Source organism: Aurantimicrobium minutum (assembly GCF_029892845.1).
GTDB lineage: Bacteria > Actinomycetota > Actinomycetes > Actinomycetales > Microbacteriaceae > Aurantimicrobium > Aurantimicrobium minutum_B.
In genome coordinates, this window is record NZ_JARXVT010000003.1 from 115,344 (window position 1) to 230,686 (window position 115,343).

The following is a 115,343-nucleotide window of genomic DNA, read 5'->3' on the forward strand; positions in this document are numbered from 1 at the left end:
TACCTGGAAGGAAACCTTACGAACGGTAAAGGTCTCGCGAACGCCTTCACCGGAGCGACCGATAACAACACCCTGGAAAACCTGGATACGAGAGCGGTTACCTTCGATGATGTTTACGTGAACCTTTACGGTGTCACCGGCGCGGAATTCTGGAATGTCGCTACGCAGCGATGGTGCGTCTACAGCGTCAAGAATGTGCATGATTTATCTCAATCTGTACAAGCCACAGGTCTCATACGTGAATGATGAAAAGTAATTGTGCAGTGTTGTAAGTCTCAGTGCCCCCTGTGGCAGGGTAAGACCAACGGCACAAGATTCAATTCTGCCAGAGATTTACTCAGGAAGTAAATCGGGGCGAATAGCTTTGGTGCGTTCTAGCTGCTGTTCGTGACGCCATGTGGCAATTGCGCCATGGTTTCCTGAAAGCAATACAGGTGGAACTTCAAGTCCTCGCCACTCGGCAGGCTTGGTATAGCTGGGATATTCCAGCAATCCGTCTTCGTGGCTTTCTTCCACCAGCGACTCAGGATTGCCCACCATGCCTGGAATCAAGCGGCCTACGGCCTCGATCATGGCCAGCGATGCTACTTCCCCACCGTTGAGGACATAGTCTCCCAGCGAAATGGGGCGCACTCGAATGCGGCTAGCAAAGTGATCGCTCACACGCTGGTCGATGCCCTCATAACGGCCACAGGCGAAGATGAGCTGCTCTTCTTCAGCCAGCTCTTTAGCCACGGCCTGAGTGAACTGCTCCCCCGCAGGTGAAGGCACAATCAGCACAGGTGTCTTGGAGCTTTCGGGATCCGCCAGAATTGCATCCAGAGTGTCACCCCAGGGCTCAGGCTTCATCACCATGCCGGCGCCGCCCCCATAAGGAGTGTCATCGACGGTGCGGTGCTTATCGGTGGTGGCATCTCGTAGGTCGTGCACACGCGTGTCAATCAATCCAGACTGGCGTGCCTTGCCGAGAAGTGAAACATCGAGAGTGCCGAAGAACTCCGGAAAGATCGTGACGATGTCGATGCGCATTTAAGCCTCGGAGGAGTCCTCGGTAGGTGTTTCGTCATCCTCGTCTTCAGGAAGCTCTTCAAAGAGTCCGCCTGGAGGAGTCAGCGTGACTATGCCCTTCTCGATGTCAACCTCGGGAACGATGGCCTTGACGAAAGGAACCATGACGTCACCTTTGGGGGTCTTGATCACTAAGAGGTCTTGTGCGGGGAAATGATCCACACGAGCAACAGTTCCCACTTCAACACCGTCACGCACAGCCTTGAGGCCAGTGAGCTGATGGTCGTACCACGCTTCAGGATCTTCCGGCAGGACACTGGTGTCATGTTCAACCCAGAGAATGGCCTTGATCAAAGACTCGGCCGCAGTGCGGTCGGGAACATCCTTGAAGAAAGCGACGGGGTGGCTGTTGTACCAGCGAAGTTCGATCAGCTCAATGTTCTTGCCGTGCCAGGGAGATTCTTCTGGTACCTGAACAGAGAAAATGGCCCCGGGGACAAAGCGCTTCTCGGGCTCATCTGTATAGAGCTCGACCTTGATAGCACCTTTGAGGCCGTGGGCCTTGGTGAGACGACCTACGCGAAGTTGGGTCTGTCTAGTTTCAGCGGTCACTTTAAGCGTCGGTGTCGACGACGTCGACACGAACGTTGCGACCATCAGCCAGGGCGTTCACAACAGTGCGAATGGCCTTGGCAGTGCGGCCTGAACGGCCAATAACGCGGCCAAGGTCCTCGGGGTTCACATGAACCTCGAGGACCTCACCACGATTGTTCGAACGCACAGCAACCTTCACGTCATCGGGGTTCTCTACGATGCCCTTGACGAGGTGCTTGACTGCTGATGCGAGCATGTTGGTTAGGCCTGTTCCTCGCCAGCTGCTTCTTCAGCAGCCTCAACGATTTCCTCAGCCTCGGCAACAACCTCAGCTGCTACCTCTTCAACAACAGCTTCAGCTACAGCCTCTTCGACGATTGCTTCTGCAACAGCCTCGACTACTGCTTCTTCAGCTGCGGCCTCTACGACGGCTTCTTCAGCAGCCTCAACAGCTGCCTCTTCCTTCTTAGGTGCCTTCTCAGTCTTAGGTACGAGAACTGGCTTCTTCTTAGTGTCGACAACGAATGCAGCCTTGGGCTCAGCAACCTTAATGGTGCTCTTTGCATTCTTGTCACCCTTGAAGATTCCCCAGTCACCTGAGAGCTTCAGAAGTGCAGCTACCTGCTCGGTTGGCTGTGCGCCAACGGAGAGCCAGTACTGTGCACGGTCTGACTTGATCTCGATGAACGAAGGGTTCTCAGTGGGGTGGTACTTACCGATCTCCTCGATAACACGACCATCGCGCTTGGTGCGCGAGTCGGCTACGACGATGCGGTAGTAAGGTGCACGGATTTTACCCATGCGCTTCAAACGAATTTTGACAGCCACAATTCTCCTGTGAGTGATGTGTAACGGATGAACTGACGACCGTGAGCGTGGGGGCACACTCGGTACAAGCTCTAAGGGTTTCGGCACTTATCTGATTAGAGGGTCGGATATGAGTCGAACTCGACTTCCTATTCTGGCAGGTTTGAGCCCTAATTGGCTAATCGAGAGGGAAAATCAGCAGGTATGTTTGAAGAAACCAGCCCAGGAGAGAAATGAACAGACCCCACTACCAAGTGATGTGCACCTGGGGACTCTCAGGCGCTCAACGGTTGAACGTGAACCCTGATGTTGTGATTTGGGTTAATGCACTGTCTCAATCAGCGCCTCTCCCCCTCCAACTGGATTCATTCCCCGGGGACAGCAAGGTCTTGGTCGGCTCATACTTTGATGCGTTTGCGGTTGCAGATTGGGTGGCAAACTACCAACTAGAGCAACAAAGACGCGTCATTGTGCTGATTATCTGCTCAGATGCAGAAACGCACAATGTGGCAGACGAGTTAGCTGCCGGAGCGATCATTGAACGACTCGCACAACAGGGCCTCGATGCCATGAGCCCCGAAGCTGCAGTCGCAAATGCTGCCTTTAGTCAGCTTCGACATGCGGCAGCACACCTCATCGCCGCTTCAGAGCAAGCTCAAAAACTAACTCTCAGGGATGATGAGCTTGTACTCAATGAATCACTCACGTCTGCGGATGTGAGAGTGCTGAGGTAATACTTACTCAGCCTCAAAGTTGAGAGCAATAGAGTTCATGCAGTAACGGTCACCCGTCGGAGTTCCAAAACCGTCAGGGAAAACATGCCCTAAGTGAGAACCGCAACCTGCACACAACACTTCAGTGCGAATTTGTCCCAGACTTGCGTCTTCTCGGAGCACCACAGCATCTGGACGAACAGATTCATAGAAACTAGGCCAGCCACAACCAGAATCGAACTTGGTTCCTGCTTTGAAAAGCTCATTTCCACACGCTTTACAGGTGTAGAGACCTGCACGCTTTTCATCCAAGAGCTCACCTGTCCAAGGTCGCTCTGTTGCAGCTTGACGCAGCACCGCGAACTCTTCTGCACTGAGTTCAGCTCGCCACTGGTCTTCGGACTTATCTACTGAATAGCTCATTGCTTCTCCTGGATGTGTTGATTAGCCCTTGCCCAGCATCTTCTGCAGAGCTTCGAGTTCTTCGGGACTTGGACCACCTGCGGCACCTTGGTTACCCAGGCCGAATCCGCCACCATTTCCAGGCTTGACTCCCCCCGCAGCAAGGGCAGCGTTTTCCTGAGCTCGCTTGGCAGGGTTTCCAGACTTGGAACCCTTCTTCTTCGCAATCTGCTTCTTGCCGCCGTGACCCATAGCGCCCATGGGGCCCATGCCAGGAATCTGAGGCATTCCGCCCTTGGCAACGGTCTTCATCATCTTGGCGGCTTGCTCAAAGCGGTTGACCAGCGCGTTGACTTCGGTCACGGTCATGCCGGAACCCTTGGCAATACGTAAGCGTCGTGAACCGTTGAGAAGCTTAGTGTTCTGACGCTCAGCCTTGGTCATCGATTGGATAATGGCTTCGGTGCGAACGAGTTCCTTCTCGTCAAAGTTCTCCAGCTGCTCCTTCATGGCGCCTGCGCCAGGAAGCATGCCGAGCATCTTCTTCATGGAGCCCATGTTCTTGAGCTGTTGCATCTGCTTGAGGAAGTCCTCAAGAGTGAAGGAGTCTGTAGCGAACTTCTCTTGCAGCTGTGCTGCTTCGTTCTCGTCGAATGCTTCCTGCGCCTGCTCAATCAGGGTGAGGATGTCACCGAGGTCGAGAATCCGGCTAGCCATGCGATCTGGGTAGAAAGGCTCGAAGTCATCGAGGTTTTCGCCTGTGGAGGCAAACATGATGGGGCGTTCGGTCTCTGAAACGACAGAAAGAGCCGCACCACCGCGGGCGTCACCATCAAGCTTAGTGAGGACAACACCGGTGAAGTCCACGCCCTCTTGGAAGGCCTGTGCTGTGGCAACAGCATCCTGACCGATCATGGCGTCGATAACGAAGAGAACTTCGTCAGGGTTCGTAGCCTTACGAATATCCGCTGCCTGCTTCATCAGTTCCGCATCAACACCCAGGCGTCCGGCGGTGTCAATGATGACCACGTCGTATTGCTTGTCGTTGGCGAACTTGATGGAATCTTTCGCGACCTTGACGGGGTCTCCCACGCCATTTCCTGGCTCGGGTGAGTAGACAGCCACTCCGGCGTTCTTACCAACTACCTCGAGTTGCTGAACAGCGTTAGGGCGCTGAAGGTCACAGGCGACCAGAAGTGGCGTGTGCTTGTCCTTGGCGAGGTATTTGGCCAGCTTTCCTGCCAGGGTCGTCTTACCCGCACCCTGCAAACCAGCGAGCATGATGATGGTCGGTGGTTTCTTAGCGAACTCAAGACGACGCTGTGCACCACCGAGAATAGTGACGAGCTCTTCGTTCACGATCTGAACAACCTGCTGGGCAGGGTTCAAAGCCTTATTGACCTCATCGCTGAGGGCGCGTTCGCGAACATCGTTCGTGAACTTCTTGACCACATTGAGCGAGACATCGGCGTCCAGCATGGCGCGACGAATCTCGCGCAGAGTGCCGTCTACATCCGCGGGGGAAAGTTTTCCCTTACCGCGGAGGTTTTTGAGGGACTCCGTAAGACGCGTGGAGAGTGTGCCGAAGGTTGCCATAACCCCTCTAGCCTAGCCAACGAGCTGGGCTGCGAAGGCGTGTGGCGTGAAGCCCATCAAGTCATTGATGCCTTCGCCATTACCTACCAGCTTCACCGGAATACCTGTGCGCTCTTGAACAGCAAGAACAAAACCACCCTTGGCAGAGCCATCGAGCTTGGTGAGAACCAAACCAGTGACACCTGCGTGCTCGAGGAAGGCCTCTGCCTGAGACAGTCCGTTTTGACCGGTGGTGGCATCCAAAACAAGAAGTACCTCAGAAACGGGGGCCTGCTTTTCAATAACACGGCGGATCTTGGAAAGTTCATCCATCAGACCACTCTTGGTCTGGAGGCGACCAGCGGTGTCGATAATGACAATCTCGGTGCCCTTGTTGATGGCCCATTCAATGGTTTGGTAGGCCACTGCAGAAGGATCCTGACCTTCCATCTGCGGCTTAACAACATCTACCCCGGCACGCTCTGCCCAGGTTGCCAGCTGATCAACAGCCGCAGCACGAAACGTGTCTGCTGCGCCAACCACAACGCTCTTACCTGCGTTAGAGATGTATTTGGCCACCTTGCCAATGGTGGTGGTCTTCCCCACACCGTTGACGCCCACTACCAAAATCACAGCAGGGCGTTCACTGAGTTTGAGGGTGGTGTCGAATTTGTTCAGACGGTCTTCGATTGCTTCACGCAACAAACGAATGAAGTCATCGGGGTCTGTGGTGCCGAACTTGGCCACATTGGCACGCATGACTTCGATGAGTTCATCGGTGATATCGGGGCCAAAGTCAGCAGCAAGAAGGGTTTCTTCCAACTCTTCCCACATATCTTCGTCGATAGCTGAGCGACGAGAAACTTTGGCAACAGGCTTTGTCTTTGTAGGCTTTGAAGCCACTACTCGAGCGGGAGCAGGCTCTGCAATGACTGTTTCTTCGACAACTTCGTGAACAGGCTCTGGCTCTGCCACAACCTCAGGTGCAGGAGTTGGCTCAGGAACTACCTCAGTAATGAGTTCCGGAACAACTGCTTCAGGCTCAGCTACTGGCTCTGGTTTTACTTCAGCAACTGGTTCTTCAACGACAACATCGACAGGCTTAACAAGCTTTTCAGGTTCGGGCTTCTTTTCTGCCTTGGGCTTGTCAACAACTGCTTCAGGTGCAGGTGCTACCTCGCGATCTACCTCTTCATTTCGAGGAAGCGAAGGGACATCGTCAAAGATGTCCTCGACCGTGTCATCAGCGTCGCTTCCGCGCGCAAAGAGCCCTTTGAGCTTGGCGCCTAGCGACCAGCGTGATTTTTCAGCCATAGATACAGAGTATTAGGCGCCTTGGAGATACTGTGCCACGACGTGGGGAACGTAGGGACGAACATCTCCACCGAGCGAGGCAACCTGACGCACCAGTGAGCTGGAAACATAGGAGTGACCGGGCTCTGGCATGAGGAAAATGGTTTCCATGCCGGCCAGGTTACGGTTCACCATAGCCATGGGGGTTTCGTAGGAAATGTCGAGCTGGGTGCGAATACCCTTGATCAAGACGGTTGCCCCCACGTCAGAACAGTAATCCACCAGAAGACCCATGCTCCAGGAAGCGACAACCACGTTCTCGCTCAGGCCCGCTTCTTCGATTGCTTCTTCAATCAACGTGACACGTTGGGCAATCGGGAGCAGCGCATGCTTATCCGGGTTGTGCACCACGACTACGTGAACCTCATCGAAGAGCTTTGTTGCTCGAGCAATGACATCCATGTGACCGAGGGTGATCGGGTCAAACGAACCAGGGACTACGGCGATCCTGCGCATGTCTCCACCCTACGCACCAAACAGTCGTCTGGGCAGGCAAAATGCTAGTTTTTGTCCAAGAAATCGCGTTCACTTTCACTGAGTCGACGCGAGATGGCCTGAGCAAGCACTGGGTGGCCAGCAAATCCTGGATCTGACGCAAGAATTTCAGCTGCCGCATCACGGGCATCCATGATGACGTCGCCGTCTCGTGCAGCACGAAGTAACCGCAGGGATGAACGCCCACCGGACTGGCTCGTGCCCAGCACGTTGCCTTCACTGCGCAACTCAAGGTCAATTCGAGCCAACTCAAAACCATCTGTGGTGCTTGCCACTGCCTCCACTCGCTCATAAGCCGTGGTTCCAGGCTGGGCATGGGTCACAAATAGTGCCAGACCGGGCACACCCCCTCGGCCCACACGTCCCCGGAGCTGGTGCAATTGAGAGACGCCGAATCGGTCGGCATCCATCACGACCATGGTGGAGGCGTTGGGCACGTCCACACCCACTTCAATCACCGTGGTGGCCACAATTACATCGATGTCCCCTGCAGAGAATGCCTGCATGACTGCATCCTTGTCATCGCTGCTCATTCGGCCATGCAATTCTGCAATGCGGCGCTTGCCGAGCAAGGGGTGCTCACGCACCAGCGCAGAAATGGACTCAACTGAAGCCTTCTCGGGCTTCACGTCGTCTGCATCGAGTTCTATGTCGTCCTCGACTAGTGCATCAAGGTCATCTTCGGGTGCCCCTGCGGCATCGATGGCAGGGCAGACCACAAAGGCTTGTCTGCCGGCAACAAGTTCTTCTTCAACGCGTTCCCACACCCGCGAAATCCAGGTGGGGTGTTCGGCGAGCGCAACAGCATGACTGGTGATTCCCGCACGTCCTGCAGGTAACCCTGCAATGACAGAGACATCAAGGTCACCAAAGACTGTCATTGCCACGGTGCGGGGAATGGGGGTTGCCGTGAGAACAAGGACGTGAGGAGTGAGCTCAGTCTTCACGCGCAGTGCCTGACGTTGCTCAACACCAAACCGGTGTTGCTCATCGACAACAACGAGCCCTAAGTCAAAGAACTCGACCTTGTCACTCAGCAGCGCGTGCGTGCCAATGACTATGCGGGCTTGTCCAGAGACTGTGCGCAGCAGTGCTTGACGCTTTGCAGCAGCAGGGAGCTGTCCTGTAATCAACGTAGGCATCAGCGCAGCAGAGAGATCTGGCCCCAACATGTTGGTAATGGAGCGTAGGTGTTGGGCTGCCAGAACTTCGGTAGGGGCTAGCAAGGCTGCCTGGCCGCCAGAGTCGGCCACCTGCAGCATTGCTCGCAGCGCCACCAATGTCTTTCCTGAGCCCACTTCGCCTTGAACCAGCCTGTTCATGGGGTGAGTTGATTGGAGATCCTCTGCTATCTCGGCACCGGTCGTGAGCTGATCTTCTGTCAACGTAAATGGAAGGCGTGCATCGAGTTGTTCGAGATAACCACCTGCCTTGGGTGCTCGAGGGGTTGCTGCCTGTGCTTTAGCTTTTGCTCGCTGGTCCAGCAAGGTTGCCTGTAATACGAAAGCTTCTTGGAATCGGAGAGTATCCCTGGCTTTCTGCCAGTCTGCGTCGGTCTCCGGCTGATGAATCTTGAGAATGGCTTCGTTCAAACTGAGCAGCTTGCGCTCATCCCTCACCTCTGCCGGAACAGGATCCGGAAGCTCGGCCCCTCCACGAACAGTGGCAAGCACAATCTCCATCACTTTGGCGATCTGCCAACTGGCCAGTGTGCTGGTGGCGGGATAGATCGGAATGGGCTGCAGTGCCCACTTGGCGGCATCTTTATCGGCAGAGTCGCGCTCATCTTCACCATCGAAGAGTTCATAGTCCGGGTGGGCCAACTGCAGAGCACCGCGATAGGCACCGACCTTGCCAGCAAAGATTCCTCGAACACCTGCTTTGAGGTCTTTAGCTCGCCATGCCTGGTTGAAGAAGGTCAAGGTCATGATGCCGCCGGAGCGACCGTCTGTGATGCGCACTTCGAGAATCGATCCCTTGCGCGCACGCATCGGACGTTCACGAACATCTAAGACCTCGGCCACGATGGTGACGTTCTCGTTCAAAGGAACGTCATTGATTGCGGTGAGCTCGCCGCGACGGGCGTAGCGCCTGGGATAGTGCGCAAGCAGGTCGCCAACAGTGCGAATACCAAAGGCCTTCTTGAGTGCTCCTGCAGTCTTACTGCCCACAACTGGCTCGAGTGCTGCATCGAGCAGGGCATCAGAGCTGGGCATACCCCCAGTTTATGGTCGGGGTCGGACTAGACCCTCGAGATCCAGTGGATAGTCGTTTCCCCATAAGCCTTTGATTTATCCAACTCCAGACCAGCTGGAAGTTCAGGCAGACCCGTTCTGGTGCTGCGCTCAAGGACGACCTCTGCATCCTCAGCAAGGTGTGGAACCAGGAGTTCAAGTGCGTGAGTCACCTCAGCTTCACTGAGCTCATAAGGAGGGTCAATGAAGACGATGTCGAAAAGTTCTGATTGTGGGTTGCCCAGATATGCGGCAACCGAAGCAACCACCACTCGAGTGGAAAGGTCATCGAGCTTGCCGGCCCCACGAATGAGTTCTGCATTTTCTCGAAGCAGTGATCCTGCTTGAGGATTCTTCTCCACCATGGTCACGCTCATCGCACCGCGGCTCAGTGCTTCCAAAGCCAGTGCACCTGTTCCGGCAAAGAGATCCAGCACACGTGCGCCATCGATCACATCCCGAGCTTCCAGCGCAGAGAAGATTGCTTCTCGCACACGGTCACTGGTCGGACGCGTCCCGTTCTTGGGCACTTTGAGTTCACGTGAACCAGCAAAGCCAGAAATGATGCGGGTCACGAGAGCTCTCCATTCCAGCCGGTGTAGGGATTCCAGCCATTCTCTGGAAGAGCACCTTCACCCATGTTCACGTGAGGCGACTCGTCCTGACCACATGCCACCACGTGACCTAGTGGAGTAAACCCCGGAGGAAGAGCAACATCTGCTGGGAAGGTCATGAGTAAGGCATGGTCTTCCCCGCCATAGAGAATGGCCTGGCGAGCACGAGCTGCATCAACACCAGCCTCAATACCAAGATGTGCTGCCAGATCATCCAGAGCACTCTCGTCGAGAACAATCACCACATCACTAGCCGCAGCAATACGGCCGGCATCCATGATGAGCGAGTCAGAGATATCCATGGCTGAAGTTGCCCCGCCCACTGCGCCGGCAACTCCTTGAGAAATGGGAGGCCACGGCGCGAGCTGGGCAGAAAGCAACAATGGGTTGGTAGTTTCTTTCTCTCCAGCAAACAGCGCAGCTAAACCAAGTCCAGCAAGGCCGAGGCGGCCTGTCACGGCGACAACATCGCCGGGCTTAGCTCCTGAGCGAAGCAATGGCTGACGGCCTTCCAGATCACCGAATGCGGTGACACTGATGGTGAGGGTGTTGGAGACGGAGAGGTCTCCCCCAACCACGCCACAGCCCGGTGCAAGCTCGAGGCACGCATCGTGGAGACCTTCTGCGATCTGCTCCAAGAAAGTTACTTCTGTGTCTTGTGGAGCAGCAATGGAAACAACCATGCCCGTAGGTTTGGCACCCATGGCGGCAACGTCAGAAAGATTCGTCGCAGCCGCTTTGATGCCAAGCTGGTGAGGTGTGGACCATTCCAGACGAAAGTCTGGACCGTGGACCATCATGTCGGTAGTGATGACAAAACGGCCATCGGGAGCCTGCATTACAGCGCAGTCATCACCCGGACCCACGATCGTGAAATCGGATTGGGGTAGGCGAGGAAAAATGCGAGCGAGGATGGCGGACTCGGACACATCAGCCAGGGTTGCGTTCACAGGAATTTCACTCACCCTCTCACGGTAGCCTGAAGAGGATGAATATTCGCACTCGAGCACTCGCCTTCGGCACACTTTCTGCTGTGCTGGGGCTATCTTTGGTTGGTTGTGCTGGCCAAGTGCCCATGACCGCAGCTCCAGATGCGAATAATCCAGAATGCGCGAACGTCACCGTTCGCCTCCCCGACACGGTCGCAGAGCTCCCCAAACGCGAAACGAATGCACAAGCAACGGGTGCATGGGGATCACCAGCTGCTGTGCTGCTGACCTGCGGCGTGGAAGTTCCGGGACCCTCGTTACTCCCCTGCGTCTCCATCAACGATGTGGACTGGATTGAGGACGATTCAGAAGCTCCGCTCTATCGCTATACAACCTATGGCCGCACTCCAGCCGTTGAGGTAGTGATCGATTCTGATGCCGTCAGCGGTACGACAACTCTGGTGGATCTTGGCGCAGCCGTCAGTGTGCTTCCGAGCACATCGAAGTGCACAGACCTCACTGACGTCTTCAGCGCAAACTAGGTCTTAGTCTTCTGCGTGGTGGGCTAGCGCCACCTGGATGAGCTCATCAATGAGCTCGGGATAGCTCAGTCCTGTTTCCTGCCAGCATCTGGGAAACATAGAGATGGGCGTGAAACCTGGCATGGTGTTGATCTCGTTGAGCACGAAGCCGTCTTTTGTGAGAAAGAAATCCACACGAGCCAAGCCCGCACCATCGATAGCTTCAAAAGCGCGGATACTCAGGCGCTGGAGCTCGGAGAGCTCGTCTGCACTCAGTGAAGCTGGGCAGACCAGGTCGATACCGTCAGCTCCGAGGTATTTAGCTTCAAAGTCATAGAACTCACGACCAGAAACGACAATCTCTCCCGCAACGGATGCGCGTGCTGGCAGGCCAGGCATTCCCTGCAGCACAGCACATTCCACCTCGCGACCGACAATGCCGGCTTCGATGAGCACGTGATCGTCTTCGAGGAAGGCTGTGTCCATAGCTGCGGCGAACTGATCCCAGTTCGACACCTTGCCGACGCCCACGCTGGAACCAGCGCGTGCTGGCTTGATAAAGACAGGCAGTGGCATCTGCTCTGCCATTGCACGTATGGCCTGGGGGCGCTTATGCCAGTCATAACGCTTGATGGTGCGCCACGGCGCAACCTCAATACCCGCAGCTTGGAGAACCGTCTTGGTGAAGTGCTTGTCCATTCCCAGGCTTGAGGCCAAAACCCCAGAGCCCACATAGGGAAGCCCAAACAGCTCCAGCATTCCTTGGATGGTGCCATCTTCACCGAAGGGTCCATGCAAAATCGGGAATACAACATCTACGTTGCCGAGTGAGCGATCAACACCATCACCAGATACCCAGAGTTCGTTGGAGTCTGCCGATTCTGGCCAGATGATTCTGGTGCCATTGTCTTCAACCTCAGGAAGCTGGCCAGGGCGAAGAACGTAGTCGTCAGGGTTAGCGCTGGCTAACGTGAATGCGCCGTCTTTTGTGATGCCGATAGGCAGCACGTCATAACGGTCAGCGTCAATCGCCTGAAGGACTCCCCGGGCTGTCGCGCAGCTGATTGAATGCTCGCTTGAGCGCCCCCCAAACAACACCGCCACCACGAGCTTGGTAGTCATCGAGGCTCCTTTCGCCCTGAGGCTCATCCGTATCCGTTGTGAGGTGAGGTGCAATGTCCTTGGGGTCGAGCGTACCCGCCAAAACCTGGCTCACCTGCTCGACAATAGGCATGTCTACTTCACGAGCACGAGCAAGGGTCAGCACTGGAGCAACCGAGGCGAGACCTTCAGCGGTCTGCTGCATCTGGTTGGTGACTTCCTTGAGGGTGTAACCCTGGCCGAGAAGGCGTCCTGCTGTGTTGTTACGAGACAGAGGGGACTCACAGGTAGCAATGAGGTCACCCAGGCCAGCAAGTCCCGCCAAGGTTTCTGCCTGCGCTCCGTATGCAACAGCGAAGTCGGTCATTTCGGCCAAACCTCGCGTAATGATTGAGGCCTTGGTGTTATCGCCATAGCCCACGCCATCGACGATTCCCACAGCAACAGCGATGAGGTTCTTGAGCACACCACCGAACTCAGTGCCGGGAACATCTGTGTTGACGAAGCAACGGAAGTAACGGTTCGAGACTGTCAAAGCAACCTGGCTTGCAGTTTCCAAGCTCTGGCTGGAGATCACTGCAGCAGTGGGCTGCTCCTTTGCAATCTCGAGCGCCAAGTTAGGACCAGAGGCAACGGCAACCATGTCTGGGCTGATAGGAAGTTCTTCAGCAATAACCTCGCTCATGCGCAGGCCTGTCTTGCGCTCGACGCCCTTCATGAGGGAGATGACGATCTGATCATCGCGGAGGAGAGGTGCGAGTTGAACTAGGTTCTCACGCAAGGTTTGGCTGGGAACACAGAGGTAAACCTGCTCAGCGTTCTTCACCGCAGCTGCCATCGAACTGGTGGCAACCAGGTTCAGAGGAAGTCGAATACCGCGGAGGTAGTCACTGTTGCGGTGAGTTTCGTTGATGTCTTGAGCAAGGTCATCGCGACGTGCCCAGAGCATGACGTCATTGCCGCCGTCAGCCAAGATCTTGGCAAAAGTGGTTCCCCAGCTACCTGCACCAAGGACAGCAACCTTGCGTGCAGGTGGAGCTACTGGCTTCTTACTCAAAACCGCCCCGTCTCGCTCTGGTTGTGTTCGGCAGGGTTCCAGCGGGTTGCCGGAGCCTTCTCACCACGTAAGTCTTCCAGCAAAGCAGTGATGGCGTCCATCACCTTGGTGGTTGCAGCAGTCAGAGTCTTATTATCTAAGGGTTTTCCTGCGAACTCGCTGAGGTCGACTGGGTCCCCCACCTTCACATCAATGGTGTGACGAGGAAAAACGTTGAGCTTCTTGGAATACCGCGCCATCACGTTTTGAGTTCCCCAGTGAGCAACCGGGACAACAGGAATACCGAGCTCCAGAGCCAATCGCACAGCACCACTCTTGCCTCGCATAGGCCAGATATCTGGGTCGCGGGTCAGCGATCCTTCGGGATACACGATCAACGCTCGTTCTTTGGTCACGAGTTCTTTTGCTGCCATCAAGGCATCTGAACTACGAGTGGAACCACCGCGTTCTACCGGAATCTGTCCCGACTTACGCAAAATCCATCCCACAACAGGAACCCTGAGGATGCTGGCTTTCGCCATAAAGCGAGGTAAGCGACCCAGGTACCAGGTGGCAACACCAATAACCACAGGGTCAATGTTGGAGTAGTGATTGGGAGTAATGACTACCGCACCGGTTTGTGGCATCTTCTCGCGGTCGTGAAAGCGATACTTCACCATGAGCCCCATCAGGGGCAAGGCGATAGCGCCGAGCAACCAAAAGATTGATGGCTTACTACGTTCACTCACGAGGAGTTACTCGCCCTCAATTACAAAGTCGGCGCCGAGCTGACGCAGCTTGGTAATGAAGTCACCATAGCCACGGCTGATGATGCCTACGTTGCTCACACGAGAGGTACCCTTGGCCGTCAACGCAGCGATGAGATGGCTGAAGCCACCACGGAGGTCGGGAACTTCAATGTCTGCACCGTGGAGTTCAGTGGGGCCAGAAATGATTGCAGAGTGCTGGAAGTTACGCTGCCCGAAGCGGCATGGGTGACCGCTGAGGCAGTCACTGTGCAGTTGAATGTTGGCGCCCATTTTGATGAGTGCGTCAACAAAGCCAAAGCGCTGCTCATAGACGGTCTCGTGAACAATCGAAACACCTTGTGCCTTGGTGAGGGCAATCACGAGAGGCTGCTGCCAGTCGGTCATGAATCCAGGGTGCACGTCAGTCTCAATCACAACAGGCTTGAGCTCGCCACCGGGGTGGAAGAAGCGGATACCGTCGTCGTGGATTTCGAACGCGCCACCAACCTTGCGGAAGATGTTCAGGAAGGTGAGCATCTCTGCCTGCTGAGCACCACCGACGAAGATATCTCCGCCAGTAGCCAGTGCAGCTGAAGCCCAGCTGGCTGCTTCGTTGCGGTCGAACAGTGCGCGGTGGGTATAGCCCTCGAGCTTGTCCACGCCTTCGATGCGAATGACGCGGTCAGTGTCGACCGAGATGATGGCACCCATCTTTTGCAAGATGTTGATGAGGTCCATGATCTCTGGCTCAATAGCTGCACCAGAAAGTTCCGTCTTGCCCTTAGCGCGCACGGCAGTCAGGAGAACCTGCTCTGTTGCTCCCACGCTGGGGTAAGGCAAGGAAATCTTGGTGCCGACCAGGCCTTCAGGAGCGGTCATGCGAATACCGGTAGGCAGCTTCTCAATGACAGCGCCGAAGTTTCCGAGAACTTCTAGGTGGTAGTCGATAGGACGGTCACCAATGCGGCAACCACCGAGGTCTGGGATGAATGCTTCACCCAGGCGGTGCAGAAGTGGACCACAGAAAAGAATAGGAATACGGCTCGAGCCTGCGTGAGCATCGATATCCGTCATGTGTGCAGATTCAACACCGGCAGGATCAAGGTTCAAGGTTCCGGCAGCAACATCATGCTGAACCTTCACACCGTGAACTTCAAGCAATCCCTTGACCACGCGAACATCGCTGATGTCAGGAACATCACGCAGTTCGCTGGGGCTTTCACCGAGGAGAGCAGCAACCATGGCCTTGGTGACCAAGTTTTTAGCACCCTTGACTTCGATGCGACCAGATAGTGGGTGGCCACCATTGATGGTGATGGTGTCTCCGGAGAGGCCTACGCGTGCGCCAGCGGCGCGGGCGTCGTTTGCAACGGTGTTCATGCATGCCTCACAGGAAGGGTCTTGGGGCGCCAGCCTTCACGCTTCGCTTCGAAGTCAGTGATGGCCTGCTCGTTACGCAAGGTTAGCGCGATGTCATCGAGTCCTTCGAGCAAACGCCAGCGAATATAGTCATCCACTTCAAAGGGAACAACCAGGTCGCCCAGGGTTGCCTTCTTCTCAACGAGGTCCACGGAGAGTTCAACTCCAGGCTGGGCCTCAAGTGCCGCCCACAGCTTTTCGCAGTCTTCCTCAGAAATAACACCGGTGAGCAAACCTTGCTTACCTGAGTTACCGCGGAAAATGTCTGCGAACTTGGGAGCAAGAACAGCATCAAAACCGTAGTCACGCAGTGCCCAGACAGCGTGCTCGCGCGACGAGCCCGTGCCAAAGTCTGGACCGGCAACAAGAACGCGTGCACCTGAATACTCAGGCTGGTTCAAGATGAACTCAGGATCCTGACGCCAGTTAGCAAAGAGTGCGTCATCGAAACCGGTCTTTGTCACACGCTTGAGGAAAACTGCAGGAATGATCTGGTCAGTGTCCACGCCACTGCGACGCAAAGGGACACCAACTCCGGTGACGGAAGTGAATTTCTCCATGACTAGCCTTCCAAATCTGAGGGGCTTGAGAGCGTGCCGCGGATAGCGGTTGCTGCAGCGACCTGTGGAGAGACCAGGTGAGTGCGTCCCCCCTTACCCTGACGGCCTTCAAAGTTACGGTTCGAGGTGGAAGCGCAACGCTCCCCCGGTGCGAGCTGGTCAGGGTTCATGCCCAAACACATCGAGCAGCCAGCAAAACGCCACTCAGCACCAAATGCCTCAATGATCTTGTCGAGTCCCTCAGCTTCTGCTTCGAGACGAACTCGAGCTGATCCAGGAACAACCATGACGCGAACGCCATCTGCCTTCTTCTTGCCGTCAACAATGGCCGCGAAGACGCGAATGTCCTCAATGCGGCTATTGGTGCAGGAGCCCATGAACACCGCGTCAACTGGAACATCCTTGAGCTTGGTGCCTGGTGTGAGATCCATGTATTCGAGGGCACGTTCAGCAGCTGCACGCTCGTTAGGGTCAGAGAAGTCAGCAGGTGAAGGAACGACGTCGCTCAGTGACACACCCTGACCTGGGTTAGTACCCCATGTCACGAAAGGTTCAAGTTCATTGGCGTCGAGGTTAACCTCGGCGTCGTAGGTTGCACCCTCGTCGGTGGGGAGAGTCTTCCAATAGGCGACTGCCTCATCCCAGTCAGCACCAACGGGTGCGTGAGGACGGCCTTCGAGGTAGTCGAAAGTGGTCTGGTCGGGAGCGACCATACCTGCACGAGCACCTGCTTCGATGGCCATGTTGCAGATGGTCATGCGACCTTCCATGGACAGAGCTCGAATAGCGGAACCACGGAATTCGAGAACGTATCCCTGACCACCGTTGGCACCGATCTTGGCAATCACCGCCAAGATGATGTCCTTGGCAGAGACACCTGGCTTGAGGGTTCCCTCCACGTTGATAGCCATTGTCTTGAATGCTTTCAGAGGCAACGTCTGCGTTGCCATGACGTGCTCTACCTCACTGGTACCAATACCAAAGGCCATCGCGCCAAAAGCGCCATGGGTCGAGGTGTGTGAGTCACCACAGACCACGGTAATACCGGGCATAGTCAGACCCAGTTGTGGGCCGACAACGTGAACGATGCCCTGTTCTAGGTCGCCGAGAGAGTGAAGGCGAACACCAAATTCTTCCGCGTTGTTACGCAGGGTCTGAATCTGGACGCGGCTGGTCTCATCAGCAATGGGCTTGTCGATGGCCAGGGTGGGAGTGTTGTGGTCCTCAGTTGCGATGGTGAGGTCCAGGCGGCGGAGGGGACGTCCGGCCTGGCGCAGTCCATCAAAAGCCTGAGGACTGGTTACTTCGTGAACGAGGTGGAGGTCAATGTAGATGAGATCGGGGGTGCCGTCTTCGCCTTTGACGACCAAGTGGTCGTCCCACACTTTTTCCGCAAGAGTTCTTGGTTTGTTCACCCTGTAATTCTACTTCGTGTGCGAAGTAGGTTCTGCAGAACGCATCTTGATCACGCTGGCAATCGTGGCCACGGCCATCGAAGCGACAATGACCAACAGTGAGGTGACAGTGCTGATTTCAGGTGCCCACTCAATGTGTTGACCGCCATTGATAAAGGGCAGCTCATTCTCGTGCATCGCGTGAAGTACCAATTTCACGCCAATAAAGCCCAAAATGAAGGCAATTCCATATTTGAGGTATTCGAGTTTGTCGAGCAGTCCACCCAGCAAGAAGTAGAGCTGGCGCAGCCCCATCAGAGCGAAAATGTTGGCCGCGAAGACCAGGAACGGACTTGTTGTAATTCCGAAAATGGCCGGAATGGAATCAAAAGCAAAGATGACGTCGGTCACAGCGATAGTGATGAACACCACGAGCATGGGGGTGAACATCTTCTTTCCGTTGTGAACCGTGCGAATCTTGGCCCCATCAAAATCAGGTGACATCGTGATGCGCTTGCGCAGGAAGCTAATCAGCTTGCCTTCAGTCTCTTCTTCGTCCTCGTGCGAGCGGAAGGCCTGGTGATAGGCGGTGTAGAGCAGGAACGCGCCAAAGATGTAGAAGATCCAGGAGAAGTTCTCGATCAGGGCAGCGCCCAAGACGATGAAGATACCGCGCAGAATCAGCGCCATGATGATGCCCACCATCAGCACTTCCTGCTGATACTTACGAGGCACTGCAAAGCGACTCATAATGATGACAAAGACGAACAAGTTATCGATGCTCAGGCTGTATTCCGTGAGCCACCCGGCATAGAACTGGCCTGCATGCTCGATATCTCCCAGAGCAAGAATCGCGCCACCAAAGGCAACGGCGAGGAGCGCATAGAAGCCCACCCAGAGAGCAGATTCCTTCATGGAAGGGATGTGTGGACGCTTGAAAATAATCAAGAGATCGGCAACAAGAATCGCCGTCAAAATAACAAGCGAACCAATTTCAAACCACGCGGGGAGAGCACCATCCATAGTGCTTCAAGGCTACCGGTAAGAACGCTGAGAATTTCCTCAAAGAATAAGCAAAAACCCCCGCTAGAAGGCGAGGGTTTTTGTCGTTGGTGACCCCAACGGGATTCGAACCCGTGTTACCGGCGTGAGAGGCCAGCGTACTAGGCCGCTATACGATGGGGCCGTTTGCGACGTGTCAATAATGCCACAAGAACTTATCGCTCGCCAATCGAGGAATTCAGGCTAGATGAACACCCTCACGGCAGCAGGAACAACATCCACATGAACCGGGAGTGCCCAGACACGTTCGCCGTCTGCATAGGCCACGATTCCTGGGGCATCAAGAACGACTGTTTTTCCTCGTTCGATCAACACTTCTGGCTCAGAAACATGGGTACCAGCAAAGACACGAGGAAATAGTCTCAAGAAACGAAGCCGTGACAATGGTCTCAGCACAAACACATCAATTAAGCCATCTCGCATGCTGGCTTCAGGAGTTACTCGCATTCCCCCACCCATGGTGGAGTTATTTGCCACAGAGATCAACATGGCAGATTCCTCGCGCTGGACACCATTAACAGTCAATGAATAACGCACGGGCTTGAGTGCAAAGAGTTCCAACAGCAATGCCAACGTGTAGCGAGACTTCCCCTTGGGCCAGTGCATAGCGTTTGCTCGTTCATTCACAATGGCGTCAAAGCCCGCGGACAAAATGCTGGCAAACCAACGAACCTCTGAGCCATCCACACTCGTAATGCGGCCCAGATCAAGCCGTTCTGGTTCACGAGAGAGCGATTCCACCATCAGTTCAATACACCTGGTGAGATCCCCCACAGGCAAGCCAATCCCCCGGGCAAGGTCATTACCGGTTCCTGCTGGAACAACTGCAAAGGGCACAGAGGTCTGGGCAACCATGTTGACCGCAAGTGAAACCATGCCATCTCCGCCGACAACAACAAGAGCTTCTGGCGTGAGGGTCAGAGCACGATTGAGTTGACCTCGGAGCAGGTCATAGCTCTCTGCCCGAAGTGCGGTAACGCGATAGCCTGCGGTTTCCAGTGCCGCGACAGTTTGATCACCTGTTTGTAAGTTCTTCCCAAAAGCTGCAATGGGATTAATCGCCACAACAACATGGCGGGCAGAAGTAGTCACTAGAGAAAACTAGCTTCTTCTTCCCAGTTTTGCGCGTGAAGAACTTTCCATAGCTGAAACCCGTTAAGCACGGCACCAGCAAGCGGCGCAACGATAAAACCCAGAACAGACTCAGAGGAAGCCCGCCACCGTAAATGGCTTTAGCTAACTTGCGTACGGGATTGAAAACCTTTAGGTGTGAAAGAGTGCCAAAAGTTAAAACTAAAACGCCTGCATTCGCAAGGGTTTTACTTATATATCGATGGACTTCTTGTTTCACGATCCAAATGTCGTTTGTTTGATTGCCCTGTGAATTTGACTCAAAGTTCTCAGAAGAACTTATTTCCGACTGTAAAGCCCATAAATTAGTCGAATGAGTGATTCAAACCCTCCGCATGCTGCTCCGCCCACCGATTCACCAATCTTGTCATCCGTAGAAGATGAATTAGGTCGTGCGATAGTTGCACATGATTTCGCCGCATCCATCCGCGAACTCGACGCTAGTCAAGGACTAGTTATTGGAATTCTTGGGTCATGGGGGCATGGTAAAAGTTCATTCATTAATTTAATGAAAGAGCACTTTGAAACAGAGCCTAAATTAACTGTTATCGATTTTAATCCTTGGATGTTCTCCGGTTCAGAGCAACTCGTCAATTTCTTTTTCACAGAAATTGGAGCGGAACTCAAAATACGTAATAGCAATCTGTTTGCTAGAACTGCCGATTGGTTCGCAAAATACGCTTCAGTACTCAAGCCAGTTTCACAGATGACACTTATCCCAGGGGCAGGATTAGTCGGCGAAGTGATAGCAGCTACAGCACAAGGTGTTGCGGATACAACCAGCGCGAATCAGAGTGTTTCAAAACTCCGCGGTGAGATCACCGCTGAACTATCCGAACTGAACCAACCAATAGTCGTTGTGATTGATGACATTGATCGACTTACAAAAATCGAGATACGAGAAATCTTCAAACTCGTTCGACTTACAGCAAGCTTTCCGAACATTATTTATTTACTTGCGTTTGACAGGAAACTTGTCGAACAAGCACTTAGAGAAAATGACATTCCAGGGCGCGAATATTTAGAAAAGATTGTCCAACTTAGCTTTGACGTTCCGAAAGCCTCACCAAAGCTCCTCAGGACTAGGGCTCTTTCTGAGCTTGACCGAATAATTGCACCTGTTACAAATGCATCTCCGGAAATAACTCGCTGGGGTGATGTTTATTGGGAAGTAATTGACCCATTATTTTCAAATATTCGGGATGTGAAACGATTTGCAATTTCTTGTCGGGCGACAATTAAAAATTTGGCAGGTGAAATCGACTTAGTGGACCTACTGGCAATGGAAGCAATCCGAGTCTTCCGACCTGAACTTTTTAATCAGCTATCTAAGCTTCGTATTGAACTTACAAGTATTCGTAACTTCGCAAGACAGCAGGACGATCGTAAGCAAAAGGCAGTAGAAAATTTAATTGAACTCCTACCTGAAGATATTGCTCTTATCAGGGCACTGTTCAAACGAATATTTCCTGCCGCGCTTCAATATATAGAAAACAACAATTATGGCGAAGATTGGCTAAGAATTTGGCGACTGGCTCATCGCATGGCACATGTCGACTACCTCAACATGTATTTCGAAAGGGTAGCCCCGGACGAATTATTGGCATTCCAGGATTCGGAACGTGCGTTCACAGCGTTGGAAGACGCGCAAGCCTTAACGGCGTATTTTTCAAGTCTCAAAAAAGAAAAACTTGAAACCGTCATTGAAGGCCTTACGACTTATGAAGATAAATTCACTCCTGACATGGTGGTTCCGGGGTCTTTAGTGCTTTTGAACTTAATAGATGCAATCCCGGTAAGAGAGAACCGAGGAATCTTTGACATAAGTAGGCCAGACATGACTGTAGGCCGTGTCGTTCTTCGTCTTCTGCGCCGCATTGAAGAAGAGTCGAAACGAGAAATGTTCGTCACTCAAATAATCGAACGAGTTGATACGTATTCGTCACAGCTTCTCCTCCTCAACCTTGTTGGAAACCGAGAAGGTGTTGGGAATAACCTCGTTAGCGAAAAGTTTGCAGAACAACTAGATAAAGATTTTGCTAATCGTTTGCAAAACTTGCCCCCATCAGAACCATCACGTGAGTGGGACGCATGGAGGATCTATTACAAACTGCAAGAACACTTTCATGAACCCCCGCTGACTTCTCAGGTAAATCCAGTTCTCCTCAGAATGGTGTTTTTGTCATCAAAGACAACCTCACAAGCCCAAATGATGGACTCTCGCTCCGTCAAAACAGAAGACCGTCTTGCTTGGGATATTCTCCTGGAGTTGTTTGGCACAGACGTAGAAATTCAAAATTCTGTCAATGCAATACGAAAACGCCTCGGAGAAGATGAAGTTATTCAACTCGCTGACAAATATTTGTCAGGTTGGCGGCCTCAACAAACTTTCCCGACAACCGATTGACCTGGAATTATCTGAATAATTATTCAATCATCTTTATCGCTTGGAGGTCGCAATCTCACTACTTTCTGAGTTATGAGAATTCCCAAGACCGTAATAACACCGCCAACGGGTTGATTCCACGAAACATCTTCGTTGAGAACCACAACACCCAGGATTACGCCGATGAGCGGTGATAAGTAGGTAACAGTTGACGCAGGTGCCGCTCCCCACGAATTGACTATTCGCGTGTTCCAGATATATGCAATACCAGAACCAAAAATTCCGAGAATCAATACAGACACAATTACTAGCGGACTGAATGCAATTACATTGATATCGATAAATGGCACAAATGCAACCATCAACAAAGCTGCAAGACCGACTTGAACCGCGGCAAGCGTTGGTGAATCGTATTGAAACTTTCCGCTTACAAACCTTCTCATCCAGGTGAATGCGATTCCGTAACTTGCAGTACCTAGAAGACAGGCAATTTGGGCAAAACCAGTCCCTTGAATGGGATTGGCGGAATCAAAAAATTGCCATGGTCCCAAAACGGTCAAAATACCAATTCCTCCAATAAATATTCCGATCAAACGGGAACCATTTAGTTTTTCATTAGGGATGATTGCAAGCCCAATGAGCAAAGTCATAAGTGGGGTTGTCGCATTGTAAATTGCGGAAAGCCCTGAGGGAATGAACTGTCCTGCCCACGCAAAAAGCAAAAGTGGCAAAACGCAAAGGAATATGCCCACCACAGCAAGGTGGAGATATAACTTAGGTTCCCGAGGAAGGCGACGACGGGTGATGAGCAAAATTGCCATCAAGGTGATCGCACCAAAACTAAGTCTCAGCAGAACTAAATATGCGGGAGAAATTTCTTCCAGGGCAAGTTTGATGAATAAAAAACTTGAACCCCACGTAATCGAAAGCAAAATGAACCAAAGTGCTGTCAATTGTTTTTGTCTGGAGTACCGGCGCAAAATTCCCCCTAAAAATGCTGACAGTTCTAGAGTTCGTTACGTACTCACCAAAGTGGAAATCGACTTTCCTTATTTAGCTATAAGGTTTCCTTATGGACTTTACGCTTACGCAACTCCGTGCGTTCCTCGCAGTAAACAAATTTTCTGGTTTTACAGCTGCTGCGGATGAAACAGGGGCTACGCAAGCGGCCCTTTCCTATGCGGTCGCCGGACTCGAAAAAAGTCTGAACGACAAATTATTTATTCGCCAACCTCGGCTCGAGTTAACAGAACTAGGTAAGCAAATCCTCCACAAAGCCCAGGCGATTGTTGAGGCCGCAGATGAATTAGAGCGCGTTTCAAACGAATATTCATCGAATAAACAAGGGAGCATAAGACTCGCGGCTTCCACAACAGTGATTACCGGACTCATCCCCGATCTCCTTAAATTTTGGAACCATGCCTTTCCAGAAATTGTCGTAACTGTGCTCGAAGCTGAAGACGACGAAATGCCGAAATGGCTATCTGAAGGAATCGTAGACGCTGCCATCCTCATCAATCCAAGTTCTGTTGATTCAGCGGCAATAGTTATCGCTGAGGACGAATATAAAGCAGTGATTCGTCTAGACCACCCTTTATCGGGAATGAAGTCGATCAATGTCGAAGATCTAATGATAGATCCAATACTGATATCTGATACAGGCTGTAAGTCAAAGGTTCTGAGTATTTGCAGAGAAGCAGACCCAGATTTTCAGCCTGAACAAGAAATACGAGAACTCAAGACTGTTTTCGAACTTGTAGAAGCTGGCATTGGTGTTTCTATCGTTCCAGGACTCGCAGAAGTATTAGCCAATGACCAGCTATTACTTCTCCCACTCGAACCTATCCATACTCGATCACTTGTCTTAACCGGTCCAGAAAATAGGCGATGGTCACCGATCGTCGAAGTACTTATCGGACAAACAAAGTCCAAGAGCTAGAGCCCTTTTTCGAGGTACATAAACAATCTATATATTTGAAACAAAATTCAGCTTGTTTGGATAAATCAATTCATTAAACGAGAAAACCCTCGCTTTTGCGAGGGTTTTACTTGCTGGGGTACCTGGACTCGAACCAAGAACAAAGGAACCAGAAACCTTCGTGTTGCCAATTACACCATACCCCACCGGGTCCGAGACAAGCCCTGAACCGACTCCCTAGCCTAACCCACGAGGGGCAGACTAAACAAACTCACCGCTCCTAGCGTTCGTTGAAACGAACGAGTCGATCAATGGTGTCTTGCTTGCCCAAAATCTCCATAGATTCAAACAAAGGTGGAGAAATGCGGCGACCAGAAATGGCGGTGCGCAAAGGCCCAAAGGCAATACGCGGCTTGAGTTCAAGCCCCTCAATGAGAGCAGAGTTCAACGCTTCCTGAATGACATCGTGGGTGAATTCTGCTTCAGGAATGAGCTCTAGTGCTTCGACGGAAGCTGCAACTACAACCGAAGAATTCTCAGGCAACCCCTTGAGTGCATCTTCTGCATAGGTGATCTGTGAGGCAGGAGTGAACAGGAATTCAAGCAGCTCAGGAGCTTCGCTGAGCACATTCATGCGGGTCTGCACCAGAGGTGCAGCAGCAGCAAGAATCTCGAGCTGAACATCGGTGGGGTCGTTCGAAAGAACGTTGCCTGCCTGCAGATAAGGAATCATGCGAGCCGTGAAGTCCTCCACGGTGAGCAGTCGAATGTGGTCGCCATTGATGGCGTCCGCCTTCTTCTGATCGAAGCGAGCAGGGTTGGGGTTCACGTTGACCACGTCGAACGCCTTGACCATCTCTTGAATAGAGAAGATGTCGCGGTCGTGGCTCAGCGACCACCCCAACAGAGCGAGGTAGTTGATAAGTCCCTCAGGAATGAATCCACGATCACGGTGATGGAACAAGTTCGCTTCGGGATCACGTTTAGAGAGCTTCTTGTTTCCTTCACCCATGACATAGGGAAGGTGACCAAACCGAGGAATGTGAGTGGTGAAACCAGCGTCGATCAGTGCGTGATGGAGTGCAATCTGACGAGGTGTCGAAGACAGCAAGTCCTCTCCACGCAACACGTGAGTCACCTGCATGATGGCGTCATCGACAGGGTTGACCAGCGTATACAGCGGATCACCGTTGGGGCGAACCACCACGAAGTCAGGGAATGAACCAGCTGGGAAGGTGATTTCACCACGAACGAGGTCGTCAAAAGTGATGTCTTCGTCTGGCACGCGCACACGAAGTGCAGGCTGACGACCCTCGGCACGGTAGGCAGCCTTCTGCTCCTCCGTCAGGTTGCGGTCAAAGTTGTCATAGCCAACCTTGGGGTCCTTGCCTGCAGCAAGGTTGCGAGCTTCGATCTCTTCAGGAGTAGAAAAGCTCTCATAAACGCGACCAGTAGCCTTGAGCTTTTCAATGACCTCTGTGTAGATGTCAGAGCGCTGTGACTGGCGGTAGGGCTCGTGAGGTCCACCCACGTTGATGCCTTCATCCCAGTCCAGGTTCAACCAAGACAGGGCGTCAATGATCTGCTCATAGCTCTCTTCGGAGTCACGAGCTGCATCGGTGTCCTCGATGCGGAAGATGAACTTTCCACCAGTGTGGCGTGCGTATGCCCAGTTGAACAAGGCTGTGCGCACGAGTCCAACGTGAGGCGTTCCGGTTGGTGAAGGACAGAAGCGCACGCGGACGTCGCTCCCCGTCGCCGTGGAGAAGGGGTAGTTAGTTGTCATGCGTCGAGTCTGACCATCCAGCCGTGACGGTCAGGAAGGCGACCGTATTGAATATCTGTAAGTTCCTTGCGCAGGCTCATAGTGAGCTCTCCTGCAGGTGCATCAGGGTTGCCAACAGAAAGACCGTTTGCACCAATGAGCTGACCAATGGGAGTAATCACAGCAGCAGTTCCGCATGCAAATACTTCAGTGATCTGGCCGGAGGCAACGCCTTCCTTCCACTCTGAAATAGGAACAGTGCGCTCCTCAACCTGGAGACCACGGTCTTTAGCCAAAGTGAGGACACTCTCGCGAGTAATACCCTCCAAGATAGTTCCGGTGAGCTTGGGGGTCACGATCTTGCCGTCCTTGTGGACGAAGAAAACGTTCATACCGCCGAGCTCCTCGACGTTGGTTCCGGTTTCGGAATCCAGGAAAAGAACTTGAGCACAACCATTTTCGTAGGCCTCAACCTGTGCGGTCAGAGAAGATGCGTAGTTTCCACCGCATTTGGCAGAACCCGTTCCCCCCTTACCTGCACGTGAATACTCGGTGGTGAGCCAGATCTTGACGGGAGAAACACCCTGCGCAAAGTATGCGCCGGCAGGAGAAGCTATCAAGTAGTAGCCCACCTTGTGTGCTGCACGAACACCGAGGAATGTTTCGTTCGCAATCATGAAGGGACGCAAGTAGAGGCTGGTCTCGGGAGCAGAAGGAACCCACTTGCCATCAACAGCAATGAGCTGCTTGATGGACTCAATGAAGTCAGGAACAGAGAGTTCAGGCAATGCCATGCGGCGTGCAGAACGCTGCAGGCGCAGAGCGTTTGCTTCGGGACGGAAGGTCCAGATGGAATTATCGGCATGGCGGTAGGCCTTGAGGCCTTCAAAGATTTCCTGGCCGTAGTGCAGCACAGAAGCAGCAGGGTCCAGAGTCAAGGGACCATAAGGCTGCACGTGTGCGCCATGCCAGCCCTCATCGATGGTCCAGTCAATGGAGACCATGTGATCAGTGAAGTGCTTGCCAAACCCAGGATCTGCCAAGATTTCCTCGCGTGCAGCTTCAGCGCGAGCTGACGTCGATGGGGTCAGGGCGAAGTTCAGAGGAAACGTCGATGTTTCGTTGCTCATGTTCTTCCTTACTACTTGGACAGACGGGCGACGATGGCGTCACCAATCTCACTTGTACGACGGGTGGTTGAGCCACGCTCTGAAAGATCTGCAGCTACAGCATCGTTGATGCGAGCTGCAGCCTCGGCGTAGCCAAAGTGTTCGAACAACATTCCCACAGAAAGGATTGCTGCAGTGGGGTCTGCCTTCTGCTGTCCAGCAATATCCGGAGCAGAGCCATGAACGGGTTCAAACATGCTGGGGAATGCATTCGTGGGGTTGATATTTCCACTTGCAGCCAGGCCAATGCCACCGCTGATCGCAGCAGCAAGGTCGGTGAGAATGTCACCGAACAAGTTGTCAGTGACAATCACATCGAAACGTGCAGGGTCAGTGACGAAGAAGATGGTTGCGGCGTCGATGTGCAGGTAGTCAACCGAAACCTGAGGGTATTCAGCAGCAACTGCATCGACGATGCGGCTCCACAGTGAACCGGCGTTAACCAGAACGTTGGTTTTGTGAACCAATGTCAGCTTCTTACGGTCACGCTTGGCAGCAAGCTCGAATGCGTAGCGAACAACGCGCTCAACACCGTGCGCGGTGTTGACGGAGAGTTCGTTCGCAATTTCAAACTCGGTGCCCTGGCGCAAAGAACCACCATTGCCCACATAAGGGCCTTCAGTGCCCTCACGGACGACAACAAAGTCAACGTTGCCGGGGTTAGCCAATGGGCTGACAACACCGGGGAAGATGGTGGTCGGACGCAGGTTCACGTAGTGGTCCAAGCTGAAGCGCAGCTTCAGCAGAAGACCACGCTCAATGATTCCTGCAGGAATACGAGGATCCCCGGGCTTTCCTCCGACAGCACCGAGCAGGATAGCTTCGTGCGAAGCAATCGCTGCCAGGTCTTCGTCACTGAGCACATCGCCAGTGGCTAGGTAGCGGTCAGCACCGAGAGAGAACTGAGTCTTCTCAACAACTAGGTCAGCAGAGGGAGCAACCACGTCCAGCACCTTGACTGCTTCAGCAATGACCTCGGGGCCAATACCGTCACCGGGGATGACTGCGAGCTTGAGTGTGCGCGACATGGGAGTTCCTTGGATTAATCTGACTTATTCGGTGATGTCTACTTCGAGCATGACGTCTGCATCGATGGCCTTGCGAACCTTTTCGAGCAGTGATGCTGGAACGGGTGAGTCCACGGTGAGTACAGAGAGCGCCTTGCCACCAAGGTTCTGACGAGCAATCTGCATACCTGCGATGTTGATCTTGGCATCGCCGAATTCCTTGCCGTAAACGGCAACGATTCCGGGACGGTCGATGTATTGCATCACAATAAGGTGGTCGTCGATAGGGACGTCTACTTCATAACCGTTGATTTCCACAATCTTCTCAACCTGCTTGATACCAGCCAGGGTTCCCGAAACCGAGATCTGAGTGCCATCGCTCAGTGCACCGCGAATGGTGAGCACGGTGCGGTATTCAGGAGATTCTTCTTCGCTCAGGGTGCGAACTTCAATGCCGCGCTGCTCAGCAAGCAGTGGGGCGTTGACATAGGAAACGCTTTCGCTCACCACGTTGGTGAAGATTCCCTTGAGTGCAGCCAGCTTGAGCACTGAGGTATCGAACTGGGTAATCTCGCCGCGAACCTCAACATCTACCGAGGTGAGTGGGCTGGTGTGTGCCAGTCCAGAGAAGACCTGACCAAGCTTCTCCACCAAGGGAATAGCTGGGCGGACGTAGGGATCAATCACACCACCAGCAACGTTGACAGCGTCAGGAACGAGCTCACCACTGAGGGCAAGACGAACCGACTTGGCAACAGAGATGCCTGCCTTCTCCTGAGCCTCATCAGTTGACGCACCCAGGTGAGGAGTGGTGATGACGTTGGGCAAGCCAAGCAGAGGTGAACCAGTGGGTGGCTCAGAAACAAACACGTCCAGACCAGCACCGGCAATGACGTTGTTGGTCAATGCTTCAAAGAGTGCTTCTTCGTCAATGAGACCACCGCGTGCCACGTTGATGACATATGCGGTGGGCTTCATCGCTGCCAACTGAGCTGTGCCGATCATGCCGGTGGTCTCAGGAGTCTTGGGCATGTGGATGGTGATGAAGTCAGAAGTTTCAATGAGTTCATCGAGCGAGAGGAGCTGGACGCCGAGCTGCTGAGCACGAGCCGAGGTGACGTAGGGGTCATATGCGACAACCTTGGTACCGAAAGCCTTCATGCGCTCAGAGATGAGCGCACCAATACGACCCAGGCCGATAATGCCGATGGTCTTTTCATACAGCTCAGTGCCGGTGTACGCGCTGCGCTTCCACTTACCCTCGGCAAGGGCAGCGTGAGCTGCAGGAATGTGACGGGCCAGGCTGAGAATATGACCACAGGTCAGTTCTGCCGCAGAAATGATGTTGGAGGTAGGGGCGTTGACCACCATGACACCGGCAGCAGTAGCTGCCTTGATGTCAACGTTGTCCAGGCCCACGCCTGCACGAGCCACAACCTTGAGGTTGGGAGCTGCAGCAAGAACCTCTGCGTCAACCTGAGTTGCTGAGCGAACCAAAATAGCGCTGGCAGAGTGAACTGCTTCGAGCAACGCAGGACGGTCTGTTCCGTCTACAACCCGCACGTCGAAATCTGGGCCGAGAGCCTCGATAGTGGCGGGAGAAAGCTCTTCAGCAATGAGGACGACGGGCTTAGTCACGAGTATGTAATTCCTTGGGTTTTGTAGCACACGGGAGGTTCAAGTCTACCCGAGCGGTTTGGGGCTGTTTTGCGCTAATTCACGCTGAAAATGAGGAATGCGTTGGTGCCGAGAGCCAAGTCAACTCCAATGACCGCGGATATCGATAACGCGACAATGTAGATCACCAATGCAGGTGCCAACGACTTCGTGCGAGTGAGCCAGAGGGCACCGAAAAAGAGCACTGCTGGCGCGATGATGCCGAAGATCACCGCGAACCAACCGAAAACACTCAGTCCGATTCCCAGGGACAAACTTTGAGACATCACACCGATGAAATTGCCGATTCCTTCCCACACGTCATAGGCGAAAAGTAAGGCAAATACAGCGGCAATGATCCATGCGCCGACTGAACGTGTCATTTTCTCGTTCATGTTTAGCCTGCCCACGAAACGTAGGGCCATGGAATCAGAATGACGACACCCAGCAGAAGGAACAGGAGGCGGGTTACTACCTTCTTGTCTTTGCCGAGGTAGAGCACCGCACCAAACCAGATAGCTGGAGATGCCACAGCAAGCCAAAGCCCGAACTGGAACATGGCATTGCCAAGAACATCAGCAATTTGTGTGGGGTTACGCAGAGCGGTAATCAACCACGCCACTGAGAACAGCAAGTAGATGCCACCAAAGATGCCAAAGCCAATGAGTGCTGCTGAGCTCAGACCCTGAGACTCATCAGCTGCCTCTGTAATTGCAGAAGTTGCCTTGGAGCGTGGCTTCTTAACGGAAGAAGCGCCACCCGCGTCCCGCTTCGCACTCAGTGGAGAGCCCGTTGTCAGGCGATCATCGTCGCCTGCCCAACTGAGGGCATCTTCTTCTGGAGTACTCATACGTGACGCGCGTGGCGCATCCTCTCATTTAGCTAGTGACTAGCGAGCGGCAGAACCCTCGGTGTAGTCCTTGTCCTGTGGACGCCATGCGAAGAGCTCGCGCAGCTTACGACCGGTTGCCTCGATGGGGTGCGATGCACCCTTGTCGCGGAGGGCGAGGAACTCGGGAGCTCCCGCGTCCTGGTCGTTGATGAAGCGGGTTGCGAAAGCACCGTTCTGGATGTCCGCGAGAACTTCCTTCATGTGCTCCTTGACCGAAGGGTCAATCACGCGAGGACCGGAAACGTAGTCACCGAACTCTGCAGTGTCAGAAACCGACCAACGCTGCTTGGCGATGCCACCTTCCCACATGAGGTCAACGATGAGCTTGAGTTCGTGCAAAACCTCGAAGTAGGCGATCTCAGGCTGGTAGCCAGCCTCAACAAGAGTCTCGAAGCCGTACATGACCAGCTGCGAAGCGCCACCACACAGAACAGCCTGCTCACCGAAGAGGTCAGTCTCGGTCTCTTCGGTGAAGGTGGTCTTGATACCACCGGCACGCAGACCACCGATTGCCTTGGAGTAAGACCATGCGAGGTCCCATGCCTGGCCAGTTGCGTCGTTCTCGACAGCAACGATGACCGGAACACCACGGCCTGCGAGGTACTCGCGACGAACGGTGTGACCTGGGCCCTTAGGAGCTACGAGTGCGACGTCAACGTTCGAAGGAGCGGTGATGTAGCCGTAACGGATGTTGAAACCGTGACCGAAGATGAGGGTCTTTCCTGCAGAGAGGTTAGGAGCAACATCATCTGCATACAGGTGACGCTGGAACTGGTCTGGAGCCAGGATGACGATAACGTCTCCCCATGCAGCTGCTTCAGCAGTGGTCATGACCTTGAGGCCAGCCTCTTCTGCCTTGGCAATGGACTTCGAGCCAGCCTTCAGACCAACAACGACGTCAACGCCGGAGTCGTGCAGGTTGAGTGCGTGTGCGTGGCCCTGTGAGCCGTAACCAATAACAGCAACCTTCTTGCTCTTGATGAGCTCGAGGTCTGCGTCCTTGTCGTAGTGAATTTCAGTCACTTTGGGTTTTCTCCTTGTTTGTAGGTTTGGAAAATCTAAAAAACTAGTTCTTGAATACGCGCTCAGTAATCGACTTACTACCGCGACCGATAGCGAGAAGGCCTGACTGAGCCAGTTCCTTGATGCCGTAAGGCTCGAGAAGCTTTAGGAACGCAGCGATCTTTGCCGAGTTTCCGGTGACTTCAATCACGAGAGCATCAGCAGCAACATCCACCACGCTGGCGCGGAACAGCGACACAGCTTCCAGCACCTGTGAACGTGTGGAGTTATCCACGCGTACCTTGATCAGCATGTGCTCGCGGGCAACAGACTGCTCAGGGTCGAGTTCCACGATCTTGATCACGTTGACCAGCTTGTTGAGCTGCTTGGTGATTTGTTCGAGGGGAAGGTTCTCCACGTCCACCACAACCGTGATGCGAGAGAGGCCTTCAATCTCGCTGTGACCCACAGCAAGAGATTCAATGTTGAAGCCACGGCGGGCGAAAAGACCAGCAACGCGGGTCAACAAACCTGGCTTGTCCTCAACGAGGAGGCTCAAAATGTGTGTGCTCATAATGGCTACTCCCCTACTCGTCCGTGTCCCAGGTTGGCGCATGGTCTCTGGCGTATTGAACATAACTGTTGCTCACACCCTGAGGAACCATAGGCCACACCATGGAGTCAGCACTCACAACGAAGTCGATCACCACGGGGCGATCGTTCGTTTCGAGAGCCAGCTTGATGGCGGCATCGATTTCTTCTTCTTTGGTGACGCGAATGCCCAGGGCACCGTATGCATCAGCAAGCTTGACGAAGTCAGGAACACGAACTGTGTCGTGACCTGTGTTCAAGTCTGTGTTCGAGTAGCGACCGTCGTAGAACAGGGTCTGCCACTGGCGAACCATTCCCAGGGACGAGTTATTAATGATCGCCACCTTGATGGGGATGTTGTTGATGGTGCAGGTGGCCAACTCTTGGTTGGTCATCTGGAAGCAACCATCGCCATCAATAGCCCAGACCACACGGTCAGGCTCAGCTACCTTGGCACCCATTGCTGCAGGCACGGAGTAACCCATGGTTCCTGCTCCACCTGAGTTCAACCATGCATTAGGACGCTCATATTTGATGAACTGGGCAGCCCACATCTGGTGCTGTCCCACACCGGAAGCATAAATCGCTTCAGGTCCGGACAATTCACCAATACGCGTGATGATGTGTTGCGGGGCAAGCAGACCGTCGGTTGGTTCGGAATAACCCAATGGGTATTCCTTGCGCAGAGAGTTCAGGGTGCTCCACCACTCGGTGAAGTCTGCACTCTTGGCAGCAGGGGTTGCCTTGTAGGTCTCAATGAGGTCTGCAATGACATCCTTGAGGTCACCCACGATAGGGACTTCTGCCGCACGGATCTTGCCGATTTCGGCAGGGTCAATGTCGACGTGAATGACCTTGGCATTCGGCGCAAACAGCGACGCCTTGCCGGTCACACGGTCATCGAAACGAGCACCCAGAGTAATCAGCAGGTCTGATTCCTGCAGTGCGAGCACTGCGGGAACGGTTCCGTGCATACCGGGCATACCCAAGTTGTTCTCGTGGCTGTCGGGGAATGCTCCACGAGCCATCAAGGTGGTGACCACAGGGGCACCAACGAGGTTGACGAGCTCCAAGAGCTCCTTGGATGCACCGGAGCGGATAATTCCACCACCGACATAGAAGACTGGCTTCTTTGCTTCCACAATGAGGTCAGCTGCGGCCTGAATCTGCTTGCCGTGAGCCTTGGTGACCGGACGGTAGCCGGGCAGATCTAGGGTTGCAGGCCAAATGAAAGGTGCCAGTGCCTGTTGTGCATCCTTGGTGATGTCCACCAGAACGGGACCTGGACGACCTGTCGAAGCGATGTGATACGCCGCAGCGATAGTTGCAGGAATATCTTCCGCCTTGGTGACCAAGAAGGAGTGCTTGGTAATCGGCATCGTGATACCCACAATGTCTGCTTCCTGGAAAGCGTCGGTACCCATCAGGTGAGAGAACACCTGACCGGTGATAGCCAGCAGAGGCACAGAGTCCATGTACGCGTCAGCGATAGCTGTGACCAGGTTGGTAGCACCAGGACCTGAAGTAGCGATGCAGACACCGGTCTTGCCGGTTGACGAGGCATAACCCTGGGCAGCGTGACCAGCACCCTGCTCATGGCGCACCAGAATGTGGCGCAGCTTCTTGGAGTCCATCAGTGGGTCATAGACCGGAAGGATGGCGCCGCCAGGCAAACCGAACACATCGGTTACACCGATGAGTTCCAGTGTGCGCACAACTGCTTCAGCACCTGAAATAACAGGCGCGTTGGAAGCCGCGTCAGGCGTAGTGGGGAGTGATTCCGTAGACATCGTGAATCCCTTAAGTTGGAAGGCGAAAAGTGAAAGGGGCGTCGTTACCCTGTAATCGCACCCTCGGATGCGGAGTGCACCAGCTTTGCGTACTTAGCAAGTACACCGCGGGTGTAACGCGGAGGGAGCGGAGCCCAGCCGATTCGGCGGGCTTCGAGCTCTGATTCGTCGACGAGTAAGTCGAGCGTCCGAGCTGCGATATCGACCCGTATGAGATCACCATCGCGCACGAGGGCGACGGGTCCACCGTCAACAGCCTCGGGAGCTATATGTCCGATACACAGTCCGGTTGTGCCGCCTGAGAATCGTCCGTCTGTCAATAGTAGAACATCTTTACCGAGTCCCGCACCCTTGATAGCTGCGGTGATGGCCAACATCTCACGCATACCGGGACCACCCTTGGGGCCTTCGTAGCGAATGAGGACGATATCGCCCTTCTTGATGCTGCCTTCGGTGAGGGCATCCATTGCTGCGCGTTCGCGCTCAAACACACGTGCGGGGCCTTCAAATACTTCAAGGTCGAAGCCTGCGGTCTTGACCACAGCACCTTCGGGAGCAAGTGATCCGTGCAGGATGGACAGACCGCCGGAAGCGTGAATCGGGTTGTCCAGCGTACGAATCACTTCACCATCGAGAGGAAGAATGTTCATCTCGGCGAGGTTTTCAGCCAAAGTCTTACCGGTCACGGTGAGAGCGTCACCGTGCAGCAGGCCTGCATCAAGCAAAGCCTTCATGACTACAGGCACGCCACCAACACGGTCAACGTCGTTCATGACGTACTTACCGAATGGCTTGAGGTCACCAATGTGTGGAACCTTGTCCGCAATGCGGTTGAAGTCTTCGAGCTTGAGGTCAACCTCTGCTTCTCGAGCAATCGCAAGCAGGTGGAGAACAGCGTTGGTGGAACCACCAAATGCCATAACCACGGCGATAGCGTTCTCGAACGCCTTCTTGGTCATGATGTCGCGAGCGGTGATGCCCTGACGAATCAGGTTAACAACGGCTTCACCCGATCGGTGTGCGTAGTAATCACGGCGACGGTCAGCGCTTGGTGGTGCAGCAGAGCCAGGAAGGCTCATGCCAAGTGCTTCGGCAACAGAAGCCATGGTGTTAGCGGTGTACATACCGCCACAGGCACCTTCACCGGGGCAAATAGCGCGTTCAATACGGTCGAGGTCTTCTTCGCTCATGGTGCCGGCCTTGCAGGCTCCCACAGCTTCGAAAGCGTCGATGATGGTGACGTTCTTTTCGGTGCCGTCAGAGAGACGAACCCAGCCCGGTGCAATCGTTCCTGCATAGAGGAATACAGATGCGAGGTCGAGACGAGCAGCTGCCATCAACATGCCAGGAAGCGACTTGTCACAACCGGCAAGCAAAACCGAACCATCGAGGCGCTCTGCCTGCATGACGGTTTCAACCGAGTCAGCAATAACTTCACGAGAAACAAGAGAGAAGTGCATGCCCTCGTGGCCCATGGAAATACCATCAGAAACGGACACGGTGCCGAACTGAAGTGGGTAACCGCCACCTGAGTGAACACCCTCTTTGGAGGCCTGTGCCAGGCGGTCCAAGCTCAGGTTGCAGGGAGTGATCTCGTTCCAAGAGCTGGCCACACCAATCTGGGGCTTGCTCCAGTCTTCGTCACCCATGCCGACAGCACGGAGCATTCCGCGTGAGGCGGCTTTCTCGATACCGTCTGTTACGTCGCGACTACGTGGCTTCATGTCGTTTTCTGGCATAGGGATAAGTCTACGACGTTCACACTCACGGTTAACTCTCAGCGCGCTGGGGATAAACGCCCATTTTGTGCCCAGATGCACAACTAGGCTGGAACAAATGATTCAAGTTGGTATGAGCGCTTCTTGCGTATATCCCCTGGCCTGTGAAGATGGCTTCCGTTTTGCCCAGAAAGCTGGCTATGACGGTGTTGAGGTGATGGTCACGCGCGAACCTGTCACGCAAAGCGTCGACGGAATCAAGAAGCTCATGGATACCTACGAGATGCCTGTGCTCTCCATCCACGCGCCAGTACTCCTTCTGACCCACTTCGTGTGGGGTCGTGATCCACAGATCAAGCTAGAGAAGTCTGCAGAGCTTGCAGCAAACGTCGGCGCCAGCACCGTGGTGGTTCACCCACCGTTCCGCTGGCAGTCCACTTATGCCGAAAAGTTCCTCGACATCGTGCGCCAAACCAGTGAAAACACCGGTATCACTATCGCCGTGGAGAACATGTTCCCCTGGAAGGTTCGAAACTCCCAGATGCAGGCATATGCGCCTGGTCCAGACCCACGTGAGCTCGACTGTGATGCCATTACCCTCGACTTCTCCCACGCAGCACTTTCCGGCCACGACAGCCTCGAACTTGCCCTTGAATACGGCGAGCGCCTGCGTCACGTTCACCTCACTGACGGCTCTGCTGCAGCTGATGACAACCGCATCTTCGACGAGCACTTGCTCCCCGGCTACGGCAAGCAACCCGTTGCCGAAGTTCTTCAGCACTTGGCAGCCCAGGACTGGGATGGTCACGTTGTTGCCGAGGTCAACACCCGCAAGTCAAAGACCGAGGACGAGCGTCTGGCGCTCCTGGTGGAGACTCTCGAGTTTGCCCGTCTGCACTTAGGTCAGACTGCGCCAGTTTCTAGTTAGCGTCTGCTGATTTACGCCAGCGAATACCCGCGGCGATAAATCCGTCTAGGTCACCATCGAACACGTTCGAGGGATTGTTGACTTCGTATTCTGAACGCAGATCCTTGACCATTTGGTATGGAGCGAGCACATAGCTGCGCATCTGGTCGCCCCAGCTGGCGGTGATGTTTCCTGCGAGTTCTTTCTTCTTGGCGTTCTCTTCCTCGCGCTGCAAAAGCAAAAGTCGAGAAGTCAGCACGCGCATCGCTGCAGCTCGGTTTTGGATCTGGCTCTTCTCGTTCTGGCAGCTCACCACCAGACCGGTGGGAATGTGGGTGATGCGCACAGCAGAGTCGGTCGTGTTCACGGATTGACCACCGGGACCGCTGGAGCGAAATACATCCACCCGAATGTCATTTTCAGGAATCTCAATGGCCACGGATTCTGGCATCAGTGGCACAACTTCGACCGCAGCAAATGACGTTTGGCGTTTACCTGCAGAGTTGAACGGGCTCATTCGCACCAAGCGGTGAGTTCCTGCCTCTACAGAGAGAGTGCCAAAAGCGTAGGGAGCATCTACTTCGAAGGTGGCGGACTTGATACCTGCTTCTTCGGCATAGCTCGTATCGAGCACATTGACCTTGTAGTTGTGCTTTTCAGCCCAGCGTAGATACATCCGCAAGAGCATCTCTGCGAAGTCGGCGGCGTCCACACCCCCTGCACCCGAGCGAATAGTGATCACAGCAGGATAGGAATCGTATTCACCATTGAGCAGGGTTTGAACTTCGAGTTCCCCAAGAACTGCAGTGATGCTGATGAGCTCAGCCTCAGCTTCTTTGGCCGAGTCTTCATCCCCTGCTTCATTGGCCAGTTCAATCAATACTTCGAGATCATCGAGACGCGCTTCGATGCTGTTGATCTTGGTGAGCTCGGCCTGGCGGTGGCTGAGTTCACTGGTGACTTTCTGGGCATTAGCGGTGTCATCCCACAAATCTGGGGCTTCCGCTAATTCGCTCAGACGGGAAATCTCTGCAGAAAGACGGTCAACGTCAACGACAGCACGAATGTCGGCAAACGTGGAGCGCAGAGCACGAATCTGCTCGGAGAGATCAAGGTCAAGCATTGTGAGTCCAGCCTACCGGCGGGAGCTGGGGCGTAGGCTCGTACACGAGATGAGCAATTCCGGCGCCCCCTTCCAACTGCGACAAGCGGCGCTTCCGGTCTATCTGCCGACCTTGTTGTTCTCGGCTGGCGAAGCTGCCTTTATCCCGATTGTTCCTGTCATTGCTCAGAATGTGGGAGCCAACCTGGCAACAGCTGGATTAGTGGCCGGCATGCTCACCCTCGGAATCGTTTTCGGCGATATCCCGAGCGGCTGGATCATTTCCCGAATCGGCGAGCGCATGGCCATGCTGTGGTCGACATTGATTGCCCTGATTGGTGGCGGGCTTGCTCTTGCTGCCGCGAATCCCCTCATGTTGGGAGTGGGTATTTTCTTTATTGGCCTCGCTACGAGTGCTTTTGCCCTTGCCCGGCATGCTTTTCTCACAACCTTCGTGCCCTTTGCGTACCGGGCGAGAGCACTCTCCACCCTGGGTGGCATGTTCCGAGCTGGCGCCGTGATGGGCCCACTCCTCAGTGCAGCTGTGCTTGCAGTCACCCACACTCCCTTGGCTGCCTTCTGGCTGATGTTGATCTTCACACTCGCAACAGGGGCAGTATTGCTGTTTATGCCAGACCCCGAGAAAACCTTTGGTCGCGCCACCCGGATGAGAGATAGTTCAGGGCACTCTGTGACCTCAGGTGAACTCGAAGTGGAGCAAGAGACCAGTGGCCTCTTTGCCACCATCTCGCAGAACTGGAAAGTGTTGGCTCGTCTTGGTGGCGCCTCAGCACTTGTCATGGCACTGCGTTCGGGCAGAACAGTGATCTTCCCGCTGTGGGCGGTGAGCATTGGAATCAAGGATGCGGATACTGCGCTGATTATCGGCCTGGCCACTGCAATCGACTTCATGCTGTTCTTCTCGAGCGGTCAGATCATGGACAAGTGGGGTCGCTTGGCTTCAATTGTTCCCTCCATGATTGTGATGTCAGCGGCACTGATCACCCTGTCCGTCACGCACGATGTGAGCAGCAATGTGTTCTGGTTCATTGCCACAGCATTCCTCTTTGCCATAGGTAATGGCATTGGTTCAGGGATCTTGCTCACGCTTGCATCAGACCTCGCCGATAAGAAAAACCCAGCACCTTTCTTGGGTGCATGGAGATTCATTACAGACTCTGGTGCTGCCCTTGCCCCAATGGGCATAGCTGCCCTCACGGCAGCACTTTCTTTGGCAGTGGCCTCAGCAATCACTGGCGTGGCAGGAATCGTGGGAGTGATCATGATGTTGATCTACGTCCCACGATTCCTTCCGCGGAAGAAGTAATTAAATCAAGGTCAATTTCGACGTGACGAGGAATTCAGGCACAGGAACGTGAGAAATCACAATGACCGCGCGATGATCTGATTTGCTTGCTTCAAGCACATCTCTGATGAGCGCATCTGCCTGACCAGGGTCAACATTGGCCGTGGGTTCGTCCAAAACAAGAACCGGGAAATCATGCAACAGCGCCCGCGCTAGAGCGAGGCGTTGAGCCTGGCCCCCTGAGACTAAGGCACCCTTTTCACCAACCTGTGCGTCTAATCCCCCACGTTGGGTAACCCACTCTGATAAGCCCACACGGTTCAGGGCACTCATGAGTTCTTGATCATTCGCAGTGGGGTGCGCAAAGAGCAGGTTTTGACGGATGGACTGAGAGAACATGTGAGGTGATTGTTCAACCAAACCCACGTATTCCCGCACTTGCTCCACTGAGAGTGAACGAACATCAACACCGTTGATCGAATACTGACCCGAGTGATCAAGGAATCGAACCAGCACATGGGCAAGCGTCGTCTTCCCCGAACCACTGTGGCCTTCCACCAACAAGCATTCTCCAGCGCGAAGCGTGAACGAGAGGGGATGAAGGGCCGGAGTGCCTGCCCCTGGCCAGGACGCCGACACACCAGATAACTCGAGCGAGTCAAAGCTTCCCAGGTTTGCCATCGGCAGTGACACGTGTTCGCGTGGGATTTCTGAAGGAATTGTTTCTGGAGTCACCTCAGCAACTCGTGTTGCACTCGCTTTCACAGCTCGCCAGACGCCCAAAGCTTGAGGCAAAGTTTGGAAAACCTCAAAGACGGCCATCGGAACTAGAACAACGATGGCTAAATAGGGGCCACTGAAGACTCCCCAGCCCAGACCAGGTGTTTCATTGGCATCTGCGGGGAATACAAGATGTGGAACGCTGATCCACAGAGCAATGAGTGTTGCCAGACCCGCAATCAGCGAAAGTACAGCCGCGACAGCCCCCGATGAGACCGCTCGACGAAGTTGAACATCTCTGAGCTCACGATCTGCTCGAGCAACATCTGTCACGCGACCATCCAAAGCCCCAAAGGCTGAAAGCACATCAAGTCGTGACACGACATCCATCACGGTGTCATCCAGCTGAGCTCTCACACCGGCTAATGCCCGGTCAGATCCAGAGGCGAGCATCGATTGGAGCACAGTCCCCACAAGACCGGCTAAGACGAGAGCGATGAGCAATGCGAACCCAGCTGGTGGCAAAATCATCCAGACCGCAATCACGCTTCCTAGGCTCACCACTAGTGCGATCACAACAGGCTGAATAACTCGAAGTGGGAGATCTTGGAGTTGATCAACATCTGCCACGAGACGTGAAAGGAGATCTCCACGACGAGTTCTCGCTAACCCGTCAGGCGCTAACGGAACTAATCTGCGATACATCGCCACTCGCAATGTTGAGAGTGAGCGGAATGCAGCATCGTGGCTTGATAGACGTTCTACATATCTGAATGAGGCTCGAGCGAGCGCAAAGAATCGAACCCCCACAATGGCCATATTCAAATACATAATGGGGGGCATATCGCCGGCACGAGTAATCAACCACGAGGAGACGGCCAGCAAAGAGACAGCTGCTCCTGCAGAGAAAATGCCAAAAATAACGCCTGGCGCAAATTTACTCAACGGAGGTTGAGCTAAACGGAGAACTTCCTTCACCTCACTCACAAGCTCACCTCCTCAGATGCAAGTTTGAGCTGACACATCGCGTCTGCGGCAGCAATGACTGCAGGCCGGTGACTGACCACAATCACGGTGTGACCGCTTTCGGCAAAGGTGCGCATTCCTTCAACAACACGCTTTTCTGTTGCTGTATCCAAAGCTGAGGTGGGCTCATCTAAAACAAGAATGGGCGTGTTGTGAGTCAATGCTCGGAAATACGCACGTGCTAAAGACACTCGTTGAGCTTGTCCTCCGGAAAGCCCTGCCCCTGCCACACCCAGTACAAGTTCACGGTCTAAGTCTTCGACTGCTGCGAGTTCACAAGCACGTTGCACCAGCTTTGAGTCGATTGTCCCCTTGGATCCCAAGGTGATGTTCTCGAAGATAGAACCAGCGACAAGACTGGCGGATTGGGGGGCCCAGGCAATTTCTGCCCGGGCAACACCACTGCCAGTGAAGAATGTGTCGCCCCACCCGATATCTCCTCGAACAGGTACAAACCCCATGAGGGCATTCACCAACGTGCTTTTGCCCACCCCGCTCGGTCCCACCACAGTAGTGATGGCGCCAGGTAAGAACTCTGCAGTCAGATTGTCCAGAACTTGTCGGTCTCCCAGGCGAACACTGAGTCCTCTCACCGTAAATGCAGGACCTTGGTTGAGTTGGGTCGCGGGTGTTGGACCCGAAAGAGTAACCATGAATTCTCGACCGTTTGCACTGAGTTCGCGATCATCACGGCGGATTCCATTATCAACAATGGCCGAATCTAAAGAGCCCTGAGCTCGAGGAGCGTGCACAGATTCTTGATCTGCCGAGTCCAGGATGTCGAAGACATCATCAGCTGCTGCGAGACCTTCCGCTGCCGCATGGAATTGAGCACCAACGTTTCGAATGGGCAGATACGCCTCAGGAGTCAGCAAAAGCGCAAACAATCCCACGGAGAGGGCAAGACTTCCATCAATCAATCGAATGCCGATAGAGACGGCAACAAGTGCGACCGATAACGAAGCAATTAATTCCAGGGTGAACCCAGAGAGGAAGGAAATCCTCAGCACTTTCATCGTGCGCTTACGGTAATCCTCTGTTAGCGACTCAATGTGTTCAGACTGTCGCTGAGCACGACCAAAGATCTTGAGGGTTGAGAGTCCTTCTACAACATCGAGGAATCCTGAAGACAGAGTGGTCAATTGGCGCCATTGTTGGGCTTGAACACTCCTGGTTGCCCAGCCAATCAGAATCATGAACAACGGGATAAGAGGCAACGTGATGAGCACAGTCAGCCCCGTACCAAAATCAACACTGAACAGAACGACCAACAGAACCGGTGTTGCTAACCCCGTCAGAATCAACTGGGGCAAATACCGAGAAAAATAGGGGTCCATTGCCTCGAGGCCGCGACCGATGATGGTCGTGAGCTGTGCAGAGTTGTGTGTTGCCATCCACTGAGGTCCAAGTTTGGATATTGCAGCCATCACACGCAAACGCAGCTGAGATTTGGCCTTCGCCGCTCCCCGGGTGGCGGCAAGATCCATCAACCACAACACCACAGCACGGATAGCCACAGACACCAAGATGAGCTGAAAAGAAGGAATCAACTCGTGAATGGACTTTCCAGAGACAGCACCGCTGATTCCCTGCGCGACGCCCCACGCAAATCCAATTGTGGTGGCCACCTGCGCGAGCGCGAGAAAGGCGCCGGCGACGAGGAAGAACCTCGCCGCCGACGCATATCTCAATAACCGGGGATCAACCGGTCCAGTAGCCATAGGCGAAAGCCTAGTGAGCTGCCGCCAGAACACTCTGACGTGTCACGCGCTTGCGGAAAACCCAGTAGGTCCAACCTTGATAAACCATGACCACTGGCAAGAAGATCAGGGCAGTCCACGTCATCACTGTGAGCGTGTAATCCGAAGACGACGCATTCTCAATGGTGAGACTGTAGGCAGGGTTGTTTGATGCAGGCATCACGTCAGGGAACAGTGCTAGGAACAAGCTCAACACGGCAGTTGCAACTGTGACTGACATGAATGCGAAGGACCAGCCTTCACGTCCACGCAGGTTGAGCAAGTAGGCAGTAATCAGTGCCAAAGCTGCAATAACAGCGACAGCGCCTGAGAGTACCGATCCAAAGGCAATCGTGGTCCACACCAAGAAGGTGGCAGCAACCACAATCGTGACGAGGCCTGACTTGATGGCCAGCTTGCGTGCTCGCTCTTTGAGCTCACCCTCTGTCTTCAACGTGATGAACACAACTCCGTGGGTAAAGAACAAGACGAGAGTAGTGATTCCACCCAGAAGCGCATAGGGGTTGAGCAGGGGCAAAAGACCACCGGTGTAGATGTGGTTTTCGCTCAGTGCCACACCTTGAACGATGTTGGCAAAAGCAACACCCCACAGCAGTGCGGGCAACGCTGATCCGACGATGATCATTCCGTCGAACCACTTTTTCCACTTGGACTCAGGGTTCTTGTGGCGGTATTCGAATGAAACACCACGAACGATGAGCGCAAGAAGAATCAGCAACAGTGCGAGGTAGAAGCCACTGAAGAGTGTTGCGTACCACTCAGGGAAAGCAGCAAACAAGCTGGCTCCTGCAACGATGACCCAGGTCTCGTTGAGGTCCCATACGGGGCCAATGGTGTTGATGAGGACACGACGATCCGTGTCATCCTTGCCCAGGAAGGGCAGAGACATTCCTACGCCAAAGTCGAAGCCATCAAGTACGAAATACCCGATGAAGAGGAATCCAACGATAAAGAACCAGAGGTATGCGAGATCCATCGTGTCCTCCTAGTAGACAGTTCCGACGAGGACGGGCTGCTCTTCATCAGAGCCATCCACCTTCGTCATTTCAACGGGAGCAGGACCCTTTTGGGCTGCCTTGAGGAAGAGTTTGGCTTCAACAACAGCCAGCACTCCATAGATTGCCGTGAAGGCCACGAGAGAGATCAGTACTTCAAGTCCTGTGACTCCAGGTGAAACGCCGTCTTCGGTCTTGAGAAGCCCAAAGACAATCCAAGGCTGACGACCCATCTCGGTGAAGATCCACCCGAGAGTCATTGCGAGAAGTGGCAGTGGCCAGCTCCACGTGGCAGCCTTCCAAGCCCACTTGCCAGGGTTACGGTTTCCTCGAGTCATCCAGAGGCCAACAACAGCGACAAAAGCAGCAAGTGCTCCGAGGCCAATCATCCAACGGAAGGACCAATAGGTCACCCAGATCAGCGGTGCGTAGTCACCGGGGCCGTAGGCAGCAGTGTATGCAGCCTGGAGGTCGTTGATGCCTTCAACCTCACCCGTGAAGGTGTGGGTGGACAAGAATGACAAGAGTCCGGGAACGCGTACCGACCAGATTTCAGATGAACCGTCTGGTGTTCCGATTGAGAACACCGAGAAGGACGCATTTGCTGAGGTTGTGTAGAGAGCTTCTGCAGCTGCCATCTTCATGGGTTGTGCTTCAACCATGGCAAGACCCAGAGAGTCACCAGAGATGAACATCATGATTCCTGAACCCAACAATGCCCACAGTCCAAATTTCAAAGCAGGACGCATGGTGTCGAGGTTCTGGTTTCGAGAGAGGTGCCAAGCAGATACCGAAACGATGATTGCTGCAGCAACCATGATGGAGCCCAGAATTGTGTGAGGGAACTGATTTGTCGCGATGGGGTTAGCCAATACGGCAACGATGTCGACCAGTTCCGCGCGACCCTTTTCGGCATTCATTTCATAACCGACGGGGTTTTGCATGAATGCGTTTGCAGCAAGGATGAAGTACGCGGAGAGAACCGTACCTACCCAAGTAAGCCAAATTGTGGCTAGGTGGAGACCTCGAGGAAGCTTGTCCCAACCGAAGATCCACAAACCGATGAAGGTAGCTTCGAAGAAGAACGCCATCAAGCCTTCAAAGGCCAGGGGTGCCCCAAAGATGTCGCCTACAAAGCGTGAATAGTCTGACCAGTTCATTCCGAACTGGAATTCTTGAACGATTCCTGTCACGACGCCCATAGCGAAGTTGATGAGGAACAAGTTTCCAAAGAAACGTGTGAGTTGCAGGTAGTGAACTTTGTCAGTCCGGTACCACGCAGTTTGGAAGAGGGCTACTGAGAGAGCCATACCAATCGTGATGGGCACGAACAGGAAGTGGTAGACCGTCGTCAAACCAAACTGCCATCGTGCCAAAGCTAACGGGTCAAGCCATTCCATGGCTGCCTCCAAGGCATTGTGCGGTGTCTCTGATTGCTTTTCGGCTGAAAAACAATAGGTTCGATATACCCCTGAGGGTATTTTTGTTCCTGTTTCAACACTACGCTCGTTCGTATCCGAATGAGATGTTTGGAGGCCCTGATTTTTCTAACTATCGGAATTTATTCTCAGGGAACTCTCAGATAAGGTTAGGCAACCCTAACCTTATACAGAGAGACTTTCCCAGAAATAAAGGGTATTTACTGAGCCGAAGCGGCGAGCGCCCGAGTGAGGGCTTCCGTCAAAGCTGCATCTGCAGCACCATAGGCAGCCCAGTCACCAGCGATACGAGCTGCTTCACGGTCTGCAAGTGCAGCCTTGGCAGCTTGGAGCGCCTGGTTCAAGGTTTCGTTTGTAGTGGGCGCATTGCCACCGTTGTCAGCCGCTGGATCAGGTTCCGGCGCTACGGCTCCCCCGTTTGTGGGGTCATCCACACCAGCATTTCCTCCGAAGAGAGCGTCAAGTGCAAGTGGCAGGGTGTCTTCGAAGGCAATCTTGTCACCGAAGGCGACCAGGATCTTCTTCAGCAGTGGGTAACTTGTGTTACCGGTGGACTGAACATAGACAGGCTGAACATAAAGCAGACCGCCACCAACAGGAAGGGTCAGCAGGTTACCCTTCAGGACGTTGGTTGAACCCTGCGAGAGCAGGTTCAGTTCCTTGGACACATCAGGGTCAGCGTTGAAGTTGTTCTGAACCTGACCTGGTCCTGGAACGGTCACATCCTTAGGCAGGGTGAGAAGTCGAAGCTTTCCATAGTCCGCAGAACGCTTGCCCTTTTCGGCACCGGCATCCGCATCAGCAACGAGGTAACCCGTCAGCACGTTACGGCTGGAGGTTCCCGATGCCTTCGGGATGAAGGTGGAGTAGATGGAGTAGGCAGGCTTTTCCGCTCCTGGAACCTTCATGGTCAGGTAGTAAGGCGACTGATACTTGGTGGTGTCGGTCGCTGCAGTGGGGTCATTGGGTGTAACCCACGAGTCATCACTGGAGTAGAAGGAACCAGCGTCGGTCACGTGGTACTGACCAAGAATGGAACGCTGGGCCTTGAATAAGTCAGTGGGGTAACGTACGTGGCTCATCAGCTCTGCGGACATGTCGCTCATGGGCTTGATATTGGCAGGGTAAATCTTCTGCCAAGTCTTCAAGACAGCATCGTTTTCATCCCAGGTGTAGAGCGTGACAGAACCGTCATACGCGTCCACAGTTGCCTTGACAGAGTTGCGGATGTAGTTGACATTGTCCAGGGTGAATGCGTTGGCAGCCTCTGGCTGGTCACTAATCACTGAGGAGAGGGACTCTACCTTGGAGTAGGGGTAGTTCTCGCTGGTGGTGTAGCCATCGACTACCCAGAGAACTTTGCCATCCACCACAGTGGGGTAAGGGTCAGAATCGAGGGTCAGGTATGGGGCAACCTTCTTCACACGCTCAAGAGGGTTGCGGTTGTAGATGATCTGCGAGTCATTGGTGACAGCATCAGAGAGCAAAATCTCTTCGCTCTGGAATTTCAAGGCATAAACAAGACGGTTGAAGATGTTGTCGAGCTTGGGCCCACCCTCACCTGCGAACGTGGTGTAAACCTGTTCGCTCTGCTCACCAGAAGCTGGGTAGTCGAGTTCAACTGCCTTGGTGCTGGAGGTTCCACCCACGATGGAATACAGAGGCGATTTCTCACCAAAGTAAATACGTGGTTCAAACTTGCCCAATTCACCCGAGGAAGGGATTCCTGCCTCGAGGAACACAGGTTGACCGTCTGCGGAGCGCTCGGTTCCGTATGCGGAAACCATGCCGTAACCGTGGGTGTAGACCAGAGTGTTGTTGTACCAGCTCTGTGAGGAACCAATACCTGCCTGGTTGAGTTCACGAACAGCAACAACAGCGTCTTGGCTCTTACCATCAATGTTGTAACGGTCAACATCCAGTTCAGGTTCGAAGGAATAATACTGCTTGAACTGTTCGAGCTGTGCGAATGATGCACTCACGAGTGCAGGGTCAATGATGCGGATGCTGGCGGTTGTTTCAGCGTCAGCTCGCAGTGCACCGGCGGTGGCATCAGTGGTGGCGTTGTAGGGGATCTCTTCCACGTCCGAAATGCCGTAGGCCTCACGAGTGAGATCGATATTGCGCGCAATGTAGGGTTCTTCCAAGCTGCGCTCGGAGGGGTCCACGATGAAGCGCTGCATGATCCAGGGGTAACCCATGGTCAAGATGAGACCTGACACAACAAGCATTGCTGTGCCCACGAGAGGCAAACGCCAGCGTCCGGTGAACGCGGTCACGATAAAGAGCAGCGCAACAAGAATGGCAATGACCGAAAGAATCTGCATACCGGGAATGGTCGCATTCACATCGGTGTACCCAGCACCGGTGATGAGACCTCGGTCGCTTGTCAAGGTAGCGAACTGGTCCAACCAGATGCTGACCGCTTGGAGCGCAATGTACAGCGAAGCAATCACGGCAAGCTGGATTCGTGCTGCCTTGGCAACGCGCAGCTCACGCTTGGCCAACGCAATGGAACCGTAGACATAGTTGGTGATCAGTGCGGCAAATCCCGACAGCAGCACGATGGCTGAGAAGAGTGCGACCGCAGCCTGATAGAACGGCAGGTCAAACAAGTAGAACGAAATGTCCATGTTGAACTGTGGATCTGTCTGTCCGCTCGAGACACTGTTCAACGACAGCATGGCCAGTTGCCAACGAGTGGCAGTGGAGAGACCGGCAAATACACCAAGAAGGGCTGGAACACCCCAGGTCAGCAAACGACGAAGAGGCTCAATGACGTCCTGGTATCGATCGAGTTGAGAGTTCAGACGCGCATAAACCGGGCGACGGCGGTAGGCGATCTGAATCGAGAGCCAGACGGGCACAGCCATCGCAATAAAGCCTGCAACAAAGAATCCGGCAGCGGCGTACCACTGGGTCGTCAGCACATTGAAGAAGCCAACCTGCTGGTACCAAAGCACGTCGGCGTAGACGCTGGCGAAAGCAAAGAATGCAATGAGCAGGACGACGAGCACACCGATAGTGATGGCTAGTGGTCCACGGTTACCGAGACGACCGGGGGTGGGTGTTGCATTACTCACGAGATGACCTCAATCAGTGACGGGTGGGACGGGACTAATTCTGACATGTAGCGAGCATGCCCATTTTGGCATTCATCGCTTCTGACTTTTCTCCGTGCATTTTCACGAAGGACAGCACGGAAAGCGCATCATCCAATGTCTTCACGGAATAAACCTGAAGTCCACTTGGAACGTGGCCAACCACCTCATTGCAGTTATCGGCAGGGGCGAGGAAATAGGTAGCTCCCGCCTTCTTTGCGCCATAGAGCTTCTGTTGAATACCGCCGATAGGGCCCACGTTTCCTTGGGCATCAATGGTTCCAGTTCCCGCGAAATGATTACCGTCGGTGATGTCTTCGGGGGTGAGCTTGTCAATAATTCCCAGGGCAAACATCATTCCTGCGCTGGGACCGCCCACGTCATCGAGACGAATGGACACGTCGAAGGGAAAGTCATACTTTGCCTTGGCTCCGATACCGAGAACCACATTGCCGTCCACATCCATCGGTGTGACTTGAGCTTCCTGTGCCACACCACCGCGGATATAGCTCACTGTTCCCGGCTGAGTGCTTCCGTTCGTTGCAAGAAGTTCACGCAGCTGAGGAACACTCTCCACTGCGGTTCCGTTGAAGGCTGTGATGACATCTCCCACAGCCAGCACAGAGGTGGCGGGAGATTCCTTGGTGAATCCCAGAACCTCGACACCTACGACAACGTCGTAGCCAAGGCTGGTGAGAGCAGCAGCAATGGCATCCTGTTGAGAATCAACCATTTGTGCCGTGTTGGATGCTTCGCGTTCTTGGGTTGTTTCTTCCTTGGGGAAGATCAATTCCATGGGAACCACTGCCTTGGCGGGGTCAAACCATGCTCCGGCAACCTCTAACCACGAGGGGGTTTGTTCTGGATTTCCCAACACAGAAACGGTGAGAAGGTCCAATTCACCTGTGGTGGGGTAAGACTCAACACCCTCGATGGTGATCAGTGGGATTTTGTCTTTCTTCGAGTCATCTTCCGGGTCAGGAACCGAAACGACACCCAACGTGTCGAACCAGGGACCGGGCTGTTCAATCACATATGCAGAGGGAACGGCGGCAAGACCGACAGCGATAACGAGAGAACCCACCAACAACGTCACTCCGAAAGTGCGCTTGCGCTGAGCCTTAGATTTAGGGGGTTTTTGCTGCCCTTCAGGCAAACCTTGCTCATCAGCACGAAACAGTGTCACGTCGGTGCTCACCTTTCTTTCGTGCCTTGCCTTATCTCTAGATAAGAGTGTCAGGTATTGCTGGGTATTTCCCGCATGTTCGCGCCCAGCGCACGCGTTTTGACCCCGTATTCATGGGAAATACAGGATGCGGGGTTTAGCGTTGATGTACCGACACAAAGGAAAGCGCATGGCGGACGAGAACGATCGCACCCCCGAAGATGAATTCCGCGACATGATTCGCGACATTCTCTCCGGGAAAGAGGGCGTGGACGCGAGCCAACTTGCTGCGGCAGCAGGTCTTCCCAACGATCCCGCGAGCTTGGCTAACATCATGCGCCAGTTCCAAGCAGCTATGAATGCAAGCACTTCAGGTGAGGGCATCAACTGGAATATGTCGATGGAACAAGCCAAATCATTGGCCCTGTCCACCGTCAAGCCAGTTACTGCTATCCAGCGCGCTGAAATTGACCAAGCCTTCCATGTCGCAAATCTCTGGCTAGCTGAAGCAACCTCTATCTCCGAGCTCTCCACTACCCCGGCACTCATTTCACGGCTGGAGTGGATTGAACAAACCATGCCGTTGTGGACTCAGTTGGCTGAACCCGTCGCGAACAGCATCTCAGCAGCACTCACCAACGTGCTCACTGATCAGGCTCCCGAAGAGATGAAAGGCATGATTGCCGGAGCATCCCAGCTGATGAAGCAAATCGGTGGAACTCTCTTCGCGATGCAGCTGGGGCAGGTTGTGGGCCAGCTCTCCACCGAAGTTGTCTCCGGAGGAGACGTTGGTATCCCCCTTCTCGATGAAGGTCAAGCTGCTCTTCTCCCCCAGAACATGGATGAGTTTGGTGCTGGCTTAGATATCCCCATGGACCAGGTCCACCTCTACCTCGCTGTGCGCGAGCTGGCCCATGCCAGGTTGTTCCGTCATGCTCGCTGGCTTCGCCTTAACCTCATCTCTGCCATTCAAGACTTCGCTCGGGGCATCAGCATTGACTTGTCCCGCGTTGAAGACATTGCTGGAAACTTTGATCCCCAGAACCCTGACGAACTCAAAGAAGCTCTCTCGAGTGGTGCGCTCATTCCACCCAAGTCTGAAGAACAACTCGCAGCCCTGGGCCGTTTAGAAACCCAACTTGCCCTCATTGAAGGCTGGGTAGATGTCGTCACCGGCGCAGCAACAACTCGACTGCCCCGTGCCAGCGCACTGGCAGAAACTGTTCGCCGCCGCCGCGCATCCGGCGGTCCGGCAGAATCAGCCTTTGCCACCCTGGTGGGCCTCGAACTTCGACCACGTCGACTTCGTGAAGCGACAAGCCTGTGGCAGCAGGTCACCGATGCCGTCGGTGCAGATGCCCGCGACGGACTCTGGTCACACCCCGACATGATGCCCACAGCAGAAGACCTGGATAACCCTGCAGGCTTGATTGCCAAGTTGGAAGCAACTGCACGCGGTGAGGTTGCCGAACAGGACGATATGGACCGTGCTTTGGCAGATTTGTTAGATGGAAACATCCCGCCTGTGGATGAATCTGAACACGAATAGCGTTTATGCAGCATTCTTCGCTGCATGTACAAACTCAATCCTGATCTCCCCCTCATCTGGCGCACACCGACTTCCCTGCAAATAGGGATTGATAACCCCCGGGTTCTCTTACCGCAGCTGTATCCCGCAGAGGAAAGAATGCTCTCTGCTCTCCGAGCAGGAATCGCGGATGCCTCCGTTCCTGCCGTGGCACACGAATGTGGGTTGACTCCCTCAGAAAGTTCTGCATTGCTCACTGCACTGGGCCCCGCGATGGCTCAAACACCCCGGACGACGAGTTGGCGCATCGCGATTGATGGATCGGGAACGGCAGTGGATTCTCTCGGACTGTTACTCATTGCCTCGGGACACCGCGTCGTGAGGGCTAGTGCCGCCATGGCAGGCACATGTGATCTCGCCATCGTGGTGGGTGACTATGCCCTTGACCCGTATCGACCAGGGGGCTGGTTATCGCGCGATGTGCCTCATCTTCCGGTGGTATTCAGTGACGAGTCTGTCCGAATTGGTCCACTTCTCGGTGGAAGGGCGATGGGAGCAGAGACGGCAGAGAATTTCCCATGTGAACAATGCATCGAACTTGCTCATCGAGATTTGGATGAGTGTTGGGTGGCAATGGTGAGTCAGCTGGTGGGAACCCCTGCACTTACTCAAACTCCCCTACTCAATGCGGAAGTTGCTGCAGTGATTACACGGTGGGTGCAGTCACCCTCAGCACACCCGCTCAACAGCAACACAGCAGTTCGCATTGATGCCCACAGTGGCGCACGAGAAGAACTTACTTTCGCGTTGCACCCTGATTGTGCATGCCAAGCTCTGCCACGAAACGTGAGCGTTCTCGGTTCGTCGCACGGCCGGTCCCCTGCTGTGCCCAGGATAAAGAAAGCTGCTTCCTCGCTCGCGTGATAGCAACATAAAGCAACCTGCGCTCCTCAGCGATAGCTTCTAAATTCTGGGCGTAGCTGATCGGGAACAAGCCTTCACTCAGACCAATCACGTGCACAGAATCCCATTCCAGGCCCTTTGCCGAGTGAACAGAGGCCAAGGTGACAGCGTGCATGGTGGGTTCGTGGCGTGCCGCTTGACGAGCCAAGAGTTCGTCAGTGAAGGCCCGGAAACTCGTTCCCTCCGGAGCTTCATCTGCCATCACCATGAGGGCGTTCAAGGCTTCCCACTTAGAGCGTGCTGCTCCGGTGGTCTGGGGAGCCTCCTGGCTCCACCCCACCGAACGCAGCACATCACTTACAGATTTGAAGAGGGGTTCACCTGAAACGGAAACAGAGGCTCCGCGCAGCGCCATGATGGCTTGCTTGACCTCAGGAAGGTCATAGAAGCGCTTCGCTCCATGAATGGTGCAGCTCACACCAAGGTCAGAAAGTGCCTGTTCTAGAGCGACGGCCTGAACATTGATTCGATACAACACAGCAATATCTTCAGGAAGTGTTCCTGCCGCGATCTCAGCGGCGATCTTTGTTGCCACCGCACGTGCTTCGGCTCCATCGTTGGGATAGTCCGCCAGTTGTGGTTCAGGGCCTTCCGGGGTTGCTGCTGTCAACGTGAGAGCACCAGGACGATCACGCATCAGCGCATTTGCTGCCGACACGATAGGTGCGGTCGAACGATAGTTCGTCTCCAGCTTCACCACGTGCGCATCGGGGAAGGTTGCACCAAACTTCAGCAAGTAGTCACTGGTTGCACCTGTGAAGGAATAAATCGTCTGACTTGCATCTCCCACAACACACAGGTCGCGGTGATCTCCCAACCACAGATCAAGGAGGTGGTGTTGGAGAGGTGACACGTCCTGATACTCATCGACGACGAAGAAGCGGTAACGCTCGCGCACTTCCATCGCAGCAGCTGCTTCTGATTCCAGCAAGCCTGCTGTGAGAAGCAACACATCTTCCATATCAATTTGTCCACGCGCGTCTTTGAGTTCTTCATACCCATTCATCACAGCGAGAACGTCGGCGACGGCGAGGTTTCCTGGCATTGCGCGGGCATAGGCACGCTTCTCATAACTGGAGAGACTGAGGTTGCTGGTCTTGCGCCATTCAACTTCGGATGCGAGATCTCGCAATGTGGCGGTGTCCAACTTAAGCCCCAGCTGGTTTGCCACCTCTGCCAGGGGCCTTGATTTGGATTCAAAGATTTTGGGTGTCTCGCCGCCGACAAACATTGGCCAGAAATGGCCCAGTTGACGTAGCGCTGCAGCATGGAAGGTCTGTGCTTGAACCGGGCCAGCGCCAAGGTGTCGCAAGCGGGTTCGCATCTCGCCTGCAGCACGGTTGGTGAAGGTCAACGCCAGAACGCGGTCAGGTGAATACGTTCCTGTGGCAATGCCATACGCAATGCGGTGCGTGATTGCGCGAGTCTTTCCTGTTCCGGCACCGGCCAAAACACAGACAGGTCCGCGAAGTTCCTCCGCCACCGTGCGTTGGTCATCATCGAGTCCCGCAAGAAGCTCTTCAGGACTTGCCGGAATAATCTCGCTCACGCAGGGCGTCCATTCCAGGCATCATCTTGGTCAAGGCTCTCCCCTAACCATTCCTCAATCAATGCGCGAGCAATAGAGACTTTGCCGGGCAACACAATCTCATCCAGGCTTGCTGTGAGCTCAGCACGGGTGAACCAACGCAACGTGAGGATTTCTTCGCCATCGGCAACGTGATTCTCCGGATCAAAACCAGCGGCAACCTGTGCTCTAAAACCCAGCATGAGGGACTGAGGGAAAGGCCACGGTTGTGACCCGAGATAGACCGGGTTCACGACGACAACGCCAGATTCCTCGAACACTTCACGAATAACGGCAGCTTCGAGAGACTCTCCCGGCTCGACATAGCCGGCCAGGAGAGAGAAGCGATTGCTTTCCCACATCGCGTTGTTGCCCATGAGCAAACGATCTTGTTCGTCCACCACGAGCACAATCACCGCAGGATCTGTGCGAGGGAATACTTGTGCAGTGTCATCACCAGCGAGATGACGAACCCAGCCTGCCTGTCCGGAAACAGTAGCCTCACCGCTGGCCGGAGAGTGCGGGTGTGAACGATGCCAGTTCGCCAGAGCAAGTGCTTGCGTAAAGAGGCCTGCATCACGGTCAGAAAGTTCGTGCCCTAAGACTCGAAGGTCGCCCCAGCTGGAATCTTCAGAACCGAGAACTGCGGCTGCACTGTCATCGACGGTCACAGCCAGGAAAGGCGTTCCCACAGGCTCGTTGGGTGCCTCTGCGGTGCTAATACCGAGAAAAACAATTTCTTGTGATTCAGAGGCACTCAGTGCGCCAAGTTGATCCAGAGTAAACGTCAGAAGTTGGCGGCCCTGCACTAAAGCTTTGCCCCGGTTCAGGACAATCACACGAGTTCGGGCATCTGCGGCCAGCTCATCGAGCAAAGCGGGTCTGCTGCGTAAATCTGCCCTGCGATCGGTGGCATGCCGAGACAATGTGAGTCGTTGCGTGAATTCGTCGGTCATTGCACTCGTTCTGGGGTATCAGTAGGGCATTGGATGCGTGGCGTTGAGAGCCACAAGCGCATCCGCGAATTAGCCTGTATTTCATGGCCAGATCTCATATCACTCTAGCGGCGTTGGCTACAGCGGCTGTGCCCGGTTTTGACCCCGTTCAAGCCCAGGCTTTCTCCACCGGAATGCACGGTGACTTCTTCGCTGCCATCGTCACTGACGCCACTGGCCGCGAACTCATCGTTCGCGTTCCCAACTCTGCCGAGGCAGAAGCTCAACTCGGTGCTGAGAAGTATGCACTTGAGACCATGACTGCAGGCATTCGGTCGCGCTTGAGCTTTGACGTTCCAACCTTGGTTGGTCGCGCACCCATTGGCAAGACCTTTGGTTTGGTCTTCGAGTTCCTCCATGGCCACCAGCTCACTCTCGCTGAGTTCACAGCTGAATCTGGGCTCCCCACCTCTATTGGAACCTCGATAGCCTCGATCCACTCTCTGCCCACACACTTCGTTTCCGATGCAGGGCTTCCCTTCTTCAGCGCTCAAGACATTCAGCGCCAAACCCGTGACCTGGTGAGCAAAGCTCAAGGTACCGCTCTTCTTCCCGCTGCCCTCTCTGCCCGCTGGCAGGAAGCAGTCAATGACAGCTCGCTGTGGCTATTTGACCCCACCGTGATTCATGGTTCTTTAGGCGTTGACTCGTTCATCGCTGGGACTGATTCCGTTTCGGGTGTTCTCGGCTGGGCAGCATTACGTGTGGGCGACCCCGCCTCAGACATGCACTGGATAATCAATGCTCCTGTCGAATCCCAAGATGCCGCTTTCGCTGCCTATGGTGACTCACGACACTCATTGGTTGACCCCAAGCTTCGTCAGCGTGCAACGCTGTATTCCGAACTTGAACTTGCTCGCTGGTTGCTTCACGGTGTGGAGCAAAAGAGCCCAGAAATCGTGGATGACGCCATCGATATGTTGGATCGTCTCGTGGACAGCGTTCACCAGGAAAACACCAATGCTATTGGCACTGACACCGCGCCTGTATTGACCGTTACTGAAGTTGTTGAGCTCTTGGACGAAACTCCTGGCGACGCAGCTTCCGGTCGTTACCGTGGCATGGAGCCAGTGACCGACGACCAGCGTTCTTCTAACTCACTTTCGGAGTAAATCCGCTCAGGCCTGATCACCTTGTCTTCGGCTACAAAGTAGAAGGCAGCATCGATGTTTTCTGCAGGAACGCCTGACCACCGGGCATAGGCCAAGCGATAGAGCGCCAACTGGAATTGCTTCAATTCCAAATCAGCAGCATCCTTGGGTGCCTTGCCTGTTTTCCAGTCCACGATCTCAAAGCGCTGTCCCTGGGAGCCCTCGACTTCATAGATGGCATCTATCTTGCAAATAATGATGCTGTTGCCGAAGGGAACATTGACTTCGAGTTCTATAGCTACGGGCTTCTTGTTAGCCCACTGGCTTCGCTCGAATGTTTCCTTGAGCGAACGCAGAGTCTGTTCATCTGCAGAAACTAGGGCACTCTCGTCCACGCCATCGAGCTCACCCGGATGAGCATCAACCAAGTCGATGTGGCTCGAGACTGCAGAGCGTTCTTCCACCCAGGAATGGAACAGGGTTCCCAGTGCAGTGGCACGGAAGGGGCGCTCCGGCAGGGGTCTGCGCAGTGATCTCGCCACGGCCTGAGGATCATCAATAAAGTCTTTGAAACGAGACGCAGGTATTCGTTCAGGCAACGAAATATCAGCATCTCCATGTGCTCTGCGATCACGCTCTGCAAGCAAGAGTTCAATCTCGGAATCCCACGCAGTGGGCGTGACAGGGTTTGCCATATAGACAGCTTCTGCTGCTCGGGTCACGATGTCACGGCGTGAACCCAAGGAATCCAGTGGCCAGGTCACGGTTTCTTCGTCATCCCCCAGCGGATTAGCTTCATTAACAGGGGCAATGGGAAGTTCTTGGGAGAAGACCCCTGCAGCAGCGAGTTCTTGCAGGAATATTCCAGGAGGTCGTGGAGTGACCTGTGTGGCCCAGAAAGACGCTGAGAGCAACAGTGAGTGCTTGGCGCGAGTCAGTGCGACATACGCCAATCTGCGCTGTTCATCGTCGTATCGAACGCGGACCTCTTCCACGAACTGGTCATAGCTTTCACCCAGTTCAACCTGGGTTGTCGCCGAGCGCCAATTGAATACCGGCAGATGCAGGGCATCACCGCGGAATTGGAAAGGCAATCGACCAAATCCCAGCCAATTCTCGGCGCGGGTGCGATTTCCAGGAAGTTCATCCTTCACCATGCGTGGAATGGCCACCACGTCCCATTCCAGTCCCTTGGCACCGTGAATAGTCATGATCTGGACAGTGCCAGGTTCTGCCGGAGCAGATTGGGGACTCAAGCGTTCGCGTCGTTCCGCTTCTTTGAGCCAACTGAGGAATCCCCCCAGAGTTGCCCGATCTTCTCCATCAACATAGGCACTGAGTGGCTCCATGAAGGCTTCTAGGCTGGACAGGGCTGTTGCGGCAGATTCATTCGCGACTGCTTCGATGTCCAGCAACAGTTCCTGTTGCGCAATCGTGACGAGTTCACGCAAATCAACGCCCACACGTCGACGCAGTCGAGCTATCTGCTCCCCTGCCTGCTTGAGGCGGACGAGTCCTGTGGCGGAGAGATTCTCCAAAACGGTGTGATTCTCAGGTGCTGAGACGACGAAGTCCAATGCATCAACCAGTGATGAACCGTCTTCTGAAACAACAGAGTTACGCAGAGCATGACGAACTTCTTCGGTGAGACGCTGTTGGCGATGATCTCGCTCACTCATCCATTTCGCGATGGCACTCAATCCCACAATGTCCCGGGGAGCAATGGCCCAGCGAGCCCCGGTGAGGAGACGAACTAATTCAGAATCAGCGGTGGCATCGTGGAGAACTCGCAGAGTGCAGACCAAATCCACGATGACAGGCTCATCAAGCAGCCCACCTAATCCGACAACGTGGTAACGAACTCCATGTTCATCCAAGGCGCGTTTGAAGGGTTCGATGCCCTTGAGCGAGCGACACAGCATCGCTGAAGTTGTTTCATCATTGACGCGCCCTTTGAGCCAGAGGGCCACTTCATTGGCTTCGTCATAGATCGTTTCTGAAACGCTGAGTTCGACTTCCCCCTGGGGTGCATCTGGTTTAGCGCGTAATTGCTCAACAGGAATCTGGGTCTTGGCGGTGAGAGGCCTGACGAGTATGTTGGCTGCGGCGAGAACCCCCACGGGGTTTCTCCAACTAGTTGCCAAAGTGTAGGTCGGTGTGTGTTCAACACCAGCGCCAAAGGCAGTGCCAAATTGCTCGATGTTGTCAGCTGAAGCTCCGCGCCAGCCATAAATGGACTGATGTGGGTCGCCCACTGCCATCACCGGAGTCTGAGCGAAGAGCAAGCTGAGAAGCTGGGTTTGAACTACGGATGTGTCTTGGTATTCGTCAAGCAGAACGACACTAAATTGGCTTCGGAAATCTGCGACAACGCTGTCAAAGCGTTGACAGATTTCCAGGGCCAGTGCGACCTGGTCGCTGTATTCGATGAGTCCTTGGCGGCGCTTGGCTTCAGAGAATTGAACGGCAAGATCCACCAACACCGGCAGGGTGGTTCCGACCTCCCGAGCCTTCACCCACGCGTCAACTGCAGCACTCTTGCGACTGCCAGGAACATCGAGGGGCATGTTGAGGGTGTGCTCGTCGAGTGAGCGCGCAAAAGAAGCAATCTCAGCTGGGTCTGCCACGTTGTCCGCAATTGCACGAGAGAGCCGAAGGATGGCTTCTGTGAGCACATCCAGGCTCTTGTCCAGGTCAGAAAGAACTTCTCCTGTCCCTTCCCGAGCGATGGAGCGGGCGAGTTGCCAGGCAGCTGCTTCGCCGAGCACAGTGGCATCAGGGTCGCGTCCAATAAGTACTGCATATTGGGAATAGATGCGATTAGCAAAGGAGTTGTAGGTCGTAACCGTGGCTTGATCTAGCTCATCTATCTCGAGCGGAACAACATTTTTCTCAACCAACGTGGCCACGCGCGTGCGAATACGTTCACCCAATTCACCCGCCGCTTTGCGCGTGAAGGTCATACCCAGAATCTCCTGAATAGAGACCTTGCCGTTGGCAACTAGCCAGACCACCCGGTTCGCCATGGTTTCAGTTTTGCCACTGCCCGCACCTGCAATGACGAGTGCTGGTTCCAGCGGAGCTTCAATGATTGCTTGTTGTTCTACGGTGGGCTCGGGCTGGCCTAACCGGCGAGCCAACTCGAGGGCACTGATCTGGAAATCACTCATGATGCAGACACCGCCGGTGCTGTGTGAATACGGAATTCATACCGCGTGTGGGGTTTTCCACGCTCTTCTTCAATCACGATGGGGGCAGTGAATTCATTCCCAGCCATCCCTTGGGCAGCGGTCTCAATCCGCTCTCGAATGGTCTGAAGTTCGGTTTCGTCATAGGGCATTTGCTCCATGGACTTATAGAGCTTGCCCTTCGTGCCATTAGTGACGTAGATGAGCTTTGCTCCCCCGTTACGTGAACCTTCAGGAACTTCTTCCAAGACCCCCTCGGTCAACGCGAGTTGATAGCAAGCCAATTGGGCGTGTTCGGGAAGATCTTTCACGCGTGGTTCATACTTGCCAGTTTTGAGGTCAACAATGACAACGTGACCGACGGCATCTTGTTCTATGCGGTCGATATATCCACGAAGGGTGGCTTTCCCGAGCTCGAGCGTGAAGCCACCTTCGGTTGCCAGAAGAGTCTTGCCGTCACTCTTAAAGTTCTGCAGATACTCAGAAACAGCCGCAACCATTTTGCGAACCCGTCGACGTTCGCCCACGCTCAGCCACTCTGCATCGAAGGAAAGCTCATGCCAACGTTCATCAACTGCAGCCCACAGTGAGTCCGCATCGATCGGCAACGAGTCATCTGTGCTGACATCTTCCATCACCTTGTGCACGATGGTGCCAATGCCCTGCGCGGAGCTGGATGTGCGACCCACAACAGATTCAATGAACCAGGCCAGTTGGTTCTTCTCCCAGGTATCCAGCTTGGACGGCGAGACCGAAACAGAGTTTCCTTCAACGTTCAGATCTACCAGGGGTGCATCAGTAGATGGCTCGCGCAGGCCATACCAATCAGTTGGGGCTGCCCCGGGAATATCAGCAGCAGAAAGCTTCGCCAACGCACTCGCGAGTTGAGTGCTGCGCTCTGAGGCTTCGCCTCGGCGCAGAGAAAGCGTCAATGCTCGTCGCAGCGAGCCGACAAGTCCTCGCAGAGTGAGTGGATACTCAGTGAGCCCGTTGCGCTCAGAATCCCGCTCTTCCACAGAATTGATTCCGGTTACTGCTTCAACTCTCCTCAGGAATGGTGAGGGTAACGTGTCGTCATTAGCTGTAGCGGTGAGAATGACGGACTGGCGTGCGCGAGAAATTGCGAGGGCAAACATGCGTAGTTCATCATCGAGAACTGCCTTGCGGGACGCTGCGAAATCGGTCTCAACTCCTATCGAATCACCCATCACATCTTGGGCATGCAGCAAAGAACCTCGAGGACGTAGATTAGGCCACAGATTCTCTTGAACAGCAGCAACGGCCACTACGTCAAACTCAGTGCCTATCAAGGCCGATGGCGTGCACACCAGCACAGCGTCTGCTTGAGCCTGCGGGGCAAGGGTGTCCTCGGGAACATCAGCATCAAGTAATTCCGCGATAAATTCTGCAGCCGGGCGATCGGGATATCTTTCGACATAACGCTTGGCAGAAGTAAATAGCGCCATCACACCATCAAGGTTCCGATTGGCATCGTCGGCGACGAGGCCGGCACTGAGCGCCTCAGTGCCCCAGGTTTTTGCCAGACCACTGCGTTCCCACACAGTCCAGAGCAATTCTTCAATCGAGTTCCCCGCAGCATTGTCACTGCGCAGTAACTGAAGGGTCTCAGCAAAACGTCCAGCACGTCGTGCCGGGGCGAAATCGAGGGTGACGAGATCTGCCGGTTGTTCAAGAGCGGCAATGAGGAGCTCTTCGCCGGTGCGCGCTCCCCCGGCAGCGAGTTCATCGTGGCGCAGGGCAAGTCTCAACCTGCGCAGGTCAAGAACTGTGAGCCCCACCATTGGCGAGGTCAACAAATCAGTAGCTACATTCGGAGTGAGCTCCATCCGCCCCATCGCCACTGCAATAGCAGCGATGAGATCAAGTGCTGCGGGATGTTCTTTGAGAGAACGCTCAGACATCAATGTCTTCGTCGGCACCTCTGCCACGGCCAATGCACGTGCAATCTGAGGGACCAAAGAACCTGTGCGAACCACTACCGCCATCTGGGACCACGCAGTGGAGCCCAGAATGTGCTTCTCGCGGAGTTCCCGGGCAATAGCGGTTGTTTCCGATACGCGTGAGGTGCGCTCCAAGACAGCAACCGGAAGACTCACCGCATTCTCAGCGACAGAGGTCGCCTTACGCTGAGCACCTGCCTCAGCAGAGCCCATCTCCGTAATCTTTTGCACAGCTGAACGAATGGCAGGCCCGTGCCGGTAGACGGCATCGAGCACGAAGGATGATGCACGGTTTCCAGGGATCCCCAACTCAACAGCGAAACGGCCCAAGAAGTTGGGCACAGCCCCACGGAATGTGGTGGAGGTGATATCTGGGTCTCCGAAAACGATGATCGGAACACCGCGGCGGGCGAATGCCTGAAGAATCCGCACCGCTCCGAACGTGAGCTCCTGGGCGTCATCGACGAGAACAAGTTCGACGTCCGACATCACAGATGCATCAGCGAGCGCGTTTGCGCCGATGGAAAGTATTTCTGATGAGTCAAATGATTCTGTGCGGAAACCGGCTAAAACTTCTCGGTATTCACTCCAGAATTCTGCTGCCGCTTCCCATTCGGGGTGTTCACGCGTCTGGCCTTGCTGACGGAGTTCTACAGGCGTCCATCCCATCTCCGTACTCCGGGCAAAGAGATCACGTAATTCGCTGCGGAAGGCTCGACGTTGGCGCACTTCTGGCACGAGAGGGTCGGGCCACGCAGGACCACTACCGTCTTCGATGTGTCCAACGAGTAGCTCTGCAATGATGCTGTCTTGCTCACTACCAGTGAGCATTCGAGGTGCAGCTTGCCCTGTGGCCAATGCATGTTCTTGAGCAAGAGCGAATGCGAGTGATCCAGGGGTGCGCGCAAGGGCACCGTTTGTCGCAATTCCCAAGCGCAAACCCAGGGAGTTTCTCAAGCGTCCTGCCGCAACGCGGTTGGGGCTCAACACCACGATGTTGTCAGGATTGGTTCCCTGAGCGACGCGCAAAGCAACTAACTCAGTAAGTACTCTGGTTTTTCCCGTACCGGGCGCACCCAGAACAACAGCGGATTGATCTGCTGCCAGGGTGAGAATGTCCGCCTGAACAGCATCGGCTACGAAAGGGCGCACGGGTGCGATTTGACGCTCTACAAACCCCGTTTTAGCCACACCCCCACGCTACTGTGAACCACGGACACTCCCGCGGAAACAAGCCGGAGTAGCGCTAGAGAGAATCAGTCTTTCGCATGCAGCTGTGCGTGCTTTTCCCACTCGTTCATGAGGTGCAAGATGGCATCGTGGAATCGCTGAGTGGGGACACCTGGGGTGATGTCTCCGAAGTAGTGCTTGCACCAGCGAGCCAAACGAGCTTGAGCCTCTGGGTCGTGCTCAATGGCATCCATCTGGGCAACGATGTTGCCAGCTTGGTCGGCATCAAGCCATTCGCAGTCGCTAAGGTAACCACCTTCGTCGAGTTCTGCTTCAGGGTTGACCGGGCGAGTAATGATCAGAGGCTTGCCTGCGGCTAAGCGGTCATAAACCATGGCAGAGATGTCCACAATGGCCATATCGGCAACAGAAAGCTGCCAGCCCAGCTCAGCACCCTCATCCACGATGTGCTTGGCCTGGGGATCATGAGCATTCGCTCGGCGCAACAATGACTTGATTTGGTCGTTAGCTTGACCGTATTCAAAGTCCACTGCACCACTGCGAGGGTGGGGGCGGTAGATCACGCGGTGACGCCCAGTCGCAATGAGAGCTTCCACCAGGGCAAGACCATGAGTTTCAACAGAACCATAGGCAGCAGCAGGGCGGTCGCCCTCCCAGGTGGGGGCATAGAGCACGACTTCGCGATCATCTGGTTCGAACGGAACTGTGCCGGTGTAGTGATCTGCTTGGGGGCGGCCAATAGGGATTGCCCGCTTATCGAAGTCGTAATCCCAGAGCACGCGGCCTAAACGTTCACGCGCCGCATCTCCTGCGATCAGGCTGTAGTCATAAGCCTTGAACTGGTTGGTCGTCATATACATCTTGTCGGATTCACCGTGGTTGATGAAGACATGGAAACGGCTGCCGTAGCGGAACATCTGGAAGTTACGGGCGTTCTGGTTGACGTAGAGGATCACATGAAGATCCTGGTCAGCGATGAATTCTTCCAGCTCAACCACGGTGCGCACATACGCAACGGGAACAGGCGATTCATCCAACAATTTCAGCGCACCGAGAGTGTTACGGCTCAGAATGACAACAGGCCACGTCTTCGCCAGTTCTTCAAGAGGCTTGTACCACTGGCGCACTTGGTAGAGGTTGACCTCACCATCTGCGAAGTAGACCCCAACTTTGAAGTTGTGGTCTGGGAGCGGGTTCGCCTCAAGTTTGCGTGCAAGTTCCTTGCGGCGCAAACGACCTTGAAGTGCCTTCGACAACAGGGTGGTTGCCGAACGTGCGTCTTGAATCAAACCCATGAAATTAGCCTAACTTGCAAAGAAATAGTCAGTAACGACTACAGAATCGGAAAACGACCAGCCTTGGTCATCCGGGCCACTGTGAGCCACCGCATCCCCACACGACCACCTGGGTTTTCTCGCCAACCTTCAACCCAGCCTGAGAACCAAGACCCCAGACCGGTGCCTCCCGTTCGTACTGAGCGGACTAACTGCACCCCAGTCCAGGACAGAACATAAAACGGAACCAGAATCCACGGCAAATTGCGCTTTGCCAGCCACACCCGGTTACGTGCATTGAGGCGGTAATAGGTGGCATGACGGGTAGGACTGGTTACGGGATGGTGCACAACCATGTCACCGGCGTACAAGACCGTCTTGCCTGCGTTCCACACTCGCCAGGCGAGCTCAATGCCTTCGTGGGCATAGAAGTAGGGATCTCCCCAACCTCCAATGTCTTCAAAGACTCGGGTTGGCATCAAGACAGCAGCTTCCAACACGGAAAAGACATAACTGGAGTCAGTGGCCTCGCCCTTGCGTAAACGAGGAATCCACCTGCGAGGAGTCACTTTTCCACTGGGGTCAGTAATGCGAGGTTGCAGCAATCCCATCGAAGAATCTGCCTGGAACTTTCGAATGCCTTCCGTGAGGAACAACGGATCTGAAAGTTCTGCATCATCATCGACGAAGAACAGGTACTCCCCCTGAACTTGAGCTGCCCCCGCATTACGGCCGGCAGGAATACCCACATTCTCTGCAAGATGAAGCCCACGAACACCACCTGGAAGGAACTCAGGTCGCCAGCCATTACCCACCACGACAACATCGAGTGTGACGAGTTGTTGCTGAAGGACGCTCTTGATTGCCCGAGAGAGATCTTCGGGACGCTGTCCCATCGTGAGCACAACGACGCCCACACGAGGTCGAACGCCGTATTCAGTGCGCCTAAGCAGCCCGGACACGCGAGCTCGTCATGATGGCAACGAAGTGGCCAATGATGGCAAGAACGGAGAGGGGAAGCAGAAGTGCCACCAAAACTTGGCTGACATGAAGTTCTCCCACAGCAAGGCCAACGACAGCTGCAAGGAAAGCAATGATGGTCAGCTCAACCGAGTGATAGATGCGGTGGAATGGGACGAAGCGTGCCAGACGACGCAGCTTGGCTACCATTCCAGGCCGCGGGGCATTAGCCCCCTTGGCATCTGCCAACTTGGGCAAATCTGACATGGCGCGTGCAACACGAACCAAATCGTTGAGCACCTTGTTCAAAATGATCACGATGGCCAGGAATGCACCGAGGGCAACCCACATCCAGTCAATGGGGCGAGAGTTGTCGGCAAAGCCAGCTGCACGAAGACCCAGCGCAAGGGGAATCAACGCTTCGGTTGTGTAGTGACCCACTGCATCCAAGAAGTGTCCCGCAGGAGACTTTGTTTTGCGCCAGCGCGCTACTTCACCATCACAGCAATCAATCAACATTTGTAGTTGACCAAGAATCAATGCCAGAACAGGACCCCAAATACCAGGAATCAACAATGCTGCAGCAGTTGCCCAACCGGTCAGGATCATCAGCCCGGTGACACCGTTTGCCGAGATAGGAGTCTTGAGCAAAACCCAGGTGACATAGGGAGAAAGATCACGAAGATACAGGTGAGCTACCCAGTGCTCTGCGTTGGCACGCGTGCGCACTTCGGGTGGCTGAGTGACTTCGCGCAGCTGAGCGAGGGAGGTGGGTTTCTCCACGTCTTACCTTCCGCTCTTGCCGGCGATGTTTGAGGTGAGTCTGGTGTAACTCATGATGAAACCTACACCCCATGCGAAGTGAATACAGGGAAGCACTAGAGGAAACCAGCCGAGTCCCTTGAGCCCCATACCTCGGCCATAAACCACGGTGGAAACAAGCACGAATGCCACATAAACCGCTGGCACAATCCACCCGAGCGTGAAGCCCAGCAGACCAGCAATGATTCCCAGTGCAGTAGCCAACACCATTGCAGGTGGAACAAAGTAGCGCAGGCCACTTCCGAAGCGACGAGAGAGTTCACCACGCCATAATCCGGTGGAGTACATCTGCTTGACCAGAGCCTTCACAGAGGTGCGTGGCCGGTAGACAACCTTGAGTTTGGGAGTGAACCAAACAAGTCCCCCGGCATCGCGGAAACGTCGGTTGAGTTCCCAGTCTTGGCCTCGACGAATCTCTTCGTTGAACATGCCGACCTTGAGCAAACTCTCACGGTTGAAGACACCCAGATAGACAGTGTCGACAGGACCTTCTTTACCTCCCACGTGGAAGGGTGTACCGCCCAAGCCCACTTTGGTGTCATAGGCGCGTGCCACAGCACGCTCAAAGGGCGTAGTACCTTGGGCATCCATGATGCCACCCACGTTGTCGGCCTGAGTGCGCAACAGGGTTTCCACGGCAATGCGGGCGTAGTCATTCGGCAGCACCGAGTGGGCGTCCACCCGAATCACAATGGGAAAGTTCGAGGCTGTGATCGCCAGGTTCATTCCCACAGGGGTCGCAGCCGCTGGGTTATCTACAGAATGAATCCGCGTATCTTCGGCACACATCTGGGCAACGAGCTCATTGGTGCCGTCCGTGCTGGGCCCAAGCGCAAGGGTCACTTCCATGGGACCGACGTAATCCTGCTCCAGCAAGCTCGCCACGGCAGCACGAATGTGGGTGACCTCATTGAGGACAGGCATCACATAAGAAACGCCAGGTAGGGGCGTTGCTGGGATGGGCGCGGAGCCAAGAGCAGACATGGGGTCCTTGAGTAGAAGGCCGAGTTCTAGGTTACCAAGAGCTGGCCGTTTCCCCAGCTACTTGAGAGTGCCGAGCTGAACCTTGATTGTCTGCTGCTTACCATCACGGTTGATCACAACAGTCGCGTCCGAACCACCAGCTGCGGTGCGAACCAAGGCGGTGAGGTCGTTAGCATCTGTCACACGAACACCGTTGAACTGAGTCACGATGTCACCAGCCTTGATGCCGGCTGCAGCTGCAGCCCCGCCATCAACGGCCTTTTCGATGTATGCACCGACTGCGGTGCTGCCATCCTTGGTGGCGGCATCTGAAACCTGTGCGCCAAGGAGACCGTGAGAGGCCTTCTGGTTTTCAATCAGTTCAGAAGAAACACGCTTGGCCAGGTTGGAGGGAAGTGCAAAGCCCACACCAATGCTTCCAGACTGGCCCTCAGATGATCCAGCGCTCGCAATAGCGACGTTGATCCCGATCAGACGGCCCTTGGAATCGAGGAGAGCACCACCCGAGTTACCTGGGTTGATGGCAGCATCAGTCTGGATCACAGGGATGGAAATCGAAGCGCTCTGAGTTTGGGTTTGGCTCTGTCCTTGACCAAAGTCGAAGTTGAAGGGGTTGGAGCTATCTCCACTACCGGAGTCAGAACCCGAGGAATCAGGAACGGACGAGCTTGCAACCTGGATGGATCGGTTGAGTGCAGAAACAATTCCGGTGGTGACGGTGCCAGCAAGGCCCAGCGGTGCACCCAGCGCAATAGTGAGGTCACCCACGTTGAGTTTGCTGGAGTCCGCCCATTCAATGGGGGTGAAAGTGCTTTCGCTCTCAATCTTCAGCACTGCCATGTCGACTGTGGGGTCCGTTCCCACGATCGAGGCAGGATAAATGTTTCCGTCGTTGTCCTGAACAGTGATCTTTGCCCCAGAATCAGCGCCATCAAGGGTTGCCACGTGGTTATTGGTGAGGACGTAGCCTTCCTTGTTCAGAATGACACCAGATCCAGTTCCTGAACCTTCTGTGCCTGTCACAGCAATGGTGACGACGCTCGGAGAAGCTTTTGCAGCCACAGCAGTAACCGTCGAAACTTCATCAGAATCATTAATCGTGATGCCTTGAATACTGTTCGAGGCGGTGTTGGTGGCGTTCTGGCCACCCATGACTGTTGCAACACCAGCTCCGGCAATTCCACCAACGAGTGCGGCGGCCACTGCCACGGCGACGAGTGGAGCTACTTTGTTCTGCTTGCGCTCTCGAACAGCTGCTGGACCAACAAACGTTTCAGGAACTACCTGTTCAGCAGCAGGAGCTGCAGGTGGCGGAGTGGCATCTCCCACGGGTGGGAAAAAGTACTCGGGAATTCCTTTGTTGTTGTTCTCAGTCATTCGAGAAGCTCCTTTCAAGCACTTTCAGCATTCCGCACAAGTCTGTGTGAATCCTATGACCAGCCTGAGTGTTGTCTGAGTGTTTATTGAGCAGAAACAGTAGGCATAAAGTGCCCTCTCAGGCTAACAGCCGGGAGCTGTTCGACCTGCCGTGCAATCCCGAGCAGCCAAGACAGTATCTGCACTTTGAACAATCACCACGGTGGACGTTGCAGCACTCGAGACCTCACCAGAAACGGGAATCCACGCTCCCCCACCCACGCGATACTCAGCACCGTACCGAACTGTGACAGAAGTACTGAAGCTTCCTTCAGATCCATAAACATGACTTGTCGAAGTTGGAGAGAATTCACGCAATCCGAGAGCATCCCAGCGAGCACCGGCAACCGACGTTGTTTGAGTACCACCATCCCCGTAATTCCAGTCGTACGCATGTGGCGTGAATCTGACTTCAGCTGAGCGACCAAACAAGGAACCGCCTACAACATGAGTAGAAGCCCCAGCTATGAAGTTGGTATTGAGATTCACAACTGTCCATCCACGTGGTTGAGAAGTCAAAGAAGCTGATTGGGGAACAAAGTTGGCTAGATCCGACAAAGTGATGGGCGCATATGTCACAGGTGCGGGAGCAGGAGTGGCAGGAGTTTTTCGGCATTGAGGCGAAGGGGAAACTAAGCCCAGACACCTAAAAGCTAACGACGATGGAAAGTAAACAGGGGTTACGACAGCAGGACGAGAATTTGTTGTTCGACCTGCAGGAGCAACAACAGAAGAACTCCCACCAGGAATTGTCGTTCTACCCCAGACGTTTACAGAGTTGTTAGAGGTTTGGGCGTTTGTACAAATACCTGCCACCGCAGCAGCTGTAGAACAACTTCCGGAGGCGGCTAAAGCCTCTGTTGTATTTATTGAGGAGAAAATTAGCCCGAGTGCCATTGAAAAAATCAGCAGTAGTTTCGGCCTGACCACACTTCACTGCTTTCAATTGTGGCTGACGAATTAGTTACCCTAACTTCAAAAATAATTGGAAGTCGAGATTGCCGCCCCACTGGAGTCACATCAATTCCGTCTGCATTTAGTAGCTTTGTTTTGCCGACATCAAGACAGACATAATAACTGGCGGAATTTTGACTAATTTCACCAATGTGCAGCGAGTCAAAGCTAGTTGCCCCCTCAACAGTTATGGATTGTTCTTTATAGGTTTTATAAACATCCGCGCTTTCTTCAAAGAGTTGAGTGGAGACCAACCCCTTCAACCGCTCAGGATTAGCCCCACCATCTCTAGCTATTTGATCTGAGACCACGAGATAGTTCGCATAGGCAGCTTGTGCTGCAGCCAGTGCTTCTTCGTCGCTCGAGAAGAGAGGCTGTTCTTGAGCAGCAGCCGTGCTTGTTTCTTCTGTTGGTTGCTGAGTTGAACACCCTGCAAGAGCAATAGCTATCAAGGGAACGGCAATGAGAGGTTTCACACGCATGACAGGAAACCTACCCATGTTCAGCAATATGCCTCCTGAGTTATCCACATCTGGTTAAACGACAAGCGGGAGAGCCCGAAGGCTCTCCCGCTTATGCGAGTGGTTCTCGACTAGCCGCCGAGAGCTGCCTGGAATGGTGCTGCTACGAAGTAGAGCACGAAGCCAGCTGCAACAACCCAGAGGACAGGGTGGATTTCCTTACCCTTACCTGCGAATGCGCGGATGACGACCCAGGTGATGAAGCCGATACCGATACCGTTTGCGATCGAGTAGGTGAAAGGCATCATGATGATGGTCAGGAAGGCAGGGAACGAGACGCTCCAGTCCTTCCAGTCAATGTCAACAACCTGAGACATCATGAGTGCACCAACGATGACCAGTGCCGAAGCACCAACCTCGATGGGTACTACAGAGGTCAGAGGTGCGAAGAACATTGCAACCAGGAACAGCACACCGGTGACGATGTTAGCTAAACCAGTGCGAGCGCCACCGGCGATACCGGAAGCAGACTCGATGTAGACGGTGTTGGAGGAGGTGGAGGTGAAACCACCAACAACAGCACCAGCACCTTCAACAACCAGTGCGGACTTCAGACGTGGGAAGTTACCGTCCTTGTCAGCAAGGCCAGCCTGCTTGGACAGACCGGTCATGGTGCCCATTGCGTCGAAGAAGTTCGAGAACACGAGGGTGAACACGAGCATGATTGCAGCAAGTGCACCGATGCGCTCGAAGGAACCGAACAGGTCAACTTCACCAATGGTGGAGAAGTCGGGAACAGCAAAGATGCTGGTGGGCAGACCAGGAATGGTGGTGTCCCAACCGAAGGGGGTTACGAACTCACCGTTGACGAACTTGCCGCCCACCTGGAAGATTGCTTCCGCAATGATCGCGATGATCGTGGTCGAAACAAGACCGATCAAGATTGCTGCGCGAACGCGCAGTGCCATCAGAACACCAATGGTGAGAAGACCGATGATGAAGATGGTGGTGGGGAGACCAATTCCGTGGTCGGTGCCAACACCGAGTCCAACAGGAACGGGACCAGCGTCGGTGCGACGAACAAGTCCACCGTCAACAAGACCGATGAATGCGATGAAGAGACCAATACCCACGGTGATCGCGGTCTTCAGCGCAGCAGGTACTGCGGTGAAGATCATGGTGCGAAGACCAGTGACCGCGAGGATGAGGATGATGATTCCGTCGATGACGACGAGGCCCATGGCCTCCTGCCAGGTGACGTCCTTGACCAGAGTTACTGCGAGGAATGAGTTGATACCCAGACCTGCTGCAATAGCGAAAGGCAAACGTGCGACGAAACCGAATGCGATGGTCATCAGACCTGCAGCCAGTGCAGTTGCCGAAGCAATTGCCTGAGGTGCGAATTCGAATGCGTCAGCTGCGCCGCCGCCGATAACGTTTCCGTTAACGTCGGGGCTGAAAGCCAAGATGATGGGGTTCAGGATGATGATGTAAACCATCGTCATGAAGATGACGAGACCGCCGCGGAACTCCGTACCAATGGTGGATCCACGCTTGGTGATTTCGAAGTAGCGATCGAGTGTTGCTGAGAAGCCTGACTTGGGCTTTTCGGTGGTCGAGGACGACAAACCGTTCTCCTTTTTGAGTAGGGATGAGGGAACTACAGGTTCAACCATAACCTGCCTGAGAATTTGCCTTGAGTTTTTCGCCGGAAAGTCTTAACCACTACTTGAAGTGAATTTCTTTATCCTTCACCACCACATATAGGGGTTAACAACATCACCCCCTCGCTTGCGCGAGGGGGTGATGTTGATATTCCGGACTTATTTATGGAAGAACGGAATGATCAAGTAGATCTCATAGAGCACTGCGATGGCACAAAGTGTGAAGCAGATGTAAGCAATGCTGCGGAAAAAAGATTCCTTACGCACAGCTGAGCCATCACCCTTGGCCGCTTTAGGAGCCAGCAGCTCTGCATCAGTGACGAAACGAACACCAAGTGAGTAGAGCGAAACGATCACGGCTGCTCCGCCTACAGAGGCGATAACAACGGACAGGAATGCATCCCAAGCGATAGTCATTATTTCTTGCCCTTCTTGTTCTTTTTAGCTTGCTTCGCGGCCTTTTCTGCTTCTTTCTTGGCAGCCAGCTTGGCAACTTTCTCTGCACGACGACGCTGTGCAGGAGTTTCGATGATCTCGCTCGCACCTTCAACCTCAGAGAGGACGTTGGTGTGAGTGACAGCGTTGCGCTTGCTGATCTGGAACAAAGCGATGATGACACCAGTCACGAGGACCGCATCAATCAGAATTCCGAATGGACCAGTTCCTGCGATCCACGCAGCGAATGCACCCACAATGGCAGCTGCAGGAAGCGTCAGGAACCATGCGCCCACAACGTGGCTTGCTTTGCTCCAACGAACTGTGCCGCCCTTACGACCCAGCCCGGCACCGATAACGGAACCAGAAGCTACCTGAGTGGTGGAGAGGGCGAAGCCAAGGTTGGTCGACGCCAGGATGGTGACACCGGTTGCGGTTTCAGCGGCAAGACCCTGTGCAGGCTTGATCTCAGAAAGACCAGTTCCCATTGTCTTGATGATGCGCCAACCACCAAAGTATGTACCGAGTGCAATAGCGAAAGCTGCTGCGATCATGACCCAGAGTGGAACGCCACTGTCCTTACCCAGCACTCCAGCTGTAATCAGCACCAGAGTGATAACACCCATGGTCTTCTGAGCATCATTAGTACCGTGCGAGAGAGCAACAAGTGAAGACGAGAAGATCTGGCCGGTACGGAAGCGAGAACGGCCAGTGCCAATTCCAGTACGCGCACGTTCAGCCTGTGAACGAGCGGTGATGATGTAGGCCAGCTTGGTAGCCAGATAAGCGGCAACACCTGCAATCACGGGAGCAAAGAGCGAAGGAAGAATAACCTTCTCAACAACCTTGACAAAGTTCACTGCGTCAAAACCTGCACTGGCAATAGCGGCACCAATCAGGCCGCCAAAGAGCGCGTGCGAGGAAGAGGAAGGAAGTCCAAGAATCCAGGTGGTGAGGTTCCACAGGATTGCTCCGCACAAACCAGCGAAGATCATTTCCACCTTGATGGTGATGTCTTCATTGATGAGGTCAACCGAGATGGTCTTAGCCACTGCGGTGGAAAGGAACGCACCTACAAGGTTCAATACTGCAGCAATGAGTACTGCTGTTCGAGGCTTGAGAGCACCAGTAGCAATCGGGGTTGCCATGGCGTTTGCTGTGTCATGGAAACCGTTGGTGAAGTCAAAGAAAAGCGCGAGTGCTACAACGAGCACGACGACGAATAGAGGATCCACAAGGGCCTTTTCTGTGTATGTGACGCTACGAAATGGTGTTGAAACAAAGTTTGGAGAATCTTCACGTGGAGTTGAGGGGAAATTCAACTTCAGTTGATAGTGACATCTCTGAACTGCCTGAGCAACAAGTCTCTTGAACAAAGTTAAGGAAATGCGTGGATTAAGTTAAATCTCACGTCACAACCCTCGACAGACGCTGGAACGTTTGAGCCTATCCTGTCATCCAATTCCGTTTTAGACACGAACTGGAGCTCGACCGTAGCATGGGGTTATGACTGCACAGCTGCCCCTCAACAGTGTTGAACTCGAAGCTCAAGGGATTACCTTGGCTCAGCAGCTCCCTGACCGTGCCACGCGCGGAACAGTTGAGGTCGGTGGCTATCAACTCGCCACCATCACCATCGAGGCAGTTGGCCCATACAGAGGTACAGCACTGCTGGTCCCTGGCTATACCAGCTCAGCAGACACGTTCAATGGTTTACTTCAGCCTCTATATCAGCGTGGCTATAAAGTCGTCGCTTTCTCCCAGCGAGGACAGAGCCTGTCTGAAGGCCCTGACAACACTGACGGCTATGCATTAGAACGCCTGGGCGCAGACATCCACGACATCATTGGCAAGCTTGAACTCGGTAACGATGTTCACCTGTTGGGCCACAGTTTCGGTGGTGTTGTCTCCATCGAAGCTGTTCTTCAGGACCACTCCCCTTTTGCGAGCTTGACCATGTGGAACTCAGGCCCCAGAAATATGGGTGGCGACCTGTTAGAGCAGCGCTATGGTCTTCTGGAGCACGGTCCTCGTGCGTACTACGTCGGCAGCCAGCTCGCTGCAGGTAAAAATCCCGAGGCAGATATCAAGGGCGAGCTCAACGTTATTGAGCAGTACTACTACGACCGCCTCATGTCCACCAACCCTGCCCAGCTTGAAGCTGGGATCAACATTCTCATTGACCAGGTTGACCGAACTGTTGAGCTGTCGCGCACTGGAATTCCCGTTCTTGTGTCCCACGGCGCCAACGACGACGCCTGGCCTATCGAGATGCAGCGAGAAATGGCTGAGCAACTGGGAGCTGATTACTGGGTTGTGGCGAATGCAGGACACTCAGCTCACGCTGACCGCACTCACACCTCAGCACAGCTGCTCGCCACCTTCTGGGACGAGCACTAGCGACTAGGCCAGTTGGTGAATAACCAAGCTGGTCAAGAAACCGAGAGTGGCAAGCAGGCCCGTGTAGTTGTGAGCCTTGCGGAATGCGTCCGGGATCATGGTGTCGCTGATCATGGCCAGCATCGCACCAGCCGCTAGAGACGTAATGAAGCCGGTGAGCTCAACAGGAGCATCAGCCAAGATCGTGAAGCCCAACAGGCTGGAGATCGCCGCAGCGAGAGCAATGCCTCCCCACAGAGCGAAGACGAAGCGTGGTTTCCTTCCCGCAGCCTTGAGCTCGGCAGTGCTGGAAAGACCTTCGGGCAGGTTCGAAATGATGACCGCGGTCAGAATCGGAATACTGACTCCCTGACCTCCGAGCATGGACAGGCCCAAGACCATGGACTCGGGCACACCGTCGAGCAATGCTCCCACGGCAATACCCGTGCCGGTTCCGGGGCCTTCTGCTGAACCTTTTTTGTTTCGAGCATTGAGACGATCAAGCAGGACATTCACGCCCACATAAACAATCGCCCCTACAGCAAAGCCGGAGACGGTCGGCCAGAGGCCAGACTCGGCCATAGCCTCACCGACCAAGTCAAAGGCGAGTGCCGAGATGAGAACTCCCGCACCAAAGGCCATCACGCTGGCCACGACCCGTGAGGGCACTTTCACAAACCATGCGATGAGCGCACCCACGAACAGGGCTCCACCAGCCAGCAGACCTGCGCCTGCTGCGGTGAGCCACTCGTTCATGGTTACAGGCTAGGCGTACTGAGACGCTATTGCACGAGTAAGGATGTGAACCAGAGCATCGAGCTGGATGGAATCCTGCGAGCCTGCTTCAATCTCTTCACCCTCGAGGGCACGAGCAGCAAGTCCACGCTTACTGTCGATGAGCTCGGCAATCTTCGCGTCAATGGTCTGGGCAGCGATGATGCGCCATGCGGTAACAGGCATTTCCTGACCAATACGGTGAACACGGTCAATTGCCTGGGTCTGCTCAGCAGAGGTCCAGGACAGTTCTGCCAAAACAACGTTGGAAGAAGCCTGCAGGTTCAAACCAACACCAGCTGCGGTGAGTGAACACACGGCAACCTGAACGGACTCGTCCTTGTTGAAGGCATCAATGGCATCCTGGCGAGCAGAAGTGGTCTGGTCACCACGAATGGAAACAGACTTGATGCCCTGGGCCGCAAATGCACGCTCTGCAGTGTCCATCACGTCGATGTGCTTGGCGAAGAAGACAACCTTGCCCACTGAACGAGCAAGCTGAGCAGCATAGTCAGAAGAAAGTCCTGCCTTGGCCTGACCAATCTTGCGCACCATGGTGAAGACGTTCTCACCAGTCTTCTGACCCTTGGATTCGTCCAGCTCCTGCTGGGCAACCATACGGATGAGCTCTGTGGTGGAACCACGGAAGTTACCGGTGACGGTGAAGCGGTTGTAACGCTCGAGCAGACGCTTGGCCAGTTCAGCTTCAGCAGCCTTGATTGAGTTACCGAGTTCATCATCGAGTTCAACGGGCAGGTCAACCACTCGCTTAGCAGGAAGGTCCTTGGCCACGTCAATCTTGCGGCGACGAACAATACCCATCGAGACCACAGTGTCACGGGCAGAGGCATAGAAGCTCTGGTCGGCGGGGGTGAGACCGATTGCTTCAAGCTTGGCAGTGAGCTCTGCCGAGGGCTTCTCGCCGTCAATCCAGCCGAGGAACTTCCAAATAGCTCGGAAGTCGTCAATGTCGTTGATCAGTGGCGTACCGGTCAGCGCAATACGCAGGGGGTTGTGGCCTGGAGTGCGCGCCACGATGCGGTCTGCGAGTGCAAGTACGTGCTTGGAGCGCTGAGAAGCGAGGTTCTTGATGAAGTGTGCTTCGTCAACAACCATGCCCTTGAAGCCCATCTGGCCAATCCAGGAGAGGTGGCGGTCCAGGACCTCGTAGTTCACGATGAAGACATCTGCGAAAGCGTCGACGTCAGTTCCGTCACCGTGAATAACCGTTGCCTTGCGGCCAGGGATCCAGCGCTCAACTTCACGCGCCCAGTTCATCTTGACCACGTTAGGAACGATGGCAAGCAAAGGGAAGGCGTTTGCAACAGACGCCGCAATGAGCGACTGTGCCGTCTTTCCTAGACCTGGCTCATCGGCGAGGAGGAAGGTGCGGTGACCTTCCTTCACACTCTCAATGAAGCGAATCTGGTGTGGCATGAGTTCGCGTCCCTGAGGAGAGAAGCGATCAAACTTGGGAACAGCAGGCATCTCCATACACGCAGAGCCGCCGCCGGCACCAGTCTCAAACGACTTGAACAAGGGGCCAAGCAGCTCCCAGTTCGACAAACGCATGACAGGAACAGAACCCGTGGTGGGCTTAGAGAAGTCAGGCTCCAGGAACGGGCTGGACTTCAGACGAGCCTTCACAGAAAGCGGAAGAACCTGCTTCTCTGCAAGTTCAGGAGCGAACTCCTGAACAGGCTTGGCCTGCTCGGTGGTGATGATGAGGTCTTCGGGGTTGATCTCTGCGCCGGATTCAACCAGCCAGTCCCGGCGCATTTTCTGCGCTACAGGACTGGTTGCGTGGTCTACTTCGAGCAGCTGGATCAGCGACGTGTCGCGGGCAGCAGTCTTAGCGAGGATGGTGGCAACACCATCGAGGCGCTTGAGCTGTTCTGCACGTGAAGAATCAGTCAACGCAGCGTCACCCTTGACGCGTGCGCGCTCTTCACGCACGAGGAAAGCAATGACCTGGAACTTGGTGCGGTTGGTGGGACCAACCTTCTTACCAGTCTGAGCTTTTGCTTCTACCTCACGCACCTTGCGAGCGAGGATAGGGATGAGCCCCGAGTTATCGAGGGTGTTACGACGAGTGCCGGTACGGGCCACTTGGTCTCCATGACTAAAGAAACGATGACATCACGAACAAGCTGTGCTTGCGTCATGCCCCAAACTGCACCTCCCCCAGAAGGTACCTCGCGCATCACGCGTTAGCGCCGGCGACAGTAGAAACGAAGGTTGTGGTGCAGATTTAGTCTACTACTTCGGAGCTGGCGTCTTAATCAGGAAGCCACCGAGGAAGAAAGTGGCAGCTGCAGCTGTCTGAAGAAGCATCCACCATTGGATTCCTGGAGTAATTCCATCTGTCAAGCGAACAACAGGATTCCAATAAATCGCAATCATTAAGAACAGTGGAAGAAAGATCCACTTCTTGGGATTAGCCCACTGCCAGGTGAATATCGCAAGGATGACAGCCAAGATGCTGACCACGAACAAGATCGTGATGTACCACTCGGAGCCGTAGAGACCCATACCGATAAACATTGCAGTAACTCCCGCAAGTCCAGGCACGATGCCAGGACGGATGAGCTCAGGTTCTGCTTGCTTTTTTGTCATGTAAAAAGTTTAGCGACGACGCATGCGGTCGGCTTCAGGACAATCGAATGGATCGCGAGCTGCTAAACCAACCTTGTTGAGATAGCCAATGACGATTCCGTAGGAACGCATCAGCGTGGTCTCCGTATAGGGAACACCCTCTGTTGCACAGTGCTCCTTCACAATCAGACGAGCTTTGCGCAGATTGGGTCGAGCCATGCTGGGGAACAAGTGGTGTTCGATCTGATAGTTCAGTCCACCCATGAATGCTGTGGTTCCAGCACCCTTGATGTTGCGAGAAGTCAGGACCTGCTTGGTCATGAAGTCCACGCGGTTCTCTTTGGGAATCATGGGCATGCCCTTGTGGTTCGGGGCAAAGGATGCACCCATGTAGACGCCAAAGACCGCGAGCTGAACACCCAGGAAGGCAAAGGCCATGCCGAGGGGAAGGAAGATGAAGATCACAGCAACATAAGCGCTCAGGCGCAGAGCAATCAACGTGAGCTCAACAGCGCGACCTTCAAGGCGTTCCTTTTGGAACAAGGTCAAGATGGAGCGGAAATGCAGGTTGATGCCCTCGAGGGTGAGCAGAGGGAAGAAGAGATAACCCTGGCGTTGGGTAATCCAGCGCAGGAAACCCTTTTGCTTGGCAGCATCTACTTCTTGAAAAGAGATGGTGTCCCACTCGATATCAGGGTCTTTCCCCACGGTGTTGGGGTTGATGTGGTGCTTGGTGTGCTTGTTCATCCACCACGCGTAAGAAATGCCGACCACAGCAGTAGCCAGGATGCGGCCACTCCAGTCATTGAGCTTGCCTGAGGCAAACACCTGACGGTGGGAAGCCTCATGAGTAATAAAGGCGAATTGGGTCAGCAAAATACCCAAACCAGCAGCGATGAGGAGCTGGAACCAGGAATCTCCGATGAGCACAAACCCGGTAATCAAACCGCCCAGGGCCAGAGAAAGGCCCACAAACAAGGTGATGTAGAACACGGGACGCTTACGCATCAAGCCAGCTTGGGTCACTGCCTTCATGAGCGCTGCATACGAGCTTGTGAGCGGCTTACGGTTGGGATCTTTCGGCTCAGTTGAGCGGAGAGGGCCAAGGGTAGAGCTAAGAGACATTGTCGCCACTTCTGGATAAGTCAGGTCGACTTCACAGCCGGCGAGATAGTGCGTAATGCACTTAGTTCAATCTAGCGTGCGAAACTGCGAAGACGCAGTGAATTGAGCACAACGAACAAACTCGAGAATGCCATGGCTGCTCCCGCCAACATGGGGTTCAGGAATCCCAGTGCCGCGAGCGGAATCGCGGCGACGTTATAGGCGAAGGCCCAGAATAGATTTCCCCGAATAATTCCGAGGGTTCTGCGGGAAAGTTGAATGGCATCCACGGCTGCAGACAAAGTTCCACGGACCAAAGTGATGTCGCTGGCGGCGATAGCCACGTCTGTTCCGGTCCCCATCGCAATGCCCAGATCGGCCTGTGCCAGCGCGGCAGCGTCATTGACACCGTCACCGACCATGGCCACACGCTTGCCTTCAGCTTGGAAGCCCCTGACTACATCAACCTTGCTTTCAGGACTTGCTCCAGCAATCACGCGAGAAATACCCACTTCTGCGGCAATCGCGCGGGCAGCTTCTTCATGATCGCCTGTCAGCAAGACAACGTCCAGACCGAGTTCACGAAGGCGAGAAATAGCCAGAGCAGAATCTTCCTTGATGGTGTCGGCGACAGTGATGATGGCACGAACTCGGCCATCCCAACCTGCTAAGACAGTGGTTGCCCCCGTTGAGCGAGCAGAAGACAGCACCTCACGCTGCACAGAAGAGAGCTCGAGGGAATTCTCTTCCATCCACCCTTGGGTTCCCACCGAAAGAGTGACGCCTTCAACAACACCGCGAACACCGCGCCCAGCGACAGAGCGAAACTCTGTCACTGCAGGAAGCGGATCGTGCCGATCAGTAGTGACGTACAACACAATGGCTTGGGCAATCGGGTGTTCTGAGCCGCTTTCTAACGAAGCTATGCGCTGCAGTGCCGCTGACTTGTTTTCATCGTCAACATAAACATCTCTCACCGTCATCTTGCCGGTGGTGACCGTTCCCGTTTTATCGAGAACAACGGTGGTGATGCGGGAAGAACTCTCAATGGCATCTGGGCCGGAAATGATGATGCCCATCTGTGCTGCTCGTCCCGTGCCCACCATCAACGCAACAGGAGTAGCAAGCCCGAGCGCACATGGGCACGCGATAACAAGGACCGCAATACCTGCTGTGAATCCGACGGCCAGTGGAGCACCAGCTATCACCCACCCGATGACAGTAACTACAGCGATACCCACCACGATCGGCACAAAGACGGCAGAAATTCGGTCAGCAAGTCTCTGCACAGCAGCCTTATGGAGCTGTGCATCTTCAACGAGTGCCGCCAACTGAGCAATGCGAGTGTCCTGGCCAACCTCCGTGGCACGAACGACAAGTTTTCCGTCCAAAGCAATAGTCGAGCCTGTGACACGGGAAGTGGCAGTGACCTCTACAGGAAGACTTTCCCCCGTGAGAGCGCTTTCATCAACAGCCGCTTGACCCTCGAGGACAATGCCGTCCGTGGCAATGATTTCCCCAGGGCGAACGACAAAGACATCCCCCACACGAAGTTCAGATGCAGGAATTCGTTCTTCAACGCCGTCAACTACTCGAGTGACTTCTGTTGCTTTCAACTCCCCCAGTGCACGCAGAGCCTCACCCGCAGTGCGTTGGGATTTCTCTTCGAGGTAGCGCCCGAGCAAGAGGAAGGTGGTGACCCCAGCAGCAGCTTCGAAATAGATGTTGTGGGTGGGATCTGCCTGCCAGGCAAAGAGTTCCATGCTGTGGTGCATGTGGGGATCCCCAGCAGCTCCAAAGAAGAGGGCATAGACAGACCAGCCGTAGGCAGCAAAAGTCCCCAACGTAATCAGGGTGTCCATCGTCAAGGTGCCGTGACGAAGATTGATAAATGTCGCCCGGTGGAAGGGAAGACCACACCAAAACACGACGGGAGTGGTGAATAACAGTGAGATCCACTGCCAATAGGTGAACTGCCAGGCTGGAACCATCGCGAGCACAATGACAGGGATAGTCAAGAAGATGGAGATGACTAAGCGCTCGAGCAACGTTACTTTGCCCGCTTTGCCTTCTTCTAATTCAGCTTCGTTGGGCTTGGCCGCCTGAGGCAATGTTGCGGTGTATCCAAGCTTGGTTACCTGCTGTACCAGTTGCGCTTCGCTGACAGTTGAGGGAAATTCAACCTTGGCGCTGTGCATTGCTAAGTTCACGGCAGCGGTCACACCAGGAAGTTCGTTGAGGCTTTTCTCAACACGGGCAACACAGCTCGAGCAGGTCATCCCCTCAACACCCAAGACGATGGTGGATGTGGTCTGGCTAGCCATGGCTACCTCATTCCTTCATCATCCATAACGTCTGGTGGTTCCAGAGTATTCCTCCCTCACACAAGAAAACACCGCCCCCGAAGGGGCGGTGTTTCTGTCAGAACGACTAGTTGGTCGTTGCGGGAGCAGGTGCAGTGGTGGGGTAACCCTCAGGAATGATGTCGTTACCGTTTGCATCATGCTCGTGTGGAACGTTGCCAGGCATGGAGCCATCAGCTTCGAGACCACCCTGTGGTCCGCCGGCCATCTCGCCCTTGGGGCCGTGACCGCGCTTGCCTTCATGGCCTTCGCCGCCACCTTGAGGACCGCCTTCGCCCAGTTCCATGTGCGCAGGGGGCTGACCTGCAGCCTGTGGCCCTCCACCAGCATGACCGATCACGTTGGCGACAGCAATGCCGCTTCCGAATACACCAGCTAAGAGAGCAACGCTTGCTGCAGAGATACCGATGATCGCACCGGTGCCGAGGCGACGCTTGGAGCGGGCTTCAGCGATGGGTGTTACCGGAGTTTCGGTTTCTTCAGCTGCAGCTTCGGGGGTGTACTCAGCAGGAGTCTGAGTTGCCTCTGCGTTGTCGAGGTTGTCGTTGTTGTCGTTCTTTGGCATCTGCATGCCTCCTTACGTTCGTTTTGTGTGGTGGCCTTGTGGCCGGTAATTACACACTGGAGAACGAAGCTATGAGGACACTATGAACGGGTTATGAGAGAGCAGAGAGTTTTGCCTGGATTTTTCTCTCAAGAAAACGCTGCTGAGCTGTGGCCACAATCTTGTTGGCCATGCCGTTGAAGATGATGCCATGCGCAGGAAGAATCGAAAGCCAATACAGGCGGCCGCCAAGCCCACGTGGGAAGAAGATGGCGCGCTGCGTGTAGTGAGAAGTTCCATCAGGCAGAGCATCTGCAGTGAGCTCCAGCCAGGCCAGGCCAGGAACTTTCATCTCCGCACGCAGGCGCAGGAAGTTGCCGTGATCGATGCGCTCCACGCGCCACCAGTCCACGGCCTCCCCCACACGAAGCTTCTCGGGATTGCTTCGTCCGCGACGTAAACCAACGCCTCCGACGAGCTTGTCGGCAAAGCCGCGGGCTGCCCAGGCAATGGGAAGTGAATACCAACCGTTATCCCCACCAATCCCCTCGATGACAGCCCAGAGGTCCTCAACTGGTGAGTCACAGTCACGTTCTTTGAGGTCAATATAGACACGGTGACCAGCCCATTCAGGGTCACTCGGAAGAGGGTCGCTGGGAGCGCCATCGACACTGGAGTTCTGCCAACTCGTCTCCAACTCCCCTTCTTTCATTCGCTCAAGAGCGAGATGGACCGCAGTGCGATAAGGCAATAAGCCTTCTGGCGGTGGCGGAATGATCGAATCGATATCGTGCTCATTCATCACGCAGTCGTGTTGAAGTGAGGCAATGATCGGCACGGCGAGCGCACGTGGAATGGGCGTGACGAGGTTGACCCATTGACTGGCTAAGTAGGGGGTGAGAACGGGCAGTCGAAGGATGGCACGTTCTTTCATCCCTGCTTCAACGGCATAGCCGTTCATCATTTCGGAGTACTTCAGAACTTCTGGCCCGCCAATGTCGAGCGTGCGATTCACACTCGCAGGAAGATCCGCTGCCTTGATCAAGTAATACATCACGTCACGAACGGCAATGGGCTGAATGAGGTTGCCCACCCACTTGGGTGCCGTCATGACGGGAAGCACATCGGTGAGGTGCCTAATCATTTCAAAGCTTGTGGATCCAGAGCCAATAATCACGCCGGCTTGCAAGGCGACAGTGGGGACTCCGGAATCAAGAAGTATCTCACCCACTTCTGCCCGTGATCGGAGATGCTTGGAGAGTTCACCCGTGGCGGGGTGGAGACCTCCCAGATACACAATCCGGGAAAGTTTGTTGGTTTTGGCTGCGTGAGCGACGTTCCTGGCGCCGGTGAGTTCTTTAGCCTCAAAGTCACCTTTTTGCCCCATGGCATGGACCAAGTAGTAGAGAACATCGATGTCGACACATGCCTGGTTGACTGCCTCTGCATCCAGCAGATCACCTTCGACAATCTCTACCTGAGCGCGCCACGGCACGTCCTTGAGCTTGTCGGCAGTGCGGACCAGCACTCGAACGCTGAAGCCCGCTTCAAGGAGACGTGGAACTAGGCGCCCACCGATATAGCCGGTTGCACCGGTGACCAGTGCTCTGCGAATCGACATGTCCTGACTCTACGCCTGGAAGCTTGGTAGCTTCTATATACGGGGAGGGAAAAATGCCGACTAAAAAACGCCTGTGGCTCAGTGGCGTCATCGCTGTCCTGATTCTCCTGCCCATTGTTTCTGTGGGCTCTGCCTTCAACGCTGTGCAGTCCATGCAGACGGTGGGCACCGTTGAATCTCTCGAGCAGGCACTCTATGGAACAGAAGTTCCAGTTGATATTGCGATCCCGACAGAAACCGCCTCCGCCACCCCGGATGTTCCGGCAACACAAACTGCCCAACTGGGCTCCACTAGTGCCACCTCGTTCTTGTCATTGCTCGACCAACTCGCTACCGACGATTCCCCAGGAACTCACACCGGCTACAACCGGGACTACTTCAATGCGTGGGTTGATGCCGATGGCGATGGCTGTAATACCCGTGCTGAAGTTCTCATCATGGAGTCACAATCAGCGGTGACGACCCGTGGTCGATGCACGGTCAGCACTGGCCAGTGGGTTTCGGCCTATGACGGCGCTACTTTGACCGATGCTGGTGATCTTGACATTGACCACTTTGTTCCCCTCAACGAAGCCTGGGGTTCTGGTGCTTATGGCTGGGATAGTGCGACTCGGGTGAGCTTTGGCAACGACTTAGGCTATGACGCCTCTTTGCTCGCCGTGACCGCCAGCTCTAACCGCTCCAAAAGCGATCAGGATCCTGCGCAGTGGATGCCAACCAACCACAGCTACTTCTGTGACTACGCAGCAACGTGGGTTGCAGTGAAGTGGCGCTGGAGTTTGACTGTTGATTCTCTGGAACGACTCACCCTGCAATCAATTCTCAATGGCTGCTCCACGGTGAGCATCACCGTTCCTGAGAAAGCAGTGGTGACCGCAGGGACGGTTTCTGAACCCGTTGCCCCGGTCAGTGATGGGGTTCTCGACACCAACTATGGAACCTGTTCTGTGGCGCAAGCTAATGGCGCAGGTCCCTACTACCAAGGCGTGGATCCTGAATATGCCTGGTATCGCGACCGCGACAAAGACGGCATTGTCTGCGAATAGGACTTAACAGAACAAGGGCCCGACCTCCGAGGAGGTCGAACCCTTGTGCGCTGTGTTTACGCTTACTTTCCGCCGCAGCACGCGCCGCCGCAGCAGCCGCCCTCTTCGCCGCCACCGAGGGTAGCGGAAGGGGTCTCAAGCTTGATGTTTGCGGTTGCCATGTGGTCTCCTTCAGATAAGGGGTGACCGTCGGGGCTTTCGCCTGACCGGTCGAGGTCTATATCCAGTGTGCGCTTGTTTTCTCTGAACGTCAACGTCAGATGTGGGTATGTCGCCGAGAGCTTAATTACCCGTGTGAGCTACCCATCTCCAGAAGCACAACACCAATAATGATCAGAGCAAGTCCCAGGAAGCCCCAGGCGTTGAGGTTTTCTTTGAACAAGAAGATGCCCATAATGGCAACCAGCGCGGTTCCCACTCCAGCCCAGATTCCATAGGCAACACCCATGCTCAGGCCTTTAGACAGGCCTAGCCCTAAGGATGCGAAGGCAGATAGATAGCCGACGAAAACAAAGATGGTCGGTATGACTTTGGTGAAACCTTCACTCATCTTGAGTGCAAGTGTTCCCACCACCTCGGAGACAATCGCGAGGGCAAGAAGTAAGTATGCAACAACCATGAGTTCAGCCTAACTTGCACCGTGAATACGACGACTGAGCTCGTGCGCAGTGGTCGTCATTTCCGGCAGGAGAGAGTCGATTCGCTCTTTGAATGCATCTGGAGTGTTCAATCCAGCTGCCGAGAAGGTCACGGCAATACCTGCCGCCGGCCAACCAATGTGGTCCTTCACGACGACTCCTACTGACGCCAAACCCTCCGTGACCTCTCCACGCTCCAGGGAATAACCCTGGGTCGCGGCATCAGTGACGAGTGCTTTGAGCTCGCGGTAGGTGCGGGGTCCCGTGCTCGCCACTCCTGCACGCTGAGTAAAGACGATGCTGTCGGGATACAGCGCACGTAGCTGTGCTGCGGGCAGCGCCGAGAGCAGGGCGCGACCAGAAGCAGTGAGGTGCGCTGGAAGACGAACACCGACGTCAGTAACAAGGCTGGGTCGACGTGGCGCACGTTCTTCCACGACGTAGAGAACATCAGTGCCGTGCAGCACCGCAAGGTGAGCAGATTCTCCGATGTGGTCCACCAGCTTTGCCAGCAGGGGTGCACCCAGTCGAGTCAGGGGCTGTTGGCGGGTATATGCAGAGGAAAGTTCAAAAGCGGCGGGGCCAAGGCCATAGCGGCGCTCTTCGGGGATGTGCAGGGCAAAGCCACGCTCGGTGAGCACAGTCAGGATTTGATAGACCGAGGATCTGGGCAACTCCAGTGCGGTGGCAATAGATTGGGCTGGTACCGGGCCACGCTGGTGAGCAAGATGCTCAAGAATGCGCAGGGTTGAATCGGCTGCAGGGACTTTACTCACAGCGCCAGTCTGCCATGTCTGTCATCCCAGACACAAGGGGGTCTTTCACTGTATTTTCGGGCTATTTTTTAGTGTGAAATCAGAGCATGAGTTCAGTAGTCGTCGGCGCAGGTGCCGTATCCATCGAAGACGTGGTCGCAGTCGCCCGCCACAACGCCACCATCACCCTTGATCCCACCGCACTTGCTGGCGTTGCCGCCTCCCGTGCCGTGATTGATGGACTGGCCTCTGACCCCAATCCCCACTACGGAATCTCCACCGGCTTTGGCGCTCTCGCAACCACCTTCATTGAAACCGACCGCCGAGCTCAGCTCCAGGCATCTCTCGTTCGCTCTCACGCTGCTGGCTCCGGCCCCGAAGTGGAGCGCGAAGTTATTCGTGCGCTGATGCTCTTGCGCCTCTCCACTCTGATGACCGGTCGCACCGGTGTGCGCCCCGTGGTCGCTGAGACCTATGCCGCTGTCATCAATGCAGGAATTACTCCCGTTGTTCGTGAATATGGATCCCTCGGTTGCTCCGGTGACCTCGCTCCTCTCTCACACTGTGCTCTGGCCACCTTGGGTGAAGGCGATGTTCGCGACGCAGAGGGTGCTCTCATGCCTGCAGCTGAAGCACTTGCGGCAGCTGGCATCACTCCGCTCAAACTCGAAGAAAAAGAAGGCCTGGCCCTCATCAACGGCACCGACGGCATGCTCGGCATGCTGGCACTGGCCATTACTGATCTCAAGATGTTGATGACCACCGTGGATGTTTCCGCAGCCATGAGCATCGAAGGCCTGATGGGCACCGACAAGGTATTCGCAGCAGACCTGCACGCACTGCGTCCCCAGGTTGGCCAGGGACAGTCAGCAACGAACCTGCGCTATATCCTCGCTGACTCCCCCATCGTGCACTCACACGCAGGCCCCGAAGATGGCCGCGTGCAGGATGCGTATTCTCTTCGCTGTTCACCCCAGGTTCACGGTGGTGCGCGGGATACGATTTCTCACGCCGAGATGGTGGCAGGTCGCGAACTGGCATCTGCCGTGGACAACCCCGTACTGACCGTAGATGGTCGCGTGGAGAGCAATGGAAACTTCCACGGTGCTCCTGTGGCGTATGTGCTCGATTTCCTCGCCATCGTTGCAGCTGACGTAGCCTCGATGAGCGAACGCCGCACAGACCGCTTCCTCGACCGCGCACGCAACCAGGGCCTTCCTCCCTTCCTCGCCCACGAAGTCGGTGTCGACTCTGGCCTCATGATTGCCCAATACACCGCAGCTGGTTTGGTTTCAGAGATGAAGCGCCTGGCAGTTCCCGCCTCTGCCGACTCCATTCCTTCCAGCGCCATGCAGGAAGACCACGTTTCGATGGGTTGGCATGCGGGACGCAAACTGCGCAAGGCAGTCGATGCGTTCTCCCGCGTGATCGCCATTGAACTCATGACTGCAGCCAGGGGCATTGATCTGCGCGAACCTCTCAAGCCCAGCCCCATTACTGGTGCAGTCATTGCCGAACTGCGCAGCAACGGCGTTGCCGGCCCCGGCGCAGACCGCTTCCTCTCCCCCGAGATTGAAGCAGCAGCAGAACTCACTCTGAGTGGACGCATTGCAGCGGTCGCTCAGTCCGCAGCCACTACCCCACTGATCTAGTCAACACGAAGAATTAGCCAAGGAGAACATCATGACCTCAGGACCTCGCACCGTTCGCGCAGCTCGCGGAAACAAGCTGACCGCTAAAAACTGGCAGACCGAAGCCCCCATGCGCATGCTCATGAACAACCTCGACCCTGAAGTTGCTGAGCACCCCGAGAAACTCGTGGTCTATGGCGGCACCGGTAAGGCTGCCCGCACATGGGAAGCATACGACGCCATCGTGCGCACCCTCGAAACTCTGGAATCCGACGAGACCCTCCTGGTTCAGTCGGGAAAGCCTGTGGGCGTTTTCCGCACCAACGAGTGGGCCCCTCGTGTCCTCATCGCTAACTCCAACTTGGTGGGTGACTGGGCAACCTGGCCTGAGTTCCGCAAGCTCGAGGCAGAAGGTTTGACCATGTATGGCCAGATGACTGCTGGGTCCTGGATCTACATTGGAACCCAGGGCATCCTGCAGGGTACTTACGAAACCTTCGGTGCCGTTGCACGCCAGCACTTTGGTGGCACCCTCGCTGGAACGCTGACGTTGACCGGTGGATGCGGTGGCATGGGTGGTGCACAGCCTCTGGCTGTCACCATGAATGATGGTGTTGTTCTCATCGTGGATGTGGATGCCTCCCGTCTCGAGCGCCGCGTTGAACACGGCTACCTCGACGAGATGACTCATGACCTCGATGACGCGATTGCTCGCGTTCTCGCCGCGAAGGAATCAAAGACTCCACTTTCTGTGGGCATCGTGGGTAATGCTGCTGACGTGTTCACTGAGCTCCTGGAGCGCAAAGTTCCCATCGACATCGTGACCGACCAGACCAGTGCTCACGACCCTCTCTCCTACCTCCCCGAGGGTGTCTCTGTTGAAGAATGGCACGCCAAGGCAGAAGCAGATTCCGTCTGGTTCACCGATCACTCCCGCGCAGCCATGGCGAAACAGGTCAAGGCCATGGTTGAGTTCCAGGATGCTGGCGCCATCGTCTTCGACTACGGCAACTCGATCCGTGCTGAAGCCAAGCTCGGCGGTTACGACCGAGCTTTCGAATTCCCTGGATTCGTTCCTGCCTACATCCGCCCATTGTTCTGTGAGGGCAATGGTCCCTTCCGCTGGGTTGCTCTTTCTGGTGACCCAGAAGATATCGCCAAGACTGACAAGGCCATCCTGGAGCTCTTCCCTGAGAATGAGCACCTCAAGCGATGGATCACCAAGGCGGGCGAGAAGGTTCACTTTGAGGGGCTGCCTGCTCGCATCTGCTGGCTTGGTTACAAGGAACGCCACCTCGCTGGACTCAAGTTCAACGAGATGGTTGCTTCAGGGGAGCTTTCTGCTCCGATCGTGATTGGTCGCGACCACCTGGACTCCGGTTCGGTAGCTTCCCCCTACCGCGAGACAGAAGCAATGAAGGATGGCTCAGACGCTATCGCTGACTGGCCTTTGCTCAACGCGCTGCTCAACGCGGCATCGGGTGCAACCTGGGTTTCCCTCCACCACGGTGGTGGCGTCGGCATCGGCCGTTCCATCCACTCTGGTCAGGTCACTGTTGCCGATGGCACCCCACTGGCAGCACAGAAGCTCGAGCGTGTACTGACCAACGACCCCGGAACCGGCGTGATGCGTCACGTTGATGCTGGTTATGAGCGTGCTGAAGAAGTAGCACGCGAACGTGGTCTGCGCGTTCCCATGCAGGAAGGCTAAGCCCTAGGCTCACAGTCATGACCCGCACACTCTTCACCAATATCGGATTGCTCGTCACGAACAATCCGAGCGAAGCTGTGCGCGCTGGCGGAACGAAAACTCCCATGGGGGAAATCGAGAACGCCGCCATGATCGTGGACAACGGACTTGTTGCCTGGGTTGGCCGTGGAGTTGATGCCGAGACCGGCGGCGGTTTTGATATAGACGCAGTGGTCAATGTGCACGGAAACACTCTGATTCCAGGATTTGTAGATTCTCACTCGCACATTGTCTTTGCCGGCGATCGTGCCGGTGAGTTTGCTGCCCGCATGGAAGGCAAGCCCTATGCCGCTGGCGGAATACGTTCCACTGTGGCAGCGACACGTGAAGCAACAGATGAAGAGTTGCGTCACCGCCTGCACACATTGCTCGCTGAAATGCATGCTCAGGGAACCACCACCGTTGAAATCAAGAGTGGTTATGGCCTGGATGTTGCCACCGAAGAGCGTCTTGTTCGTCTGGCTCGAGAAGTCACCGAAGAAGTTACCTTCTTGGGAGCTCACGTTGTCCCCGCCGAATACAAAGACAGCCGTGAAGACTATGTTCAACTCGTGATCGGCGAGATGCTCGAGAAGTGTGCCCCTCATGCCAAGTGGATTGATGTCTTCTGTGAAGAAGGCGCATTCACTGTTGAGGAATCACGTCTCATCCTGAACGCAGGCAAGAAAGCAGGGCTTCTCCCCCGCGTTCACGCTTCACAACTTGGCCCCGGTGAAGGAATTGCACTGGCTATTGAAGTCGGCGCTGCGTCAGTTGATCACTGCACGTATCTCACGGATGCCGATGTTGAGGCACTGGCTGCTTCGCAGACCGTGGCGACGCTGCTGCCAGGAGTCGAGTTCTCCACCAAGCAGCCCTACCCGTCCGGACGTCGCCTGATCGATGCTGGCGTCACAGTGGCACTCTCTACTGACTGCAACCCTGGCTCCAGCTTTACGTCCTCTATGCCCTTCTGCATCGCTGTGGCAGTGCGCGAGATGGGCATGACCCCCGCAGAGGCCCTCTGGGCCTCCACTGCAGGTGGTGCCCAGGCTTTGCAACGCACAGACGTGGGAAAGATCTCCGTCGGGATGCGTGCAGATATCGCTGAGATTTCAGCCCCGAGCTATATCCACCTTGCCTACCGCCCAGGTGTTCCCCTGATTGGTCGCGTGTGGAAAGACGGAGAACTTATCGCTGGCTAAGCCCAGCGACAGCTTCCAATACACACAATGCTGCCAAGCGAATGGTGCGACCATCGGGAGCATCCATGGTGGCATCAATCTCGGCCAGGTCGATAGAGCGAACCTGAGGGTGCTTACCGGCTGCACGTGCAGCTTGGCGCAGTTCGTAGGCGCTTATGCCGCCAGGAACGCTGGCGGGGCAGGCTGGGGCAACAGCCCGATCACACACGTCCACGTCGAGATCAACATGAATGGGCCCACCGGCTGATCCTGCAATACTCAGGGCCTCAGCCATGACATCTGTCATGGGACGACGCTCGAGCTCATCACGGTGAATAACCGTGATGCCAAGCTCCTGAGCTCGGCGGGCATAACCCACCGAGTTGGCAAAGTCTTGAATACCGATCTGGACAATACGCTCAGGATTCATTCCCGCTTCAATGAGCCTGCGCACGGGTGAGCCGTTGCTGACACCATCACGCAAGTCATAGTGAGCATCGAGGGTGATGAGTCCCGCAGTGTCGAGGTCACTACCCCACACACCCAGTGCAGAGGCGACAGTAATGGAGTTATCACCGCCCAGCGCAATCACGAGTTCGGACGCCTTCGCAGCATCTGCCATCAAGGCGATGGTGCGGGCCTCACCCGCAGGAGAATCTGGGTCTGTCACGTTGCCAAAATCAGCAACGGTGAGGTCTTCCAGATCCACAATCGCAGGATCAGCTCGCAGATTCTTATCGAGTGTTCCTCGGTCTTGCATCAGTGCAGGCGAGTAGCGGTACAGGGCTGCACGAATCGCGTCAGGGGTTTCGTGGGCGTTCGTCGCACTTAAAGAAGTGTGAGACGCGGGGATTCCCACCAATGCAACATCGATCTTTTTCCCCGGAGCGATCTCATCTGGACGTGGCCACCCTCCAGCTCGAGGCCAGAGAGGATCAGTGGAAAGACCTGCTGGTTGGTTAGACATCAGCTGCCTTAGCTGCTTTCTGTCCCTGGTATCCGGCAAAGATCACACCTGCGAGCAAAGCACCAATTGCGACCTGCACGAGATACGAACGGTACTCAAAGGGAAGGAAAAGTGACACGATCATCAAGGTGGCATTAGCAAGAGCAGTGTCGCGCATCAGCGGGTAGGCAGCGACGTGGGCTGCCAGCCAGGTCTTGTCATTCTTTCGAGTGGCCTTGGTGCGAATACCCGCCCACGAGTTAGGGCCCAGTTTTCCCGTTGCCGCTCGAGCTATCACGGCATACAAAATAATGTCCGCCACAAGCGAGAGCGCAACAATGAGGTACTGGGTGCTGGAATCCATACTTCTAGGCTACTGGTCAGGCGCCTGAATTTGCCGTGGTAAACTGGTATCACCGACGCGGGGTGGAGCAGCTCGGTAGCTCGCTGGGCTCATAACCCAGAGGTCGCAGGTTCAAATCCTGTCCCCGCAACAAAAAGAGAAAGCCCTTCCGCTTGGAAGGGCTTTCTTGTTTCTATTCGCGAGTATCGTGGAAACGTGACCAGAAGCCACTACACCCTCAACGAAGACCTCCAACTTGCCCTCCAACTGGCAGATGCAGCGGATGAGATTTCTCGCGCCAGATTCTTGGCGATGGACCTTGAGGTGAGCACCAAGCCTGACAAGACTCCCGTCACCGATGCTGACCGTGCTGTTGAGCAGGCCATTATCGACATCCTCAGCCGCGAGCGCGGCGAGGACTTCATGCTGGGTGAAGAGTTTGGCGAACAAGCAGGTTCAGTTTCTGAACACCCCACTGGAACTTCTGATCACCCCCACCGTCAATGGATTATTGATCCTATTGATGGCACCTCAAACTTTTTGCGGGGAGTTCCCGTGTGGGCAACCCTGATTTCACTTGCCATAGATGGCGTTCCTGTCATCGGCGTGGTGAGTGCTCCAGCACTGGGTAAGCGTTGGTGGGGTTCCAAAGGCAATGGCGCGTGGGTAGATGAATCGCACGATCCTCTAGCGAATGTTCCCATTCCTGAAGAACTCTCTGAATACCTCGAGCAGCCCATGGTTGCCGTTGCAGAACCACGCAAGCTGGAAGTCTCTGGCGTGAAAGATCTGGCAGATGCCAGCATCAGCTACAACTCACTCCAGCAGTGGGACCAGGCTGGCTATCTCGATGAACTCGTGGGTCTGAGCCGTAAGGTCTGGCGCACCCGTGCCTATGGTGACATGTGGTCTTACATGATGGTTGCCGAGGGCATCCTTGATGTGGCCGGTGAATTCGATCTCAAACCCTATGACATGGCAGCCCTGATGCCCATTGTGACCGAAGCTGGTGGAACCTTCACCTCAATTGAGGGTCACGGAGACATCTGGCACGGTAGTGCTTTGGCCACCAATGGTCAGCTTCACGCTGCTGTTCTTGCTGAACTAGCTCGCTAGTTTTCCTTCTGCCTTCAGGCGCGCGATTCGCACCCGTGCTGCATCCTCAGATGTGGATGAGGGCCCAAGAAGGGTTCTGAGCATCTTGAGAATGACGCCGGTCATCCAAAATGCGGGCCACCACGGCTTCTTGAGTCCCAGGATCTGTCGGTATTCCTCAGGAATACTCGCCACCGCTCCGCCAAACATGATGCGATAGAACGGCATCATGCTGCGGCGCAAGGGTGGCTTCTTGAGGAAAGCAATAGTTTCCTCCACACGCTCGTCGTGTTTGAGCACACCATCAACATTGAACTGATGCAGGGCAGCAATGAGCTCTGCTTCAGACCGAGGTGGGTTGGCAACACCTACAAGCTCGCCTGCCTTGGACCATTCATTGACGTATTGGTCAGAGCCACCGGGGATAGATTCTCCCCACGCCTGCTGGCAACCCAGGAACGCGTCTGTGAAGACAACATGAACCCAGTAGAGCAACTCTGGGTCTCCGGCCGTGTATGGCTGTTCTACGCCCTGCGCATCGATGTAGGTGCCCTTGACGCGGTCATGGAACTTGGCCACACGAGACGATTCAGATTCAGCGAGCTTGGTGTCACCAAAGGTGACCGTAATAAGCCACTGAATAGTTCCTGCCAGGCGTCCTAGCGGATCTTCTTTGTAGCGTGACCAGTCGTGCACGCCGGCCATAGCTCCAGGATGCAAAGTCTGCATCAGGAGTGCACGAATACCGGCAACCATTGTGGGCATACCACCGTGCACTGCCCAGGAAGCTGATCCTGGGCCGAAGAAGCCCACGTCATCGCCAGCTTCAATGTTCTTCACCCAGTAGGGAGTTCCTGCCGTATCCCCCGAAAAGGTTTCCAGCAGGTGTGAACGAATGCTGTCGCTAAAGCGACTCATGCGTCGAGCTTGGAGTTACTATCAAGTTTGTGCCAGGTGCGGTTGTGGTACACCAGCGGGTGAGCTGCACTGGCGTCCAGCTCTGTGCTTCCCTCCGCAGGTGACTTAGCTTCCAGCGCTTCAATCAAGAAAACGGTTGAACTTCCTGCCTTGAGCTTGTTCACGGTGCGACCACGAATCCAGGCGTGAGCTTCGGAATAGACGGTTTCACCGGTGGGGAGTTTCTCCCATGCGACATCGTCGGGGAAACGGTTTGCGCCACTGGTGGCAGCAAGTTTGGCCAAGTGCAACTGGTCAGCGCCCAGGAGATGGATAACAACAGTCTCAGACTCTGCGATGGTGGGCGTGGCAGAGGACTGTGCAGACGCAGAGAACACGAGCAATGGGGGCTCAGCACTGACAGAGAACACGCTGGTCACTGTCATCGCAACAGGACCCTTGCCAGCATCTGCGGTGACAATGGCAACACCAGCAGGGTGATTGCGGAAAGCCAGCTTGAACTCATCAGCCGAGAGCACATCAACATCGTGAGGTGGGTCGATGATGCCATCGTGAATGATGGGCATGTTCTCTGACGGCGCATTGTTTGTCATGGTTTCTCCATTGTTTCACCTTGTGCTGCACGTTAGCCTCAGAACTATGAGCCTCAACGAGATCGCACTGACCACTTTGACCGGAGAACCCACCACTTTCGGCGCTTATTCCGACAAAGTAGTGCTGGTCGTGAACGTAGCAAGCCGTTGCGGACTTTCACCGCAATACCAGCAGCTCGAAGAACTTCAGAAGAAGTATGGCTCTCGTGGCTTCACTGTGGTGGGAGTTCCTTCCAACCAGTTCCTTCAGGAGCTCAAGAACAGCGACGATATTGCCGAGTATTGCTCCACGACTTGGGGCGTCACTTTCCCCATGATGGAGAAGGCCAGTGTCAACGGCCGCAAGCGCCACCCCCTCTATGTCGAGCTGGTCAAAGCAAAAGACAGCTCAGGTAAGGCAGGCCCAGTGATGTGGAACTTCGAGAAGTTCCTTGTTCTTCCCAGCGGAGAAATCAAACGCTTCCGCCCCACCACAAAGCCAGATGATCCAGAAATCATCGCGGCCATCGAGGCAGCGCTGCCCAACTAGAACAACAAATAAGAAAGCCCCTGGTTTACATTCAGCAACCAGGGGCTTTCTTGTAGCAAAAGAGAATTACATCTTCTCTGCTTCAGGATCCTTAACGCCTTCTTCGACGATGCCCTGTGCGAGGAGAGCCAAGCGGCGCTCTTCGAGGCGACGCTCGAACTCGGTCTGACCTGCTGCGATGAATTCATCGGTCAGCGGGTAGTTGGTGGCGCGAGGCTTGCCGTTGTACTTCTCGATGTAAGCGTCGAGCTCGGGGCCGGACTCCCATGATGTGATGAGGCAGTAACGTGGCTCGTCACCCTGGTGCCATACGGCGTGCCAGAAGCGCTGAGTGTCCACAATGAGCTGTGCACCTGCAGGAAGAGGAATACGGATCTCGGTGGAGGGGTCCAGGCGGTCTTCGCGCAGAATCATCATCGAGTCGGGGTTGTCAGAGAGGTTGAAGAAACCACGCACAATCCAGCCGGTGCCATCTGGGTTCAGACGGTTGTTGTCGTCCTGGTGCATGTTGTACAGAGCGTCAGAGTACTTGTTGGGCTGAAGCTCGATAACGCGGCAACGACCAACGTTGGAGCCAGGCTCTTCAGCACGCTTGGTGAGAATAGGTGCGAGGTTTACGTTCTTCTTGACCCAAACGCCATCCTTGTCGGTGCGAGGAGGGGTGTGGTTCCAGAAACCGTTGCACTCCATCTCACCAAAGGCAGAAGCCAAAGGTGCGAAACGGGTAACACCGGAAGACTTCCAATCGACATACTCAATGTCGAGCCATTCTTTGGGGTCTGCAGCTTGGTCGTAGCTGTCAAGAACGACATAACCAGTTTCTTCAAATGCCTTGAGGCGGTTGTAGCCCATGAGGTGGGTCCCTTTCAACAACGAGCGCACACGTTTTAATACGCTCAACTGAGGGAAACGCTACCACTGGAGCGGGTTCGTAACCGGGATACTCACGGCGTTCTTATCCAATTCATTCTGGGGTGAGAACACGTGTCTACTCCGGCATACATTTTCACTTGAGAACCCATCATGTGCTGCTCTTCCAGAAGTTATAAATGAATGTGCACAACACAACTCGTGATGTCTCCCGCAGCACAACTGCCCAGAGTCATTCACTTCTCGACGACATTGTTGGAATTACAGCCTCCTCACTGCTGGCAGCCATAGGTATCTTCTTGATGGACAGTGGCCATGTGGTGACCGGCGGTATTGCCGGACTGGCTCTGCTGATTAGCTATGCCACCCCCTTTTCTTTCAGCATGGTGTGGATTGTTGCCAGCCTTCCCTTCTTGCCCTTGGCGGTGTGGAAAAAGGGCTGGAACTTCACTCTGCGGAGCTTTGTTGCGATCGTTCTGGTTTCGCTGTTTGCACAGCTCACCACCGCCAACCTTGGCCACCTCAACATTGACCCATTATTTGGCGCCGTTGCCGGCAACGTGGTTGCCAGCATTGGTGTTCTCGGGCTGTTTCGCCACCGTTCTTCCTTGGGTGGCTTCAATGTGGTGGCACTGATTGCTCAAGAGCAATATCACTGGCGAGCAGGTTATGTTCAGCTGGTTATTGACCTCGCGATAGTGGCAGGGGCGTTCTTCGTCGCCTCCCCCGTCATCGTGCTTTACTCTGCGGTGGGTGCCTTTGTTTTCAATTTCATCCTCGCCTTGAACCACCGTGAAGGCCGCTACAACGGTTAAACAAAGAATCCCGCTCGATCAAGGATCGGGCGGGAGTCTCAGAACTCGTGGCGCATGATGTGATCAACTCACTGCTGTGGTGGAGATGGGGGGAATTGAACCCCCGTCCACTGCTGAAATTGTGAGTCTTCTACGGGTGTAGCTGATTAGAGGCGTTCTACTTGGCTCCGACCTTTGTTACCAGCATCTAAGTCGACAAGCCCAGTCTGAGTTAAAGTCCCGCAGTGCCCTCAGGCATAACACTGCAGCAAGTCCCCTCAATGATGCCAGAACACGGAGCGGGGACGCCTCCGGTCTGACAGACTTCAGGCTCGCTTATGCAGCGAGGGCGAAGTCGGCGCGGTTAGATTTTGCACCTATTTTTTACAGAGGTCGTTAACGAGATATCCCTGCATCCTCGACCCGCTTCTCTCCCGCTTGCAGGCAATGTCGAATCCGATCATCCCCATGAGAGTGCGTTGTCACATCATGCGCTGTTGAGTTGTCTAAACGAGATTGCTCTCGCTCTAGCGCGTATTTCAGCGCAGTTGAAGTGTACAACGCCCAGCTGACAAGAGTTATTCCTGAAAGCCAGGAATGTTATTCACCCATGTTTTTGCGAGCCGAGATAGCGCGGTCTGATTCACGCTTATCTTGGCGCTCACGAAGCGTCTGACGCTTGTCATATTCCTTCTTGCCCTTGGCAAGTGCGAGCTCAACCTTGGCGCGGCCATCTTTGAAGTACAGGGAAAGTGGTACGAGGGTGTAGCCACCCTCCTTCACCTTGTTGTGAAGTTTGAGAATCTCTTGCTTGTGCATGAGGAGCTTGCGCTTCCGACGCGGAGCGTGGTTATTCCAGGTGCCCTGGGTGTATTCAGGGATGTGCACAGCATCCAGCCAGGCTTCGCCGCCTTCAATAAAGGCGTAGCCGTCAGTTAGTGACGCACGTCCTTGACGCAGAGACTTAACCTCTGTCCCCCACAGCACAACACCGCACTCGTAGGTGTCGATGATGTTGTAGTCGTGACGAGCTTTACGGTTGGTGGCAACAACCTTTTGACCTTGTTCTTTAGGCATTGCACACCTCCTTCAGCTTGTTGTGCGCAAACCCTTAGTTTACGCGCCTGGAGGGGCTACTAAATCTTGAGATAGCGAGTGATGGCGAAGTTTGCCGAGATAGCTGCCAGCAAGGATCCGACAACCACCAAGATTGGAACCACAATCAAAGCCTCTGAGATTCCCACGAAGGAGGTCAGTGGAATGTTGACCGCGAGGTAGCCTTGCACGAAGAAGTGCACGATACCGATGATTGCTCCGCCAGCAAGGACGGAACCCACGAGAGCAGCAAACACACCTTCAAGAATGAAGGGGGTCTGAATAAAGCGGTTAGAAGCACCGACCAAACGCATGATGCCTAGTTCTCGACGGCGTGAGAACGCCGACAAGCGAATCGTGGTGGCAATCAGCAGGACAGCAGCAATCAACATCAATCCGGCCACACCAATAGCGGTGTAACTGGCGGAGTTGAGGATAGAGAAGATCTGGTCCAGGTAGCTGCGCTGGTCAGTAACTGACTCAACACCCTTCTGGGCAGAGAGCGCCTCAACCAAAACAGCTGACTGCGAGGGGTCCTTGAGGTTGACCCAGAAGGTTTCGTTGAGCTGATCTGCCGTGACGTACTCAGCGACAGGGTTTCCCTTGAACTGCTCTTGGAAGTTCTTGAAAGCAGCTTCGTGGTCTTCGAAGTAGAACTTGTCAATGAAGGGAGCCAGAGTTGCACCAGAAAGTGCGTCATCAACAGCCTTGACTTCAGAAGCCGTTGCAGCTCCATCCAGGCAGTTCTCCCCTGCAGAGACATCTGTGCAGAGATAAACAGCAACCTGGGCCTTGTCATACCAATAGTTCTTCATCTGGCCGATCTGCATCTGAAGCAGAATTGCAGTACCCACGAATGTGAGAGAGATGAAGGTCACCAAAATGACCGAAACAACCATGGAGAAGTTACGACGCAAACCGTTCGCAACCTCTGACCAAATCAGAGAGAACCTCATCGAACAGGCCCCACATTCTGGTCATCATTACCGGTGTTCTTTGCCCGCTGCTGAGCCTGGATTCGCAAACGCTCTGTCAAAGGCAAAGAGCTCAGGTCAACCTGAGGCTTCGTCAACGGTTCGCCCTCAGCCGAGGCTGGAGATGCATCTTGGAACGCAGGCTTGTCCAAGCGTTGAACGGGACGTGAGTCGTTCATGCCGAAGAGTTCGCTCAGGTCACCGAGGTCATCGATCTCACCGGTGTCATAGGCACTGGGAATCTCAGGAACAGCGTCCATGGTGATTTCATCAACCTGCTCGAACACAGGAGTGGGAACCACGATGTCCGTTGTTTCAATGATCTGGGGCTGCTCTGATGCCGTCACGATGCCCTGCGGGCGCGTGGTTGCGGCCATGGCTGCAGCTGCCGCTGCAGTGTGGTCACCTGTTGAATTGATGGTGGCATCTGCGCCCACGATGGGCAGAGCTGCTGTGTTGCCATAACCAGATTCACGTTCGTCACGAACAATTTGGCCTGCAACGAGCTCGATCACACGCTTTTGCATGCGATCCACGAAGTCAGCAGCGTGGGTGGCCATCACGATGGTGGTTCCACCAGCGTTAATGCGCTCAAGCAGAGCCATGATGCCAGCGCTAGTGGCAGGGTCGAGGTTACCGGTGGGCTCATCAGCCAGAAGAAGAGCGGGCTTGTTCACAATGGCGCGGGCAATAGCCACGCGCTGCTGCTCACCACCTGAAAGTTCGTGAGGGTAACGCTGAGCCTTGCCAGCCAGGCCCACCATCTTGAGCACGTCAGGAACTGCTTCCTGAATGAAACCGCGAGACTTACCAATCACCTGCAAGGTGAAAGCAACGTTGTCAAAGACCGTCTTGTTGGGAAGCAGGCGGAAGTCTTGGAATACGACTCCGAGGTTGCGGCGGAAATAGGGAATCTTTCGGTTCGAGATGGAACCCAAGTCCTGGCCGAGCACGTGAATAGAACCAGAGTTCGGCTTATCTTCCTTGATCATCAGACGCAGGCAGGAAGACTTACCGGAACCGGAAGCTCCCACGAGGAAGACGAACTCTCCACGCAGAATCTCAAAATCAACGCCGTTGAGGGCGGGACGCGAGGAACCTGCGTACTTTTTAGTGACCGTACTAAAGCGAATCATGACTCATCGAGCCTATGCGGGCAGCAGCCTAAAAAGCTGAAAGGCGCGGGCGTGCCGACGAACCGATAACCTTGAAACATGCGCAAGTTCTTATTCAATGCCAGTGTTCTCGGAGCCATCTTCGGCGGCTTCTCTGCGCTGCGTGCAACCTTGCGTGGCCCACGTGACTGGCGCTTAATTCTGGTCTGGCTGGGCTGGGGAATCTCAGTCGCACTCGCTGTCGCGGATGTCGTTGCAGAGAGCAAAGAAGAAGAGCTCGAAAACGAGCAGTACGACTTCTAAACGGAGACGTCAACCATGATTTCGACCACTCTCAAGGGTGCTGATCCCCACGAGTATGACCACTCCCACCCTGACTTAGCTGGTGGCTGGCTTCGCGCTTCCGTCTTTGGCGCCATGGATGGTCTTGTTTCTAACATCGCCCTAATCGCCGGTATCGGTGCTGCCGGCGCTAATTCTCAGACAGTCGTCCTCACCGGCGCTGCAGGTCTGGTTGCCGGTGCTTTCTCGATGGCTCTGGGTGAATATGCCTCGGTGAAGACCGCAAACGAACAAGTTGACTCAGAACTCGAGATTGAACGCCAAGCACATGCTCGCAACCCTGAAGGTGAAGAGAACGAACTCGTTCTGAATTTCATTGAAATGGGCATGGCAGAAAAGACTGCTCGATTTGCTGCAGCTGAGGTTCACCAGAACTCAGAACAAGCTGCTCGCATCCACATTGCGCAAGAGCTGGGCGTCGACCCAGATTCGAAGCCTTCTCCCTGGATTGCAGCAACATCGTCATTCCTCATGTTTGCCACCGGTGCTTTCATTCCGCTCATTCCCTACGCCCTTGGCTTTGAATCTCTTGCTCTAGGTCTGGGCGTGGGTGGTGTTGGCCTTTTGGTTGCCGGCGGCATCGCGGCGCGCTTCACACGCAAGTCATGGTGGAAGAGTGCACTGCGCCAACTCTTCTTTGGCGCTATCGCAGTAACTGCAACCTACTTGGTTGGTTCACTGCTGGGAGTGGGCACCCACTAGTTTCACCGTCTACGCTGGAGCGCGTGCAGCAGGAGATTATTAACTGGTTCGAGTCCGAGGGCAGAGATCTGCCCTGGCGCCAGCCTGGCTTCACACCCTGGGGTTCACTCGTTTCCGAATTCATGCTCCAACAAACTCCGGTTGCCCGGGTTATCCCCAAACTCGAAGAGTTCTTGAACCGCTGGCCCACCCCCGCCGCGCTGGCGGCATCACCGTCTGGGGATGCTGTGCGAGCGTGGTCAAACTTGGGATATCCCCGCAGGGCACTGTGGTTACATGCCTGCGCTGTGACAATCGTAGAAAAGTTCAACGGCGAGGTTCCAAGCAACGTCGAGGATCTCCTGTCTTTGCCTGGAGTTGGCCCCTACACCGCTCGCGCCATCGCAGTCTTTGCCTACGGCGGACATGAACCTGTTGTGGACACCAACATCCGACGCGTCATTGCCCGCCACAACCAGGGCAATGCAGATCAGGGCCCACCGTCCACCACACGTGACCTTGAAGCGATGACTGCACTTCTTCCTTCACCCGAGCACTCCCCCGCCTTCAACGCCGGAATCATGGAACTCGGTGCCCTGGTGTGCACGGCACGAAACCCCAGGTGTGAAGTGTGTCCCATTGCTCGAACATGTGCGTGGAAGAACGCAGGTTATCCAGAACATGTGGGCCCGAAGAAGACCGTTCAGAAGAAATACGAAGGCAGTGACCGCCAGGCACGAGGTGCTGTCATGAAAGCGCTCCGCAACGAGCGCACCACAGTTACTGCTGCAGTTTTAGAGTCAGTTTGGGCTGATAAAGCACAGCTTGGTCGCGCCATTTCTGGGCTTCTGAAAGACGGCCTGATTGAGCTTGTCGCTGATGACAGCTATCAACTCCCGGCGTAGTGTGGGGATTCTGAACGATGAAGAACTCCGCGTAATCGCGAAGAAACGACTCAAGAAGCAAGCAGATTTCAAGCAATACCTCTGGATATGGGCTGGGGTATCTGTTCTCCTCACCGCGATCTGGTTCCTCACTTCCCCTGGTGAATATTTCTGGCCAATCTGGGCCATCTTTGGCATGGGAGTTGGTGCTCTCTTCAGTGGAATTGATGCCTATGGCAAGAACCCTCGAGTCATCACCGAAAGTGACATCGATGCCGAAGTCGCCAGGATGAAAAAGAATTCCTAAAGAAAACAGGAATGGCCCGGGAAAACCCGGGCCATTCCTGTTTAATTCTTAGTCTTCGTCAGAAGCTTCTCGAGGCTTCACATAAGGGTCTTCATCCCCTGCGTATTTCGCCTTCTTGGCAAGAGCATCGACTTCTTGATCCTGGGCTCTGGCTTTAGCCAACAAGTCATCAATCGACTTGGCGTTCTCTGGCAACGCATCGAGGATGAATTCGATAGTCGGTACCAAGCGAACAGTCAGACCACGGCCTACTTCGCCACGAATACGCCCTGTGTTCGCCTTGAGAGCAGCAGCAGTCTCTTCACGTTCTTCGTCAGAGCCATAGACGGTGTAGAAAATGGAGGCGCTTTGCAGGTCGCCCGTCATTTTGACATCGGTGATGGTGACAAAGCCCAGACGAGTGTCTTTGATGACACCGCGTTCTAGCGCTTCGGCAACGATGACCTTAATGAGTTCACCGAGCTTACGAGCTCGTGCGTGATCAACCATGATGTTCCCTTACTAGAAGTGAAGAGGGGCCCTGTTGTAAAAGTAACAACCTGACCCCTCTTGCGCACTTAGACGCGGGGCTTTTCCTTGAGTTCGATGGTCTCGATCTCATCGCCCAGCTGGATGTCGTTGTACTTACCCAGACCGATACCACATTCGAAGTCAGTCTTGACCTCAGTGGCGTCGTCCTTGAAGCGACGCAGCGACTCGATGGCCAGGCCATCGGCGATGACGATACCCTCACGGATAACGCGAGCCTTCGAGTTACGAGTAATCGTTCCGCTACGGACAATACATCCGGCAATGTTGCCGAACTTGCTGGAGCGGAAGATCTCACGGATCTCTGCAACACCGGACTGAACCTCTTCGAACTCAGGCTTGAGCATGCCCTTAAGGGAGTTCTCAATGTCCTCGAGTGCCGAGTAGATGACCGAGTAGAAGCGGATGTCGACGCCTTCACGCATGGCACGCTCACGTGCCTTGGTGTCGGGACGAACGTTGAAGCCGATGATGACTGCGTTGTCAACGGTAGCGAGGTTAACATCGCTCTCGGTAACAGCACCAACACCACGGTGGATGATGCGCAGCTGAACGCTGTCATCAACCTCGATCTTGAGAAGCGACTCTTCCAGTGCTTCAACAGCACCGGACACGTCACCCTTGATGATGAGATTGAGGGACTCAACCTTGCCATCTTCGAGTGCCTTAGTGAAGTCTTCCAGCGAGATGCGCTTGCGAGCCTTAGCCAGCTGAGCGTTACGCTGAGCAGCTTCACGCTTCTCGGCGATCTGACGAGCGGTACGGTCGTCTTCGGTAACCAGGAAGGTGTCACCTGCACGAGGCACGGTAGACAGACCCTGAACCTGAACGGGACGTGATGGAGTTGCTTCCGCAACAGCCACACCGTTCTCGTCAACCATGGCACGAACACGACCGTATGCAGTACCTGCCACGATGGCGTCTCCCACACGGAGCGTTCCGGACTCGATGAGCACGGTTGCAACAGAACCGCGTCCCTTGTCCAGACGAGCTTCAATCGCGATACCGCGAGCGTCCTTGTTGGGGTTTGCACGTAGGTCAAGACCAGCATCTGCGGTGAGGAGAACGGCGTCAAGCAGTTCTGTCACACCAAGACCGGAGAGAGCAGATACGTCAACGAACATGACGTCTCCACCGTATTCTTCGGCAACCAGGTTGTATTCGGTCAGCTGCTGACGAACCTTTGCAGGGTTCGCATCTGGCTTGTCCACCTTGTTGACGGCGACGACGATAGGAACGCCGGCTGCCTGAGCGTGGTTCAGTGCCTCAATGGTCTGAGGCATGATGCCGTCATCTGCTGCGACCACGAGGATCGCGATGTCGGTAACCTGCGCACCACGAGCACGCATGGCGGTGAACGCCTCGTGACCGGGGGTGTCAATGAAGGTGATGAGACGGTCGACGCCTTCGTGGTTGGCGTGAACTTGGTATGCACCGATGTGCTGGGTGATTCCACCAGCTTCGCCCGCAATGACGTTGGTCTTGCGGATGGCATCGAGCAAACGAGTCTTACCGTGGTCAACGTGACCCATCACGGTGACGACAGGAGGACGAATCTCGAGATCTTCATCTGTTTCATCTTCGAGCTCTTGGTCGAGGTCGATGTTGAACGCGTCGAGAAGTTCGCGGTCTTCTTCTTCAGGGGAAACGATCTGAATCTTAAAGCCGAGCTCTTCACCGAGGATCTGGAATGTGGCCTCATCGATGGACTCAGTAGCCGTTGCCATTTCACCAAGGTGGAACAGAACGGTAACCAAGTTACCGGGGGTTGCATTGATCTTGTCTGCGAAGTCCGCAATCGAAGCACCGCGGCGAAGCAGGATGACAGTGTTGCCATCACCACGAGGAACGCTTACGCCACCAAGCGAAGGTGCCTCGCGGAGTTCAAACTCTGCTCTTTTCGTTCTCTTCGACTTACGTGCCTTGGACTTTCCGCCGCCACGACCGAACGCACCAGCGGTTCCACCGCCGGGACCACGGCCACGACCTGCGCCACCGCCTGCGGGGGGACGGTTAGGACCAAATCCGGGACGTGCGGGAGCGCCTGCTCCAGCACCTGCGCCAGCTCCACCAGCACCACCGGGACGGAAACCGCCACCAGCACCACCTGGACGCTGGAAACCAGTTCCTGCGCCACCTGGGCGACCTGGGCCACCGGGACGACCAGCGCCACCGGCACCGCCGGGACGAGGCATGCCACCGGGGCGAGGAGCCATGGGGCGGGGAATGCTGCCAGGGTTAGGACCCGCGGGGCGGGTTCCCATGCCCTGTGCAGAAGCAAAGGGGTTGTTACCGGGACGTGGAGCACCCGCGGGGCGAGTACCCATGCCCTGTGCAGAAGCAAAAGGGTTGTTACCGGGGCGAGCGCCGCCAGCAGCAGCCTTAGGAGCTGCTTCGCCACCTTCTGCAGGTGCAGCTGGTGCTGCAGGAGCCTCTGCGGCAGGCGCAGGGGCTTCAGCAGGGGCCTCAGCTACTGGCTTGGGGCCAGGAGTGGGCGCTGCAGGTGCAGCGGGAGCTTCAGCAGCAGGTGCGGGAGCAGCCTTGGCAGGTGCTTTCGCAGCAGGTGCAGCTTCTCCAGCAGGAACAGGCTTCATGCCTTCTGCTTCAAGAGCGTTACGCAGCTTGCGCGCTACGGGAGGCTCAATTGTTGACGATGGTCCCTTAACGAACTCACCGAGATCTTTAAGCTTGGCTAGAGCAAGCTTGCTGTCGATGCCGTATTCGGCAGCAACTTCGTGTACGCGTGGTTTGGCAGCCACAATTCTCCTGTCTTAGGGCCTGAGCCCTGTTAAAACAGGACCAGACCATTACTTACGGACGGAACTCATTTCGAGCCGCTCATTAGTTGTCCATTAGCCGTTCAGCCTTTGTGTGATGGTTTCAGTGTTAGTAATGTCTGCGCGAAGTGCTCGCCCGAAAGCTCGGCGCTTCACTGCTTCATTGCAACACTCTGGTGTGGGGTGTAGCCACGCACCTCGACCTTGCGCTGAACCGGAAATATCCGCTTCAACACAGCCATCAACGTTGATAACCCGCACCAAAGCGGACTTATCTGAGCGCTGACGGCAGCCGATGCACGTCCTTACAGGTTCCATGATACCCCAGCAACGCTGTGGCGGGGGTTCCCGCCGTGCGGTGCTGCTTAGTCTTCGTCCATAACGGAGTCAGGCTGGATGTCGATCTTGGCACCGGTGAGCTTGGCAGCAAGGCGTGCGTTCTGGCCTTCCTTACCGATTGCCAGCGAAAGCTGGTAGTCGGGAACGAGGGCACGAACAGCCTTGGTAGCTGCATCGAGAACGAATGCGTCCGACACCTTGGCAGGTGAGAGAGCGTTCGAGACGAAGGTGGGAAGGTCGGTGGAGAAGTCAACGATGTCGATCTTTTCCTCGTTGAGCTCCTCGGTCACGGCGCGAACGCGGCGTCCGAGCTCACCAATGCAGGCACCCTTAGCGTTGATCGCAGGGTCAGTTGCCTTAACCGCAATCTTGGTGCGGTGGCCTGCTTCGCGGGCCAGAGCAACAATCTCAACCAGGCCGCTCTGAATTTCAGGAACTTCCATCGTGAAGAGCTTGCGTACGAGCTGAGGGTGGGTGCGGGAAACAGTGACCTGTGGGCCCTTGGTTCCGCGGGTCACACTAGTGACATAGACGCGAATACGGTTTCCGTGCGAGTAGTCCTCGGAAGGAACCTGCTCTTCAGGAGGCATGACTGCCTCAACAGTGCCGAGGTCAATGAAGACCATCTTGGGGTTCTGGCCCTGCTGGATCACACCAGAAACGATGTCACCCTCGCGGCCCTTGAATTCACCAATAACTGCTTCGTCAGCAATGTCTCGCAGGCGCTGATTGATGACCTGCTTCGCTGCGAATGCTGCGATGCGGCCGAAGTCGTCAGGAGTTGCAACGGATTCACCGATGAGCACGCCTTCCTCGTCCTTCTCAGGAACGAAGATGGTGACGATGCCGGTCTTGCGGTCAAGCTCAACGCGAGCTTCAGGAAGCTCAGGAGCAATGCGTGGTGCACGAGGAGTGTCGGTGTCTGCAGAACCTGCACCACCACCGAGACCGGTAGCGCTCTTAGGGTTCTTCACTGGTGCAACGCGAGGCTCAGCCTGAACCATGTGCTTTTGGTAGGCGGTGAGGATGGCCTGTTCGATGATTTCTACTAACTCATCGAAGGGAATACCTTTTTCGGTTTCCATGAGCTTGAGAACTCTGAGATCGATGTCCACTGTGGGCCTCCTCTATTCGCACCTGTAATCCCACGCCTCCCGGCGCAGCACTCTAAGGTTACCCGACCTGCGGGCATGATGGAACCGCGCTCCCCCAACGGGAACGTGGCAATGAATTCTTGTTATTACTTGAGGTGCGTGAGCACGTCTGCAACGGGAACGCTGGTGCGCTCGTTGCTGCGACGATCCCACAGCTCAACAACGCCGTCGGCAAGACCCTTACCCACGATGACGATGGTGGGAACACCAATCAGCTCAGCGTCACCAAACTTCACCCCAGGAGAAACCTTGGGGCGGTCGTCATAGAGAACCTCGTAGCGAGCATCTTCAAGCTCGGCCACGATCTTCTCGGCAGCTTCGAATACCTCATCGTCCTTGCCAGTGGCAATGACGTGGATGTCGAAGGGTGAGACGTTTGCAGGCCAAATCAGGCCCTTCTCGTCGTTGTTGGTCTCAGCGATGACAGCAAGGATGCGTGTCACACCAATGCCATAAGAACCCATGGTGACGGTGACGAGCTTGCCGTTTTCATCCAGAACCTTGAGCCCCAGAGCTTCGGCATACTTGCGCCCCAGCTGGAAAACGTGACCGATTTCCATACCGCGAGCAATCTCAACAGGACCAGAACCGTCTGGTGCTGGATCTCCTGCGCGAACATCAGATGCTTCAACAACCCCGTCCGCGATGAAATCGCGACCTGCAACAACATCGAGCACGTGCTTCTGGTCAACGTTGGCGCCGGTTACCCAAGCACTGCCATCAACCACGCGAGGGTCAACGAAGTAGCGGATCTTGGAGGTTCCTTCAGAACCCAGAACAGCACCCTTTTCTGACCAAGGACCGATATAACCCTTGACCAGGGTCTTGTTCTTGGCGAAGTCTTCTTCTGTTGCTGCTTCAACAGCTGCAGGTGAGAAGGCGACCTCAACACGTGCCAACTCAACATCACGATCGCCTGGGAGGCCAATTGAGATCAGCTCACGGGTGCCATCGAGGTGAGTCAACGCCAACACAACGTTCTTGAGGGTGTCAGCAGCGGTCCACTGGCGACCATCTGCACGAGGCTCGGTTGCGTTCAGGTGAGCAACCAAGGAATCGATGGTGGGAGTGTTCGGTGAATCAAACACGCGAGCCGCAGGCTGACCTTCAATAGGAATCGAGGCAGGAACAACCGTGGTGAAGGCTTCGATGTTGGCGGTGTAACCACCAGCTGAGCGCACGAAGGAGTCCTCACCAACTTCGGTGGGGTGCAAGAACTCTTCTGAGCGTGAACCACCCATTGCACCGGCATCTGCCTTCACAATGACGTAGTCGAGACCCAGACGGGTAAAGATGCGCTCATAGGCATCACGCTGCGCCTGGTAGCTGTTAGCGAGTCCCTCATCTGAAATGTCGAAGGAGTAGGCGTCCTTCATGGTGAATTCACGGCCGCGCAGGAGACCTGCGCGAGGGCGAGCCTCATCGCGGTACTTGTCCTGGATTTGATACAAGCACACAGGCAAGTCTTTGTATGAGTTGTAAAGGTCCTTCACCAGAAGGGTGAAGACCTCTTCGTGGGTGGGAGCAAGCAGGTAGTCCGCATCCTTGCGGTCCTTGAGACGGAAGATGCCATCCCCATATTCAGTCCAGCGACCGGTAACTTCGTAGGGTTCCTTGGGCAGCAGTGCAGGGAAGTGAACTTCCTGAGCACCGGCAGCTGTCATCTCTTCGCGGATGATTTTCTCAACCTTGGCTTTCACTCGCAGACCCAGCGGCAGCCAGGCAAAGACTCCAGGAGCTTGGCGGCGAATGTAGCCGGCACGAAGCAGCAGCTTGTGGCTGGTTACTTCTGCTTCAGCAGGATCTTCGCGCAGAGTACGGAGAAATAGGTGTGAAAGACGTGTAGGCACGTCTCAATCTTAAGCCGTGGCGGCTGCCTTGGTGCGCCAGCCGAGCGCGAGCACGGCGATAACAACAAAAAGCACGAGAGTAATGGTCCACACATTCAGCAGCCCATAACCCACAGCCGCAAGCACGAGACCCGCCAATGCACCGCCACCCGCACCCGCCAGGCTCATCACAGTGTCTGAGAAGCCTTGAACTGTGGTTCGGTCTTGTGGAGCGACTGATTCGGTGAGTAAAGCACTAGAGGCGACCGTTGCGGCAGACCAACCCAGCCCAAGCAGAATGAGGGCAAATGTGACCGCAGCTAGCGAGTCTGGTGCAGCAAAGTTGACCAACAACGAGGCAAGCAAGATTGCTTGTCCCAGCAGGATTACTGGCTTACGACCTATGCGGTCCGCCATCCATCCAAAGACAGGTGACAGCGCATACATTCCGGCTGTGTGCAATGAAATCGTGAGGCCAATGAGAGGAATCACTACACCGTGCAAGGCAAGGTGAACCGGCGTCATGGCCATGACTGCCACCATCGTGGCGTGGCTCATCGCAAGTGCAAAGACAGCAACGGCGGCAGCTGGGGTTTCGGCAAGGATGCGAACAGCAGCACCGAATCCTCGGCGCGGAGCGATCTGCACTCCTCCTTCAGCAGCTGCACGTTCACGAGCTAACAACAATGGGTCTGGACGAAGAGCTGTGAGGAAGAGTATCGCTGAGAAGAGTTGAGCAATGGCTGCAATAGCAAATGCTCCAGTCAGCGGGGGTAGTCCTAGTTCTTCGCCCAGCAGGTCCCCTGGGCCCACCAAGTTCGGACCAGCAACAACACCGATTGTTGTGGCCCAGACCACGAGCGAGAGATCCCGTGCACGCGTTTCTGGTTTTGCTAGGTCAGCAGCGGCGAAGCGGGTTTGTAGATTCACTGCACCACCTGCGCCGAGTGTGAGCATGCTCGCGAGCAATAGAGGCAGGTTGTTGAGGGAGGCAGCAACAATCACCATGATTGCTCCGACAAGACCGATAGCGCCGCCTGTTGCCAGGGCGTAGCGACGCCCCACGCGGCCTGCCAAGCGAGCAAGAGGAATAGCGAAGAGCGCTGTGCCCAGTGTGGACATGGTTGCGGAGAGTCCCGCAGAGGCAGGGGAACCGCCAACTTCAGCCGTCAGGAGAGAGCCAAGAGAGAACGCGGCACCCATGCCCAAGCCACCCAGGACCTGACCGGTTGCAAGGATGCGCAGAGAGCGCTTCTGAATAGCTCCGTAGTCGACTGTGGTCACGTCTAGAGGCTATACCCCAGGGGGTTTATTTGAAGCGACTGAAAACCACAATTCCGATGCCAATGAGCACCAGGAAGAAAATAGCCGAAAAGATGAATGGCCCTGTGAAGATAGCTTCCATTAGGGGGTGATGACCTGAACGGTGCCCACTTCGCTGGCGGGCATCTCTACTGCCAAGCGGTTTGCTTCCTCGATCAGAGTTGCCACAATTTCGCTCTCAGGAACGGTCTTCACGACTTCACCCTTGACGAAGATCTGGCCCTTGCCGTTACCAGAGGCAACACCGAGGTCAGCATCACGTGCTTCACCAGGTCCGTTCACAACGCAACCCATCACAGCAACGCGCAATGGAACGGTCATTCCTTCAAGACCTTCGGTCACATCATTAGCCAACTTGTATACGTCAACCTGCGCACGGCCACAGCTGGGGCATGACACGATCTCAAGCTTGCGCTCACGGAGGTTGAGCGACTGCAGAATCTGCAAACCAACCTTGACCTCTTCAGCTGGTGGTGCAGAGAGGGAAACACGGATGGTGTCACCGATGCCCTCGCCCAGAAGAATTCCAAAGGCGGTAGCCGACTTGATAGTTCCCTGGAATGCAGGACCTGCTTCGGTTACACCCAGGTGAAGTGGCCAGTCACCGCGCTCAGCGAGCTGGCGGTAGGCCTTGACCATGACGATGGGGTCGTTGTGCTTGACCGAAATCTTGAAGTCGTGGAAGTCGTGTTCTTCAAACAAGCTTGCTTCCCAGACGGCGCTCTCTACAAGTGCCTCAGGAGTTGCCTTGCCGTACTTCTCTAGCAAACGTGGGTCAAGCGATCCCGCGTTCACCCCAATACGAATGCTGACGCCTGCTTCTTTGGCGCGGCGAGCAATCTCGCCGACCTGGTCATCAAACTTACGAATGTTGCCTGGGTTCACTCGAACTGCAGCACAGCCTGCATCAATCGCGGCATAAACATAGTTGGGCTGGAAGTGAATATCAGCGATAACCGGAATCTGGCTCTTCTTGGCAATGATCGGAAGGGCTTCGGCATCGTCACGGCTAGGGACAGCAACACGCACAATGTCACAACCGGATGCAGTCAACTCAGCAATCTGCTGCAGGGTGGCATTGATGTTGGTGGTGGGCGTGGTGCACATGGACTGCACACTGACCTGAGCGTCACCGCCGACCAGCACCTTGCCTACCTTGATCTGGCGCGATTTACGGCGAGGAGCAAGGACTTCAGGGGTCTTGGGCATTCCCAAATTCACGGCTGGCACGAGGTTTAGCTTACGCGTCTCTGCTGAAGATGTTTAGCCAAAAATGCTGACAGGTTTGAAGATGTCTGCATACAGCAACAGTGCGCTCATCGAGCCCAGCAGAAGCACAACCAACAGGGTGAGTGGCATTAGCTTTGCTGTATCAAAGGGACCTGGGTCGGGACGTCCTCGCCACTTTGCAATCTTGCGACGGGCACCCTCATAGAGGGCACCTGCAATGTGGCCGCCATCAAGCGGGAGCAGTGGCACCATGTTGAAGACAAAGAGTGCGATATTCAGCGATGCCAAGATGCCAATCAGAGTGGCACCCTTGGAAACGGGATCAACAAGGTTCGTGCTGGCTACTTCCCCAGCAACACGACCCACACCCACAATTCCGATGGGTCCATTGACGTCACGCTTACCTTCACCAAATGCCACGTTCGACACATCCACCATGCGCTGAGGCAGGTGCAGGATCATGTTGGTCACGCCCGAGATGTTCTCTCCCATGAGCGGGAACACCGCAGTAATGGGCTGTGAAGCAAGGGCGTAAGTAGGGGCAATGCCGATAAAGCCCACTTCTTGGTTGATGGGGTTGCCTGCAGCGTCGAGGATTGGCTTGCCTTCGGCATCAACCAGAGAACGCGTAGCAAGAACGGGTGTAATGGTCAGATTCTTTTCGACACCGTTTCTGTCAACCACGATGGAAAGAGGCTTTCCGGCTGAGGCACGAATAGCGTCGGTACCGTCATTCCAGTTCGAGACTTTCTCACCGTCAATAGACACAATGGTGTCGCCTGCCAGCAGTCCTCCGGTTACACCTGGGCCTTCAACGGTGACATCACTGCAATCTGCGGGAACGCCCTCAAGCGTGACGCATTGGGTGACCGATGCCACGGAAGTAGTGGGTTGGGGTTGGCCAATTCCCACAAGCAAGATGGCGAACAACACAAAAGCCAAAACCAAGTTCATGAATGGTCCGCCGACCATGATGATGATGCGCTTCCAGACGGGCAAGTTATAGAAAGCACGAGTTTTGTCGAGATCAACCATCGACTCATCGCTGGCCTGACGGGCATCTTGAACGAGCTTGCCGAAGAGACGGCGAACACGATTCTTCGATTCGGTTGGCTCATCTCCCGGAGGGAACATCCCTGCCATCGAGATGTAGCCGCCGAGCGGGATAGCTTTCACGCCGTACTCGGTTTCTCCCACTTTCTTAGAGAACAAGGTTGGACCAAAGCCGATCATGTATTGACCAACACGCACGCCGAAGATTTTTGCAGGCACCAAGTGCCCGATTTCGTGCAGACCAATAGAGACCGCGAGACCCACCACAAAGATAACGACGCCGAGTACGTAAAGCCAGAAAGTATCCATTAGAAAAAGATTAACCTGACCGTCTGACAATCAACCGAGAAACGGTTAGCCACCAATAACTTCATCCGCACGTCGACGAGCCCAACTCTCAGCATCCAGGACTGCTTCTCGTGAGAGTGCACCTGATGCCGGTGTGTGTTCGTCCACCACACGCTGAATCGTGGTGAGGATGTCGAGGTAGCCGATTTTGCCTGCATGGAATGCCATCACGGCCTGTTCATTGGCCGCATTGAACACTGCCGGGAAGGTAGATCCCGCGGTACCAACCTGCTTTGCCAGCCATATGGCAGGGAAAGCTTCCTCATCGAGAGGTTCGAAAGTCCAACTCTGTGCCTTTGTCCAATCCAAAGGTTCCCCCACGCCCGCAACGCGGTGAGGCCAGTCCAAGCCCAACGAGATAGGAAGACGCATGTCAGGCGGTGACGCCTGAGCGATGGTGGAACCATCCACGAACTCCACCATCGAGTGTACGATGGACTGCGGGTGCACTGTCACATCAATTCGATCGAATGGAATGTTGAACAACAAGTGAGCTTCGATGACTTCCAAGCCTTTATTGACCAGCGTTGAAGAATTTGTCGTGACTACGAGCCCCATGTCCCAGGTGGGGTGCGCGAGCGCTTCTTGTGGTGTGACATTCACGAGAGATTCACGGCTACGACCACGGAATGGTCCACCGGAGGCAGTCAGAACAAGCCTGCGCACTTCGGCATGGGTTCCAGAAAACAGGGCCTGTGCGATGGCAGAGTGCTCAGAGTCAACCGGCACAATCTGACCTGGCTTGGCCAGATCAGTGACCAACGTACCGCCGACAATCAAGCTCTCTTTATTCGCCAAGGCGAGAGTTTTTCCTGTTTCTAGTGCAGCAAGAGTCGGGCCAAGTCCAACAGAGCCAGTAATTCCGTTGAGTACAACGTCGGCGCCGACAGAGCGAACGAGTTGTTCTGCTTCAACATGTCCGATTGCAATATGGCTCACGCCGAACTCTGTTGCCTGCTCGTGCAGAACCTCGCGGTTACTTCCCACGGACAGACCGACAACCTCAAAACGATCACGGTTCTCGCGAATGACATCCAGCGCCTGGGTTCCGATGGAACCAGACGAGCCAAGAATGAGAACGCGACGCATAACAGCCATCTTTCCACTGTTCAGCTCTAGCTATGTCGTTCGGATGCGAACTAATATGGAGAGGATTGCTAACTCTGCGAAAAATCACGAATTTTTCCTACCCAACACTCACTTTCCTCAGAGCCGAGGAAGTTAGGATTGCACTATGTCAAACACCTCTGCCCCCGCATCAGTTGCAGTAACTCAGGAACGTAAGGTTGTCACCGCGATTCCTGGTCCCAAGTCACAGGAAATGCACAAACGACGCGCTGAGGTAGTTCCTCCCGGCGTTGGTGCAGCCCTCCCCGTCTACATCGAGAACGCCTACGGCTCCATCGTTCAGGATGTTGACGGCAACCAGTTCATCGACTTCGCAACCGGCATCGGCGTCACCACCATTGGCCACGCCAACGATGCAGTTGTTGCTGCTGTTTCTGAAGCAGCTGCTCACTTCACCCACGTCTGCTTCACCGTGACCCCCTACGAGGGCTATGTCAAGGTTGCTGAGCTTCTTGCCAAGCACACCCCCGGCAACCACGCCAAGCGCACCATGCTGTGCAACTCGGGTGCTGAGGCTGTAGAGAACGCTGTGAAGATTGCCCGAAAGTACACCCGCAAGAACGGTGTTGCTGTTCTGGATCACGCGTATCACGGTCGTACCAACCTGACCATGAGCATGAACTTCAAGAACGCTCCCTACGCAACAGGTTTCGGCCCCACTGCTCCCTCGATTTTCCGTGCACCAAGCTCTTACCCTTACCGCGACGGTCTGTCCGGCGCCGAGGCAGCCAAGCGCACCATCACGTACCTCGAGAAGATTGTCGGCGCAGAAGACCTCGCTGTTGTCTTCGCTGAGCCCATTCAGGGTGAAGGTGGATTCATCGTTCCTGCAGATGGTTACCTTCCCGCCATCCAGGAATGGTGCACCAAGAACAACGTCGTCTTCGTAGCCGACGAAGTTCAAGCAGGTATGGCTCGTACCGGTGCTTACTTCGCGTCTGAAGGTTTTGGTTTCGTTCCTGACCTCGTTACCATCGCCAAGGGCGTCGGTGGCGGAATGCCTATCGCTGCCGTAACAGGTCGCGCCGAGATCATGGACGCGTCTCACCCTGGTGGCCTTGGTGGCACCTTCGGTGGTAACCCTGTTTCCTGCGCTGCAGCAATTGCGATCTTCAGCGAAATCGAGAAGGACAACCTGCTCGACGAAGCTAAGCGCGTGGAGAAGACCCTCGGTGGTGGCCTCAAGAAGCTGCAGGACAAGTACCCCATCATTGGTGAAGTACGCGGTAAGGGCGCCATGCTCGCTATTGAGCTGGTCCACCCCGGCACCAAGGATCCCTATGCAGAAGCAGTTACCAAGATTGTGGCCTTCGGTGCACAGCACGGTCTGCTCCTGCTCTCGGCTGGAACCTACGGAAACGTTCTGCGCTTCCTGCCTTCGGTCAAGACCAGCGATGCCCTCCTCGAAGACGCACTGAGCGTTCTTGACGAGGCATTTGCCACTCTCTAACAAGTAGATTATGAGGGGTCACCGCGTCTAACGCAGTGGCCCCTCTTTTCTTGTAATCAAAGGACTGACCATGCCCGGAACCGGTGAAGTAACAACCTCAGAGGAACTTGCTGTCCTCGTGCGCAACGACTTTATTGAGTCACGCCATGCAGGGAGCGTCGTTGTTGTAGACCCTGCTGGCAAGGTTCTGTTTAGCAAGGGTGATCCCACCGCATTGGTGTTCCCTCGCTCTGCCATGAAGCTCTTCCAAGCCATGGGTATCTTTTCAACTGGCCTGAAGCTCTCCCCCGAATTCACTGCCCTTGCAACCTCCAGCCACACTGGTTCGGCAGCACACGTGGAACTGGTCAAGGAACTCCTCGCCACGGAAGGCTTCACCGAAGCTGACCTCAGGTGCGCAACAGAGTGGCCCGTCAACAAGGACATGCTCAAGCAGGTTTACAAAGCAAATGGCGGGGCTTTACCGATTTATCACTGCTGTTCCGGAAAGCACGCAGCGATGCTGTTGGCCTGCAAGCACGAAGGATGGCCAACCGAGAATTATCTCGACCGTGACCACCCACTCCAGGTCCGCATTCTCGAGGCCGTCGAATACCTCACGGGGGAAACCATCACCTCAACCGCAGTTGATGGCTGTGGCGCTCCGGTTCACGCCATGCCCCTGGTTGCACTGGCTTCAGGTGTCGCCAAGATGCACGCGGCAGATGAGTCCACACCGATGGGCATCAAGAAATCAGCAGACACACTCTTTGAGTCCATGCTTGCCCACCCCTGGATTGTGGGAGATCACGGCGAACCTGATGTGATCATCATGGAGGAACTCGGCTTCACTGCAAAGTCAGGTTACGAAGGGGTTTTCATCGTCTCAACCCCAGATGGAACCACTGTTGCCACCAAAATTCTGGATGGCAACCTCCGCGTTGCACCTATTGTTGCCCTGCAGGCATTGGTTCGCGCAGGTGCACTGGAACAGACCAGGCTTGATGCTCTCATCCCTCGCCTTCACACTGAAGTTCAAGGTGGCGGCAAGGTTGTTGGACAGCTTCAGACCACGTTCTAGTCACTAACCCAGCACCGTGCGTGCTGTGGAGGTCACGTCCAGCACCATGCCTTCAGGCATGAAGATGGACACCACTGGCGGATGCCACGTTTTCTGCAAGCTGACGGTGGCACTGCGGCCGTCATTTGTGACGGCCGACACTACAGAAATACCTTTGCTCTCGGTTACGGGGATGAGCTGTAAATAGTTCTCGGTTTCTGAGCGAACAGCAGAGCTTGTCAAAGTAATGCTGGCGCGGCCGTTGATCACCTGTACGTCATCCAGATTGAATGCTTCAGCTGCGGCGAGCGCAGCTCCGTCAGCCACAGTAAACAGGCGTTTGCGCTCGATATACAGGCTTGTGGCTGCAACTGTGCCAAGAACGACAGCAAGCCCAATCAATCCAGCAAAGATAATCAGAATCAGGCTGGAGCCTTCCTCATCTTCTCGGATACGCCTTGCCCACATCAGCGCACTCCATGGAATCGTGAAACAACCTGGCTGGCTTGGGATGAGACGGGAACAACAGCAGCTTGATCAAGGTTGAGCACTGCAGGAACTAATGGCATCACAACCTTGACCCCCACGCCTATACTCACCAACGACTCAGGCTCAAGGCAGCTAGCAGAGCAGGTGATGGTGACATCTGCTTGTTTCGAGTCCAGGCCATAATCGGCGAGCGCAAAGTCGATTGCTTGTTGAGCACGCTTGACGGCGGTGCCTTGATCAG

At 54.9% G+C, this 115,343-nt stretch carries 101 protein-coding genes, 3 tRNA genes, 1 other RNA gene and 1 pseudogene (2 of these 106 cut by a window edge); 23 read left to right on the plus strand and 83 right to left on the minus strand.

Features of this window, described 5'->3' with window-relative positions; all coding sequences use genetic code 11:
* From rplS to rpsP, 5 genes and pseudogenes are all read right to left on the minus strand, one after another.
* Nucleotides 1–201, minus strand: the 5' portion of a protein-coding gene (gene rplS, locus M2118_RS05130; protein ID WP_110233071.1) for a 50S ribosomal protein L19. The gene continues 147 nt to the left of window position 1, outside the view; only the first 201 of its 348 coding nucleotides appear in the window; it begins with the start codon at nucleotides 199–201; its stop codon lies beyond the left edge, outside the window.
* A gap of 132 nt (nucleotides 202–333) precedes the next feature.
* Entirely contained in the window at nucleotides 334–1,029 is a 696-nt protein-coding gene (gene trmD / locus M2118_RS05135; RefSeq protein WP_280794865.1) for a tRNA (guanosine(37)-N1)-methyltransferase TrmD, read from the minus strand.
* Complete coding sequence (gene rimM / locus M2118_RS05140) at nucleotides 1,030–1,665, minus strand: ribosome maturation factor RimM (RefSeq protein ID WP_432418379.1); 636 nt, start codon at nucleotides 1,663–1,665, stop codon at nucleotides 1,030–1,032.
* Entirely contained in the window at nucleotides 1,622–1,858 is a 237-nt protein-coding gene (locus M2118_RS05145) for an RNA-binding protein (RefSeq protein WP_110233068.1), read from the minus strand. The genes rimM and M2118_RS05145 overlap by 44 nt, the downstream gene beginning before the upstream one ends.
* 152 nt (nucleotides 1,859–2,010) lie before the next feature.
* Nucleotides 2,011–2,430: pseudogene (gene rpsP, locus M2118_RS05150) on the minus strand (30S ribosomal protein S16); the annotation flags it as partial.
* Between the two features lie 212 nt (nucleotides 2,431–2,642).
* On the opposite strand from rpsP, the gene M2118_RS05155 reads away from it, so the two are divergent.
* A complete protein-coding gene (locus tag M2118_RS05155) occupies nucleotides 2,643–3,143 on the plus strand; it encodes a 2-phosphosulfolactate phosphatase (protein ID WP_280794868.1) in 501 nt (166 codons plus the stop codon).
* Between the two features lie 3 nt (nucleotides 3,144–3,146).
* On the opposite strand, the gene msrB is transcribed toward M2118_RS05155, so the two are convergent.
* The 7 genes from msrB to thiL form a co-directional block, all read right to left on the minus strand.
* Nucleotides 3,147–3,545, minus strand: a complete 399-nt coding sequence (gene msrB / locus M2118_RS05160; RefSeq protein WP_110233065.1) for a peptide-methionine (R)-S-oxide reductase MsrB — start codon at nucleotides 3,543–3,545, stop codon at nucleotides 3,147–3,149.
* Nucleotides 3,546–3,566: 21 nt separating this feature from the next.
* Nucleotides 3,567–5,120, minus strand: a complete 1,554-nt coding sequence (gene ffh / locus M2118_RS05165) for a signal recognition particle protein (protein WP_280794869.1) — start codon at nucleotides 5,118–5,120, stop codon at nucleotides 3,567–3,569.
* Between the two features lie 12 nt (nucleotides 5,121–5,132).
* Nucleotides 5,133–6,002 (minus strand): signal recognition particle-docking protein FtsY, encoded by an 870-nt coding sequence (gene ftsY, locus M2118_RS05170; protein ID WP_280795031.1) that lies wholly within the window; start codon nucleotides 6,000–6,002, stop codon nucleotides 5,133–5,135.
* A 423-nt stretch (nucleotides 6,003–6,425) separates the two neighbouring features.
* A complete protein-coding gene (coaD, locus tag M2118_RS05175) occupies nucleotides 6,426–6,908 on the minus strand; it encodes a pantetheine-phosphate adenylyltransferase (protein WP_280794870.1) in 483 nt (160 codons plus the stop codon).
* A gap of 44 nt (nucleotides 6,909–6,952) precedes the next feature.
* Nucleotides 6,953–9,163 (minus strand): ATP-dependent DNA helicase RecG, encoded by a 2,211-nt coding sequence (locus M2118_RS05180; RefSeq protein ID WP_280794871.1) that lies wholly within the window; start codon nucleotides 9,161–9,163, stop codon nucleotides 6,953–6,955.
* Between the two features lie 26 nt (nucleotides 9,164–9,189).
* Nucleotides 9,190–9,756, minus strand: coding sequence for a 16S rRNA (guanine(966)-N(2))-methyltransferase RsmD (gene rsmD / locus M2118_RS05185; RefSeq protein WP_280794872.1), 567 nt, complete (start codon nucleotides 9,754–9,756; stop codon nucleotides 9,190–9,192).
* Entirely contained in the window at nucleotides 9,753–10,760 is a 1,008-nt protein-coding gene (gene thiL, locus M2118_RS05190; RefSeq protein WP_280794873.1) for a thiamine-phosphate kinase, read from the minus strand. The genes rsmD and thiL overlap by 4 nt, the downstream gene beginning before the upstream one ends.
* 23 nt (nucleotides 10,761–10,783) lie before the next feature.
* Here thiL and M2118_RS05195 point away from each other — a divergent pair, with 23 nt between their 5' ends.
* Nucleotides 10,784–11,266: a DUF3515 domain-containing protein gene (locus M2118_RS05195; protein ID WP_280794874.1), complete on the plus strand. Its 483-nt coding sequence runs from the start codon at nucleotides 10,784–10,786 to the stop codon at nucleotides 11,264–11,266.
* A gap of 3 nt (nucleotides 11,267–11,269) precedes the next feature.
* On the opposite strand, the gene M2118_RS05200 is transcribed toward M2118_RS05195, so the two are convergent.
* The 9 genes from M2118_RS05200 to M2118_RS05240 form a co-directional block, all read right to left on the minus strand.
* Nucleotides 11,270–12,367 (minus strand): D-alanine--D-alanine ligase family protein, encoded by a 1,098-nt coding sequence (locus M2118_RS05200; RefSeq protein WP_280794875.1) that lies wholly within the window; start codon nucleotides 12,365–12,367, stop codon nucleotides 11,270–11,272.
* Nucleotides 12,270–13,403, minus strand: a complete 1,134-nt coding sequence (locus M2118_RS05205; RefSeq protein WP_280794876.1) for an NAD(P)H-dependent glycerol-3-phosphate dehydrogenase — start codon at nucleotides 13,401–13,403, stop codon at nucleotides 12,270–12,272. The genes M2118_RS05200 and M2118_RS05205 overlap by 98 nt, the downstream gene beginning before the upstream one ends.
* Nucleotides 13,400–14,131 carry a lysophospholipid acyltransferase family protein gene (locus M2118_RS05210; RefSeq protein WP_280794877.1) on the minus strand — a complete coding sequence of 244 codons (732 nt, stop codon included), beginning with the start codon at nucleotides 14,129–14,131 and terminating at the stop codon, nucleotides 13,400–13,402. The genes M2118_RS05205 and M2118_RS05210 overlap by 4 nt, the downstream gene beginning before the upstream one ends.
* A gap of 6 nt (nucleotides 14,132–14,137) precedes the next feature.
* A complete protein-coding gene (gene murA, locus M2118_RS05215) occupies nucleotides 14,138–15,511 on the minus strand; it encodes a UDP-N-acetylglucosamine 1-carboxyvinyltransferase (protein ID WP_280794878.1) in 1,374 nt (457 codons plus the stop codon).
* Complete coding sequence (gene leuD, locus M2118_RS05220; RefSeq protein WP_280794879.1) at nucleotides 15,508–16,110, minus strand: 3-isopropylmalate dehydratase small subunit; 603 nt, start codon at nucleotides 16,108–16,110, stop codon at nucleotides 15,508–15,510. Before leuD ends, murA begins: the two co-directional genes overlap by 4 nt.
* 2 nt (nucleotides 16,111–16,112) lie before the next feature.
* On the minus strand, nucleotides 16,113–17,525 hold the full coding sequence (gene leuC, locus M2118_RS05225) for a 3-isopropylmalate dehydratase large subunit (protein ID WP_280794880.1): 1,413 nt from the start codon (nucleotides 17,523–17,525) through the stop codon (nucleotides 16,113–16,115).
* 9 nt (nucleotides 17,526–17,534) lie between these two features.
* Nucleotides 17,535–18,527: a TerC family protein gene (locus M2118_RS05230; protein ID WP_280794881.1), complete on the minus strand. Its 993-nt coding sequence runs from the start codon at nucleotides 18,525–18,527 to the stop codon at nucleotides 17,535–17,537.
* A gap of 87 nt (nucleotides 18,528–18,614) precedes the next feature.
* A tRNA-Glu gene (locus tag M2118_RS05235) sits at nucleotides 18,615–18,690 on the minus strand.
* 59 nt (nucleotides 18,691–18,749) lie between these two features.
* On the minus strand, nucleotides 18,750–19,658 hold the full coding sequence (locus M2118_RS05240) for a diacylglycerol kinase family protein (protein WP_280794882.1): 909 nt from the start codon (nucleotides 19,656–19,658) through the stop codon (nucleotides 18,750–18,752).
* A 352-nt stretch (nucleotides 19,659–20,010) separates the two neighbouring features.
* On the opposite strand from M2118_RS05240, the gene M2118_RS05245 reads away from it, so the two are divergent.
* Nucleotides 20,011–22,104, plus strand: a complete 2,094-nt coding sequence (locus M2118_RS05245) for a KAP family P-loop NTPase fold protein (protein ID WP_280794883.1) — start codon at nucleotides 20,011–20,013, stop codon at nucleotides 22,102–22,104.
* A gap of 23 nt (nucleotides 22,105–22,127) precedes the next feature.
* Here M2118_RS05245 and M2118_RS05250 read toward each other — a convergent pair whose 3' ends face one another.
* Nucleotides 22,128–23,036, minus strand: coding sequence for a DMT family transporter (locus tag M2118_RS05250; protein WP_280794884.1), 909 nt, complete (start codon nucleotides 23,034–23,036; stop codon nucleotides 22,128–22,130).
* 119 nt (nucleotides 23,037–23,155) lie between these two features.
* On the opposite strand from M2118_RS05250, the gene M2118_RS05255 reads away from it, so the two are divergent.
* The gene (locus tag M2118_RS05255) at nucleotides 23,156–24,022 is read left to right on the plus strand and encodes a LysR family transcriptional regulator (protein ID WP_280794885.1); all 867 of its coding nucleotides are present in this window, start codon (nucleotides 23,156–23,158) and stop codon (nucleotides 24,020–24,022) included.
* A gap of 113 nt (nucleotides 24,023–24,135) precedes the next feature.
* Here M2118_RS05255 and M2118_RS05260 read toward each other — a convergent pair.
* The 11 genes from M2118_RS05260 to ilvD form a co-directional block, all read right to left on the minus strand.
* Nucleotides 24,136–24,207: transfer RNA gene (locus M2118_RS05260), tRNA-Gln, on the minus strand.
* Between the two features lie 74 nt (nucleotides 24,208–24,281).
* A complete protein-coding gene (gene gltX, locus M2118_RS05265; protein ID WP_280794886.1) occupies nucleotides 24,282–25,787 on the minus strand; it encodes a glutamate--tRNA ligase in 1,506 nt (501 codons plus the stop codon).
* The gene (locus M2118_RS05270; protein WP_280794887.1) at nucleotides 25,784–26,896 is read right to left on the minus strand and encodes a branched-chain amino acid aminotransferase; all 1,113 of its coding nucleotides are present in this window, start codon (nucleotides 26,894–26,896) and stop codon (nucleotides 25,784–25,786) included. Before M2118_RS05270 ends, gltX begins: the two co-directional genes overlap by 4 nt.
* Before the next feature lie 11 nt (nucleotides 26,897–26,907).
* A complete protein-coding gene (locus M2118_RS05275) occupies nucleotides 26,908–27,963 on the minus strand; it encodes a 3-isopropylmalate dehydrogenase (protein ID WP_280794888.1) in 1,056 nt (351 codons plus the stop codon).
* A 24-nt stretch (nucleotides 27,964–27,987) separates the two neighbouring features.
* Nucleotides 27,988–29,580, minus strand: coding sequence for a phosphoglycerate dehydrogenase (serA, locus tag M2118_RS05280; RefSeq protein WP_280794889.1), 1,593 nt, complete (start codon nucleotides 29,578–29,580; stop codon nucleotides 27,988–27,990).
* Nucleotides 29,581–29,654: 74 nt separating this feature from the next.
* Nucleotides 29,655–29,981, minus strand: coding sequence for a hypothetical protein (locus M2118_RS05285; RefSeq protein WP_280794890.1), 327 nt, complete (start codon nucleotides 29,979–29,981; stop codon nucleotides 29,655–29,657).
* A gap of 14 nt (nucleotides 29,982–29,995) precedes the next feature.
* Nucleotides 29,996–30,448 carry a hypothetical protein gene (locus M2118_RS05290; RefSeq protein ID WP_280794891.1) on the minus strand — a complete coding sequence of 151 codons (453 nt, stop codon included), beginning with the start codon at nucleotides 30,446–30,448 and terminating at the stop codon, nucleotides 29,996–29,998.
* 39 nt (nucleotides 30,449–30,487) lie between these two features.
* Nucleotides 30,488–31,513 (minus strand): ketol-acid reductoisomerase, encoded by a 1,026-nt coding sequence (gene ilvC / locus M2118_RS05295; RefSeq protein WP_280794892.1) that lies wholly within the window; start codon nucleotides 31,511–31,513, stop codon nucleotides 30,488–30,490.
* 43 nt (nucleotides 31,514–31,556) lie between these two features.
* Nucleotides 31,557–32,066 (minus strand): acetolactate synthase small subunit, encoded by a 510-nt coding sequence (gene ilvN / locus M2118_RS05300; RefSeq protein WP_280794893.1) that lies wholly within the window; start codon nucleotides 32,064–32,066, stop codon nucleotides 31,557–31,559.
* A gap of 13 nt (nucleotides 32,067–32,079) precedes the next feature.
* The gene (locus tag M2118_RS05305) at nucleotides 32,080–33,873 is read right to left on the minus strand and encodes an acetolactate synthase large subunit (RefSeq protein WP_280794894.1); all 1,794 of its coding nucleotides are present in this window, start codon (nucleotides 33,871–33,873) and stop codon (nucleotides 32,080–32,082) included.
* Nucleotides 33,874–33,917: 44 nt separating this feature from the next.
* Complete coding sequence (gene ilvD / locus M2118_RS05310) at nucleotides 33,918–35,612, minus strand: dihydroxy-acid dehydratase (RefSeq protein WP_280794895.1); 1,695 nt, start codon at nucleotides 35,610–35,612, stop codon at nucleotides 33,918–33,920.
* A gap of 97 nt (nucleotides 35,613–35,709) precedes the next feature.
* Here ilvD and M2118_RS05315 point away from each other — a divergent pair, with 97 nt between their 5' ends.
* Nucleotides 35,710–36,519: a sugar phosphate isomerase/epimerase family protein gene (locus M2118_RS05315; protein WP_280794896.1), complete on the plus strand. Its 810-nt coding sequence runs from the start codon at nucleotides 35,710–35,712 to the stop codon at nucleotides 36,517–36,519.
* On the opposite strand, the gene prfB is transcribed toward M2118_RS05315, so the two are convergent.
* Complete coding sequence (gene prfB, locus M2118_RS05320) at nucleotides 36,512–37,621, minus strand: peptide chain release factor 2 (RefSeq protein WP_280794897.1); 1,110 nt, start codon at nucleotides 37,619–37,621, stop codon at nucleotides 36,512–36,514. The genes M2118_RS05315 and prfB overlap by 8 nt on opposite strands.
* Before the next feature lie 49 nt (nucleotides 37,622–37,670).
* On the opposite strand from prfB, the gene M2118_RS05325 reads away from it, so the two are divergent.
* Nucleotides 37,671–38,927: an MFS transporter gene (locus tag M2118_RS05325; RefSeq protein ID WP_280794898.1), complete on the plus strand. Its 1,257-nt coding sequence runs from the start codon at nucleotides 37,671–37,673 to the stop codon at nucleotides 38,925–38,927.
* Here M2118_RS05325 and cydC read toward each other — a convergent pair whose 3' ends face one another.
* The 6 genes from cydC to M2118_RS05355 form a co-directional block, all read right to left on the minus strand.
* Nucleotides 38,928–40,613, minus strand: coding sequence for a thiol reductant ABC exporter subunit CydC (cydC, locus tag M2118_RS05330; protein ID WP_280794899.1), 1,686 nt, complete (start codon nucleotides 40,611–40,613; stop codon nucleotides 38,928–38,930).
* Nucleotides 40,610–42,373, minus strand: a complete 1,764-nt coding sequence (gene cydD, locus M2118_RS05335) for a thiol reductant ABC exporter subunit CydD (protein WP_280794900.1) — start codon at nucleotides 42,371–42,373, stop codon at nucleotides 40,610–40,612. The genes cydC and cydD overlap by 4 nt, the downstream gene beginning before the upstream one ends.
* 10 nt (nucleotides 42,374–42,383) lie before the next feature.
* Entirely contained in the window at nucleotides 42,384–43,388 is a 1,005-nt protein-coding gene (cydB, locus tag M2118_RS05340) for a cytochrome d ubiquinol oxidase subunit II (protein ID WP_280794901.1), read from the minus strand.
* Nucleotides 43,389–43,397: 9 nt separating this feature from the next.
* On the minus strand, nucleotides 43,398–44,807 hold the full coding sequence (locus M2118_RS05345) for a cytochrome ubiquinol oxidase subunit I (RefSeq protein WP_280794902.1): 1,410 nt from the start codon (nucleotides 44,805–44,807) through the stop codon (nucleotides 43,398–43,400).
* 239 nt (nucleotides 44,808–45,046) lie between these two features.
* Nucleotides 45,047–47,929 (minus strand): UPF0182 family membrane protein, encoded by a 2,883-nt coding sequence (locus M2118_RS05350; RefSeq protein ID WP_280794903.1) that lies wholly within the window; start codon nucleotides 47,927–47,929, stop codon nucleotides 45,047–45,049.
* Between the two features lie 34 nt (nucleotides 47,930–47,963).
* Nucleotides 47,964–49,133 (minus strand): YlbL family protein, encoded by a 1,170-nt coding sequence (locus M2118_RS05355; RefSeq protein WP_280794904.1) that lies wholly within the window; start codon nucleotides 49,131–49,133, stop codon nucleotides 47,964–47,966.
* Between the two features lie 169 nt (nucleotides 49,134–49,302).
* Between M2118_RS05355 and M2118_RS05360 the strand changes: the two genes are divergently transcribed.
* The gene (locus tag M2118_RS05360) at nucleotides 49,303–50,661 is read left to right on the plus strand and encodes a zinc-dependent metalloprotease (protein WP_280794905.1); all 1,359 of its coding nucleotides are present in this window, start codon (nucleotides 49,303–49,305) and stop codon (nucleotides 50,659–50,661) included.
* Between the two features lie 775 nt (nucleotides 50,662–51,436).
* On the opposite strand, the gene M2118_RS05365 is transcribed toward M2118_RS05360, so the two are convergent.
* Together M2118_RS05365 and nudC are read right to left on the minus strand one after the other, a co-directional pair.
* Nucleotides 51,437–53,152, minus strand: a complete 1,716-nt coding sequence (locus tag M2118_RS05365; RefSeq protein WP_280794906.1) for an ATP-dependent helicase — start codon at nucleotides 53,150–53,152, stop codon at nucleotides 51,437–51,439.
* A complete protein-coding gene (gene nudC, locus M2118_RS05370) occupies nucleotides 53,149–54,126 on the minus strand; it encodes an NAD(+) diphosphatase (protein ID WP_280794907.1) in 978 nt (325 codons plus the stop codon). The genes M2118_RS05365 and nudC overlap by 4 nt, the downstream gene beginning before the upstream one ends.
* Before the next feature lie 83 nt (nucleotides 54,127–54,209).
* Here nudC and M2118_RS05375 point away from each other — a divergent pair, with 83 nt between their 5' ends.
* The gene (locus tag M2118_RS05375; RefSeq protein ID WP_280794908.1) at nucleotides 54,210–55,277 is read left to right on the plus strand and encodes a phosphotransferase; all 1,068 of its coding nucleotides are present in this window, start codon (nucleotides 54,210–54,212) and stop codon (nucleotides 55,275–55,277) included.
* Here the strand turns inward: M2118_RS05375 and M2118_RS05380 are convergent.
* The 12 genes from M2118_RS05380 to M2118_RS05435 form a co-directional block, all read right to left on the minus strand.
* A complete protein-coding gene (locus M2118_RS05380; protein ID WP_280794909.1) occupies nucleotides 55,217–58,426 on the minus strand; it encodes an ATP-dependent DNA helicase in 3,210 nt (1,069 codons plus the stop codon). The two genes, M2118_RS05375 and M2118_RS05380, sit on opposite strands and share 61 nt — an antisense overlap.
* The gene (locus tag M2118_RS05385; RefSeq protein WP_280794910.1) at nucleotides 58,423–61,596 is read right to left on the minus strand and encodes an ATP-dependent DNA helicase; all 3,174 of its coding nucleotides are present in this window, start codon (nucleotides 61,594–61,596) and stop codon (nucleotides 58,423–58,425) included. Before M2118_RS05385 ends, M2118_RS05380 begins: the two co-directional genes overlap by 4 nt.
* Nucleotides 61,597–61,661: 65 nt before the next feature.
* Complete coding sequence (locus tag M2118_RS05390) at nucleotides 61,662–62,891, minus strand: hypothetical protein (RefSeq protein WP_280794911.1); 1,230 nt, start codon at nucleotides 62,889–62,891, stop codon at nucleotides 61,662–61,664.
* A 38-nt stretch (nucleotides 62,892–62,929) separates the two neighbouring features.
* Entirely contained in the window at nucleotides 62,930–63,766 is an 837-nt protein-coding gene (locus M2118_RS05395) for a glycosyltransferase family 2 protein (protein WP_432418383.1), read from the minus strand.
* Between the two features lie 49 nt (nucleotides 63,767–63,815).
* Nucleotides 63,816–64,613 (minus strand): CDP-alcohol phosphatidyltransferase family protein, encoded by a 798-nt coding sequence (locus tag M2118_RS05400; RefSeq protein WP_280794913.1) that lies wholly within the window; start codon nucleotides 64,611–64,613, stop codon nucleotides 63,816–63,818.
* Between the two features lie 3 nt (nucleotides 64,614–64,616).
* Nucleotides 64,617–65,636: a glycosyltransferase family 2 protein gene (locus tag M2118_RS05405; RefSeq protein WP_280794914.1), complete on the minus strand. Its 1,020-nt coding sequence runs from the start codon at nucleotides 65,634–65,636 to the stop codon at nucleotides 64,617–64,619.
* Nucleotides 65,637–65,693: 57 nt separating this feature from the next.
* Nucleotides 65,694–67,013, minus strand: coding sequence for a S1C family serine protease (locus M2118_RS05410; protein ID WP_280794915.1), 1,320 nt, complete (start codon nucleotides 67,011–67,013; stop codon nucleotides 65,694–65,696).
* Nucleotides 67,014–67,136: 123 nt separating this feature from the next.
* Nucleotides 67,137–67,541 carry a hypothetical protein gene (locus tag M2118_RS05415; protein ID WP_280794916.1) on the minus strand — a complete coding sequence of 135 codons (405 nt, stop codon included), beginning with the start codon at nucleotides 67,539–67,541 and terminating at the stop codon, nucleotides 67,137–67,139.
* 416 nt (nucleotides 67,542–67,957) lie between these two features.
* Entirely contained in the window at nucleotides 67,958–68,488 is a 531-nt protein-coding gene (locus M2118_RS05420) for a hypothetical protein (protein WP_280794917.1), read from the minus strand.
* Between the two features lie 110 nt (nucleotides 68,489–68,598).
* Complete coding sequence (locus tag M2118_RS05425) at nucleotides 68,599–70,143, minus strand: NCS2 family permease (protein ID WP_280794918.1); 1,545 nt, start codon at nucleotides 70,141–70,143, stop codon at nucleotides 68,599–68,601.
* Between the two features lie 147 nt (nucleotides 70,144–70,290).
* The gene (locus tag M2118_RS05430) at nucleotides 70,291–70,548 is read right to left on the minus strand and encodes a hypothetical protein (protein WP_280794919.1); all 258 of its coding nucleotides are present in this window, start codon (nucleotides 70,546–70,548) and stop codon (nucleotides 70,291–70,293) included.
* Nucleotides 70,548–71,801 carry an inorganic phosphate transporter gene (locus M2118_RS05435; protein WP_280794920.1) on the minus strand — a complete coding sequence of 418 codons (1,254 nt, stop codon included), beginning with the start codon at nucleotides 71,799–71,801 and terminating at the stop codon, nucleotides 70,548–70,550. Before M2118_RS05435 ends, M2118_RS05430 begins: the two co-directional genes overlap by 1 nt.
* A 271-nt stretch (nucleotides 71,802–72,072) precedes the next feature.
* On the opposite strand from M2118_RS05435, the gene M2118_RS05440 reads away from it, so the two are divergent.
* Nucleotides 72,073–72,966 carry an alpha/beta fold hydrolase gene (locus tag M2118_RS05440; RefSeq protein WP_280794921.1) on the plus strand — a complete coding sequence of 298 codons (894 nt, stop codon included), beginning with the start codon at nucleotides 72,073–72,075 and terminating at the stop codon, nucleotides 72,964–72,966.
* Nucleotides 72,967–72,969: 3 nt separating this feature from the next.
* Here M2118_RS05440 and M2118_RS05445 read toward each other — a convergent pair whose 3' ends face one another.
* The 7 genes from M2118_RS05445 to M2118_RS05475 form a co-directional block, all read right to left on the minus strand.
* Nucleotides 72,970–73,701, minus strand: a complete 732-nt coding sequence (locus M2118_RS05445) for a ZIP family metal transporter (protein WP_280794922.1) — start codon at nucleotides 73,699–73,701, stop codon at nucleotides 72,970–72,972.
* Between the two features lie 9 nt (nucleotides 73,702–73,710).
* Nucleotides 73,711–75,828 carry a DEAD/DEAH box helicase gene (locus M2118_RS05450; RefSeq protein WP_280794923.1) on the minus strand — a complete coding sequence of 706 codons (2,118 nt, stop codon included), beginning with the start codon at nucleotides 75,826–75,828 and terminating at the stop codon, nucleotides 73,711–73,713.
* A 150-nt stretch (nucleotides 75,829–75,978) separates the two neighbouring features.
* Complete coding sequence (locus M2118_RS05455) at nucleotides 75,979–76,335, minus strand: hypothetical protein (RefSeq protein ID WP_280794924.1); 357 nt, start codon at nucleotides 76,333–76,335, stop codon at nucleotides 75,979–75,981.
* Nucleotides 76,336–76,344: 9 nt separating this feature from the next.
* Nucleotides 76,345–77,439 (minus strand): fatty acid desaturase family protein, encoded by a 1,095-nt coding sequence (locus tag M2118_RS05460; RefSeq protein WP_280794925.1) that lies wholly within the window; start codon nucleotides 77,437–77,439, stop codon nucleotides 76,345–76,347.
* Between the two features lie 71 nt (nucleotides 77,440–77,510).
* Nucleotides 77,511–79,742, minus strand: coding sequence for a heavy metal translocating P-type ATPase (locus tag M2118_RS05465; RefSeq protein WP_280794926.1), 2,232 nt, complete (start codon nucleotides 79,740–79,742; stop codon nucleotides 77,511–77,513).
* A gap of 106 nt (nucleotides 79,743–79,848) precedes the next feature.
* On the minus strand, nucleotides 79,849–80,346 hold the full coding sequence (locus tag M2118_RS05470; protein ID WP_280794927.1) for a hypothetical protein: 498 nt from the start codon (nucleotides 80,344–80,346) through the stop codon (nucleotides 79,849–79,851).
* 91 nt (nucleotides 80,347–80,437) lie between these two features.
* On the minus strand, nucleotides 80,438–81,946 hold the full coding sequence (locus tag M2118_RS05475) for an SDR family oxidoreductase (protein ID WP_280794928.1): 1,509 nt from the start codon (nucleotides 81,944–81,946) through the stop codon (nucleotides 80,438–80,440).
* A gap of 53 nt (nucleotides 81,947–81,999) precedes the next feature.
* Between M2118_RS05475 and M2118_RS05480 the strand changes: the two genes are divergently transcribed.
* Entirely contained in the window at nucleotides 82,000–82,992 is a 993-nt protein-coding gene (locus M2118_RS05480; protein WP_280794929.1) for an excalibur calcium-binding domain-containing protein, read from the plus strand.
* A gap of 286 nt (nucleotides 82,993–83,278) precedes the next feature.
* Here M2118_RS05480 and M2118_RS05485 read toward each other — a convergent pair whose 3' ends face one another.
* Nucleotides 83,279–83,611 carry a DMT family transporter gene (locus M2118_RS05485; protein WP_280794930.1) on the minus strand — a complete coding sequence of 111 codons (333 nt, stop codon included), beginning with the start codon at nucleotides 83,609–83,611 and terminating at the stop codon, nucleotides 83,279–83,281.
* A gap of 9 nt (nucleotides 83,612–83,620) precedes the next feature.
* A complete protein-coding gene (locus tag M2118_RS05490) occupies nucleotides 83,621–84,406 on the minus strand; it encodes an IclR family transcriptional regulator (RefSeq protein WP_280794931.1) in 786 nt (261 codons plus the stop codon).
* A gap of 86 nt (nucleotides 84,407–84,492) precedes the next feature.
* Between M2118_RS05490 and hutH the strand changes: the two genes are divergently transcribed.
* Genes hutH through hutI form a run of 3 tightly spaced genes read left to right on the plus strand, consistent with a single transcriptional unit; the run spans nucleotide 84,493 to nucleotide 88,950 of the window.
* A complete protein-coding gene (hutH, locus tag M2118_RS05495; RefSeq protein ID WP_280794932.1) occupies nucleotides 84,493–86,037 on the plus strand; it encodes a histidine ammonia-lyase in 1,545 nt (514 codons plus the stop codon).
* Nucleotides 86,038–86,068: 31 nt separating this feature from the next.
* Entirely contained in the window at nucleotides 86,069–87,727 is a 1,659-nt protein-coding gene (hutU, locus tag M2118_RS05500) for a urocanate hydratase (protein ID WP_280794933.1), read from the plus strand.
* A 17-nt stretch (nucleotides 87,728–87,744) separates the two neighbouring features.
* Nucleotides 87,745–88,950, plus strand: coding sequence for an imidazolonepropionase (gene hutI, locus M2118_RS05505; protein WP_280794934.1), 1,206 nt, complete (start codon nucleotides 87,745–87,747; stop codon nucleotides 88,948–88,950).
* On the opposite strand, the gene M2118_RS05510 is transcribed toward hutI, so the two are convergent.
* Nucleotides 88,937–89,896, minus strand: a complete 960-nt coding sequence (locus M2118_RS05510; RefSeq protein ID WP_280794935.1) for an agmatinase family protein — start codon at nucleotides 89,894–89,896, stop codon at nucleotides 88,937–88,939. The two genes, hutI and M2118_RS05510, sit on opposite strands and share 14 nt — an antisense overlap.
* Nucleotides 89,889–90,239 carry an SdpI family protein gene (locus M2118_RS05515; RefSeq protein ID WP_280794936.1) on the minus strand — a complete coding sequence of 117 codons (351 nt, stop codon included), beginning with the start codon at nucleotides 90,237–90,239 and terminating at the stop codon, nucleotides 89,889–89,891. Before M2118_RS05515 ends, M2118_RS05510 begins: the two co-directional genes overlap by 8 nt.
* Before the next feature lie 56 nt (nucleotides 90,240–90,295).
* Between M2118_RS05515 and M2118_RS05520 the strand changes: the two genes are divergently transcribed.
* Nucleotides 90,296–90,369, plus strand: a tRNA-Met gene (locus M2118_RS05520).
* Nucleotides 90,370–90,434: 65 nt separating this feature from the next.
* Nucleotides 90,435–91,334 (plus strand): inositol monophosphatase family protein, encoded by a 900-nt coding sequence (locus tag M2118_RS05525; RefSeq protein WP_280794937.1) that lies wholly within the window; start codon nucleotides 90,435–90,437, stop codon nucleotides 91,332–91,334.
* On the opposite strand, the gene M2118_RS05530 is transcribed toward M2118_RS05525, so the two are convergent.
* Together M2118_RS05530 and M2118_RS05535 are read right to left on the minus strand one after the other, a co-directional pair.
* A complete protein-coding gene (locus M2118_RS05530) occupies nucleotides 91,323–92,231 on the minus strand; it encodes an oxygenase MpaB family protein (protein WP_280794938.1) in 909 nt (302 codons plus the stop codon). The genes M2118_RS05525 and M2118_RS05530 overlap by 12 nt on opposite strands.
* On the minus strand, nucleotides 92,228–92,824 hold the full coding sequence (locus M2118_RS05535; RefSeq protein WP_280794939.1) for a flavin reductase family protein: 597 nt from the start codon (nucleotides 92,822–92,824) through the stop codon (nucleotides 92,228–92,230). The genes M2118_RS05530 and M2118_RS05535 overlap by 4 nt, the downstream gene beginning before the upstream one ends.
* 46 nt (nucleotides 92,825–92,870) lie before the next feature.
* On the opposite strand from M2118_RS05535, the gene M2118_RS05540 reads away from it, so the two are divergent.
* On the plus strand, nucleotides 92,871–93,353 hold the full coding sequence (locus M2118_RS05540) for a glutathione peroxidase (RefSeq protein ID WP_280794940.1): 483 nt from the start codon (nucleotides 92,871–92,873) through the stop codon (nucleotides 93,351–93,353).
* Between the two features lie 66 nt (nucleotides 93,354–93,419).
* Here the strand turns inward: M2118_RS05540 and M2118_RS05545 are convergent, their stop codons facing one another.
* Entirely contained in the window at nucleotides 93,420–94,205 is a 786-nt protein-coding gene (locus M2118_RS05545; RefSeq protein WP_280794941.1) for a hypothetical protein, read from the minus strand.
* 197 nt (nucleotides 94,206–94,402) lie between these two features.
* Here M2118_RS05545 and M2118_RS05550 point away from each other — a divergent pair, with 197 nt between their 5' ends.
* The gene (locus M2118_RS05550; protein ID WP_280794942.1) at nucleotides 94,403–95,038 is read left to right on the plus strand and encodes a YitT family protein; all 636 of its coding nucleotides are present in this window, start codon (nucleotides 94,403–94,405) and stop codon (nucleotides 95,036–95,038) included.
* 77 nt (nucleotides 95,039–95,115) lie between these two features.
* Here the strand turns inward: M2118_RS05550 and ssrA are convergent.
* From ssrA to ftsE, 4 genes are all read right to left on the minus strand, one after another.
* Nucleotides 95,116–95,485: a transfer-messenger RNA gene (gene ssrA, locus M2118_RS05555) on the minus strand.
* Between the two features lie 132 nt (nucleotides 95,486–95,617).
* A complete protein-coding gene (gene smpB / locus M2118_RS05560; protein ID WP_280794943.1) occupies nucleotides 95,618–96,094 on the minus strand; it encodes an SsrA-binding protein SmpB in 477 nt (158 codons plus the stop codon).
* Nucleotides 96,095–96,153: 59 nt separating this feature from the next.
* Nucleotides 96,154–97,068: a permease-like cell division protein FtsX gene (gene ftsX / locus M2118_RS05565; protein ID WP_280794944.1), complete on the minus strand. Its 915-nt coding sequence runs from the start codon at nucleotides 97,066–97,068 to the stop codon at nucleotides 96,154–96,156.
* Nucleotides 97,065–98,222, minus strand: a complete 1,158-nt coding sequence (gene ftsE, locus M2118_RS05570) for a cell division ATP-binding protein FtsE (RefSeq protein ID WP_280794945.1) — start codon at nucleotides 98,220–98,222, stop codon at nucleotides 97,065–97,067. Before ftsE ends, ftsX begins: the two co-directional genes overlap by 4 nt.
* A gap of 78 nt (nucleotides 98,223–98,300) precedes the next feature.
* Here ftsE and M2118_RS05575 point away from each other — a divergent pair, with 78 nt between their 5' ends.
* The 4 genes from M2118_RS05575 to M2118_RS05590 are packed head-to-tail and all read left to right on the plus strand — an operon-like array spanning nucleotide 98,301 to nucleotide 100,415.
* Entirely contained in the window at nucleotides 98,301–98,504 is a 204-nt protein-coding gene (locus tag M2118_RS05575; protein WP_280794946.1) for a hypothetical protein, read from the plus strand.
* Between the two features lie 15 nt (nucleotides 98,505–98,519).
* On the plus strand, nucleotides 98,520–99,245 hold the full coding sequence (locus M2118_RS05580; protein WP_280794947.1) for a VIT1/CCC1 transporter family protein: 726 nt from the start codon (nucleotides 98,520–98,522) through the stop codon (nucleotides 99,243–99,245).
* Between the two features lie 23 nt (nucleotides 99,246–99,268).
* Nucleotides 99,269–100,129: an A/G-specific adenine glycosylase gene (locus M2118_RS05585; RefSeq protein ID WP_280794948.1), complete on the plus strand. Its 861-nt coding sequence runs from the start codon at nucleotides 99,269–99,271 to the stop codon at nucleotides 100,127–100,129.
* Nucleotides 100,104–100,415 (plus strand): 2TM domain-containing protein, encoded by a 312-nt coding sequence (locus M2118_RS05590; RefSeq protein ID WP_280794949.1) that lies wholly within the window; start codon nucleotides 100,104–100,106, stop codon nucleotides 100,413–100,415. Before M2118_RS05585 ends, M2118_RS05590 begins: the two co-directional genes overlap by 26 nt.
* A 48-nt stretch (nucleotides 100,416–100,463) precedes the next feature.
* On the opposite strand, the gene rbfA is transcribed toward M2118_RS05590, so the two are convergent.
* The 9 genes from rbfA to dxr form a co-directional block, all read right to left on the minus strand.
* Nucleotides 100,464–100,904 carry a 30S ribosome-binding factor RbfA gene (gene rbfA, locus M2118_RS05595; RefSeq protein ID WP_280794950.1) on the minus strand — a complete coding sequence of 147 codons (441 nt, stop codon included), beginning with the start codon at nucleotides 100,902–100,904 and terminating at the stop codon, nucleotides 100,464–100,466.
* A gap of 68 nt (nucleotides 100,905–100,972) precedes the next feature.
* Nucleotides 100,973–103,702, minus strand: a complete 2,730-nt coding sequence (gene infB / locus M2118_RS05600) for a translation initiation factor IF-2 (RefSeq protein ID WP_280794951.1) — start codon at nucleotides 103,700–103,702, stop codon at nucleotides 100,973–100,975.
* Nucleotides 103,703–103,795: 93 nt separating this feature from the next.
* Nucleotides 103,796–104,038, minus strand: a complete 243-nt coding sequence (locus M2118_RS05605) for a YlxR family protein (RefSeq protein ID WP_280794952.1) — start codon at nucleotides 104,036–104,038, stop codon at nucleotides 103,796–103,798.
* 47 nt (nucleotides 104,039–104,085) lie between these two features.
* On the minus strand, nucleotides 104,086–105,174 hold the full coding sequence (gene nusA, locus M2118_RS05610) for a transcription termination factor NusA (RefSeq protein ID WP_280794953.1): 1,089 nt from the start codon (nucleotides 105,172–105,174) through the stop codon (nucleotides 104,086–104,088).
* A gap of 125 nt (nucleotides 105,175–105,299) precedes the next feature.
* Complete coding sequence (locus tag M2118_RS05615) at nucleotides 105,300–107,063, minus strand: proline--tRNA ligase (RefSeq protein ID WP_280794954.1); 1,764 nt, start codon at nucleotides 107,061–107,063, stop codon at nucleotides 105,300–105,302.
* Between the two features lie 9 nt (nucleotides 107,064–107,072).
* On the minus strand, nucleotides 107,073–108,326 hold the full coding sequence (locus M2118_RS05620) for an MFS transporter (protein ID WP_280794955.1): 1,254 nt from the start codon (nucleotides 108,324–108,326) through the stop codon (nucleotides 107,073–107,075).
* Between the two features lie 120 nt (nucleotides 108,327–108,446).
* On the minus strand, nucleotides 108,447–109,574 hold the full coding sequence (gene ispG, locus M2118_RS05625; RefSeq protein WP_280795032.1) for a flavodoxin-dependent (E)-4-hydroxy-3-methylbut-2-enyl-diphosphate synthase: 1,128 nt from the start codon (nucleotides 109,572–109,574) through the stop codon (nucleotides 108,447–108,449).
* 54 nt (nucleotides 109,575–109,628) lie between these two features.
* The gene (locus M2118_RS05630) at nucleotides 109,629–110,957 is read right to left on the minus strand and encodes a M50 family metallopeptidase (protein WP_280794956.1); all 1,329 of its coding nucleotides are present in this window, start codon (nucleotides 110,955–110,957) and stop codon (nucleotides 109,629–109,631) included.
* 45 nt (nucleotides 110,958–111,002) lie between these two features.
* A complete protein-coding gene (gene dxr, locus M2118_RS05635) occupies nucleotides 111,003–112,085 on the minus strand; it encodes a 1-deoxy-D-xylulose-5-phosphate reductoisomerase (RefSeq protein ID WP_280795033.1) in 1,083 nt (360 codons plus the stop codon).
* A 145-nt stretch (nucleotides 112,086–112,230) separates the two neighbouring features.
* Between dxr and gabT the strand changes: the two genes are divergently transcribed.
* Entirely contained in the window at nucleotides 112,231–113,574 is a 1,344-nt protein-coding gene (gene gabT / locus M2118_RS05640) for a 4-aminobutyrate--2-oxoglutarate transaminase (protein WP_280794957.1), read from the plus strand.
* Nucleotides 113,575–113,644: 70 nt separating this feature from the next.
* Nucleotides 113,645–114,634, plus strand: a complete 990-nt coding sequence (locus M2118_RS05645) for an asparaginase (RefSeq protein ID WP_280794958.1) — start codon at nucleotides 113,645–113,647, stop codon at nucleotides 114,632–114,634.
* Nucleotides 114,635–114,637: 3 nt separating this feature from the next.
* Here M2118_RS05645 and M2118_RS05650 read toward each other — a convergent pair whose 3' ends face one another.
* Nucleotides 114,638–115,081, minus strand: a complete 444-nt coding sequence (locus tag M2118_RS05650; RefSeq protein WP_280794959.1) for a pilus assembly protein TadG-related protein — start codon at nucleotides 115,079–115,081, stop codon at nucleotides 114,638–114,640.
* A protein-coding gene (locus tag M2118_RS05655) for a hypothetical protein (RefSeq protein WP_280794960.1) crosses the window boundary here: on the minus strand, nucleotides 115,081–115,343 show its 3' portion. 181 nt of this gene lie beyond the right edge of the window; 263 of the gene's 444 nt are visible here — the last part of the coding sequence; its start codon lies beyond the right edge, outside the window; its stop codon occupies nucleotides 115,081–115,083. Before M2118_RS05655 ends, M2118_RS05650 begins: the two co-directional genes overlap by 1 nt.

Coding starts and splice junctions, on each gene's coding strand:
- trmD (WP_280794865.1), bottom strand. CDS start 1,029: ATGCGCATCGACATCGTCACGATCTTTCCGGAGTTCTTCGGCACTCTC.
- rimM (WP_432418379.1), bottom strand. CDS start 1,665: ATGGTCGCAACGTTCGTGTCGACGTCGTCGACACCGACGCTTAAAGTG.
- M2118_RS05145 (WP_110233068.1), bottom strand. CDS start 1,858: ATGCTCGCATCAGCAGTCAAGCACCTCGTCAAGGGCATCGTAGAGAAC.
- M2118_RS05155 (WP_280794868.1), top strand. CDS start 2,643: ATGAACAGACCCCACTACCAAGTGATGTGCACCTGGGGACTCTCAGGC.
- msrB (WP_110233065.1), bottom strand. CDS start 3,545: ATGAGCTATTCAGTAGATAAGTCCGAAGACCAGTGGCGAGCTGAACTC.
- ffh (WP_280794869.1), bottom strand. CDS start 5,120: ATGGCAACCTTCGGCACACTCTCCACGCGTCTTACGGAGTCCCTCAAA.
- coaD (WP_280794870.1), bottom strand. CDS start 6,908: ATGCGCAGGATCGCCGTAGTCCCTGGTTCGTTTGACCCGATCACCCTC.
- M2118_RS05180 (WP_280794871.1), bottom strand. CDS start 9,163: ATGCCCAGCTCTGATGCCCTGCTCGATGCAGCACTCGAGCCAGTTGTG.
- M2118_RS05195 (WP_280794874.1), top strand. CDS start 10,784: ATGAATATTCGCACTCGAGCACTCGCCTTCGGCACACTTTCTGCTGTG.
- M2118_RS05200 (WP_280794875.1), bottom strand. CDS start 12,367: ATGACTACCAAGCTCGTGGTGGCGGTGTTGTTTGGGGGGCGCTCAAGC.
- murA (WP_280794878.1), bottom strand. CDS start 15,511: ATGAACACCGTTGCAAACGACGCCCGCGCCGCTGGCGCACGCGTAGGC.
- leuD (WP_280794879.1), bottom strand. CDS start 16,110: ATGGAGAAATTCACTTCCGTCACCGGAGTTGGTGTCCCTTTGCGTCGC.
- M2118_RS05230 (WP_280794881.1), bottom strand. CDS start 18,527: ATGGATGGTGCTCTCCCCGCGTGGTTTGAAATTGGTTCGCTTGTTATT.
- M2118_RS05245 (WP_280794883.1), top strand. CDS start 20,011: ATGAGTGATTCAAACCCTCCGCATGCTGCTCCGCCCACCGATTCACCA.
- M2118_RS05255 (WP_280794885.1), top strand. CDS start 23,156: ATGGACTTTACGCTTACGCAACTCCGTGCGTTCCTCGCAGTAAACAAA.
- gltX (WP_280794886.1), bottom strand. CDS start 25,787: ATGACAACTAACTACCCCTTCTCCACGGCGACGGGGAGCGACGTCCGC.
- M2118_RS05270 (WP_280794887.1), bottom strand. CDS start 26,896: ATGAGCAACGAAACATCGACGTTTCCTCTGAACTTCGCCCTGACCCCA.
- M2118_RS05275 (WP_280794888.1), bottom strand. CDS start 27,963: ATGTCGCGCACACTCAAGCTCGCAGTCATCCCCGGTGACGGTATTGGC.
- M2118_RS05285 (WP_280794890.1), bottom strand. CDS start 29,981: ATGACACGTTCAGTCGGCGCATGGATCATTGCCGCTGTATTTGCCTTA.
- M2118_RS05290 (WP_280794891.1), bottom strand. CDS start 30,448: ATGAGTACTCCAGAAGAAGATGCCCTCAGTTGGGCAGGCGACGATGAT.
- ilvN (WP_280794893.1), bottom strand. CDS start 32,066: ATGAGCACACACATTTTGAGCCTCCTCGTTGAGGACAAGCCAGGTTTG.
- M2118_RS05305 (WP_280794894.1), bottom strand. CDS start 33,873: ATGTCTACGGAATCACTCCCCACTACGCCTGACGCGGCTTCCAACGCG.
- ilvD (WP_280794895.1), bottom strand. CDS start 35,612: ATGCCAGAAAACGACATGAAGCCACGTAGTCGCGACGTAACAGACGGT.
- M2118_RS05315 (WP_280794896.1), top strand. CDS start 35,710: ATGATTCAAGTTGGTATGAGCGCTTCTTGCGTATATCCCCTGGCCTGT.
- prfB (WP_280794897.1), bottom strand. CDS start 37,621: ATGCTTGACCTTGATCTCTCCGAGCAGATTCGTGCTCTGCGCTCCACG.
- M2118_RS05325 (WP_280794898.1), top strand. CDS start 37,671: ATGAGCAATTCCGGCGCCCCCTTCCAACTGCGACAAGCGGCGCTTCCG.
- cydD (WP_280794900.1), bottom strand. CDS start 42,373: ATGGCTACTGGACCGGTTGATCCCCGGTTATTGAGATATGCGTCGGCG.
- cydB (WP_280794901.1), bottom strand. CDS start 43,388: ATGGATCTCGCATACCTCTGGTTCTTTATCGTTGGATTCCTCTTCATC.
- M2118_RS05345 (WP_280794902.1), bottom strand. CDS start 44,807: ATGGAATGGCTTGACCCGTTAGCTTTGGCACGATGGCAGTTTGGTTTG.
- M2118_RS05360 (WP_280794905.1), top strand. CDS start 49,303: ATGGCGGACGAGAACGATCGCACCCCCGAAGATGAATTCCGCGACATG.
- nudC (WP_280794907.1), bottom strand. CDS start 54,126: ATGACCGACGAATTCACGCAACGACTCACATTGTCTCGGCATGCCACC.
- M2118_RS05375 (WP_280794908.1), top strand. CDS start 54,210: ATGGCCAGATCTCATATCACTCTAGCGGCGTTGGCTACAGCGGCTGTG.
- M2118_RS05380 (WP_280794909.1), bottom strand. CDS start 58,426: ATGAGTGATTTCCAGATCAGTGCCCTCGAGTTGGCTCGCCGGTTAGGC.
- M2118_RS05390 (WP_280794911.1), bottom strand. CDS start 62,891: ATGGGTTTGATTCAAGACGCACGTTCGGCAACCACCCTGTTGTCGAAG.
- M2118_RS05395 (WP_432418383.1), bottom strand. CDS start 63,766: ATGGGACAGCGTCCCGAAGATCTCTCTCGGGCAATCAAGAGCGTCCTT.
- M2118_RS05405 (WP_280794914.1), bottom strand. CDS start 65,636: ATGTCTGCTCTTGGCTCCGCGCCCATCCCAGCAACGCCCCTACCTGGC.
- M2118_RS05410 (WP_280794915.1), bottom strand. CDS start 67,013: ATGACTGAGAACAACAACAAAGGAATTCCCGAGTACTTTTTCCCACCC.
- M2118_RS05420 (WP_280794917.1), bottom strand. CDS start 68,488: ATGCGTGTGAAACCTCTCATTGCCGTTCCCTTGATAGCTATTGCTCTT.
- M2118_RS05425 (WP_280794918.1), bottom strand. CDS start 70,143: ATGGTTGAACCTGTAGTTCCCTCATCCCTACTCAAAAAGGAGAACGGT.
- M2118_RS05430 (WP_280794919.1), bottom strand. CDS start 70,548: ATGACTATCGCTTGGGATGCATTCCTGTCCGTTGTTATCGCCTCTGTA.
- M2118_RS05440 (WP_280794921.1), top strand. CDS start 72,073: ATGACTGCACAGCTGCCCCTCAACAGTGTTGAACTCGAAGCTCAAGGG.
- M2118_RS05445 (WP_280794922.1), bottom strand. CDS start 73,701: ATGAACGAGTGGCTCACCGCAGCAGGCGCAGGTCTGCTGGCTGGTGGA.
- M2118_RS05455 (WP_280794924.1), bottom strand. CDS start 76,335: ATGACAAAAAAGCAAGCAGAACCTGAGCTCATCCGTCCTGGCATCGTG.
- M2118_RS05460 (WP_280794925.1), bottom strand. CDS start 77,439: ATGTCTCTTAGCTCTACCCTTGGCCCTCTCCGCTCAACTGAGCCGAAA.
- M2118_RS05465 (WP_280794926.1), bottom strand. CDS start 79,742: ATGGCTAGCCAGACCACATCCACCATCGTCTTGGGTGTTGAGGGGATG.
- M2118_RS05470 (WP_280794927.1), bottom strand. CDS start 80,346: ATGCCAAAGAACGACAACAACGACAACCTCGACAACGCAGAGGCAACT.
- M2118_RS05475 (WP_280794928.1), bottom strand. CDS start 81,946: ATGTCGATTCGCAGAGCACTGGTCACCGGTGCAACCGGCTATATCGGT.
- M2118_RS05480 (WP_280794929.1), top strand. CDS start 82,000: ATGCCGACTAAAAAACGCCTGTGGCTCAGTGGCGTCATCGCTGTCCTG.
- M2118_RS05485 (WP_280794930.1), bottom strand. CDS start 83,611: ATGGTTGTTGCATACTTACTTCTTGCCCTCGCGATTGTCTCCGAGGTG.
- hutH (WP_280794932.1), top strand. CDS start 84,493: ATGAGTTCAGTAGTCGTCGGCGCAGGTGCCGTATCCATCGAAGACGTG.
- hutU (WP_280794933.1), top strand. CDS start 86,069: ATGACCTCAGGACCTCGCACCGTTCGCGCAGCTCGCGGAAACAAGCTG.
- hutI (WP_280794934.1), top strand. CDS start 87,745: ATGACCCGCACACTCTTCACCAATATCGGATTGCTCGTCACGAACAAT.
- M2118_RS05510 (WP_280794935.1), bottom strand. CDS start 89,896: ATGTCTAACCAACCAGCAGGTCTTTCCACTGATCCTCTCTGGCCTCGA.
- M2118_RS05515 (WP_280794936.1), bottom strand. CDS start 90,239: ATGGATTCCAGCACCCAGTACCTCATTGTTGCGCTCTCGCTTGTGGCG.
- M2118_RS05530 (WP_280794938.1), bottom strand. CDS start 92,231: ATGAGTCGCTTTAGCGACAGCATTCGTTCACACCTGCTGGAAACCTTT.
- M2118_RS05535 (WP_280794939.1), bottom strand. CDS start 92,824: ATGACAAACAATGCGCCGTCAGAGAACATGCCCATCATTCACGATGGC.
- M2118_RS05540 (WP_280794940.1), top strand. CDS start 92,871: ATGAGCCTCAACGAGATCGCACTGACCACTTTGACCGGAGAACCCACC.
- M2118_RS05545 (WP_280794941.1), bottom strand. CDS start 94,205: ATGGGCTACAACCGCCTCAAGGCATTTGAAGAAACTGGTTATGTCGTT.
- M2118_RS05550 (WP_280794942.1), top strand. CDS start 94,403: ATGAATGTGCACAACACAACTCGTGATGTCTCCCGCAGCACAACTGCC.
- smpB (WP_280794943.1), bottom strand. CDS start 96,094: ATGCCTAAAGAACAAGGTCAAAAGGTTGTTGCCACCAACCGTAAAGCT.
- ftsX (WP_280794944.1), bottom strand. CDS start 97,068: ATGAGGTTCTCTCTGATTTGGTCAGAGGTTGCGAACGGTTTGCGTCGT.
- ftsE (WP_280794945.1), bottom strand. CDS start 98,222: ATGATTCGCTTTAGTACGGTCACTAAAAAGTACGCAGGTTCCTCGCGT.
- M2118_RS05575 (WP_280794946.1), top strand. CDS start 98,301: ATGCGCAAGTTCTTATTCAATGCCAGTGTTCTCGGAGCCATCTTCGGC.
- M2118_RS05580 (WP_280794947.1), top strand. CDS start 98,520: ATGATTTCGACCACTCTCAAGGGTGCTGATCCCCACGAGTATGACCAC.
- M2118_RS05590 (WP_280794949.1), top strand. CDS start 100,104: ATGACAGCTATCAACTCCCGGCGTAGTGTGGGGATTCTGAACGATGAA.
- rbfA (WP_280794950.1), bottom strand. CDS start 100,904: ATGGTTGATCACGCACGAGCTCGTAAGCTCGGTGAACTCATTAAGGTC.
- M2118_RS05605 (WP_280794952.1), bottom strand. CDS start 104,038: ATGGAACCTGTAAGGACGTGCATCGGCTGCCGTCAGCGCTCAGATAAG.
- ispG (WP_280795032.1), bottom strand. CDS start 109,574: ATGCCCAAGACCCCTGAAGTCCTTGCTCCTCGCCGTAAATCGCGCCAG.
- M2118_RS05630 (WP_280794956.1), bottom strand. CDS start 110,957: ATGGATACTTTCTGGCTTTACGTACTCGGCGTCGTTATCTTTGTGGTG.
- dxr (WP_280795033.1), bottom strand. CDS start 112,085: ATGCGTCGCGTTCTCATTCTTGGCTCGTCTGGTTCCATCGGAACCCAG.
- gabT (WP_280794957.1), top strand. CDS start 112,231: ATGTCAAACACCTCTGCCCCCGCATCAGTTGCAGTAACTCAGGAACGT.
- M2118_RS05645 (WP_280794958.1), top strand. CDS start 113,645: ATGCCCGGAACCGGTGAAGTAACAACCTCAGAGGAACTTGCTGTCCTC.
- M2118_RS05650 (WP_280794959.1), bottom strand. CDS start 115,081: ATGTGGGCAAGGCGTATCCGAGAAGATGAGGAAGGCTCCAGCCTGATT.